This window comes from Cellvibrio sp. PSBB023, assembly GCF_002007605.1.
In the GTDB taxonomy this organism is placed as follows: Bacteria; Pseudomonadota; Gammaproteobacteria; order Pseudomonadales; family Cellvibrionaceae; genus Cellvibrio.
In genome coordinates, this window is the sequence record NZ_CP019799.1 from 3,212,057 (window position 1) to 3,327,399 (window position 115,343).

Annotated in this window: 97 protein-coding genes (2 of these 97 running past the window's edge); 54 read left to right on the forward strand and 43 right to left on the reverse strand. The window is 50.3% G+C overall.

Annotation, left to right across the window (positions count from 1 at the left end):
• The 5 genes from B0D95_RS13990 to B0D95_RS14015 form a co-directional block, all read left to right on the forward strand.
• A protein-coding gene (locus B0D95_RS13990; protein ID WP_078044472.1) for an ASCH domain-containing protein crosses the window boundary here: on the forward strand, window positions 1-91 show its 3' end. Its footprint begins 329 nt before the window's first position; only the last 91 of its 420 coding nucleotides appear in the window; its start codon lies beyond the left edge, outside the window; the stop codon is at window positions 89-91.
• Window positions 92-565: 474 nt separating this feature from the next.
• Window positions 566-802 (forward strand): hypothetical protein, encoded by a 237-nt coding sequence (locus B0D95_RS14000; protein WP_149867918.1) that lies wholly within the window; start codon window positions 566-568, stop codon window positions 800-802.
• Window positions 803-917: 115 nt separating this feature from the next.
• A complete protein-coding gene (locus B0D95_RS14005; protein WP_078044475.1) occupies window positions 918-1,244 on the forward strand; it encodes a hypothetical protein in 327 nt (108 codons plus the stop codon).
• Complete coding sequence (locus tag B0D95_RS14010; RefSeq protein WP_078044476.1) at window positions 1,244-1,909, forward strand: hypothetical protein; 666 nt, start codon at window positions 1,244-1,246, stop codon at window positions 1,907-1,909. The genes B0D95_RS14005 and B0D95_RS14010 overlap by 1 nt, the downstream gene beginning before the upstream one ends.
• A 111-nt stretch (window positions 1,910-2,020) precedes the next feature.
• On the forward strand, window positions 2,021-2,359 hold the full coding sequence (locus B0D95_RS14015) for a hypothetical protein (protein ID WP_078044477.1): 339 nt from the start codon (window positions 2,021-2,023) through the stop codon (window positions 2,357-2,359).
• A 197-nt stretch (window positions 2,360-2,556) separates the two neighbouring features.
• On the opposite strand, the gene B0D95_RS14020 is transcribed toward B0D95_RS14015, so the two are convergent.
• Window positions 2,557-2,943: a helix-turn-helix domain-containing protein gene (locus B0D95_RS14020; protein ID WP_168172457.1), complete on the reverse strand. Its 387-nt coding sequence runs from the start codon at window positions 2,941-2,943 to the stop codon at window positions 2,557-2,559.
• 220 nt (window positions 2,944-3,163) lie between these two features.
• Between B0D95_RS14020 and B0D95_RS14025 the strand changes: the two genes are divergently transcribed.
• Window positions 3,164-3,436, forward strand: a complete 273-nt coding sequence (locus tag B0D95_RS14025) for a hypothetical protein (protein ID WP_078044479.1) — start codon at window positions 3,164-3,166, stop codon at window positions 3,434-3,436.
• A 113-nt stretch (window positions 3,437-3,549) separates the two neighbouring features.
• Here the strand turns inward: B0D95_RS14025 and B0D95_RS14030 are convergent, their stop codons facing one another.
• Window positions 3,550-3,780, reverse strand: coding sequence for a hypothetical protein (locus tag B0D95_RS14030; RefSeq protein ID WP_078044480.1), 231 nt, complete (start codon window positions 3,778-3,780; stop codon window positions 3,550-3,552).
• Window positions 3,781-3,914: 134 nt separating this feature from the next.
• On the opposite strand from B0D95_RS14030, the gene B0D95_RS14035 reads away from it, so the two are divergent.
• The 12 genes from B0D95_RS14035 (at window position 3,915) to B0D95_RS14095 (ending at window position 17,623) form a co-directional block, all read left to right on the forward strand.
• Window positions 3,915-4,124: a helix-turn-helix domain-containing protein gene (locus tag B0D95_RS14035; RefSeq protein WP_078044481.1), complete on the forward strand. Its 210-nt coding sequence runs from the start codon at window positions 3,915-3,917 to the stop codon at window positions 4,122-4,124.
• A gap of 105 nt (window positions 4,125-4,229) precedes the next feature.
• Window positions 4,230-5,048 (forward strand): Cof-type HAD-IIB family hydrolase, encoded by an 819-nt coding sequence (locus B0D95_RS14040; RefSeq protein WP_078044482.1) that lies wholly within the window; start codon window positions 4,230-4,232, stop codon window positions 5,046-5,048.
• A 95-nt stretch (window positions 5,049-5,143) separates the two neighbouring features.
• Window positions 5,144-6,235, forward strand: coding sequence for a DUF2157 domain-containing protein (locus B0D95_RS14045; protein WP_078044483.1), 1,092 nt, complete (start codon window positions 5,144-5,146; stop codon window positions 6,233-6,235).
• Window positions 6,232-7,110 carry a DUF4824 family protein gene (locus B0D95_RS14050; RefSeq protein ID WP_078044484.1) on the forward strand — a complete coding sequence of 293 codons (879 nt, stop codon included), beginning with the start codon at window positions 6,232-6,234 and terminating at the stop codon, window positions 7,108-7,110. The genes B0D95_RS14045 and B0D95_RS14050 overlap by 4 nt, the downstream gene beginning before the upstream one ends.
• A gap of 137 nt (window positions 7,111-7,247) precedes the next feature.
• On the forward strand, window positions 7,248-9,353 hold the full coding sequence (locus B0D95_RS14055) for a TonB-dependent receptor (RefSeq protein WP_078044485.1): 2,106 nt from the start codon (window positions 7,248-7,250) through the stop codon (window positions 9,351-9,353).
• Window positions 9,354-9,474: 121 nt separating this feature from the next.
• Window positions 9,475-9,858, forward strand: a complete 384-nt coding sequence (locus B0D95_RS14060) for a hypothetical protein (RefSeq protein ID WP_149867919.1) — start codon at window positions 9,475-9,477, stop codon at window positions 9,856-9,858.
• Window positions 9,855-11,078 (forward strand): PAS domain S-box protein, encoded by a 1,224-nt coding sequence (locus B0D95_RS14065; RefSeq protein WP_246841794.1) that lies wholly within the window; start codon window positions 9,855-9,857, stop codon window positions 11,076-11,078. Before B0D95_RS14060 ends, B0D95_RS14065 begins: the two co-directional genes overlap by 4 nt.
• Window positions 11,066-12,412, forward strand: a complete 1,347-nt coding sequence (locus tag B0D95_RS14070) for a bifunctional diguanylate cyclase/phosphodiesterase (RefSeq protein WP_078044488.1) — start codon at window positions 11,066-11,068, stop codon at window positions 12,410-12,412. The genes B0D95_RS14065 and B0D95_RS14070 overlap by 13 nt, the downstream gene beginning before the upstream one ends.
• Before the next feature lie 136 nt (window positions 12,413-12,548).
• A complete protein-coding gene (locus B0D95_RS14075; protein ID WP_078045767.1) occupies window positions 12,549-13,448 on the forward strand; it encodes a hydroxypyruvate isomerase family protein in 900 nt (299 codons plus the stop codon).
• Between the two features lie 39 nt (window positions 13,449-13,487).
• Complete coding sequence (locus tag B0D95_RS14080) at window positions 13,488-15,176, forward strand: GMC oxidoreductase (protein WP_078044489.1); 1,689 nt, start codon at window positions 13,488-13,490, stop codon at window positions 15,174-15,176.
• A complete protein-coding gene (locus B0D95_RS14085; RefSeq protein WP_078044490.1) occupies window positions 15,173-15,727 on the forward strand; it encodes a gluconate 2-dehydrogenase subunit 3 family protein in 555 nt (184 codons plus the stop codon). The genes B0D95_RS14080 and B0D95_RS14085 overlap by 4 nt, the downstream gene beginning before the upstream one ends.
• Window positions 15,728-16,087: 360 nt before the next feature.
• Window positions 16,088-17,623 carry a pectate lyase gene (locus B0D95_RS14095; protein WP_078044492.1) on the forward strand — a complete coding sequence of 512 codons (1,536 nt, stop codon included), beginning with the start codon at window positions 16,088-16,090 and terminating at the stop codon, window positions 17,621-17,623.
• 221 nt (window positions 17,624-17,844) lie between these two features.
• Here the strand turns inward: B0D95_RS14095 and B0D95_RS14100 are convergent, their stop codons facing one another.
• The gene (locus B0D95_RS14100) at window positions 17,845-18,168 is read right to left on the reverse strand and encodes a hypothetical protein (protein ID WP_078044493.1); all 324 of its coding nucleotides are present in this window, start codon (window positions 18,166-18,168) and stop codon (window positions 17,845-17,847) included.
• A gap of 463 nt (window positions 18,169-18,631) precedes the next feature.
• Here B0D95_RS14100 and dmeF point away from each other — a divergent pair, with 463 nt between their 5' ends.
• From dmeF to B0D95_RS20660, 20 genes are all read left to right on the forward strand, one after another.
• Window positions 18,632-19,588, forward strand: coding sequence for a CDF family Co(II)/Ni(II) efflux transporter DmeF (gene dmeF, locus B0D95_RS14105; RefSeq protein ID WP_078044494.1), 957 nt, complete (start codon window positions 18,632-18,634; stop codon window positions 19,586-19,588).
• A gap of 311 nt (window positions 19,589-19,899) precedes the next feature.
• Window positions 19,900-20,475 (forward strand): DUF4255 domain-containing protein, encoded by a 576-nt coding sequence (locus B0D95_RS14110; protein ID WP_078044495.1) that lies wholly within the window; start codon window positions 19,900-19,902, stop codon window positions 20,473-20,475.
• Window positions 20,476-20,512: 37 nt separating this feature from the next.
• Window positions 20,513-21,319: a hypothetical protein gene (locus B0D95_RS14115; RefSeq protein ID WP_078044496.1), complete on the forward strand. Its 807-nt coding sequence runs from the start codon at window positions 20,513-20,515 to the stop codon at window positions 21,317-21,319.
• 17 nt (window positions 21,320-21,336) lie between these two features.
• On the forward strand, window positions 21,337-22,983 hold the full coding sequence (locus B0D95_RS14120; protein WP_078044497.1) for a phage tail sheath C-terminal domain-containing protein: 1,647 nt from the start codon (window positions 21,337-21,339) through the stop codon (window positions 22,981-22,983).
• A 118-nt stretch (window positions 22,984-23,101) separates the two neighbouring features.
• Window positions 23,102-23,560: a phage tail protein gene (locus tag B0D95_RS14125; protein ID WP_078044498.1), complete on the forward strand. Its 459-nt coding sequence runs from the start codon at window positions 23,102-23,104 to the stop codon at window positions 23,558-23,560.
• Between the two features lie 37 nt (window positions 23,561-23,597).
• Entirely contained in the window at window positions 23,598-24,077 is a 480-nt protein-coding gene (locus B0D95_RS14130) for a phage tail protein (protein ID WP_078044499.1), read from the forward strand.
• A 27-nt stretch (window positions 24,078-24,104) separates the two neighbouring features.
• Window positions 24,105-24,272 carry a DUF5908 family protein gene (locus B0D95_RS20585; protein ID WP_168172458.1) on the forward strand — a complete coding sequence of 56 codons (168 nt, stop codon included), beginning with the start codon at window positions 24,105-24,107 and terminating at the stop codon, window positions 24,270-24,272.
• A 2-nt stretch (window positions 24,273-24,274) separates the two neighbouring features.
• Window positions 24,275-24,952, forward strand: a complete 678-nt coding sequence (locus B0D95_RS14135) for a peptidoglycan-binding protein (RefSeq protein WP_078044500.1) — start codon at window positions 24,275-24,277, stop codon at window positions 24,950-24,952.
• 3 nt (window positions 24,953-24,955) lie between these two features.
• Window positions 24,956-26,746, forward strand: coding sequence for a type VI secretion system tip protein VgrG (vgrG, locus tag B0D95_RS14140; protein ID WP_078044501.1), 1,791 nt, complete (start codon window positions 24,956-24,958; stop codon window positions 26,744-26,746).
• A 24-nt stretch (window positions 26,747-26,770) separates the two neighbouring features.
• On the forward strand, window positions 26,771-27,070 hold the full coding sequence (locus B0D95_RS14145) for a PAAR domain-containing protein (RefSeq protein ID WP_078044502.1): 300 nt from the start codon (window positions 26,771-26,773) through the stop codon (window positions 27,068-27,070).
• Window positions 27,071-27,074: 4 nt separating this feature from the next.
• Complete coding sequence (locus B0D95_RS14150; RefSeq protein ID WP_078044503.1) at window positions 27,075-27,482, forward strand: GPW/gp25 family protein; 408 nt, start codon at window positions 27,075-27,077, stop codon at window positions 27,480-27,482.
• 58 nt (window positions 27,483-27,540) lie between these two features.
• Window positions 27,541-31,359, forward strand: a complete 3,819-nt coding sequence (locus tag B0D95_RS14155) for a baseplate J/gp47 family protein (protein WP_078044504.1) — start codon at window positions 27,541-27,543, stop codon at window positions 31,357-31,359.
• A 22-nt stretch (window positions 31,360-31,381) separates the two neighbouring features.
• Window positions 31,382-32,170 carry a hypothetical protein gene (locus B0D95_RS14160; protein ID WP_078044505.1) on the forward strand — a complete coding sequence of 263 codons (789 nt, stop codon included), beginning with the start codon at window positions 31,382-31,384 and terminating at the stop codon, window positions 32,168-32,170.
• 8 nt (window positions 32,171-32,178) lie between these two features.
• Entirely contained in the window at window positions 32,179-32,523 is a 345-nt protein-coding gene (locus B0D95_RS14165) for a hypothetical protein (protein WP_078044506.1), read from the forward strand.
• Entirely contained in the window at window positions 32,520-35,072 is a 2,553-nt protein-coding gene (locus tag B0D95_RS14170; protein ID WP_078044507.1) for a hypothetical protein, read from the forward strand. The genes B0D95_RS14165 and B0D95_RS14170 overlap by 4 nt, the downstream gene beginning before the upstream one ends.
• Window positions 35,073-35,075: 3 nt before the next feature.
• The gene (locus B0D95_RS14175) at window positions 35,076-40,082 is read left to right on the forward strand and encodes a contractile injection system tape measure protein (protein ID WP_078044508.1); all 5,007 of its coding nucleotides are present in this window, start codon (window positions 35,076-35,078) and stop codon (window positions 40,080-40,082) included.
• A gap of 18 nt (window positions 40,083-40,100) precedes the next feature.
• Window positions 40,101-41,474: an ATP-binding protein gene (locus tag B0D95_RS14180; RefSeq protein WP_246841610.1), complete on the forward strand. Its 1,374-nt coding sequence runs from the start codon at window positions 40,101-40,103 to the stop codon at window positions 41,472-41,474.
• Between the two features lie 6 nt (window positions 41,475-41,480).
• Window positions 41,481-44,537, forward strand: coding sequence for a hypothetical protein (locus B0D95_RS14185; RefSeq protein WP_078044510.1), 3,057 nt, complete (start codon window positions 41,481-41,483; stop codon window positions 44,535-44,537).
• A gap of 72 nt (window positions 44,538-44,609) precedes the next feature.
• Window positions 44,610-45,791: a DUF4157 domain-containing protein gene (locus B0D95_RS14190; protein ID WP_078044511.1), complete on the forward strand. Its 1,182-nt coding sequence runs from the start codon at window positions 44,610-44,612 to the stop codon at window positions 45,789-45,791.
• Between the two features lie 29 nt (window positions 45,792-45,820).
• The gene (locus B0D95_RS20660) at window positions 45,821-47,281 is read left to right on the forward strand and encodes a DUF4157 domain-containing protein (RefSeq protein ID WP_246841611.1); all 1,461 of its coding nucleotides are present in this window, start codon (window positions 45,821-45,823) and stop codon (window positions 47,279-47,281) included.
• A 23-nt stretch (window positions 47,282-47,304) separates the two neighbouring features.
• On the opposite strand, the gene B0D95_RS14200 is transcribed toward B0D95_RS20660, so the two are convergent.
• Together B0D95_RS14200 and B0D95_RS14205 are read right to left on the reverse strand one after the other, a co-directional pair.
• Window positions 47,305-47,547: a hypothetical protein gene (locus B0D95_RS14200; RefSeq protein WP_342351834.1), complete on the reverse strand. Its 243-nt coding sequence runs from the start codon at window positions 47,545-47,547 to the stop codon at window positions 47,305-47,307.
• 109 nt (window positions 47,548-47,656) lie between these two features.
• Window positions 47,657-48,334 carry a YkgJ family cysteine cluster protein gene (locus B0D95_RS14205; RefSeq protein ID WP_168172459.1) on the reverse strand — a complete coding sequence of 226 codons (678 nt, stop codon included), beginning with the start codon at window positions 48,332-48,334 and terminating at the stop codon, window positions 47,657-47,659.
• A 455-nt stretch (window positions 48,335-48,789) separates the two neighbouring features.
• Between B0D95_RS14205 and B0D95_RS14210 the strand changes: the two genes are divergently transcribed.
• Entirely contained in the window at window positions 48,790-50,208 is a 1,419-nt protein-coding gene (locus tag B0D95_RS14210; RefSeq protein WP_210403625.1) for an alpha-amylase family protein, read from the forward strand.
• A 228-nt stretch (window positions 50,209-50,436) separates the two neighbouring features.
• Window positions 50,437-51,525, forward strand: coding sequence for an SGNH/GDSL hydrolase family protein (locus tag B0D95_RS14215; protein ID WP_078044514.1), 1,089 nt, complete (start codon window positions 50,437-50,439; stop codon window positions 51,523-51,525).
• A gap of 78 nt (window positions 51,526-51,603) precedes the next feature.
• Here B0D95_RS14215 and B0D95_RS14220 read toward each other — a convergent pair whose 3' ends face one another.
• On the reverse strand, window positions 51,604-52,227 hold the full coding sequence (locus B0D95_RS14220; protein ID WP_078044515.1) for a cation transporter: 624 nt from the start codon (window positions 52,225-52,227) through the stop codon (window positions 51,604-51,606).
• A gap of 372 nt (window positions 52,228-52,599) precedes the next feature.
• Between B0D95_RS14220 and B0D95_RS14225 the strand changes: the two genes are divergently transcribed.
• Window positions 52,600-53,340 (forward strand): hypothetical protein, encoded by a 741-nt coding sequence (locus B0D95_RS14225; protein ID WP_078044516.1) that lies wholly within the window; start codon window positions 52,600-52,602, stop codon window positions 53,338-53,340.
• A gap of 320 nt (window positions 53,341-53,660) precedes the next feature.
• Here B0D95_RS14225 and B0D95_RS14230 read toward each other — a convergent pair whose 3' ends face one another.
• The 4 genes from B0D95_RS14230 to B0D95_RS14245 all read right to left on the reverse strand — a co-directional run bounded on the left by B0D95_RS14230 (window position 53,661) and on the right by B0D95_RS14245 (window position 59,424).
• Complete coding sequence (locus tag B0D95_RS14230; protein ID WP_078044517.1) at window positions 53,661-56,741, reverse strand: efflux RND transporter permease subunit; 3,081 nt, start codon at window positions 56,739-56,741, stop codon at window positions 53,661-53,663.
• Between the two features lie 11 nt (window positions 56,742-56,752).
• A complete protein-coding gene (locus tag B0D95_RS14235; protein WP_078044518.1) occupies window positions 56,753-57,712 on the reverse strand; it encodes an efflux RND transporter periplasmic adaptor subunit in 960 nt (319 codons plus the stop codon).
• Complete coding sequence (locus tag B0D95_RS14240; RefSeq protein WP_246841612.1) at window positions 57,709-58,974, reverse strand: TolC family protein; 1,266 nt, start codon at window positions 58,972-58,974, stop codon at window positions 57,709-57,711. Before B0D95_RS14240 ends, B0D95_RS14235 begins: the two co-directional genes overlap by 4 nt.
• Window positions 58,975-59,052: 78 nt before the next feature.
• Window positions 59,053-59,424 (reverse strand): hypothetical protein, encoded by a 372-nt coding sequence (locus tag B0D95_RS14245; protein WP_078044520.1) that lies wholly within the window; start codon window positions 59,422-59,424, stop codon window positions 59,053-59,055.
• Window positions 59,425-59,571: 147 nt separating this feature from the next.
• Between B0D95_RS14245 and B0D95_RS14250 the strand changes: the two genes are divergently transcribed.
• The gene (locus B0D95_RS14250; protein ID WP_078044521.1) at window positions 59,572-62,094 is read left to right on the forward strand and encodes a cation-translocating P-type ATPase; all 2,523 of its coding nucleotides are present in this window, start codon (window positions 59,572-59,574) and stop codon (window positions 62,092-62,094) included.
• A 262-nt stretch (window positions 62,095-62,356) separates the two neighbouring features.
• The gene (locus B0D95_RS14255) at window positions 62,357-62,740 is read left to right on the forward strand and encodes a GreA/GreB family elongation factor (RefSeq protein ID WP_078044522.1); all 384 of its coding nucleotides are present in this window, start codon (window positions 62,357-62,359) and stop codon (window positions 62,738-62,740) included.
• A 342-nt stretch (window positions 62,741-63,082) separates the two neighbouring features.
• Here B0D95_RS14255 and B0D95_RS14260 read toward each other — a convergent pair whose 3' ends face one another.
• From B0D95_RS14260 to B0D95_RS14280, 5 genes are all read right to left on the reverse strand, one after another.
• Window positions 63,083-64,357 (reverse strand): hypothetical protein, encoded by a 1,275-nt coding sequence (locus B0D95_RS14260; RefSeq protein ID WP_078044523.1) that lies wholly within the window; start codon window positions 64,355-64,357, stop codon window positions 63,083-63,085.
• 19 nt (window positions 64,358-64,376) lie between these two features.
• Complete coding sequence (locus tag B0D95_RS14265; protein ID WP_078044524.1) at window positions 64,377-64,832, reverse strand: potassium channel family protein; 456 nt, start codon at window positions 64,830-64,832, stop codon at window positions 64,377-64,379.
• A 21-nt stretch (window positions 64,833-64,853) separates the two neighbouring features.
• Entirely contained in the window at window positions 64,854-66,068 is a 1,215-nt protein-coding gene (arsJ, locus tag B0D95_RS14270) for an organoarsenical effux MFS transporter ArsJ (RefSeq protein ID WP_078044525.1), read from the reverse strand.
• A gap of 78 nt (window positions 66,069-66,146) precedes the next feature.
• Entirely contained in the window at window positions 66,147-67,154 is a 1,008-nt protein-coding gene (locus tag B0D95_RS14275; RefSeq protein ID WP_078044526.1) for an ArsJ-associated glyceraldehyde-3-phosphate dehydrogenase, read from the reverse strand.
• A 24-nt stretch (window positions 67,155-67,178) separates the two neighbouring features.
• On the reverse strand, window positions 67,179-67,523 hold the full coding sequence (locus tag B0D95_RS14280; protein ID WP_078045770.1) for a metalloregulator ArsR/SmtB family transcription factor: 345 nt from the start codon (window positions 67,521-67,523) through the stop codon (window positions 67,179-67,181).
• A gap of 208 nt (window positions 67,524-67,731) precedes the next feature.
• Between B0D95_RS14280 and B0D95_RS14285 the strand changes: the two genes are divergently transcribed.
• From B0D95_RS14285 to B0D95_RS14300, 4 genes are all read left to right on the forward strand, one after another.
• Window positions 67,732-68,058: a YnfA family protein gene (locus B0D95_RS14285; RefSeq protein ID WP_078044527.1), complete on the forward strand. Its 327-nt coding sequence runs from the start codon at window positions 67,732-67,734 to the stop codon at window positions 68,056-68,058.
• Window positions 68,059-68,142: 84 nt separating this feature from the next.
• Window positions 68,143-69,318, forward strand: coding sequence for an AraC family transcriptional regulator (locus B0D95_RS14290; RefSeq protein WP_078044528.1), 1,176 nt, complete (start codon window positions 68,143-68,145; stop codon window positions 69,316-69,318).
• A gap of 64 nt (window positions 69,319-69,382) precedes the next feature.
• The gene (gene lpxL / locus B0D95_RS14295) at window positions 69,383-70,339 is read left to right on the forward strand and encodes an LpxL/LpxP family Kdo(2)-lipid IV(A) lauroyl/palmitoleoyl acyltransferase (protein WP_078044529.1); all 957 of its coding nucleotides are present in this window, start codon (window positions 69,383-69,385) and stop codon (window positions 70,337-70,339) included.
• 49 nt (window positions 70,340-70,388) lie between these two features.
• A complete protein-coding gene (locus B0D95_RS14300) occupies window positions 70,389-71,084 on the forward strand; it encodes an SDR family oxidoreductase (protein WP_078044530.1) in 696 nt (231 codons plus the stop codon).
• Here B0D95_RS14300 and B0D95_RS14305 read toward each other — a convergent pair.
• The gene (locus tag B0D95_RS14305) at window positions 71,040-72,134 is read right to left on the reverse strand and encodes a family 16 glycosylhydrolase (RefSeq protein ID WP_078044531.1); all 1,095 of its coding nucleotides are present in this window, start codon (window positions 72,132-72,134) and stop codon (window positions 71,040-71,042) included. The two genes, B0D95_RS14300 and B0D95_RS14305, sit on opposite strands and share 45 nt — an antisense overlap.
• 69 nt (window positions 72,135-72,203) lie before the next feature.
• Window positions 72,204-73,400 (reverse strand): family 16 glycosylhydrolase, encoded by a 1,197-nt coding sequence (locus B0D95_RS14310; RefSeq protein WP_078044532.1) that lies wholly within the window; start codon window positions 73,398-73,400, stop codon window positions 72,204-72,206.
• Between the two features lie 223 nt (window positions 73,401-73,623).
• Between B0D95_RS14310 and B0D95_RS14315 the strand changes: the two genes are divergently transcribed.
• Entirely contained in the window at window positions 73,624-74,772 is a 1,149-nt protein-coding gene (locus B0D95_RS14315) for a PA0069 family radical SAM protein (RefSeq protein WP_078044533.1), read from the forward strand.
• 6 nt (window positions 74,773-74,778) lie between these two features.
• Here B0D95_RS14315 and B0D95_RS14320 read toward each other — a convergent pair whose 3' ends face one another.
• From B0D95_RS14320 to B0D95_RS14330, 3 genes are all read right to left on the reverse strand, one after another.
• On the reverse strand, window positions 74,779-75,231 hold the full coding sequence (locus B0D95_RS14320) for a MarR family winged helix-turn-helix transcriptional regulator (RefSeq protein WP_078044534.1): 453 nt from the start codon (window positions 75,229-75,231) through the stop codon (window positions 74,779-74,781).
• Window positions 75,232-75,312: 81 nt separating this feature from the next.
• Window positions 75,313-75,729, reverse strand: a complete 417-nt coding sequence (locus B0D95_RS14325) for an organic hydroperoxide resistance protein (RefSeq protein ID WP_078044535.1) — start codon at window positions 75,727-75,729, stop codon at window positions 75,313-75,315.
• Window positions 75,730-75,947: 218 nt separating this feature from the next.
• On the reverse strand, window positions 75,948-76,370 hold the full coding sequence (locus B0D95_RS14330; RefSeq protein ID WP_078044536.1) for a PACE efflux transporter: 423 nt from the start codon (window positions 76,368-76,370) through the stop codon (window positions 75,948-75,950).
• 108 nt (window positions 76,371-76,478) lie between these two features.
• Between B0D95_RS14330 and B0D95_RS14335 the strand changes: the two genes are divergently transcribed.
• The 3 genes from B0D95_RS14335 to B0D95_RS14345 all read left to right on the forward strand — a co-directional run bounded on the left by B0D95_RS14335 (window position 76,479) and on the right by B0D95_RS14345 (window position 82,603).
• A complete protein-coding gene (locus B0D95_RS14335) occupies window positions 76,479-77,411 on the forward strand; it encodes a LysR family transcriptional regulator (RefSeq protein WP_078044537.1) in 933 nt (310 codons plus the stop codon).
• Window positions 77,412-77,939: 528 nt separating this feature from the next.
• Entirely contained in the window at window positions 77,940-82,226 is a 4,287-nt protein-coding gene (locus tag B0D95_RS14340; protein WP_078044538.1) for an RHS repeat-associated core domain-containing protein, read from the forward strand.
• A gap of 11 nt (window positions 82,227-82,237) precedes the next feature.
• Complete coding sequence (locus tag B0D95_RS14345) at window positions 82,238-82,603, forward strand: DUF4288 domain-containing protein (protein WP_078044539.1); 366 nt, start codon at window positions 82,238-82,240, stop codon at window positions 82,601-82,603.
• A 197-nt stretch (window positions 82,604-82,800) separates the two neighbouring features.
• Here B0D95_RS14345 and B0D95_RS14350 read toward each other — a convergent pair whose 3' ends face one another.
• Window positions 82,801-83,283: a MarR family winged helix-turn-helix transcriptional regulator gene (locus tag B0D95_RS14350; protein ID WP_078044540.1), complete on the reverse strand. Its 483-nt coding sequence runs from the start codon at window positions 83,281-83,283 to the stop codon at window positions 82,801-82,803.
• 104 nt (window positions 83,284-83,387) lie between these two features.
• Between B0D95_RS14350 and B0D95_RS14355 the strand changes: the two genes are divergently transcribed.
• Both B0D95_RS14355 and B0D95_RS14360 read left to right on the forward strand, forming a co-directional pair.
• Window positions 83,388-83,699: a DUF3861 domain-containing protein gene (locus B0D95_RS14355; protein WP_078044541.1), complete on the forward strand. Its 312-nt coding sequence runs from the start codon at window positions 83,388-83,390 to the stop codon at window positions 83,697-83,699.
• A 92-nt stretch (window positions 83,700-83,791) separates the two neighbouring features.
• Window positions 83,792-85,030 (forward strand): multidrug effflux MFS transporter, encoded by a 1,239-nt coding sequence (locus B0D95_RS14360; RefSeq protein ID WP_078045771.1) that lies wholly within the window; start codon window positions 83,792-83,794, stop codon window positions 85,028-85,030.
• On the opposite strand, the gene B0D95_RS14365 is transcribed toward B0D95_RS14360, so the two are convergent.
• From B0D95_RS14365 to B0D95_RS14450, 18 genes are all read right to left on the reverse strand, one after another.
• Window positions 85,031-89,704, reverse strand: a complete 4,674-nt coding sequence (locus B0D95_RS14365) for a DUF4157 domain-containing protein (RefSeq protein WP_078044542.1) — start codon at window positions 89,702-89,704, stop codon at window positions 85,031-85,033.
• Between the two features lie 14 nt (window positions 89,705-89,718).
• Window positions 89,719-90,555: a hypothetical protein gene (locus tag B0D95_RS14370; RefSeq protein ID WP_149867920.1), complete on the reverse strand. Its 837-nt coding sequence runs from the start codon at window positions 90,553-90,555 to the stop codon at window positions 89,719-89,721.
• Window positions 90,556-90,583: 28 nt separating this feature from the next.
• A complete protein-coding gene (locus B0D95_RS14375; protein WP_078044544.1) occupies window positions 90,584-94,978 on the reverse strand; it encodes a DUF6519 domain-containing protein in 4,395 nt (1,464 codons plus the stop codon).
• A 14-nt stretch (window positions 94,979-94,992) separates the two neighbouring features.
• Window positions 94,993-96,678, reverse strand: coding sequence for a phage tail protein (locus tag B0D95_RS14380; protein ID WP_078044545.1), 1,686 nt, complete (start codon window positions 96,676-96,678; stop codon window positions 94,993-94,995).
• Complete coding sequence (locus B0D95_RS14385; RefSeq protein WP_078044546.1) at window positions 96,671-99,511, reverse strand: baseplate J/gp47 family protein; 2,841 nt, start codon at window positions 99,509-99,511, stop codon at window positions 96,671-96,673. The genes B0D95_RS14380 and B0D95_RS14385 overlap by 8 nt, the downstream gene beginning before the upstream one ends.
• On the reverse strand, window positions 99,508-100,926 hold the full coding sequence (locus tag B0D95_RS20665) for a hypothetical protein (RefSeq protein ID WP_078044547.1): 1,419 nt from the start codon (window positions 100,924-100,926) through the stop codon (window positions 99,508-99,510). Before B0D95_RS20665 ends, B0D95_RS14385 begins: the two co-directional genes overlap by 4 nt.
• The gene (locus B0D95_RS14395; protein WP_078044548.1) at window positions 100,926-101,321 is read right to left on the reverse strand and encodes a GPW/gp25 family protein; all 396 of its coding nucleotides are present in this window, start codon (window positions 101,319-101,321) and stop codon (window positions 100,926-100,928) included. Before B0D95_RS14395 ends, B0D95_RS20665 begins: the two co-directional genes overlap by 1 nt.
• A 45-nt stretch (window positions 101,322-101,366) precedes the next feature.
• Window positions 101,367-102,185 carry a phage baseplate assembly protein V gene (locus B0D95_RS14400; RefSeq protein ID WP_078044549.1) on the reverse strand — a complete coding sequence of 273 codons (819 nt, stop codon included), beginning with the start codon at window positions 102,183-102,185 and terminating at the stop codon, window positions 101,367-101,369.
• 61 nt (window positions 102,186-102,246) lie between these two features.
• Entirely contained in the window at window positions 102,247-103,374 is a 1,128-nt protein-coding gene (locus B0D95_RS14405; protein WP_078044550.1) for a phage late control D family protein, read from the reverse strand.
• Between the two features lies 1 nt (window position 103,375).
• Window positions 103,376-103,678, reverse strand: a complete 303-nt coding sequence (locus tag B0D95_RS14410) for a hypothetical protein (RefSeq protein ID WP_078044551.1) — start codon at window positions 103,676-103,678, stop codon at window positions 103,376-103,378.
• A 113-nt stretch (window positions 103,679-103,791) separates the two neighbouring features.
• Window positions 103,792-104,457, reverse strand: a complete 666-nt coding sequence (locus tag B0D95_RS14415; protein WP_170941658.1) for a hypothetical protein — start codon at window positions 104,455-104,457, stop codon at window positions 103,792-103,794.
• On the reverse strand, window positions 104,454-104,801 hold the full coding sequence (locus B0D95_RS14420) for a hypothetical protein (RefSeq protein WP_078044552.1): 348 nt from the start codon (window positions 104,799-104,801) through the stop codon (window positions 104,454-104,456). The genes B0D95_RS14415 and B0D95_RS14420 overlap by 4 nt, the downstream gene beginning before the upstream one ends.
• A gap of 42 nt (window positions 104,802-104,843) precedes the next feature.
• A complete protein-coding gene (locus B0D95_RS14425) occupies window positions 104,844-106,217 on the reverse strand; it encodes an ATP-binding protein (RefSeq protein WP_210403627.1) in 1,374 nt (457 codons plus the stop codon).
• A complete protein-coding gene (locus B0D95_RS14430; protein WP_078044553.1) occupies window positions 106,214-107,236 on the reverse strand; it encodes a DUF4255 domain-containing protein in 1,023 nt (340 codons plus the stop codon). Before B0D95_RS14430 ends, B0D95_RS14425 begins: the two co-directional genes overlap by 4 nt.
• Before the next feature lies 1 nt (window position 107,237).
• Window positions 107,238-108,194, reverse strand: coding sequence for a hypothetical protein (locus tag B0D95_RS14435; RefSeq protein ID WP_078044554.1), 957 nt, complete (start codon window positions 108,192-108,194; stop codon window positions 107,238-107,240).
• Entirely contained in the window at window positions 108,194-109,135 is a 942-nt protein-coding gene (locus B0D95_RS14440; protein WP_078044555.1) for a hypothetical protein, read from the reverse strand. The genes B0D95_RS14435 and B0D95_RS14440 overlap by 1 nt, the downstream gene beginning before the upstream one ends.
• A gap of 2 nt (window positions 109,136-109,137) precedes the next feature.
• Window positions 109,138-109,647, reverse strand: a complete 510-nt coding sequence (locus B0D95_RS14445; protein WP_078044556.1) for a phage tail protein — start codon at window positions 109,645-109,647, stop codon at window positions 109,138-109,140.
• A 55-nt stretch (window positions 109,648-109,702) separates the two neighbouring features.
• Window positions 109,703-111,250 (reverse strand): phage tail sheath C-terminal domain-containing protein, encoded by a 1,548-nt coding sequence (locus tag B0D95_RS14450; protein WP_078044557.1) that lies wholly within the window; start codon window positions 111,248-111,250, stop codon window positions 109,703-109,705.
• A gap of 97 nt (window positions 111,251-111,347) precedes the next feature.
• Here B0D95_RS14450 and B0D95_RS20465 point away from each other — a divergent pair, with 97 nt between their 5' ends.
• Window positions 111,348-111,593 carry a hypothetical protein gene (locus tag B0D95_RS20465; RefSeq protein ID WP_149867921.1) on the forward strand — a complete coding sequence of 82 codons (246 nt, stop codon included), beginning with the start codon at window positions 111,348-111,350 and terminating at the stop codon, window positions 111,591-111,593.
• Between the two features lie 232 nt (window positions 111,594-111,825).
• On the opposite strand, the gene chrA is transcribed toward B0D95_RS20465, so the two are convergent.
• The 4 genes in view from chrA to B0D95_RS14470 are tightly spaced (at most 59 nt apart) and all read right to left on the reverse strand, a layout consistent with a single transcriptional unit that may run on beyond the window.
• Complete coding sequence (chrA, locus tag B0D95_RS14455; protein ID WP_078044558.1) at window positions 111,826-113,172, reverse strand: chromate efflux transporter; 1,347 nt, start codon at window positions 113,170-113,172, stop codon at window positions 111,826-111,828.
• Between the two features lie 59 nt (window positions 113,173-113,231).
• A complete protein-coding gene (locus B0D95_RS14460) occupies window positions 113,232-114,005 on the reverse strand; it encodes a sulfite exporter TauE/SafE family protein (RefSeq protein ID WP_078044559.1) in 774 nt (257 codons plus the stop codon).
• Between the two features lie 44 nt (window positions 114,006-114,049).
• A complete protein-coding gene (locus tag B0D95_RS14465) occupies window positions 114,050-115,168 on the reverse strand; it encodes an NAD(P)/FAD-dependent oxidoreductase (RefSeq protein WP_078044560.1) in 1,119 nt (372 codons plus the stop codon).
• Between the two features lies 1 nt (window position 115,169).
• Window positions 115,170-115,343, reverse strand: partial view of a LodA/GoxA family CTQ-dependent oxidase gene (locus B0D95_RS14470; protein ID WP_371453673.1) — the 3' end only. 939 nt of this gene lie beyond the right edge of the window; the window shows 174 of its 1,113 coding nt (coding positions 940-1,113); its start codon lies beyond the right edge, outside the window; it ends in the stop codon at window positions 115,170-115,172.

Sequence of the window (115,343 nt, forward strand, 5' to 3'; positions counted from 1 at the left end):
TATGAGGGAGTACGAAGAAAACTTTCAACCACCACAATTTATTTCCAGACTTTATCCAGAAAGAGCGCTGTATGCCGCTTTTTATGCATAATAAATTACACTTTATCCGCTTCATAAATACTGATAAGAATTATGTATTTTCTTCTTCAACTACTCTTTAACAAAAATACTAGATTCCCCCTCAAATCTAACCTTGCCAGTAACAATAAACGTATCCCTAATCGCCTGAAGATTTTCAACACGCGCGCTAGGCACTCCATCAAAAGTCTCCATTCGCTTAATTGTTGAGGCTCCCACGCCGGATCTCTTCGCAAGGTCATCAATAGACCAACGGAGAAAAGCTCTTGCCATACGAATTTGGCCGGAAGTAATCAAAGTTAACGCACTCCTGACTCTGGCCTTAAAGGCTCATTAACAGTACAAAATGGCTAACTTTATAAACCAAACAGCTTGATCCATCATTTAAGTGAGCTATAATGGCTCACTAATTGAACTTTTAAGCTCTGACCACCGCAACCCAACCACCAAAACCGGCCCACCGCCGCTCAATACAGAGGGAGCTTTTATGGCATCACCACCGAACCGCGAAACCACAAAAGCGCTATTACTGCTTTACGACGACTTCACCGAATTTCAAAGCCAATGCACATTCCTGTGCGATGCCGTGGTGGCATTGGCTATGTCGGAATTGGTGATGGATAAGTGGAGCGTGAACGGCCTGCATATGAATGCCGTGCAGGTTAAGCGGCGGGCGGAGGCATTGGGCGAGAAGTTGTCCACATTCCGAGAACAACTTGAATAATGAGATATAGGAATTCTGAGATCTGCTATCTACTTACGTGCAAAAGGTAAATTTGCTACATATGATGCGCTTTGGCAGTACATCAGAAATTTAGGAACTTATCTGAGGAATTTATATGAGTGCGACAGGAAGATGGATCATTAAGTCAAAACATCTCAATCCAAATAATTTTTATGTAAAAGTTGATGGCTCTGATTTTTACACCGCTTATTGGGTAGCCAATACATCCAATAGCCAGCAAGCAATATCGCTAACGCTAGAAACAAGTGACGAACTTGACCTTGGACAAACCGAGATTCAGGAAACTATTGAATATTCCGGACAACAGATCTCAAACACCCCGGAAGTAGATGCTGCAATTCATGCCGCTATAGCAAAACATACGATATCAGGTGACGTTCAACTGGCGGTGTGGGTTTCATCTCAAGGAGGAAAGTGGTAATGAGTGGAGCAACAGCATTGGCCGAGGGTGGCCGTAAGTTCAAGGTAGATGTTGATTTGATTTTTAATAATTTCAAATCAACAGATCGCAAATATATATTGCGTACAGTATTTGATGATTTAAGTATATGGAAAGCAAAATATGTGGAAGTCAACATATCTGCTTGCGGATCCAAAGCCAATAACCAAAATAAAGAGTACGCCATTATTGACGGTGAAGTTTGGGCATTCAGAATAAATGCCACCAATTTCTCTGATATAGTGACCGCCATAAATATTGCCTGCAAATATTACAACGTCACACCGGATATTTTTCTGAAGGACATTTATATTAAAAATATGAATGCTGAGCAGGAAAATGAAATGGGACTTGAAGCACTAATAAAAGCTAATAAGTCGCTATATAAAGGCACATGCAACGCATTGCGCGAAGCTGCAAAATTATTGTCTTACAAAGGGCCGTTAAGGCTTCATATCTTTAGCAACAATAAAAATCCTAAAATTCCACAAATAGATTTACACGAAGCCTTATCGCAAGGTGGAGCAAAAGAGATAGAAACTGATCCCTCTAAATATAAGTTTCCAGTAAGTAAGAACGACAATACTCAACCTGCCGATCAAAAGCCTTTTATAACACATCATCACGTAGCAATTTTCGACATTTAGTTATGTGAAGTTATTTTAGGCTTCGATTACTCAGGTATTTCCTGATGAATAGGAGGAGTGTTCACAAGAAGCTTTTGTATCAATAACTCGATCTTTTGCGTGGAGCTAAATATGGAAATTCTGGCTGTTTGGTTAATTCATCATAAAGCATCTATGACGCTAGATTCGCCAATGAATCTTGATGGATCTGAATACATGGTAGGTATCGGTGTTGTACCGGCAACGAATATGCAAGAAGCACTGCAATTATTTGAAATGTATCTAAAAAAGCAGGACATGGCGGTGCTTGAATTATGGAAGTGCGAACAATATTTACCTAATAATTTTACCGAGGTGTCTCAAAAAAATAGTGGCATTAATGAAGCAGCGAAAGAGGCATTAGATACAAACAAAATTTTTTATGCCTGTGGAATTTCTTCTGAAGCATTGGATTGTGAGAATAAAGAATAAACAGCTACGAATCATAAAATAAAGCGGCGTCACCTCAGTAACTACCGATGAAAACACAAAACACGTTTTCGATCAGGTGACAATTTGGGCAGCCTTGGGCCTGCCGCCCAATTACCTATTGGAATGCTGGCTAATTACTGGACAGGGTAATGGACTGGCTTGTCACATCGATAACAACGACCTACACACAAAAAGCGCTATTCCAAAAACGAATCCAGCAATTTCAGCATGGCGGTGCGTTGGCTTTGGGTGAGGCGCGGCCAAAAGTTTTGCAGGGAGTGAATTTCCTCTTCGATGACGTGACGCAAATAGTGCGAGGCGGGTTCTTTCACTAACAGGGGAATTGGGTGCTCCGATTCACAGTCCAGAAAAAACCAGGAAATGGGTACACCCAGGCATTGGGAGAGCAAATAAAGCTGGGAGGCGCTGAGTTTGTTTTCGCCATTTTCATAGCGGGAAATTTGCTGCTGGGTGGAGCCGATGGATTCGGCAAGGGCACCGGCGCTGACGTCCGCTTGCATGCGGAGTTTTTTGAGGCGCTGGCCAATTTGGCGATCCAGTGCTGTGACGGCAGGTTTTGCCATGGGAGGTGTCATCCGAATACAGGTGAATCGGTTTAATTCACACGGTTGACGCCTATAGTAGTTATGGACTAATATCCGTTCATCAACATAACTATATTAAAATGTAACATTAAACACGTTTAATGATGCCGTTTTGCGACTTGTCGGTCATATTTGGGGAATTTCAGGGGTTTGGTATACACGTTATACGTGTGACATTGCATCAGGGAGGCTTCTGGCAATGGTGCCCAGTAATAAGCAAGACCCGCCTGAAGGGTTGAACAAGGCCGGTGCATTGGCACCGCACACCAGCGAGCAGTGGCTCCGGCTGTGTGATGATTTTGCGAACCTGGACGGGCAGTGCGCACTGTTGTGCGAGCTACTCACGCATCTGAGCCGACGGGACACACCTCTGGAACCCGCCGGGCAACACGGTATAGATATGTTGGTGAGCCAGCTTCGGGAAGGCTCTCGTGCATTTAAGCAACAACTCTACAAGATGCGCGCCGATTGATCATAGCTCGGCGCTATTCGGTAATGCGTATTACAAGAAGTCACATCACAGCAGGTGACTCCGCTTTAGTTGCATCGATCCGATGCAACTTTTTTTATGCGTGTTATTTCCCTTTAATCAAACAGGCGATTCAGCAAGCCGCGCAATTTTTGCAGGTGCTCTTCCAGAATTAACGAATAGTGATGGTAGTGCTTTTTGTGCATGTCGGAATCCTCCGCAGAATGCATTAACGCTTGCAATGCGGTTAGGGCTTGCAGCTTGTCCAGCTGTAAGTAGATTTCATCTTCCAGTGCGTAGTTGTTGAGAAAATCCAGATTCAATTCTGCATCGTCCGCCTTTTTCATAATGCCTCCATCTCACCTTATTTCAATTGGCTGATATCGATCACTCATTGATCACACCCGAAGTCTAACCTCGTTAAAGCCGAAGTTCAACTTCAATAAGATGCTTACCTCTCTACCGCTAAAAGGGCGCCCTTGTGCAACTCAAAAAACAATTCGGCAAACGTGTGCAGCAACTGCGCCAGGCCAGGAAAATTACCCAGGAGGAATTGGCCGAAAAGGTGGGCGTGAGCATTGAATCCATCAGCAATATTGAACGCGGCATTCACGGCCCGAGTTTTGATAACCTGGAAAAAATTATTATCGCCCTGCAAGTTCCCGCGAAAAGTTTGTTTGAGTTTGAGTAGTGCGGGCTGAATGGGAAAGCGATGCCACTTCACAACTCAAAAGCGCCCGTATTCCGTTAAACTTCGCACCGCCTACAAATCACTGTTTTTACTTTGGAATCCTGCATGTTTGAACCCTCTAATACACCCGGCACCTTTGTTTTCGATATGGATGGCACCTTGCTCAATGAGCACCATGAATTGTCGTCGCTGACGGTTCAGGCGCTTCAGGCATTGCGCGAGCGCGGTCATCAGTTGGTGATTGCGACCGGGCGGCACTTTATGGATATTCAGGCGTACCTGAAGCAATTGGGTGGTGGTATTCCGACGATCACCTGTAACGGGGCGATGATTCACAATGCTGCTGGAGAGTTGATTCAGCGCGCCTGTTTGCCGCTGGCGGTTAATGAAACCTTGCTGCCATTAGGTGAAGCACTAGGTGTGCACCTGAATATATATACGGATTCGGCGTGGTTGGTGAATGCGCCCTGTGAATCTATGTTAACGGCCCATGTGCGGTCGCAATTTTTTTATCGCCAGATTGCTATGCAGGAAATGCTTGGCACATCGGCATTAAAAATTTTGTTCTATGGCGAGAATGCCGTTCTGCTACAACTGAAAGCGCACATACTGCAAGCTACACCGCTGCCTATCCATGCAACCTTTTCCGATGAGTACTATTTGGAAGTGATGCCGCAACATATTTCCAAGGGGGATGCATTAAAAACCCTGGCAGCACATTTGCAATTGCCTCTCACTCACAGTATGGCTTTTGGTGATGGTTTTAACGATGTGGAAATGTTCAACACAGTGACTCACCCGGTGGTGATGGAAAATGCGAGCGATAAATTGAAACAATTATTTTCGCAGGCTCAGCGCGCGCAACCTAATCATAAGGATGGTGTAGCGCAGTTTTTGTTTGAGCATGTGTTGAAAGTGATTTAATTGCGAACCCAATTGATGTTCAGATTATTGCTATTGAACAACCGATTGATAACAGGTCACACAGCTGCAGGTTGCATTACGCCCAAAGGATAATTATGGCCCACCTCACCAAAACACAAGCACAGGCGCGCGCTGATCAGGTTCGTGCTTTTCGCGCGGAACAAACACTGCTGAGCGAGCAGGGTTTGTTGCAGTTGCCCAGCGACACGGCGGCGATTCGCGAGTATCACGACAACTTGTTGCATGAATTACAGCAGGCGCAGGATGTAGACCTGAGCGAGGGCGCGCGGCATTTGTCGCTGGGCATGCAGATAGTGTCGTTTTTAGGAGCCAGTGCGCTGGCAGCGAGTTTGTTTTTTCTGTTTTATCAATACTGGGGTTATTTTGCGACGGCAACGCAAGTCATTATTTTAATTGCCGCTCCCCTTGTGAGTTTGGCTGTGGCGTGTTGGGTGCAGCGATTGGATAGCTCAGGCTATTATGCCAAGTTGGCGGGGCTGGTGTCGTTTGTGAGCTGGGTGTTAAACATTGTGATGCTCGGCAGTATTTTTAATATTACGCCTTCACCCAATGCCTTTGCTGTGTTTGCACTCTATGGTTTTTTGCTCGCGTATTTATTGCAAGTTCGCCTGTTATTAGCGGCGGCAATTATCTGCAGTTTTATTTTTATCGGCGCGCAGTTCGGTACCTGGATGGGCAGCTATTGGATTTATGTGGGTGAGAGCCCCGAGCATTTTTTATTACCTACACTGTTTTTCTTTGCGCTGCCCTTGTGGCTGGATCAAACCCGCTTACACGGGTTTGCGGCGATTTATCAATTGTTGTCGGTAGTGGTCTTTTTTATCGCGGTATTGATTTTGGCTAATTGGTCGGGCGGTAGTTATTTGCCCTGGTCGCCCACTGTGATTGAAGGCTGTTATCAAATGGTTGGTTTTGTGGCGAGTGCGTTGCTGGTGATCTATGGATTGCGCACTGGTGCGGCGAATTTAATGCTGGCGGGCAATGTGTTTTTTGCGCTGTTTTTGTATACCAAATTTTTTGATTGGTGGTGGGACTGGTTACCCAAGTATCTATTCTTTTTGGTGATCGGGCTGACGGCGATTTTAGCCTTAATGGTATTTAACCGTTTGCGCAGCACACAACAAAAAGCGCAGTCAACACACCAAGCGGCAGGAGGCGGCGTATGAGCAGCATCACCACACATAACACGGCCGCTCATCGCCGCACCGGAACACTGCTGTGGTTGGCGGTTGGCTGCATTTTGCTAGTCAACGCGTTTATTCTGGGCAAGGTGTATGTGAACCGTTCGGCGGTGACGGCGGAGTTATCGCTGAGCGAACGGGAATTGCAACTGCCCTATAACTACGGCCTCGCCAAAGAGGATTCCAGCGTGCGCCTGAGCCTGCGTTGGAGTACCCCCAGTACTGAGCCAATTGGCGTGGATATGGATAACTGGCGTTGGCAGTACAACCACCAATTGCAATTAAGCGCCGCTCATTTTGCCAGCTTTCAATTTCCGGATTGCACACGTAAAACATCCTTGCGGCAAAAACGCCGTGCCTGGGTATTGGTGGAATTTAATGGGCAGAGTTATGCAGATTATGTGGCGCAGGTGGAGCAGTATCATCAGTTGGTAATGGGGCTGGTACCGGCAGCCAATACCGATCTGGAGGAGGATGCGCTGGCGCGGAAACGCAAAGAAGCCACTGAATTCTTAGCCTCGGCGACGGGATCCAGCTCGCGCCTTTATGTGATAGATGCCGCTGCCGAGCGCGAATTATTGATAGCGGCACAACACGAGCGAGCCACTACCACAAAGGGCCAACTGCTGATTGTGCCGGCGGAATTGCGCGCGGGTTACTATCGCTGCGATAAGGCAGAAAAACGCACCACAGAGGTGGTTATCGACAAGCTTGCCGTGGACTCCTTCTATATACCCAAACAGGCCGCGCAAGGTTTTTCGCCCGTGGGTGCTACAAAATTCAATGCGGAGATTCGCTACGGCCGGTTATATGAGCCCTGGGTCAATCGCCTTCAGCATTGCACCACGGGTTGCGAGTAAGCATCGCGCCATGGAATGGCGAGGCTTGTAAAGGGAGTTGAAATATACGCCATTGATACCAATTCTCATTATTGCTAAGATTCCTATCCTTTAATCTCCATGACACTCCCCCTGTGCCGCTTGTGATAGGAATCCCTATGTACTGTTTTGTTCGTCCTGCCAGTCTATTGTTGACCTGTGGTGCTCTATTGCCGAGCCTTGGTTTTGCCGATAACGCCGTTGAAGAAGTGATTGTGAGCGCCAGCCGTACCGAGCGCCCACTGAGCACTATTCCCAATACCGTCACCGTCATCAATGCCGCTGAGCTCCAACAACAACTGTCGATTCAGGATGACCTGTCCACCGTGCTGGGTAATCTGATTCCCGGTTTTTCCCCCAGTCGCCAGAAGATGACCAACGCTGGCGAAACCCTGCGCGGGCGCAAGCCGCTGTACATGATTGACGGTGTGCCCCAGTCCAACCCCCTGCGCGATGGTGGCCGCGAAGGCAATACCATCGACCCGGTGATGGTAGAGCGAGTAGAGGTATTGCACGGCGCCAATGCGATTCACGGTTTAGGCGCTGCGGGCGGGGTGATTAACCTGATCACCAAAAAACCGGCGGCCAAACTTGAGCAAAGCGTGCGGTTCAGCACTGGCTTCCAAACCGAAGATGTGGGCGAAAGCGCGGATTTTGGTATGAGCTACAGCCTGTCCAACCGCGTGGACAATGCGGATGTAATTGCCAGCATTAGCCTGCGCGATATGGGTGTGGCCTACGATGGCAAGGGCCAGTTGGTGGGTGCGGACAATACCCAGGGCGATACCATGGATTCGCAATCGGTGAACGGCTTTGTGAAAACCGGTTACGACTGGGACGACCAGCGCATTGAGTTGATGGTGAATCGCTACGAGATTGAAAACAAAAATAATTGGGTATCTGTGGCAGGCAATGCCGCGGCAGGTATTCCCAGCAGTGCCGTTAAAGGGGAGATTGTTGGAGAAGGCGCCAGCAACAAGGTGACGGCTATTAGCCTGAATTACACCAACGATGACTTCTTTGGCCAGAAGCTGCGCATACAGGGCTTCCGTCAGGATTTTGCCGCCACCTACGGTGCGGAAGCAGTGCCTCTGGCAACCTTCCAGGATCCAGCTTACGGCCCCGACCTGATTGACCAATCGCAAAACAATTCAGAAAAAAACGGCATCAAACTGACTCTGGTAAAGAACGATATCGCCAATTTGCCCGTGAACCTGGTTTACGGTGTCGACCTGTTGCAAGACAAAACCTGGCAGGAATTGATTCAAACCGGGCGCGCCTGGGTGCCGCCCAGCGAATATGAAAATGTCGCCCCCTATCTACAGGCGGAATTTACCGGTATCGATAAGCTCACGCTGACCAGCGGTGTGCGCTACGAGAAATCCAAACTGACGGTGAATGACTTCACCACACTGGTATCCTATAAGGGCGGCCAATTTGTGGAAGGCGGTTCGCCGGATTTTACCGAAACACTCTATAACTACGGCGGCACTTATCAGATCACCAGCGCCTGGCGGGTGTTTGCCAACTACGCTGAAGCCTTCTCCATGCCCGATGTAGGCCGCGTATTGCGCGGCATCGATGAGCCTAATCAAAGCGTGGAGAGTTTTCTGGATTTAAAACCCGTACTGACCGAAAGTGCGGACTTCGGAGTGGAATTTAAAACCGGCGACATCAGCGCGCAACTCAGTTACTACACCTCGGATTCCAATTTTGGTGAGCGGCTGCAACTCAATGCCGACGGGATTTACACCGTTCAGCGCGAGAAAACCGCGATCGACGGGTTGGAATTCAGCGCCTCCTGGGCCGTGACAGATGTAGACCTGTTCGGCCTGCGCTATGCGGAAGCCACCGGTCGCTATGACTCCAACAAAGATGGCCGTGTGGATGCGGATCTGGGCGGTACCAATATTTCGCCGGATCGCGTCAACCTGAGCTGGGATCGCACCTGGTCCAGCCGCATCGATACCCGTTTGCAGGCGAATTATTTGTTTGATCGCGAGGTGAGAAACAGCAGCGGCGTAGTCACTAACCGGTTTAACGGCTACACCACCCTGGATCTGAGCGCGAACATTGCCGCCTTTGATGGCAACATCAGCCTCGCCGTACAAAACCTCACCGACGAGTATTATTTCACCTATTACTCGCAAAGCAGCCCCAACAATATCCGCAACTTCACCGGTGTGGGCCGCAGCATTAACCTGGGGTACCAGCGTAAGTTTTAATCCATCCCTCCCACTTGGCCCTTCGGGGCCTTGTCGCTCCCGGAAAAGTCGCGGGTGAATCGGGCTGATTGATGGATCGAATGCTATAGTGACGGCAATTACTTTTTTGCCCTGGTTACTTATGTCTGATGCGTTTCCACTGCTTTATCGACGTCCGCGCTTGCTGGCGTTAGCGGTTTTCTTACTTTGCTTGTTGCTCTCGGCACTGGTGGTTTGGAACCTTGAGGAAAACTACCGCCATAACCAACGGGCCGATATTGAGAATATCGCCCAAAACCACGCCTTTTTACTGCGCGACAGCCTGCGTCAGGTGCTGACCCTGAATTACTCCATGGCCACCCTGGTACGCTTGGGCAAGGGCAATACCCAGGCTTTTGATGCGGTGGCGGCCGAACTGCTCCCTTATTTTGATAGTGTGTCCCACATCAGCCTCTCCCCAACGGCATTATCAGCCAGGTTTATCCGCTCGCGGGTAACGAAAAATCTATCGGTTTTAACCAACTGAGCGATAGCCTCCAAAACCTGGAGGCCGTTCGTGCGCGGGATTCGGGTCAGATGACCCTGACGGGACCAGTGAGCCTGGTACAAGGCGGCACAGGGGTGATCGCGCGCCTGCCCATCTTCCTTCATGAGGCAGGGGAATCGCACTTTTGGGGCTTTGCCAATGTCACGATTCGCCTGAGTCGCCTGTTGAAAACCGCCAATATCCAACAGCTCAATTCCCAGGACATCGCCTACAAGCTATGGCGTATCAACCCGATTGACCACACCCCGGAGACCATTGCGGTGCACGCACCGGCCTATTTGCGCAATACGGTGGATAAGTCCTTTGATGTACCTAATGGCACCTGGGTATTGACTATGGCGCCGGTGGGCGGCTGGGTGAATGGCTGGCGTTTGGCGAGCGAGATTTTTCTCGCCTTAGTGATCAGTGGGCTGCTCGGCTACCAGACCTATCTGGTGCTGAAGTTGCAGCGCCGCAAAATTAATTTGCAATCGGCCGTACAGGAACAAACCCGCGAAGTGATGGAGGCGCGTGCGCAACTGCAAGCAACGCTGGATGCGATTCCCGACCTATTGTTTGAAGTCAGCGCCGATGGGGTCATCCATAATTTCCATACCCATCGCCCTGAGCTATTGCTACTCGACCCCGAGGATTTTCTTGGCAAACAGGTAGATGGCCTGATGCCGAAAGAGGTTACCGCAATCATCCATGACGCGATGCGGGAAGCGAGCGAAAAAGGGTTTTCCAACGGTAAATATTATGGTCTGGATCTACCCGGCGGGCGCCGCGAGTTTGAATTGTCCACCGCCTGTAAAGCCGTATCGCCCGAGGTGCAAAAACATTTTGTGATGATCAGCCGCGATATTACCGAGCGTCGCCAGGCTGAAGAAGAATTGCGTGTGGCAGCCACTGCTTTTGAAGCGCGCGAGGGCATGATGATTACCGACCCCGCCGGCGTCATTTTGCGGGTGAACAAAGCCTTTACTGAAATTACCGGTTACAGCGCCAATGAAGTTATTGGCAACAACCCCCGGCTGCTGAATTCCGGGCATCATGAGCCCGAGTTTTACGCCGATATGTGGCGCATCATTACTACGGATGGCAGTTGGAAGGGGGAGATCTGGAACCGGCGGCGCAGCGGTGAAATTTATCCGGAATGGCTCACCATCACCGCGGTGAAAAATAGTCGGGGGAAACCACCCACTATGTGTCCACACTGACCGACATCACCGAGCGCAAAGAAAATGAAGCGCGGATCAACAACCTCGCGTTTTTTGATCCGCTCACCCAATTGCCCAATCGCCGTCTGCTGCAAGACCGCCTCGAACATGCCATTGCTGCCAGCACCCGCAAACAGACGCTGGGAGCACTGTTATTTATTGATTTGGATGATTTCAAAACCCTCAACGATAACCGCGGCCACCACATTGGCGATTTACTGTTGGTCGCCGTTGCCAATCGCCTGCGCATGGCGGTGCGTGCGCAAGACACGGTTGCACGGCTGGGAGGCGATGAGTTCCTGGTGGTACTGGAAGATCTTACGCCCAACCACGATCAGGCCGCCGCGATTGCACAACAAATTGCCGAGACCATCCTGGAGAGCTTGAATGAAGCCTATAACCTGGAAGGGCAGGATTATTTCAGCACCCCCAGCATAGGTATTTCACTGTTTGGTGATCGCCTGGTACACATTGACGAGCTGTTAAAACAAGCGGATCAGGCCATGTACCACGCCAAAGCCGAAGGCCGGAATACCTGCCGCTTCTTCGACCCGGAAATGCAGGCGCACACCGCCCAGCGCTTTGCCTTGCAGCATGAAATCCGCGAAGCCCTGATACAGCATCAATTCCAACTCTTTTACCAGCCGCAGGTGGATTACACCGGCGCGGTGATTGGCGCCGAAGCCCTGATCCGCTGGTTCCACCCGCAGCGTGGCATGGTATCGCCGCTGGAATTTATCCCTATCGCCGAAGAGTCAGGGTTAATTCTGCAACTGGGTAACTGGATTGTGGAAGAAGCCTGCCACCAACTGGTGCGCTGGAGTCAACACCCGGTAACGCGGGAGCTGGTAATTTCCATCAATGTCAGCGCGCGCCAGTTCCAACAGGCACAGTTTGTGATGCAATTATTGACAGCGCTGCAACGCACCGGCGCCAATCCACACTGCCTCAAACTCGAACTCACCGAGAGTATGCTGGTGCAGAATCCGCAGGACATCATCGCCAAAATGGACGAGCTGAAAAATCACGGCATTAAATTTTCGCTCGATGATTTTGGCACTGGCTACTCATCGCTCGCCTATTTGAAACGCCTGCCTATCAATGAATTGAAAATTGATAAGTCCTTTGTCAACGATGTGCTGGTCGATAGCAACGACGCAGCCATCGCACGCATGATCATCCGCCTCGCCCAGAGCATGGAATTGCGAGTAATCGCCGAAGGGGTGGAGACCAAAGCCCAGCGCGACTGGCTGGAAGCCCAGGGGTGTTTGCACTATCAAGGTTATTACTTTGGTAAACCTGTGGCCGCAGCCGAGTTTGGTAATTCCCCTTAAGCCTGTCCCGCGTTAAAGCCTTGTAAAGATCCGTTGACTCCATGGATAAGCCTGCGGGAGCAGGCTACCCTCTATGGACGGCTTTGGAGAGAAGCCGTGGCAATCACTCAATAACAAAAAGATAGGGTCAACAACCATGGGCCATTCCATAGACCGCCGCGCGCTACTGCGCGGCGCTGTAGCCAGTGCACTGGGTATTTCCAGCCTGTCAGCACTGGGCGCAGAGCTCGCTTCATCACCGTCGGCGACACCGACATCTGCCCTGAAAGGCAATATTCACCACTCGGTCGCCCGCTGGACATTTAACTTTTTATCGCTCGATGAACTCTGCCTGGTGGTCAAGCGCCTGGGGTTTTCCGCCATTGATCTGGTGGGACCGGGCGAGTGGCATATCCTCAAGCAACACGGCGTGGATTCCTCCATGTGCAACGGCGCCGAGCTGAATCTGGAGGATGGCTGGGGCGATAGCCGCTTTCACAAACCACTGATCGAACGCTACCGCCAGCACATCGATCTGGTGGCGGACGCGGGCTACAAAAACCTGATTTGCTTTAGCGGTAACAAACGCGGCAAAGACCCGGAAGCGGGCCTGAAACAGGCCACCAAGGGCTTGAAGCAGATTCTCGCCCAGGCGGAAAAACGCGGCGTAATACTGCAAATGGAGCTGTTCAACAGCAAGGTTGATCACCCGGATTACTTTGCCGACAACTCCGCTTGGGGCATAGAACTGTGCAAACGGTTGGACTCGCCCAACTTCAAACTGCTGTATGACATCTACCATATGCAAATCAGTGAAGGCGACATCATCCGCACCATACAACAGCATCATCAATACTTTGGCCACTACCACACCGCCGGTGTGCCGGGGCGCAATGAGATTGATGACACCCAGGAGCTGTATTACCCGGCCATTGTGCGCGCCATCCAGGCCACGGGTTTTACCGGTTATGTCGCGCAGGAATTTATGCCCAAACGCGCCACGGATGCTGAAAAAATTGAATCCTTGCAAGCCGCCATTCGCATTTGCGATGTCTGATCACTGATCGACGCCTAATCCCTGTTAAGAGGTACATTTATGTCTACACAACACTTCGATGCCATTGTGGTTGGTTCCGGCATCAGTGGCGGCTGGGCCGCTAAAGAACTCACCGAAAAAGGGTTGAAAGTCCTGCTGCTTGAGCGCGGACGCAATATTGAACACATCAAAGATTATGTGAATGCCACCAAAGAACCCTGGGACTACGAACATCGCGGTCGCCCCACCCAGGAAATGAAAGACAAACACCCGGTACTGCAGCGCGACTTTGTGCTTAACGAAGAAACCCAGGGCATGTGGGCCAACGAGCAGGAAAACCCCTATGTGGAGAAAAAGCGCTTTGACTGGTACCGCGGCTACCACGTGGGTGGACGCTCGCTGCTGTGGGGTCGCCAGAGCTACCGTTTAAGCCAGCGGGATTTTGAAGCCAACCTGCGTGAAGGCGTAGCCGTTGACTGGCCAATTCGTTACGAAGATATGGCGCCCTGGTACGATTACGTAGAGCGCTATGCCGGTATTGCTGGCACCCGCGAAGGTCTGGATCACTTGCCTGACGGTCAGTTTTTACCGCCTGTTGAACTGAACATCGTTGAGAAAGACGTCGCCGCCAGACTCAAAAAAGCCTATGGCGGCAAGCGCCTGATGATCAACAGCCGCACCGCCAACATCACCCAGCCCAAGCCTGAGCAAGGGCGCGTTAACTGCCAATATCGCAACAAGTGCTGGCTCGGTTGCCCCTTCGGCGCCTACTTCAGCACCCAGTCATCCACCCTGCCAGCGGCGATGAAAACCGGCAACCTCACCTTGCGCCCCTTTTCCATCGTCAGTCAGGTGCTTTACGACAAAGACAAAAAACGCGCGCGCGGTGTAGAAGTGATCGACGCCGAAACCAACCAAACCTACGAATTCACGGCCAATGTGATTTTCCTCAACGCCTCCAGCTTTAACTCCACCTGGATACTGATGAACTCTGCCACCGACATCTGGCCCGGCGGTTTGGGCAGCAGCAGTGGCGAGTTGGGCCACAACGTGATGGATCACCACTTCCGCGTGGGCGCAGGTGGCGTGGTGGAAGGCTTCGACGACAAGTACTACTACGGCCGTCGCCCCGCCGGTTTTTACATCCCGCGTTTCCGCAACCTAGGCGACGAAAAGCGCAACTATTTGCGCGGATTTGGCTACCAGGGCGCTGCCAGCCGCGAAGGCTGGGACCGCAATATCGCCGAATTGGGCATAGGTGCCAACCTTAAAAACGCCCTCGCCGAACCGGGTGCCTGGACTATTGGCATGACCGCCTTCGGTGAGATCCTGCCGCACCACGACAACCGCATCTATCTGGATCGCACCGTGAAAGACAAATGGGGCCTGCCGGTACTCGCCATGGATGTAGAAATCCGCGACAACGAACTGGCCATGCGCAAAGACATGCTGCAGGATGCTGTGGACATGCTCGAAGCCGCCGGTGTCAAGAACGTGAGAGGCAGCGACTGGGGCTATGCACCGGGTATGGGCATTCACGAAATGGGTACCGCGCGCATGGGGCGTGACCCCAAAACCTCGGTGCTCAATGGCTTTAATCAGGTGTGGGACGCACCCAACGTGTTTGTCACCGACGGTGCCGCCATGACCTCCGCCTCCTGCGTCAACCCATCACTCACTTACATGGCACTCACTGCCCGCGCCGCAGACTATGCCGTCAAAGAATTGAAAAAGGGGAACCTGAAATGAATCGCCGCGAACTGCTCGCCCTGATTACCGCCGCCACCGGCACCGCCATGATTGGCAGTACCGCACTGCTTAGCGGCTGCGCCACCACTGCGTCAGCACCCGCCAATTTTTCCGCTGACAACATTGCGCTGTTGGATGAAATTGCCGAAACCATCCTGCCGCGCACCGAAACCCCGGGCGCCAAGGATGCCAAAGTCGGCGAATTCATGAGTGTATACGTGAACGACTGCTACACCCTGGATGAACGCGCCATTTTCCACAAAGGCTTGCTGAGCCTGGAAGCGCAATCCAACAAAACCTATGGCCGCGGCTTTATGGCGCTGCAACCGGCAGAGCGCACCGCGTTTATCAACCAACTGGACAAAGATGCCCGCGCCGCCGTAGCCAAGGGTGATATTCACTACTTCACCATGATCAAACAACTCACCCTGTTTGGCTTCTTCAGCTCTGAAGTCGGCGGCACCCAAGTCCTGCGCCACATCGCCATCCCCGGCCGCTACGACGGCGCACTCGCGTATAAACCAGGCGATCGCGGGTGGGCGACGCGTTAATATTTCTCCCGAGCATCACCCACAAACCGCACCTCGAGTGCGGTTTGTTGTTTCTGTTGCCAGTAATTCTGGCGACAACAGTGAGTAGCAATTACCCAATGCTTAACGCAGCTCGCATTTTTTTCATCCATATTCAGGTTGTGAGCACGCGGGATATTGCCAAGCCGATAACACAGGCGTAGATTCAGCATCCCGCTCAGGAGTTTCTGTAGTTCCTGTTTTAGATCGCTGTCCCCGGGCAGGAAAATAATAATAAAACTGCGTATCGTTACTGGAAAAGAGGTAGCTTCCCCAGATTGCAGAATGGCATCTCGGTCAATCCGTCATTTTTATTTTAATAACTAAGACGAGATTGTAATTATGTTTAATAATCAAAATTCTTGCGCTGCAAAACGCAGTGCTGCTGTTCATGTTAAGTCGCTTGTCGCTGCCATGGGCCTGGTCGCTAGCGGTTCCGTATTTGCTGCCACCACCGGTGGTTTCTCCACGACCGATGGCGGTAATGTATCGGGCGCTCGCAGCTTTAGTGCATCCACCTACGAACAAATCAACACCATTATTGCCAACGCCAAACTGGACGATGCTGGCAAAAAAGTCACTGGCGGCGCCTATCCACTCATCATTACTTACACCGGTAATGAAGACACACTGATCAATCAAGTGATTCGCGACCACACTGTGGACGCCTCCGGCAACTGCCCTAAAGCACGCTGGAATGACGCCTATCGCTACGTGGAAATCAAGGAATTTACCAAGGGCATTACCATCCAGGGTGCCAATGGTTCATCGGCTAACTTTGGTATTGTGATCAACAAATCCGAAAACGTGATCGTACGCAATATGAAAATTGGTGCACTGGCGGGCGCCAATAACGATGCCGATATGATTCGTATCGACAGCGGCGTAAACGTGTGGATTGATCACAACGAATTGTTTGCAGTGAACAACGAATGTAAAGGTTCACCGGATGGCGACCTGACATTTGAAAGTGCATTGGATATTAAAAAAGCCTCACAAAATATCACCGTGTCTTACAACCTGATTCGCGACAGCAAAAAAGTCGGGCTTGATGGTTCCAGCAGCAGTGATATCGCCGGTGGCCGCAAAATTACTTTCCACCACAATATTTATCGCAACGTAAATGCGCGCTTGCCACTGCAGCGCGGCGGTTGGACACATATGTACAACAACCTCTATGACGGCATTACCGACTCAGGCATCAATGTGCGTCAAGGCGGCTATGCGTTGATTGAAAGCAACTGGTTCCAAAATGCGAAAAACCCGATCACCTGCCGTTACGACAGCAGCAACTGCGGCTTCTGGGATTTGCGCAACAACAACGTACGCAACCCCGGTGACTTCGCAACCTACAACATCACCTGGAGCAGCGGCGGCACCATCGACGCCACTAACTGGACCACAACCCAACCTTTCCCAATCAGCATTCCTTACAGCTACTCACCGGTTACTCCACAATGTGTGAAAGACCGCTTGGCGCAATACGCTGGTGTGGGTAAAAACGGCGCGCAATTAACCAGCAGTGTTTGCGGTGGCACAACCTCATCTGCCGCCAGCTCAACACCCGCCGTTTCTTCTTCCAGTCGTTCATCCAGCTCTGTGGCATCAGTGGCGCCATCTTCCAGCAGCGCAGCAACATCCAGCGCGAGTGGCGCACCGGTATTGAGCGGCACTGGCGACTATCCAAGCGGCTTCTCCAAATGCGCTGATCTGGGCGGCACCTGCTCAGTCACCTCTGGCGACGGCTGGGTTGCATTTGGCCGCAAAGGCAGCTGGGTTACCAAAAAAGTGACTGTTGGCGGTTCAATTGCTTGTACCGTTGCCGCGTTCGGTTCTGATCCAGGCGGCAACCCTAACAAATGTTCTTATAAAAAATAGTTAATTTATTTTTCTGAAAAATAAAAAAACCGATCTCGCAAGGATCGGTTTTTTTATTGGCGGGAATTAAATTTACAGCGCAATGGGATGTCATTTATTGACCATTTTCGGCACGATTTCCAGAAAAATAGGTAGATAATTTTGATGTCAACTCAACCTATTTTGTACCACAGTCAATTGTTAAGTCGTTTTATTCCGAAAAATTAAAGGGTTTTATGTTACTAAAAAAATATGGCATCTACGTCCTCACCGTCACCCCAGCGCGTACACGAACCGGAACCAACAACACGAATAGTTTTTTGTTGCGCTTGAGCCGATAGCAGAAGACTGATTTGAGTTTTCCCTGCAATGCTATTTTCATCTCTAATCATCCAGTATGTGTGTTTTGCACAAACAGGTTTATTGGATGATGAACCCTCTAGAAAAAAATAATGCAAATTATCACTGCCTCTTACTACAATTTGAGAAACCTTACCCGTTTGTTCACCAGCTGAGGCACTAACAGTTAATAAAATAAACAAAGAAAATAAAACTTTTCTAAACACACTGCTCTCCTAATTTAATATTTCATTAGACGGCTGCAGCCGTTATCTCCCTCGCCGAATATCACTTCTGATGTGAGTTTGCGGCGATATATGATTACATAAACATCAAATAGTTAAAATTGGTTTGGTGTTTTTTATAAAATAGGGATTCCGACGACTTGCTTCGCAAAGTCGTTCTACCTACTGTCGGGATGCCACGTGACCTGATTGTGCATGTCTCCGCGCTAATAAACCACAAACTACCATTTATAACAATTACGCAGTCTTACTGAGGTCTATTAACAACCAGTATTAAAGACTGGTTTGTATTTGGTAGCTCAGACCAGTGCGGGGGATCCGACTCTGACAAGGTCAACATGTCGTCCAGCGTGATTGATTAGCATATTAATAATGCCGCTGGTGTAAAGCGGGAAGCTAATGGCATTATGCATTTACTTTTTACATGTAACACATTGGTATGCCCATGATGAATCAAGCTTATTCCAAAACCTGTCACCACCCCATTCACAACAACACTAATCCACTCGCCGAAAAAAATACCCTGCGCGCAGTTATGCTCACCGCGGTAATGATGGTGTTGGAAATTATTGGGGGCTGGTATTACAACTCTATGGCGCTGCTCGCCGATGGCTGGCATATGAGCTCCCATGTGGTAGCGCTGGGATTGGCATTGTTTGCCTATGTGATGGCGCGGCGCCTTGCGCAGGATGGCCGCTTCAGTTTTGGCACCTGGAAAATTGAAGTACTCGGTGCTTATACCAGTGCGATTTTATTATTGCTGGTGGCTGTGACCATGCTCTATCACTCCGGCGAGCGATTAATTAACCCGGCACAAATCCATTACAACGAAGCCATCGCGCTGGCCACCTTGGGGCTGGCGGTAAATTTACTTTGCGCCTGGTGGCTGAAGGATGGACATCACCATCATCACACACATGACCATGACCATGACCATGACCATGACCATGACCACCATGAATCGGATCACCACCACGAAGCCCACGAGGATTTAAATTTACGTGCTGCTTATATGCATGTGGTTGCCGACGCGGCCACGTCGGTGCTCGCCATTATTGCGCTGTTCGGCGGAAAATTATTCGGCGCTGATTGGCTTGATCCGGTGATGGGAATTGTAGGTGGTATTTTGATTGCGATATGGGCCATCGGTTTATTGCGCACCAGCAGCCGCGCTTTGCTCGATGCGGAAATGGATGCACCCGTCGTTGAGGAAATTCGCGAAGTCATTGCTGCCAGCCCTGTTGCTGCCGATATTCGCGATTTACATGTATGGCGCGTTGGACGCAATCAATACGCGTGCATGCTTGCATTAAAAACCAACGATGCAAGCACCGCCGATTTCTTTAAACAGCAATTGAGTATTCATGAAGAGTTAGTGCATATCAGTATTGAATTGCATTAGTCGGTGGCCAAAAAAATCCATTGCACGATATAAAATCATATTCTTTTTGCTATTCACAATGATGAATAAGACGACAAGCAAACGTCGCCTTATTGCTAAATTTTCAGTCAGCCTGTGCACCAAATTAAATCTTTTTTGTGAAACCCTGCTTTTTTTGCACAAAAAATGTATCACTTTGTCGCCTAAATCTACACACTGAAATCTTATTCAGTTTCCATTCAAAAAAGCACGAGACGTAAAAAAATTTTGTGCTACCATTCTTTGACATCTCAGGTTAGAACAGAATAAATAATACAGGTCAGGAGTGAAGATTGATCCAAGCGGCGCTAAATCATTTGGCCACCCAGCTGAATGCGCACCTCAAACGTACGAACAATCTCACCGAAGATATTGTAGTAGTTTCCAGTTTGGTAGAGAGCGATGGCAATGTGGCAGCACACACCAATAACAAGCTGGTGTTATTGCTAACCAACATTGAAAAAGATCCGGTCCCTCAAGCAAACACGGCGCGTGCCACCGGTTTTGATGGCCGTGCCTTAGTCAGCAGTCGTGCGTTGTATTTAAATTTGTACATCATGGTGGCGGCAAATTTCAGTGGCAGCAATTACGCAGAAGCACTGAAATTTATTTCCAAAGCCATCGCTTTTTTTCAGATGCAGCCGGTGTTTGATAAACAATCAACACCGGATCTGGACTCCCGCATCGATAAACTCGTTTTGGATATCGAGAACCTGAACATTCAGGATTTAAGTAATCTTTGGGGTTTGTTGGGCGGAAGGTACCTTCCCTCCGTTTACTATCGCGTTCGCATGGTAACTATTCATCCCGATAATGTTGTGGCGCAGTTGCCTTATGCAACGCGCCCCCAAAGTGATGTGCGCAGCTAGTTTTCACGACTGACATAATTTCGCAAAGGAAGTGGTTGTGGCGCAATTCAAGCCAATATTTACACTTAATGTCGCGCACGCGTTTTTTGTTGATGGGCGCTGCACGCAATTACGTTTTGTGCCTACCGCCGCAACCGAGCGCTTGCTGCGCCGCCATCAATTATTAGTACGTCATAATGACATCGGTTTCACTTTGGTTGCCGATACCGATCACTGGATTGCGCCGGATGATGAGTCGGTATTGCGCTTTAATGCTATTGCGCAGGACAAATCCTTTGGTTTTTATACGGCAGAAAGCGCAGGCTCGCTAACACCGCTCTATGCCAGCAGTAAAAATATTACAGCAGATAACAGCGCTCTTGTATTACAGCGCGATGTGCCTCCACAATTACCCGGCGAAGATTCAACGCGCACCAAACCCGGTGTTCAACTGCCTGCTGTCATTATCGACATAGATTTAAACGACATCGCAGGGAATGACTTTATTGCCGAAGAGGCCGTTACGCGTTGGATACGATTTACTACCCGCGATATTTATTGGAAATATTATTTTTTTGGCGATCTGGCAAAACTGGAATTGGACATACACGATGTCAGTTCGTCACAAGGCATAGGCTTTTATCAAAGTGACGAACCGGTAGCAAAAAATGGCAAAGCGTTTATTTCGCATGAACCCATTGCCATGAATAGCGAGCCAGCACAGCGCTTTCAATTAAAAGATAAAAACAATTCAGGCAAGATTTTGATCAAGCGCTTACCCAGCGCGGGAATTCATTTGATCAGCAAGAGCAGGAACCTCAACGGGCAGCAAATTCTTGTTGCGGAAATTTATGTCAATCAATAGCACTGAAAGGAACCGATATGGCTGGCGCATATAAAACACCCGGCGTCTATATTGTTGAAAAAGACGCTTTCCCCAATTCTGTTGTTGAAGTAGCTACGGCTGTTCCGGCGTTTATCGGGTATACCGAGTTCGCCGACAACAAAGGTAAAAGCCTGCTGAATAAACCCTGGCGGATTTCCTCCATGGCGGAATTTATCAGCTACTTTGGCGGCCCACCACCTGCTGCATTTGCCATCGCACGCAAAAATTCGGCGGCCACTGCACCGGCGGATTTGGTTGCCAGCCCGACGGCGAGCGACGATGAAAAAACCATTATCGATGAGATCAATAGCGCGCGTGCGGCGGTGACGGCCATTGCAGGGCTGGATAAAAACCCCGATATTTTCAGCGGCGCCGATGAAGACTTTTCCCTCGGTAAAGACGATAAATACTTCCTCTCGCTCGAAGGCACTTATTATTTGCTCTATCGCAGCATGATGCTGTTTTTCCAAAACGGCGGCGGCGCTTGTTATGTGGTGTCCGTGGGCAACTTCAGCAAAGGCATTGAAGAAGGTGAATTGTCCGAGGGCATTCAGCTGCTCAAAAAAGAACAGGAACCCACCATGCTGGTGATTCCGGATGCAGTCTCTCTGCCCGCTGCCGATTGTTTTAAATTGCAGCAGACCATGTTGTCCCATTGTGGCTATGAGATGAAAAACCGCTTTGCCATACTCGATGTATTCGGCGGATTTATGGATAACCGCGATAACGAATGTATCGATACCTTCCGCAATCAAATGGCCACCAATTTCCCGGCTTTTGGCGCGGTGTATTACCCCTGGTTAAACAGTTCGATTGTGCCCGTCACCGAATTATCATTCCGCAATATTCATGCAGACAGCCTCGCTACTCTGGTGAGTTTGTTAACGCTGGAAGTGCGCGAAACAGTTGCCTCGCTGAAAAAGCAGGAAAGCATCATTGCCGAAATTAACAAGCTGCCCGATAGCGCCAGCAAGAGCGCCGCTGAAAATAATGAGCTGCACAAAACCCTGAGTGCGGTATGTCCGCTGTACAACAAAGTTTTAGCGGGCATCCAGCACAAGCTGAATTTGTTGCCGCCCAGCGCGGCCATGGCCGGTATTTACACCATGGTGGATAACACTCGCGGCGTGTGGAAAGCACCGGCCAATGTGAGCCTGAGTGCGGTGTCATCGCCCACGGTGAATATCAACCATGAAGAACAGGAAGACCTCAACGTCAATACTGCGGGCAAGTCCATCAATGCGATTCGCACCTTTATTGGTGAAGGCACGCTGGTATGGGGCGCGCGCACATTGGATGGCAATAGCTTGGATTGGCGTTATATCAACGTGCGCCGCACCATGATTATGTTGGAAGAGTCCGTCAAGCTCGCCACCAAAGCCTATGTGTTTGAGCCCAATGTGGCTAACACCTGGGTAACCATCAAGAGCATGATCAGCAATTTCCTCACCAGTGTGTGGAAGCGCGGTGGCCTTGCAGGTTCCAGCCCGGACGATGCATTCAGTGTGCATGTTGGCCTGGGTGAAACCATGACAGCGGAAGATATTCTGGAAGGTATTTTGCGAGTGACTGTACTGGTTGCCTTAAGCCGTCCTGCTGAATTTATCGAGATTACCTTCCAGCAACAAATGCAGAAATCCTGATAGATCATTGATTGCGATTTAACGCGGGGTTCTTTGCAATTGATGCGGATATAGCATGATAAATGCACAAGGACTTCGTAATTTTTTTAACCATTGATTGATTAAGGTAGAGATAATCATGGCAGAAGACGGCTCCACACAATCCGCCAATATTTGGCCACTTCCCAAATTTCACTTTGAAGTGAAGTGGGATACTAACGTCATGTCCTTTCAGGAAGTGAGCGGCTTGGATATCCAGTCCGAGGAAATTAAATATCGCGCTGGCGACAGCAAGGTGTTTGGCGTTGTCAAAATGCCCGGCATGATGAAGTTCGGCAACGTCACCATGAAAAAAGGTGTGTTCAAAGGCGATAATAAATTCTGGGATTGGCTCAACCAAATCAAGCTCAATACCATCAAACGTGTTCCTGTGACCATTAGCCTGCTGGATGAATCCAGTGCGCCAACCATGGTATGGACACTCAACAATGCCTGGCCCACCAAAATTTCGTCCACTGATTTAAAGGCGGAAAGTAATGAAGTGGCGATTGAGAGCATTGAAATTGTTCACGAAGGCCTGACCATTTCCAACGGTTAAGTAACTTCCGAACAATATCCTGAGTGAGCAATAACTTATGCCTGCCGTTTCAGCAGCCAGCACAGAAGGCGGTTTTTATCCGCCTTCTGCGTTTTATTTCAAAGTGGTTTTTGGCAACAGCGCCAATAGCCCGGACGCGTCATTTCAGGATATTTCTGGCATTACCAGCGAAATGACAACGGAAGATGTAGCGGAGGGCGGCGAAAACCGGTTTGTCCATAAATTGCCGCGTGGCGTTAAACATTCCAACCTGGAATTAAAGCGCGGCATTGCGCCATTAACCTCTCCATTAGTGACTTGGTGCAAATCGGTATTTGAAGGTGGGCTTGCCTTGGCGATTCAGCCAAAAACCATTCGGGTGTATTTATTGGATGAAAAAGCACAGCCATTGCGCGGCTGGGTGTTTGTGAATGCCTATCCAGTGAAATGGGATGTGGAAAGTTTCAATTCCACTAAAAATGAAGTCGCCATAGAAAAAATTGCGTTTAGTTACAGTTATTCAGAACGTCTTAAATAATGCCGATTTTTTGGATAGACCACCGTCATGGCCATAGAAATTAAACAACTTCTGATTAAATCCAATGTGGTGGACGACGAGTCACCTGATGCACATAAATACCAACAAGCGGAATCAGATAACCTCAAATACGAGGTGCTGGAAGAATGCCGGCGGTTAATTCAGGAAATGCTCAGCGATAAGGGTCAGCGCTAATTATGCCATCTGCCAGCGGAACCAAAATAAAATTAAAAATATCGCCTTGCGATGTCAGCGGTGGCGTCGCTACGGTCAACGACGATACGCCTTTTGAAGTGCTGATCAATCCGGAAGAATATAGTCATATATCCACCAACAAATATATTGAAAATAAAGCACCGGGACCGAATGGCGAAAAAAAATTCGTTAAATCCGAACCCGACCGGATTGAATTTAAAGAAATCGTATTGGATGGCACCGGTGTTGTGCACGGCACGACCAGCACCGTACTGCAACAAGTGGCGCTGCTACGCAAAGTCGCCTACACCTACGATGGCAGCGAGCATGAGCCGCCGGTGGTGGAGGTATCCTGGGGGCCAATGCTGTTTAAAGCGCGCCTGGAAAAACTGGATGTAAAGTACACCCTATTCAAACCCAGTGGCGAACCGCTGCGCGCCAGGGTCACGCTGAAATTTACTGCGTTTACCACTAATGAAGAAGTGTTTCGCGCGGCAAGTATGGAATCGCCCGATTTGACCCATCTGGTGGAAGTCAGGGCGGGCGATACACTGCCCATGCTCTGCCATAAAATTTATAAAGACAGCAGTTATTATCTGGCCGTTGCCGAGTTCAACCAGTTGCGCAGTTTCCGCCAATTAGCGCCCGGGCAACTGCTGCGCTTCCCTCCCTTGGTATAACACATGGCAATCTCTCCTTTAACCGATAGTCATGGCGTTCTCGGCTATACCATTCTGGTGGATGGTGCAGCAATTGCCGCCAGTATTGAAGTGGTATCAGTGGATATTCACCTTGCCGCCAATCGTATTAACACCGCCACGCTGGTGTTAAACGATGGCAACATGGCGGAGAATCTTTTTCCCACTAGTGATAGCGCTACTTTTTTGCCCGGGGCCGAAATCACCATTCAAGTAGGTTACGACCAGCAACAAACCAGTGTGTTCAGCGGCATTATCATCAAGCATTCGGTAAAAATCAGTAGCCGTAATTTCTCGCGGCTGGTGGTTGAATGCAAAGATAAAGCAATCGCTATGACAGTCGGCCGCAAAAATGCCAATTATATCGACATGAAAGACAGCGATATTTTGTCGCAGCTAATTAGTAATACTCCGGGCCTCAGCGCAACCGTCACTGCAACTACCTATCAGCACAAAGAGCTGGTGCAGTTTTACAGCAGCGATTGGGATTTTATGTTGGCGCGCGCAGAAGCCAATGGCATGTTGGTCACGCTGGACGCCGGTACAGTTACTGTTGCTGCACCGGCAGTCAGCAGCGCGGCAGTACTCACTGTCACCTATGGCATGGATTTAATTGATTTCAGTGCTGACATGGATGCGCGCGCGCAATTTCAAAGCGTTTCCAGTCACGGCTGGGATCTCGCCAGTCATACCCTGCAACAACAGACAGCAGCGCCGGAAACCTTGAATGAACAAGGCAATGTCACGTCTGCAACACTGGCCAATGTTATCGGGTTAAGCGATTTTCGTTTGCAAAGTACAGTGCCGCTGGACGCGGAAGAACTTACTACCTGGGCCAAGGCACAGCAAATAAAATCCGGCCTTGCACGTATTCGCGGGCAGGTGAGCTTTCAGGGCAGTGCACTGGCCAAACCCGGAACCCTGATTGAATTAGTGGGTGTTGGCGAGCGTTTTAATGGCAATGTATTTGTCAGCGCGGTGCACCACCACGTCGCCGAGGGCAATTGGATAACACGTGCTGAGTTTGGCATGTCACCCAGTTGGTTTACCGAAGCAGCCGATATTAGCGCACCACCGGCAGCGGGGTTATTGCCCGGCATCAGCGGTTTGCATGTAGGTGTGGTGATGAAGTTGGATGAAGACCCTAACAAACAATATCGGGTGCAAGTCTCCATTCCGGAAATGAGTGCCGCCACCGATGGCTTTTGGGCGCGGCTCACTAATTTTTACAGCTCTAATGGTGTGGGTGCCTTTTTCTTACCGGAAATTGGCGATGAAGTTGTGCTGGGTTTTTTTAATGACGACCCTTCGCATCCGGTCATTTTAGGCAGCCTCTACAGCAGTAAAAATAAACCGGCCTACACGCCCGAAGCGGCGAACAACACCAAAGCGCTGGTCACACGCAGCAACATGAAAGTGGAATTTGATGAAGAGAAAAAAATCATCACTATCACTACGCCTGCGGCCAATAAAATTGTCATCAGTGACGATGGAAAATCCATTTTGTTGCAAGACCAAAACAGCAATAAAGTCACGCTGGATTCGGCTGGCATCACCCTCGATAGCCCCAAGGATATTACGCTCAAAGCACAAGGCAAAATTGTGCTGAATGCCACCAATAATATTGAGGCAACGGCGCAAATGGATATCAAACAAACCGGCCTGAATATCACCAGCACGGCCAATGTCGGCTTTACCGCAAAGGGCAGTGCGACCGCCGAAGTGTCCGCCAGTGGCACCACCACTATCAAGGGTGCCATGGTGATGATTAATTAATGTGTATAACAACGGAAATTGATTATGCCACCTGCTGCGCGAATTACTGATATGCATGCGTGCCCCATGGTAACCCCCGCCCCGGTGCCAGTACCCCATGTGGGCGGACCGATTAGCGGCCCCTGTGTGCCTACGGTCTTAATTGGAAAATTACCGGCAGCCGTCGTTGGCGATATGTGTGTTTGTGTGGGCCCGCCGGATTCCATTGTTAAAGGATCGGCAACTGTCATGATCGGCGGCAAACCCGCTGCCCGCATGGGCGACACCACCGCTCATGGCGGCAATATTGTATTGGGCTTGCCCACAGTCATGATTGGCGGTTAATGCAATGAATTCAAAATCCTTTCTCGGCACCGGCTGGAGTTTTCCACCCACCTTTACCAGCAAAGGATTGGTCACCGTATCGGCTGAACAGGATATTCGCGAAAGCCTGCTGATTTTACTGTCGACCACTCCGGGCGAACGCACTATGCAACCCGCTTATGGCTGCGGATTAAAAGCCCATGTCTTCGACTCGCTCAATGAAAGCAGTTTTGCGGTGATGCGCGATCTGGTCGCTAAAGCCATTTTATTTTTTGAACCGCGCGTGACGGTTGAAAAAATCGATATTAATGACGAAGACTCCATCGAAGGCAAGGTACTGCTGGATATAGTTTACAAAGTGCGCTCCACCAATAATCGCTACAACCTGGTTTATCCTTTTTATCTCAATGAGGCCAGCAATGTGTCTGCGTGAGTTATTGCCAGTGAGTCATCCACATGGCAATTAACACTCTGGTGTTACGAGGCGCGCAATGAGCGAAGCGACCCTCGCATCAACATCGCCTGTGCGACAACTGCATGTCCGCGACGGCATGAGCCAACAGCGCCGCTATTTACCGGCGCTCGCATCAGGCTATTTCAATGTTGATGAAATGACGCGCGAACAATTGCTGACGCAAATGCAGGATTATGCTCGCCTGGTGAACATGGCAGGCGTGGATTTTTCTGCAGAAGATATTGATCCTGTATTGTTTGCCCGCGATGAAATTATGGTGATGGCACAAATCCTGTCCATCGATATCAATGAATTGGAGCGCCGCTTTAAAGCGCGCATGTTGCAAGAAGTAGATGACCTGCAGTGGACTATCAGCGAAGCAGATAACCCTGCATCAGTTGCCGGTATTATGCGATTGCTGGATCGCTGGCTGCATCTGTTAAAACACCCACAAAGCAGTGCCGGCGAAGCCGTCTATGGCTTGTTGGAAAGTGTTGTTCGCGGTTATGCGCGTGAATTAATTCGCGTGCGTGGAGCCATGCCGGTAGCGATCCAGCAATCCAATTATTACACCGATGATTTCTTGCGCCTGGTATCGGCAGCGGAGCCAACCGCTGAGACTGCAGCCCAGCCGATTGATAGTATTAATGTTCGCGCGCAATTTGCCTCACTGCTGAAAGCAGTCGACATGGTACAACAAAGTGCACGCGCCCATTTACCCGAGTCCCTGTCCAGTAAAAACCATGATCCGGCATTGGCATTGCGCGTCGCTTTTAGCGGCCTTTACCAGCAATTGCAGCAACGCCTTAATCAATTCACCTTGAATTTTATTGATTTTTATTTTGACCAGGTGCTGCAAACCAAACCCCGTGCACTGCAACCGGACCATGTATTTCTGGTGATTGAACCCGGCACAGCCGAACGCCATGTGGTATTGGGCAAGGGCACTGAATTTTTTGCCGGCATTGATTCGCACAGCCGCGATATTATTTATGCCAGTAATGATGAGGTTGTCATTACAGATGCTCAAGTGCACTCGCTGTACAGTTTATTTTTTCCGCGTGTCAGCCTGGACTTTCGCACCAAAGCCATTGTTGAACAACAAAGTACCGCTTCCGATTTTGCCAAAAAAAATAATCCGCAAACGAAACGCAGCCAGGTTGAGCTGGCGGATGGAGCCTGGTTAAACACCATTAACGCCGATGCCCGCGCCGATAAAAAACAACGCGACAAATACCAACCCCAAGCATTATTTGGTGCACCACGATTTGACTTGAGCGGCGATGGTCGCAGCAGCGATCAGGCCCAGAGTGCACGCCTGGGGTTTGCGGTGGCGAGCAACGTATTGTGGTTGCGAGAAGGGCAGAGGCAGATCAGTATTCACCTTGGTTTTGAAAGCCTGCGCAATCAACCCTGGACTAAACTTGTCAATATTTTGCGGCACTTGCCCAATATCAAAGATTCGATTGCCGACGATAAAGCAAAGTTTTTTGCCTATTTCAGCAAAATGTTCCAGTTGGCGTTAACCACGGCCGATGGTTGGCTGGAAATTAGCGAATACAAACCCTCCTACCAGTCTACCGATGCCAAGGTCAAACCCAATGCGGTACAGTTGGCCTTTTTGTTACCGGAAAATGCCCCGGCAATTTGCGCTTATAACCCCGACATTCACGGCGATCAATTAACGACTCGCCTGCCGGTCTTGCGCTGCACCCTCAGGGAAAATTATTTACAGTATCCCTACGATATTTTGCGGCAGCTGGTATTGCGCGATGTGCGTATCAATGTGGATGTACAAGGCTGTCACGATTTGTTGTTGCACAATAATATTGGCCAACTGTCACCGCTATCGCCTTTCCAACCCTTTGGCCCTATGCCGGAAGTCGGCTCGTATTTTATTGTCGGCCACGAAGAAACTCGCAGCAAACAATTGCTGGACTGGAATCTGGATATTGAATGGAGCGGGCTGCCCACCGTCAATGGCGGCTTCAAACAGTGGTATCAGGGCTATCAACAACCCCGTGAAAATGCGCAATTTGTTGCCGGTGTGAGTGTGCTTAGCGATGGCCGCTGGAAAACAGCAAACCAACAAATAGGATTATTTGAACAAGGGTTAAAGAATGGCAATACGCATTTGAAAAGCCGCAGTAGATTATCAGCTGCCAGCGCCATTCCCTATGCTAATCCGCAAGCGGTCACACCCAATCAAAAACCCTTTGTTTACACACCGCAAACCCGCAATGGTTTATTCAAATTTACCTTACAAGGCCCTGCCAGCGCCTTTGGCCATCGCGAATATTCCAATGTGCTAGCCGAAGTGTTAACCCACAATACCCGCGTTAAACATCCGCGCTTGGCGCGTCCTATTCCCAACCCGCCTTACACGCCGGAAATGAATAGCATTCGTTTAAATTACACCGCGCAGGCTATTATTACGCTGGCAGATACCAGTCGCGAACAGGATGCTTTGTACCAGGATCAATATTTTCACCTGCACCCTCTCGGCTGGGAAATGATTTCGCCACTGCGCCATCCACGCCTGTATTTTTTGCCGCAATATGCTGAAGCCGGTTCGCTGTTTATTGGTATTACTGCCAGCGACATACAGCAATTACATTTACTGTTTCATTTAAAAAATAATTCACTGCCGCTGGATGACACCCAACTCGCCCAAATTAACCAGCAGGAAAATACCAATCGCCGCAGCATTGGCGACTTTATCAGTTGGCACTACCTCAGTAATAACCAATGGCGTCCATTGGATATGCGCTGCCTGTTAAGTGACTCAACCCAGGGCTTTATGACAACCGGCATAGTCACATTGGCGATGCCGGAAAAAATGACCAAAGACAACAGCATTATGCCCGGCGGTTTGTATTGGCTCAAAGTCACCGCCAATCACTGGCTGCAAGGCTTCAGCGAATTATTTTCCGTCTATGCACAGGCGGTAAAAGCCAGTTGGCAGGCGGGTGATCACCCCGATGCCAGCGCCATGAATTTACCGGCAGATACCATTAAACGCCTGCGCAGAACAGTGCCCGGCATTAGTGGTGTGATGCAAATTGACAGTTCCTTTGGCGGTGTTCCGGCGGAGAGTCGCCAGCATTTACGCACCCGTATCAGCGAGCGACTGCGCCATAAAAACCGTGCACTGACACCGCTGGATTATGAAATGCTGATCCTTGAGCAATTTCCCCAGGTACATAAAGTCAAATGCTTTGCCAACCTGCGCACTAACCCGCAGGCCCCCATCAGCCCCGGTCATTGCTTGATTATTCCTATCCCTCACCAAGCACCAGAAAACGCCAATCACTTCCAGCCTTTTTTTGATGGCCATACCATTTTATCCATCAAGGAATTTGTGCAGGCACTCGCGCCCGGCGCAATAAAAATTGCAGTGGAAAATCCGGTGTATGAAGAGATTCAAGTGCGCTGCGCTGTGCATTTTAAAAAAGGGCTTCACCCTGGTCGCCACCAGAATTTACTCAATCAGGCACTGTGTCATTATCTTTCGCCCTGGATGCCTCAGGGAAATGCCGTGCATTTTGGCTGGAGCCTGAGTGAGCAGGAAATAAAATCCTTTATCCAAAGCCTGGATTACATTGATTACGTCACTGATTTTTCACTGCTGCGTATCGCACCACAACGTGACGGTTTATTTATTCTTGATGATACGGCCGCACCGGACCCAAGCGGAAAACTAAACCATCACTTTACGCCGACTTATCCCTGGAGCACGGCAGTGCCCATTCGCCATCACTACTTGCAAACCACTGAGTTGCATCGCCAGATCCGCGCCGAACGCACCGGCATGGATGAGCTGGAAGTAGGTAGCACCTTTATTATTTCTGAATAGATTTTTTATCGGGTAAATAGCTATGGAAAAATTGGATAGAAATGCACTTAAAAACAAATTCCGCAAAGGCAAAATGCCCTCGGAACAGGATTTCTCCAACCTTATCGATTCCATGGTCAATATTCTGGAAGAGGGTTTTGATAAAACCAGCCGCGATGGTTTAAAAATTTCACAGCTAATGGGCTCTGGACGGCTATTGAGTTTTTATAAAAATATCGCTGTTGAAAACCCGCAATGGTTTATGGAGTTGAGTAACAACGACAATAAATTGTACATAGGCACACCCACCAGCCCACGGGTATTAAGTTTATACAGCCACAATAATCAAAATGATGGCAACAACAACTTGCGGGTTGCGGTAGGCATTAATAAAGACACCCCGCGCACCACACTGGATGTGGACGGCACCATTGCCTCCAGCGGGCGCATGGGCCAGCCCGGTGATTTTCCCGCACCGGCCGACGGTAACTGGCATGACATTACCAGCCCGCTCACCGGTTGCGAAATGCTTGAAGTGGTGGCCGGTGTCGGCGGGCAGGATGCCGATGGCCGTTATGCACTCATCCATGGACGCGCGATGAATGCTTTTAATGGCAAAGGCAGTATTGAAATTCAGGACACTTATTTCGGCAACAAATGCAGCCGTCTGGAATTGCGCTGGCAACCGGTGCCCGATCTGGGACAGTTTCACTATAAATTACAAATCCGCACCCAGTGCTCCTATGGCAGTGACATCTGGATTCAATATCACCTGACTCGCCAGTGGTTTGATCCGCTGATGTTGCGCAGCAATCAGACTCCGGCCGAGTGAGGTGATTCATGAAACATTCCGCCGCCGAAACAATCCACCTTTATTTAACCCTGGAGCAAAGCAGCTTATTGCTGGAAGCCTTGATTGAACAACCGTTTAAAACGGTATTTGAAATTATTGGCTCACTTAATCTACAAGCACAGCAATTTTATCAAGCGCCCAGCGATCAGCAGCAACCGCAATTAATCATTTTGAACAACGCTGACTTTTCGCTGTGCATTCGCGCATTGGGCGAGTTGCCCTACAACCGCGTCAGTGGGCTCATCCATTATTTGCATCAACAGCTCAGTACGCAATTAGTGAATGCCGCTGAATTATCCGCAGACAATACCGCCACAGGGACACGCGCATGAATCTGCCCAATCCAATAAAAAAACAGGGCATTAAACGCCTGACCGCCGAGCGCGATGCGTTTGATTTTTCCCGCTTGCGGGAACAAGGTGTCGCCCAGTTACAGGAATTGGCGGGCGATATCTGGACGGATTACAACTTGCACGATCCAGGCATTACCATTCTGGAACAATTGTGTTTTGGTTTAACGGAACTGAGTTATCAAAGTAAAAAGCCCGTTGCGGATTATCTTGCCAACGAGCGCGGCCATATTGAATATCACCAATACGCGCTATACAAACCGCAGGATATTTTTCCGACTCGCCCGGTGACCATAGAGGATTATTGCAAACGCATTTTGGATGAAGTGCCGGAAATCGATGCCGTGCACATAGCTACGGTTGATGAACCGGGGCGTTTTGGTGCCTGCCTCTACGATATTTCCCTGACCTTGTTACAGCCGCTCACAGGCCCCGAATATAGCGACGACTATAAGCATCAGGTAAAACAAAAAGTCGCCCGCGTGTATGCGGCCAATCGCAACCTTGGCGAGGACATTTATCGCATCCATATTGAAAATAGTCGCCCGTGTTTTTTAAAAGGCGTTATTGAGACAAACGGTGCGCGCAATACCGCCGATATTTATGCCGATGTTTTTTTTCTGGTTGCCCGAAAAATTTCATCCGATATTCGCATAGAGCGTTACGAAACACTGGCGCAGCAACAGGATTTGGAAACTATTTTTAATGGCCCGCTCACACGCCACGGCTATATTGACAGCGAAGGCCTGAACAACCCGAACCCGGGCAAAGCACTGGATGAACTCAATGCACTGGTAGCCGCTGTTGAGGGTGTCAACAAGGTGTATCACCTGGAACTGGTTGATGCAACCGGCGCAAGTCTGGATGGCGATGCCTTAACGGAAGATTCCTACTTTTTAAAATTCCCGCAAAACCTGGCCCAGCAAGCCTGGATTAAAATTGATTTTAACCCCGGCAAAACCACAAACTCACAAGGAGTGATGAAAGGCGGCAGCAACCTGCAGGAAAAGTTGATGGCAGAAGCCCAGCGCGCCTTACAGAAACTGGAATTTGAATACCGCGCCTTTCGCAATAATAAAACCGATACCAGCCAATTTGTGGTGTTGCCCCAAGGTCGGCAGCGGCATTCAGTGGCGTATTATTCGGTACAACATCACTTTCCTAATGTGTATGGCATCAACGCAGCGGGCGTACCGCACTATGAAACGGCAGAGCGCAAAATGCAGGCGCAACAGCTCAAAGCCTATTTGTATCCCTTTGAGCAGTTAATGGCGAACATGCAAGCCCACTTGCATAACTTGCAAGCATTATTCAGCCTGCGCGAAACACCCAACCAGAGTTATTTTTCCCAATTTCTCGATAACCACCATATTCCAAACCTGGTGGCGCTCTATAAAGATCCGGCCACCCAACTGGACAATATCCAAGCAATCCAGGCTGACTACGACCCGGCGTTTGATCGCAAAAGCCGCGCGCTGGATACCTTACTTGCACTCTATGGCGAAACCTTTTCGCAGGAGGCACTGCTGCATTTTAATTACTATCACCAGGAACAGCCGGACTATTGGGCCATTGATAATAAAATCCGGTTTTTATTGCATCTGGTAGAAATCAGCCAGCATCGTCAGGGAGCAGTGAATACCAGCCAACCACAGTGGCAAACCAGTAACCTCAGCAGTTTGCATAAAAGAATAAATATTTTATTGGGCATCCAGCAGTTGGATAATCTAGTGCCGCTCAGTCATTGTTTTACCCTGAATAATATTCAACTGGTGCCAGATGACGTACTTTGCAAAAAAAGTGCTTTCCCAGCAGGCGATGCGACAGAAGCAGTGCCTTATTTAAATGAACAGCAACAACAGCGAATCCAGGGATGGACCTATACGCCCAATAAACAACTCACCCTTTGCCCAACCATGATTCGCGAGGGAACCAATATAGATGCTTATTGCCTGCGCGGAAAAGATGATGCAGTTACAGTATATTTTTACTCCCGCCCCAAAAATATCTGGACGGCATTAAAACAATTTCCGGAAAAATCACAAGCGGTGGCCTATGTTCATAAATTTAAAAAAATCATTACTGATTTAAACAGTAATGCAGAGGGGTTTTATCTACTCGAACATATTTTGTTGCGCCCGCGTAAACGCGCTAGCGCCGAAAAGGTAGAGGACTTCACCCAACCATCAGACGAATTTTTTCATGGCCGGATCAGTTTTATCTTTCCCAACTGGACAGCCCGTTTCGCCAACCCGGCATTTCGTCAATTTGCAGAAAAAACCATCGCCAACCAATTACCTGCACATATGTTTCCGCAAATCTATTGGCTCGATCAAACGCAAATGCTGCAGATGGACAAGCTGTATCGACCCTGGTTAAGTGCATTGGAACAGTATGAAAGTGCCAGATGCAGCGAAACGCCTCCGGATGACACTCAATTGGATAACATGGCAAACGAGGTGGATACACTGGGATTAAAACTACGTGACTGGCTTGAACAACACCCGGCCAGCATGGACTATTGGGTGTAAAACATGCACACACTCACACACCCTGTTACTGCAGATAAGCCTACTGGCGATCAATGGCGACGCCATTATCACCAGATTGGTGATATCACGGTTGACATGGTGTTTAGCAATGATTCACTTGCGCGACGCGAACAAGAAAGCCTGGCAGATTGGTTGAGCCGCGAATTATTGCCCGCACTGGATGAACTCTTCTCCTTCGCAGCACCAGGTGAGCAAATCATTCGCTTTGAGTCGTTAGAATTTGATTTTGGCAATTTACCGGCCAGTGATTATCGCCAAATTATTCGCGAACAGTTGCTGCAAAAACTGGCTCGCCTGATTAACGAAAAACAATTGCCTCTCACAGTACAGCGTGAAGAGCGATTATTGGTTAATCACACGACTGATGCCGCCTTGGCGTTACAACATTTATTGCATTACCTACAGACTGGCCAGTTTTCTGCGCAGCTAACCACCACAAACGCTCACGCAGTATCCACAGACAGAAAATTGCATCAGCAATTACTGGATTCCCTTGTGGATATACAGCAAATCGCCACTCAATTGCGAGCCCTGCCCAAACGCAACCTGTGGGTGACGCGTCTGCTGAAACAATTTTCCGAACGTCACCGGGTAGCACTCCTGCGCCAACTGGCACCGGGACAGGTGGCCTTAGCATTGGCATTATTGGATCTATTGCAATTATCTGATAGACAAACACTCTCGCATCACCAGGATTGGCAAATTACCGCAACATGGCACAGCTTGTTTGAGATTGCATTGGATGCTCCGACCTTAATCAATAAAGAATGGCTGGCCGCCCTAATTAAAAAAATGGTTGCCAGTACGCAAACCGATGAGCTGAGATTACTGCACACATTAATTGCACATGGCTCCTCAATCCTACTGAATTCGCCAATCACACGGGGCTCCCCAGATTCCGAGCATGCCAATACTACGCTGCACCAGCATTGGCAGCAGCTCAAGGTAATGGCGAGTGAATTATTAGAAAAAAATAATCCGCCAGTTAATAACAACAATCCAGTAGTTACGCATGACGAGAAAAAGCATCATGCTAATGACGAAACGGATAACAAAACAGAATTGACTGACACTCAGTCACTGTCCATACAACAGCGACTGGCGAGTATATTAATTGCGGGCGATGCTATTGCACTGGTGCAACAGTGGCCACAATTATTGCAGTACCACAAACCCCTGTTAATTGCTGGACTGAAACACTATTTAGTCAAGGCTGAATTGCGCAACCAATTACTGCATAAATTGCCGGTGGATTTTATCCCGCAGCTGCTGATGCTATTGGCGCCCGCCAGTCAATCTTTGCTGACTGCATTTGCACATCAGCAAGCGCAATATAATGCGTTACTAGAGGGCCTGAAAAAAAAATCGGCTATTGCTAATAGACAATCACAAGAATCAATAACCGATAACGCACTTACTACTGCCGAATGGTTGCGCAGTATTTATGGGATTATTGCTACCCACTTGTTTAACGCTCCACTGGAAAATAACGGAGAGCCGTTTGCCTTTGTTGCAACAGAAAACCTGTTACATGAAATAACTGCCCGATTTACCAATCAACACAATCTTGTTGCTAGCGAATTGTATGAACTCTGGAAGCCTTTGTTCGATAACAAAATAGATGGCTCTACATTCGATGACTCAGCAACAAGTTCAACCTCGAATCAGACACCAGCAGGAACTGATCCAGCAAAAACTAATCCATCAGCAACCTACACCGACTCCGCTTCAATCCAACAGCGTTTGGCAAGCCTGTTAATTGCGGGTGATGCAACGGCGTTAATGCAGCAATGGCCACAATTACTCTCGCATCACAAACCCTTATTAATTGCTGGGCTGAAACATTATTTGTTCAAGGCCGAGTTGCGTCAGCAGTTATTACTTCGCCTGGCGGTGGATTTTATCCCGCAATTGTTGGGGGTATTGGCACCTGCCAGTGAAAGACTCTTATCCGTATTTATGCAGCATGAAGCACAACTGGATGCCTTGGCAAAATATCTGGCGGATCGCAATCACACTGCTGCCGGCTCGCCGTCTCATCTAGCAATCAATCAAATAATCAATCAGACAACTAATCAAAAAACCAAGCAAACGCCTGCTAATACTCAATGGCTACGCGCTATTTATGAAATTATTGCTAATCTTCTGTTCACTAGTCGCCCAACAGATAATAGCGACGCAATTGTATTTTCCTTCACCGGAAAAACCTTATATGCCATCACTGAACACTACGCCAATCAACAAAATATACCCGCTGCCGGGCTGTATGAATTATGGGAACCTTTATTTAACGGGCAATTAGATATTGATCCCATCGACAACATTGAACATGCACCCACAATAAACACTACGCCGATTGATAGTGAAAACAATATACAACTGCCTGTAACTGCAGAGCAGCAACTCAACCAGCTATTTATAAATGCAGACATTCATGAATGGCGCAGGCTTTGGCCAGACTTGCAGCACAGGCAGCGCAAGGCAGCACGCATAACCATACAGCGACATTGGTTTAAGGCGGATATTCGTCAACCACTGATACAGAAATTACCCTTGCCGTTTATTCAGGACATACTCTTACTAATAGCGCCAGCACTTAATAACTTGATACAAACACTGATTCAACAACAGCCGCAGCTAATTGCTGAAGCACGCAGCCTTTCATCAAGCTCTGTATCCAGTGGTTTGAATGCTTTACGAGGTGAAAATTGGTTACGAGCATTGTTAAATCTACTGTCTGATGTAATTCCTGTTCCTGCCAATAATTCGAGTAATGCTGCAATTATTTCCATTCCATCGCCCATGCAGTTGGTGGAGGAATTGGCTAGAGACTATGCACGCAGGGAAAACTTACCAACAGATGCACTGGCTTTTATTTGGCGCCGTGTTTTTGAATCTGCCAACAGTAATACGCTTGATTCCAGCGATAGAACTTTTACTTCTTCTGCTACCCCCAGCGACACTACACAACTGCATAGCAATCCATCGTCTGCGGTTGACAGTAAACCCTTCGTCAATATCGATTGGCAGCAGAAAACAGCCAATGAGTTATTCGATTGGTGCCTGATTTTAAAAACAAGCAGTCATCTTCGCGCAAGCTTACCCAAAGACACGGATTTATTAAGGCGTTTGATTCATAGTTTTATTAGCCAAAGCCCTGCGTTTTCTGCAGATTTTCGCGATGTTTTTTTGTCCAGCATTGAGACTTATGCGGCACAAACAACCCAAACTACTTACTTTTTAAGCCAGCTGCTATTCAACTTGATCGACGGCCAGCTCATTGATTTTGAAACACTAGTGCAGGATTCAAACCCGGCGCTGGCCAGCCACACACAAGAGCACGCACTGCGCCAACGCACGGCTATTGATACTGGCATCAACACACCAGAAAACCATTTGCAAGAAATCCATCGACAAGAAAAAAACGAAATAAAAACTCCAAATCACACTGAAGAAGCCAGGGAGAATTCATATCAAGCAGCAGATGAAAATCACATTGAACAACGTATGAATCAACTCTTGCAGGAGTTGCTGTCACAGCAGATCGATCCCTTTGGCCTTCACATGAGTCCGAATTACTGGCAGCGATTAGTCGCACAGTACTTTTATCGCGAACATGCAACATCGAACACTCATCACGAATTGCTTCAGGCAATCCGTGAACAAGCGAGCAGCGCGGTTAATATCCATTATTTCTACCAACAGATAATGCATGCTTTGGTACACCAACAACCACTGGATCTGGAGCATTTTGCGCTTAGCCCTGCACGCGATAATACCGTCAAGCCAACAGCAAGATATGTGCAAGATCCTCTTGTAACACTGGCAGACAGTGAAGCAATGCAAAGCATTCACTTACCGATACAAGATGTCCGCACGACGGAGAAAACAACACCCGAGACATTAGGGAGCGAAGATATTGTGCAACAACCCACACTAAGCCTGGAACAATTACTGCTGAATAACGACACACCCGGCACCGAGCAATTGCAACAATTACAGCAACATGTGAATTTATTGTTGCAGCATTACACACCAGGACGTGCGCAGGAGTGGCTGTCGTTATTACGCAATAACCAAGCGGCCGCTCAATTGATTCAATGGGTTCCCGCGCATTTATTGCATCAGATTGTATTGCGCTTACATCCGGGACCGTTTACAGCATTGGAACCACTGGTAAAGCTGGCGACAGATGCACTGGCGCTCCTCCTCCCCAAAGCCGACCCATTGATGATCAAGCAGGCAAAATGGGAATTTATTTTTAAGCAACTATTTAATACAAGTGCATTGCTTGATGCCACTGAATTATTAAAACGCTGCTGTGAATACCTAGCGCAGACAGCGGGCCTGAGCGATACACAGCGCCTGGTGCAGCTGGCGGAACGTCGCCTTGCCTTATTAAAACCGGTTGCAACACAGCGACCAAACATGTCGCTTGATGAGGACAATAAAAATACTGAGCCCGCACTTAATTTTGATGCAGGTATGCATTTGAATAATGTGGGGCAAGTGCTCGCTGCTCCCTTCTTGCCGCGTTTGTTTACCATGCTGAATTTAACTGTCGATGGAAAATTTATTCACCCGGAGGCGGCTGATCGCGCCATTCATTTGCTGCAATTTATGGTGACCGGCCAAAGTCAAACAGCGGAATACGAATTAACCTTGAATAAAATTTTATGTGGCGTCAGTACCAGTATGCCTATTAGTGAAGGCATTGATATCACTGAGCAAGAACAGACCATTATCGAGCAAATGTTGCAAAGCATGATTCAACACTGGCGCGCATTGGGTTCAACTTCTATCGCCGGTTTGCGCGAAACTTTTTTGCAGCGTCAGGGCTGGCTGGTATTGGATGACGAATACTGGCGACTAAAAGTGCAAGAGCACACATTTGATATGTTGCTTGATCGACTGCCCTGGAGCATTTCCTTAATTAAGCATTCATGGATGGATAAACCCCTGCGCGTCTCCTGGCGCGAGCAATCGTAACAATATCGGGATAACTGCGTGAATAACCCTAACCTAATAGCGATGAGCCATAACAATGCCGCCAGCCTGGAGCGCGAACTCCAATGGTTTGCCGAGGTATTGAACCTGCGCTTTACCCACTATTTTGGCTCACCTGACATTCAAGCCAACACCGCCGATATTCGCACCCTGACCCCACCGGATATCAGCGCCGACACATCCAACTATGCAGGCCTGGTGCGTGATTACAACATGGGTTTTGATGAGCGCCTGTTATTTATTTTGTGTTTGATTCCCCATGTGCGACCACAAGCGCTGGATATTTTTTTCACCCAAAGCCAGATTACCGGCCGCAGCTATACCGAATTTGGCGGCTGGCGCGGCAAGGCGCACAGTGGTTTTTTGCCCACGGCAGAAACGGCGGTATTCCTATTGGCAGGGCAAGATTTGCAACTGCGGTTTGCTGCGCTGCAATTATTTGATGAGCAGCATTATTTTTTAAAACAACGACTGATCAAACTGGAACATCAAGCCGCCGGTGAGCCATTTTTAAATGCCACTATTTCGGTGACAGCAGAATACCTGCACTGTTGCACCCACGGACAGGTGCATAAACCGGATTACAGTGTCGAATTCCCGGCCAAACTGATTACCAGTAAATTGGATTGGTCAGATCTGGTGTTGTCACAAGATGTGATGGAAGAGATAGATCACCTGCATACCTGGCTGAAACAAGGTAAGAATCTGGTTAACCACTGGCAATTGGAAAAAACTGTCAAGCCAGGTTATCGCAGTTTATTTTTCGGGCCACCGGGCACCGGCAAAACCCTCACCGCAACCTTGCTTGGTGCCAGTGTCGGCGTGGATGTGTACCGTATCGATTTATCCATGGTTGTGTCCAAATACATAGGCGAAACGGAAAAAAATCTGGCGGGTGTATTTGATCAAGCAGAAAATAAAAACTGGATTCTATTTTTTGATGAAGCCGATGCCTTGTTTGGTAAACGCACCCAAACCAGCAGCTCCAATGACCGCCATGCCAATCAGGAAATTTCCTATTTATTGCAGCGCGTGGAAGATTTTCCCGGTGTTGTCATACTCGCCAGTAATATTAAAGCCAATATAGATGAAGCCTTTGCGCGCCGCTTTCAATCCATTATTTATTTTCCTTTGCCCGATGAAGTAGAGCGATTGCGATTGTGGAAAAACTTATTTCCCAATACCCAATTGCTCGCTGACGACGTAAACCTGCCAGCGCTGGCAGAAAAATATGAACTCTCCGGCGGCTCACTAACCAACGTAGCCCGCTATGCCGCGATTCGCGCAACCCGAATGCAACGAAATAAAATTGAACATGCTGATTTGTTGCAAGGTATCAACAAAGAACTTCTCAAGGAGGGGCGCACGCTCTAGCTGACTATGACTTTTGCTACATCGCTAAGATCGCTTGCACTGCTGTTAGGTTTCTTGCTGCCGCTTTGCGCAGCAGCACAAAACCTGCCTGAAGGTGCCACCGCGAATAAGGACAAATGCCTGGGCTATGAATTGCCTTATAAAAAATATTCGCGTGCACAAGTAACCCGTATTCAAGCGGATCTGTTCCAGATTTATCAGGAAGATCCCGAATGGAAAGCAGCGGCCAGTCAACGCGGTCAGCCACTTAATGACGGCTATATGGGGCCCATTACCTGGTCGTGGATGCAGCGTTTTTGTGGTCATTTTGCGCTGGCTCAGGCGGCAGATATTGTCAGTGAATTCCCGGCACGCTTAACTGCTATCGCAGGGTTTGCCCAACAACGCCCAACGGAAGTAACACAATTAGTTAGCAGGGAGTTTGCTGTCTGGAGTGTAAATCACCACACGGCTTGTACCTTGAATACCCAGGACATTCTCTATCGCGGTAGCGATGCACAGCTGCTACAGCTCTTGCTCTGCTACCAGGACAGTGTAAACCCACCCCCGACTATAGAACCCAGCCGAACTACGGCGACTAAAGTAGATCCTCACCGTTTATACGTGCTCCGGGAAGAAGATTTTGTAGCACTGGAAAAACCGGAAGCATTAGTAGAGTGGGTAAAAAAACTGATCGATAAACCCTTTGCAGATGAAGCCAGCGCTGCTCTTGCTATTAATGATTTATTAAAAGACCAGACAGAAGAATGGCGTAATCAAATACGCGAGCAGATTATTGCCAAGCTGACACCACAGAATACTTATCAATTAACGGATGGAATTCTTGAATCACTGTTTAAATCCGGCATTGGCGATGCATTATTTGTCGAATTGAAAGCCGTACCGCAAACGGTGTACACCACAGAAGAAAGTTTTAAAGCGGTTATCCGTGCGGCAATAGAAAAAGCCAGTGCCGCGGAAATATCAGCGACTACTACCAACCCTGCACCCTCCGGTGAAGGGCAAGCACCTGTTAATTCTACGGTTGATAATCCAGCAAACATTCAATCCAGTGCCAGCCAATCCAGTACCAGTCAATCAAACACAATTCAAACAAACACTAGCATTCAAAAAAATCAGGCTAATTTGCTACTGATTGTACTGGCCAGTAAGCAAAAAAGCCTATTGCTCACGGAGGAATCGGCACAGAGTATTATTAGTACCATTCCCCATTTCCCGCCCCGGTTAATTCAATTGTTAAGGGTATTAAAAGATATCGAATACCCGGAGGGTGAGTTGTTGCACTATGCCGTGCAAAATAAATTGATTAAGGGTTTATTAATTTGCAAAGTAGATAAACCCAATACCCTGGATATTAATATTGATCGTTTGAGCCCTACGGAAAAAGAGGAACTGCGAACAGAATTAGCCACTATTTTTCCATCCAGCGTAACAGAATCAACTGACTTACCTATTTGCAATGAGACGCACTATCAAAATATTCAACGCGAATACAACCAGTCGTTGCGCGGCGCTATTGAGCAAGTGTACAGCGAACCCATGCCGGAATATAACGCACTGGATATTCAATGGAGTGGCGATGCCTGCGGTTGTGTACCCAAGGAAATTGCTACAACGGCCTATGGTATTTATCCCTATTGGCACACCACAGAAACACCGCAAAAATTTGATTTCAGTACATTTTCCCGCGTTGCCTATTTTGGTTTAAGCGTAAATAACAACGGTCATCTGGTTCAAATTAATGCTAAAAATCAGGCGCAGACTCTAGCCCATAGCCATACAGAATCCAATAAAGCGTTTATATCCACCGCGCGCCGCTATGGCAGCAAAGTGGATTGGATTATCGAAAAGGATTGGAGTGAATACAGTAACGAAGCTATTGATTCCAGCACCGCACCGCTGGAAGCGGTTCTTAATAACCTGAAGTTAAATATAGTGACATTGTTGGCTACACCGCTAACAGACGTCGAATCTGTATTGAGGCCCTACCTCAGTTTGGGCATTGCCGCCCAACCAACCAATGGCGACGGAGTGACCTTGTATTTCAAAAACTTCCCTACCTCCGATGCTGCCAAAAAAATATTTGAATCCTTCTTTAATAATTTGAAACAAGAATTAAAAGTGCTGGCGGAAAAGCGTGATAGCTTTCACCAGAATAAAAATAGAATTTATGTCAACCTGCTTATAAAACAGGATGAATTTACTGCCGATGAAGGTGTTTTCACCAGCATTAATATTGACCAACTACTGAATACCCAACAATTAGTGGATAGAAACCTATCGCAAATTGAAATGCAGGATGAGGTGCAATCTGTGGTTGTTCTTATGCTGGAAGAACCTTATTACAGTGCACTGGATGAGATCTATGCCCTGACATCTGGCACCAGTCGCGCACTCATTATGCCGATGATGATTGCCAACTATGCCGACATGAATAAGCGCGAACAACGCGACGCCATGAGAAAAGGTATGGCAAGTGACGAGCGGTTTAAAAAATTGGCCTATATCCATGAGAGTTTTGGTGGCGGTGCCTTTTGGCCAATCACCACTTGGGATAAACCGGGTTACGAAGGCTTTAACGATTATGTCGCCACCCATTTTGCTCCCGGCTATTCGGAGTCGGGCTGGAATGAAAAGCTCTGCGCCTATCGCTGGCAATTAATCAGCATTATGAATATCTGGTTAATTGTGGCCATTATTTTTGTACTGATTGTTTTTTATATTTATCCACAAAAATGCAAAAGATTACCACCTTATATCGACTGGCTATCCAAACCCGCTACTGTGGTGATATTGCTACTGCCACCCATTGCGCTCTGGGATTATCTTTTACTTGTGGATAAACAATTTCCGTTTTTCAGTTTACCCAGCCTGCTGTGCCTATCCCTGATAGGGCTTGCTGTGTGGGCAGGCATTGATTCCATTAAGGAATTAAAAAAGGTCAAACCTAACCGTAATTTATTGCAATACCAAAAAGCCATTGCCAGCCCCACACGCACAACAGCAACACCTGGCAAAGGCGATGAAACAGACGACACGGATACAAGTGATACGAGTAAATAGTTATTGAAATCAATACCGGCATGAACTTTACTAAATCCAATCATCAACAAAGGATTAACGCGGGAGCAAATTATGTCTTACACCAGCAAGCAAGCCGCACGTGAATCACACGCCGCCGAACAACAAGGCGCAAAACCATCAGCACAACTGTTCAGCGACCAACGCACCTCGACCAGTGCGCAATTAAAGCAGCAGCACATGATGGGCGCTGTGCAACGCATGGGGGCAGAAGAAGAGGAGCCATTACAAGGTAAATTCGCAACACTGCAACGCGCAGAGGAAGAAGAATTACTTCAAGGAAAATTTAATTCAACCGCACCAGCGCAACTCGAACAGAAACCCAATAACACTGGCTTGCCGGACAAATTAAAATCCGGCATCGAAAATATGTCCGGCTATTCCATGGACGATGTAAAAGTCCATTACAACTCCGATAAACCTGCACAACTAAATGCGCATGCTTACGCACAAGGCACTGACATTCATGTTGCACCCGGCCAGGAACAACATTTGCCCCACGAAGCCTGGCATGTGGTGCAACAAAAACAAGGGCGCGTACAACCCACTATGCAAATGAAAGCTGGTGTGCCGGTAAATGATGATACAGGATTGGAACATGAAGCGGATGTGATGGGGGCAAGGGCATTAGGTATTGGGCAATCGAGTTATGGCGTAAATAGCACACAATTAAAAATTAAGACAACTGTGAGTGCCAAGCCTATTCAGTGTTATCTGACGCGTGCGGAGTCCGCTGCGGGAGATATTTTACATCGCGATAGGGCTGATATTTTTGAAGCGGCTACGTTAGACAAATATAGGGATGTTGCAAGAGCGTGGTATCCCAGTATGAATGATAAAGTTGCAGCTGTAACGGATGCTATTGAAGACGACCGCGATTTAGATTACATACGAATGTCAGGTGATACATTGACGGATTATGCTGGTGCCAACGCCATGGTGGGCGATGCTCGAGAACATATGTACGTTCATCGAGGCAATACTATTTATCGAGGTGATAGGACAAGAGAGAAACTTCCACACCCTGCATTGGTTGGTTATGACCCTGATGTTGATGGCGCAGGTACATTGCGCGCAACATTTAATAATAATACGTTGCGAATTAAAGTGACGAACTCTTCCGGGCATTTTCGACCACCTCAAGTAGATGAGGCAACCAGGAATAAAGTAGAACAAAAAGTGAGGAATGGAAAACCACCAGGGACTCGAGTTTTTGTAGATATTGTGGATGTCTAATTGCTGTACTGAAAATTAATCGAGGTCACATGATGAGTTATATCAGCAAAAAATCTGTTAGTGATTCCGGGGCACCAAAAAAAATTGCTGATATGACAGCCGCTCCAGCATTTTCAGATCAACGCGCATCTACTGCTGTACAATTAAAACAGCAAGGGATGATGCACTCAGCTCATTCGCCGAATTCAATCCAACGATTAAGCACGCAAGAAGGTGAACCACTGCAGAGAGAATTTGAAAGCGAGGCGCCCGTACAACAGCAAGAGGCCACCGCCAAAACCCCAAACAACACCGGCCTGCCCGACAATTTAAAATCTGGTATCGAAAATTTGTCCGGCTATTCAATGGATGATGTAAAAGTTCATTTCAATTCAGATAAACCCGCACAATTAAATGCTCATGCCTATGCGCAGGGAACTGACATTCATGTTGCACCCGGTCAGGAACAACATTTACCCCACGAAGCATGGCATGTGGTGCAACAAAAGCAAGGCCGCGTGCAGCCTACTCTGCAAATGAAAGCAGGTGTACCGGTGAATGACGATGCAGGTTTAGAACATGAGGCTGACGTGATGGGAGCCAAGGCGTTAAATCCACAACCTAATAGAGATTTAACTGTTTCTGGGAAACCAACAACGTCAGCATTTCAGCTTGAAACAAAAATTAAATATACGCCAGGCTATTACACTTATAATCAAAAGTCCCATGTCGTTGGATCAAAAATGGTTGCAGAACTTGATCCTAATGATGAAGTGAATGGTTCTGAACCGGGCAGCGGTGTACAAAAAACTCTTATGGAAGATTTAAAAAATGTTGGGACCTTTAAAAGTATGATTCGAGGCCATTTATTAAATGACAATGTCGGTGGACTCGGAGTGGCAATGAATCTATTTCCGATAACGTCACAAGCAAATTCACGACACAAAAATTATGTCGAGAGCTATGTTAAGCAAGCCATCAAGGATGAGGGTAAAGGTAAAAAACGAAAGTTAATATATAGCGTTGATGTAGATCCGGCACCTGAGTCTGTTGACTCAGTTACACCAACCGCGAGTTTTGTGTGTGATGTACGCTGGGATGATGGTACTAAAGTGGTTAGCAATGTGATTGCATCCAATCCTCAAGCAGGCACCACTGGCACTGGCGTTGTTAAGGATTCGAAAGCAGTGAGTAAAACATTTCGAACAAAAGACTTGCCTAAAGGTTGGGGAAAGATTGGGGCGGGTTATGTAAATGGAAATTCCGATCACGACAATACACGTAAACGTACGCAAGTAGAAGGAATAGATAAAATAAAGCTCACCGGGGATGAGTATGGACATTTTGGAAAAGGTGAACCGGAAATTGATGTTGTTGCAGAACAAGCAAGAACAATTATTGAAGACACATTTGATGATACTAGTGAAGACTACATGATGTATATGGCAGACATTGATCAGCACGAAGCTGACGATAATTTGCAGGGGCTAATGAAATACTTTGGAGCATGATCATGTAAAAAACTCTGTGTTAACTATAAAGGCTTCACCGATGGGTTTATTACCCTATCCCGCACAAACTCAAATGCCTCCGGGCCCACGCTGTATTCACCGCGATAGGGGTTATCCATTACTGCAATCAGATAGACCAATAGCCCCAACAAGGCCGCCATTAAAATGTTGAGCGTATTGTGCAAGCGGTAATTGTCGACGATAAATAACCAGCTCACCATAATATTTAAAAATGCACCAACGACTATAACGACATACATTGTCATAGGTAGGCCGCTGTCTATGCTTTGCAACCTTGCATTATTTAATTCCAATAATTTATTAAATTGACGCAATACTTCTGCATGGACAGTTTTTTCACACTCAGTTAACTAGCTATTCAACCTCCAGCGCTTGCTGAAAGATTTTTTTGCCGCGCAAATAACGTTTCAAACAACTTTCATCTGCCAATACTTCCAATAATGCGGTATTAAAATCGTAAACCCGCGTATCCAGGCCTTTGTGTTCGATTGCGGCTTCAAAGCCTTGGGAGTGGGCATCGGCGGCGAGGGCGACGGATTCAATCATGCCGGTGGCTATAGCCATATTGGCGGGATCGGCAAAAGATTGTTCGCAGGCTTGTGCATCGGTTGCGTGAAAATTGCGGCAGCGATAGGGACGTACAGGGTAGGCGCTGCATTGGTTGTCTTGCAGCAGCGGGCATTTCATATTGGTGGTGAGATGTTGTTCCGGTGTGATGCTGCGAATGATGGCGGCATTTTGCTCTGCATCGCGCTGCACTTGTTGAATTTTTTCCGCACTGAAATGCTTATGCAGGTAATCCTTGATGTTCAACATTTCGTGAGCACGCACTTCCACTTTGTAATAGCAGCAAAATGCACAACCTGCCTGACAGGCTGGTTTGGTGCTAGCTGTTTGAATAGTAGAGGCGATTAAACGATCGTAACGTGCAAACGAGTGAGTTAACGCCGCTTGAAATTGTTTGGCAGCAGGTAATTGCTGACTCGCTTTTTGAAATTCTGTTTGGGCCGTCTGTTGAAAAAAATCATTCATGGCTAGATTAGCTCTTTGATAGACATCACTGATCCGGAAAACTGTTAGCGCAATCATCCCGTGAAATTACAAAACAAGGAAAACCCGACGAACTGAATACGTATGCAACAGTCTGGTTAATTAATAACAAATGGCTTTAACTATTACCAGTGCTACGGCACTACCATTAGCCGCAGTTGCCTGCTGTCTGTGCGGCGCTCTAGTGAAATAACAATAACTCTGGATAGAGCTCAGGTCACAACCATTTTTTAGTCGTCATCACCACCGTGCAAACCACAGGGTGAGCAGTGACTTTCGCGGATGATTTCATCCATTCTCATGCAGTATTTTTTTCAGGCTTATTCGCTTGAGGGATTTGTACTGCCGTAAGAAACCGAATAACCATAACATTTAACACTGACTACAACTGCCATACCGCTGCGTTATTGCACCGTCCACGGCAGAGGAGAACCACTGTGAGAAATCATTTTTTAACCCGCTTGATCGGCAAAGCGTCATTAACCTTTACTCTCGCGCTGGCCAGTATTGCCAGTGTACAGCACGCTAGTGCGGACGCCATTTTACATGCGTTTGACTGGAACTATAGCGATGTTTCTGCCAAGGCCACCGAAATTAAAAACCTTGGCTACAAAGCGGTATTGGTCGCGCCACCGTTAAAATCCAATTCGGCTAATTCAGCCTGGTGGCAACGTTACCAGCCTCAGGATATTCGTGTGATTGACCATGCACGCGGCAACAAGCAGAGCTTCCAAACCATGGTGAACGCGCTGAATGCACAGGGCGTGGCAGTGTATGCCGATATCGTATTGAACCACATGGCAAATGAGCGCAATGGCGCTACGGATTTCCCCGGCTCTGCCGCGATTAGTACCTATAACTCCAACACTACTTACTGGAACAATCAAAAATTATTTGGCGATTTAACCCAGGGTTTATTTGGCGGTTACGATTTTAATCCCGCAAATTGTATTAGCGATTATAACGATGTATGGCAAGTACAAAACTGGCGCCTGTGCGGTGGCAGTGGCGATACAGGCTTGCCAGACATGAACCCCAACAGTTGGGTGGTAACGCAACAGCGCAATTATTTAACCGCGCTGAAAAATATGGGCGTAAAAGGCTTCCGCGTAGATGCCGCCAAACACATGACGGCCTATCACCTGAATCAAATTTTTACGTCGACCATTAAAACCAATATGTATGTATTTGGTGAAATTATCACCGGCGGTGGTGCGGGCAATTTGGATAACGATCGCTTCCTCAGCCCTTACTTGCGCGATACCGATCACAAAGCTTACGATTTCCCACTCTTCCATAGCATTCGCAATGCCTTTGGTTTTGGCGGCAGCATGAGTTCGCTGGTAAACCCGCAAGCGGTAGGCCAGGCGATTGATTCTTTCCGCGCGGTGACCTTTACCATCAACCACGATATTCCCTTGAACAGCGGTTTCCGCAGCTGGATTATGGATGCAACCGATGAGAAATTAGCCTATGCCTACATTATGGGACGCGATGGCGGCAAGCCATTAATTTTCAGTGATAGTACTGGCACTGATACAAATCGCTGGGTGAATGCTTACAAAGCGCCCCATATTGCAGCCATGATTCGCTTCCATAACACTGTGCAAGGCCAAGGTATGGAAGTGCTGGCACACAATAGTTGCGCGATTTTATTCCGCCGTGGTGAAGAGGGTGTGGTGGGTATTAATAAATGCACCAGTCAACAAAACTTCAGTGTGAATACCAACAATCGCTTTAAGTGGTATCGCAATTACCGCGATGTGCTGACCAACAACGCTTTGGTTTATATCAATAGCAGTAGCTATACCTTTGCCTTACCTGCACGCACAGCGCGTATGTGGTTGCCGGAATAACAATTGGTTTGATGATTGATCCACAAAAACCCGGCGGTGGAAACACCGTCGGGTTTTTATCGCGCGTGCATTCGGAAAATTACCTTTCCTTTCACTTGTCGGGTTTATCTATTTCACTGCAAGGGTAATAATCGCCCCCGATAATAAAGGGTTCGCAAAGGCGAGCATCGCCGCTTTTGCCTGCCACAATAAATCTACAGGTCTATCATCAACAAATTTGAGGCATCTATGTGGAAATCTGTCTTACTGCTTTCATCCGTTATCGCGCTTTCCGCGTGTAATCACCAACCAACCAACCACAAGGCCACAGGTGAATCCGGCAGTGCCGCTGCGGTGACGGCGCAGGGTTTTACCGGCGAACAGCTGCGCTTGATTGGCCGGTTTGATACCAGCACCCAGGGCAAAGCACAATTTACCTGGCCGGGCTCTGCCGTGGAGTTTCGCTTTAGTGGCACCAGTGCCTCCATCGCATTAGGCAGTACAGGTGATGTTCGCTTTCAGGTTGACGTAGATGGTGCCGTGCAGGATTTGTGGGTAAAAAATGGTGAAGCAACCTATACCCTGGCCAGCGGATTAACCAAGGGCGAACACACAGTGCGCCTCACCCGTTTAACCGAGTCCTTTGCGTTGGTGACTAGCTTGCTGGGCGATCCCATCGTCGATGGAAAATTATTGCCCGCGCCCGCTGCTGCGCCGCGACGTTTGCTGGTGATTGGCGATTCGATCACCGCCGGTTATGGCGTGGAAGGTGCGGATCAAAGCTGCCATTACGAAGCCCACACCAGTAACCAACAATTAACCTATGCAGCGCTGGCAGCCAATGAATTAAACGCAGACTTGCACGCAATTGCCTGGTCGGGTATTGGCGCATGGCGTTCTTATGGCGAAAAAACACCGGTTAACCCGAGCATTTTAGTGCGTTACCAACGCACCCTTGCCGACGATGCCAACAGCCGTTGGGATGCCAGTCAATATCAGCCCGATGCGATATTAATCACCATAGGCACCAATGATTATTGGGAAGGTTCGGTAAGCGATGACTATCGCGCGGGAATGAAAACCTTGATCGGCATGGTGCAAGCAGACTATGCCAACAAACCGGTGTATTTAATTCTTAGCCCTATGCTGGGCGGTGTACAACGCGAATCGCAAAAAACCATTTTAGGTTCGCTAGTATCGCGTAATGTGAAAGTGATTGACCTAGGCAAAATTGAACCCACCGATGGTTTAGGCTGCGATTGGCACCCGAATAAAATCACCAACCAACGCATGGGTAAGGCGCTGGTACAACAATTAACAACCGATCTGAAATGGTAATGTTTTAGCCATTCTTTATTGGCATTCTATTGGCATTGAAAAAATGGATGGCGAAGGTTAGTCGCCATCCATTTTTTATTACGCGTGATTTAATTCCTGTCGCGCCTGTTTTGTTACCTGCCAGGCTGCGCTCAATGCCAGTGAGGCCATAATCACCGCGACAATTAAATCCGGCCATGCCGTGCCGGTGCCAAACACACCGATAGCGGCAATAATCACCGCAACATTTCCTAACGCATCATTGCGCGAACACAACCACACACTGCGCATGTTGCTATCGCCATTGCGATAGGCGTAAAGCAATACTGCCACGCCCACATTGGCAGCCAACGCCAGCAACCCGATAAGGCTCATGGTTTGCGCGTCAGGCAATACGCCTGTAATTAGATTCCACACGGCATGAATCAAAATACCAATGCCAAACGTGGCCATAAATCCGGCTTTCACCAGCGAGGCTTTTGCGCGTATTTGTACACTGAGCGCCAGCACCCACAGGCTAATACCATAATTGGCTGCATCGCCAAGGAAGTCGATAGAATCCGCGAGCAGTGACACAGAGTTGGATGCAACACCAAACACAATTTCCACCACAAACATCAGTGCATTTACGATCAATGCAATCCAGAGAATGCGACGGTAGTTGGGATCGGGCAAATTGGATGGTTGATGATTGTGGTCGTGATTACAGCAATGGCCGCTCATGGAAACTCCTAATAAAAGCAAAACTGGTGTACATGACTCGACTAAATCCAAGCGTCATCGTATAGCAGGTAGCGAATTAAAATTTTTAAAAGGATGCCAATACACTAAATTAGTCTGCGTCACTATTTTACGAGCCCATCTGCTTAAAAATTAGACAAATGGGTGATTGAACATTCCATATTTCGTTATTTTACCAATAAAACCATTATTAATTTTTGTTTCATTCGTTTTTCAAGATATTGATTTTATTAAATATTTTAGTTTATTTAGTAATTTACTATAAATTATTCGAATATTTTTTCTTATGTCTCTTGATCATTTTTTGTCTTAGATGTATCTTTTACCCGAAATCAAGCCGTAACTGGAGGCAACATGGCTGTAATTACCATAAAGACGCCAAATTCACCAAGATTTTCCTTGTCTTGGGCTTTAGATAAGATGTTGATTTTACTAGAAAAAGAAGGTATTCATCCTGTTGCCCCCGATATTATGGCGCAACATCTAGGGTATTCGAACTCTAGCAACGGACAAGCAGCAACAGTATTAGGGACATTGCGCATGTATGGGTTATTGCTAAAAGCTCCCCATCGAAAAGATGTAATTTCGGAAGATATAAAAAGATTTAGATTTACACCATATGATGAAGAAAAGTCTCAGTTAGCAAATAAATGGTTAAGAACCCCAAAACTGTTTTCAACAGTCCTTACAAAATATCAGGGTAATTTGCCATCTGACCCTGCACTTAGATATGAATTGATAAGGGAATATAATTTCACTGAGGAGACGGCGAATAAATTTATAAAAATTTTAAAGGAATCTATTGATTTTGCTAACTCATTTTCTTCTGCATCTAAAGGCAGCACAAATGATTTCGAGGAAAAATTTGAGGATGGCATCGAAAGCGAAATTAATAGCAGTAACATGAAAGATGAAAAAATGGATTCTGACTTGGTAGGAATGCAAGTCAATCCTCAAACTCCTGTGGGAGGTGGATTTAAGGTACAAATAACTGGTCCTGGCATGAACTCATCTATAGATATTAATGAAGAAGAAGATTTGTTAATTGTTGAGGCAATGCTCAGAAAAGTAAGTAAAAAATTATTTTCAGAATAAAAAAACCGAAGAAGCTGCAACTTCTTCGGTTTTTAAAATCCTCCATGGGTGCTTAGGGGCTATCCAAAGGAGGGCCATGAAAGTCAAGCAGGCGTCCTATAATGGACTTTGACTGCAATGGTGTCAAGGAGCCCTAGGAGTTTAGTTTATGAAGAAGCCACCTTTTCCGGCTCCCATTGGTAAAAAATGGATCTTTGTAAAATATTTTATCCATTATAGAACAGGCAAAAAAGTATATCCTAAAAAGTCGGATTGCTTTTGCTTTTTAGTTCGGATGTAAATAAAAGATGTAACGGAGATTTATCTCCGTTACATCTTTTTTATCTTTTATTTATCAGTTGATAAAGTGTTGGTAATACAAACAACGTTAGCAACGTCGATGAAATAATCCCACCGATCACTACTGTCGCTAATGGGCGCTGCACTTCTGCACCTATGCCGATATTAAATGCCATTGGTACAAAACCTAAGCTGGCAACCAGTGCGGTCATGAGTACCGGGCGCAAGCGCGTGAGTGCGCCTTCGGTAATAGCGCTGATTAAATCGCCGGATTCGTGGTAGAGCTGGCGAATAAACGCGAGCATGACCAAGCCATTTAATACCGCAATCCCCGAGAGCGCAATAAAGCCGACACCGGCAGACATGGACAAGGGCATATCGCGCAGCCACAGGGCGAGTACGCCGCCAGTGAGTGCGAGCGGCACGCCGGTAAAAATAATCAGCGCATCTTTGAGTGAGCCAAATGCCATAACCAATAAGGCGATCACCATCAGCAGTGTGAGGGGAACCACAACTGCCAGCCGTTTACTCGCGGACTCAAGTTGCTCAAAGGTGCCGCCATAATCCAGCCAGTAACCGGTGGGCAATTTTATCTGCGCATTGATTTGGGTTTGCACTTCATTCACAAACGAACCCAAATCGCGACCGCGCACATTGGCAGTGACAATCACCAAGCGCTTGCCGTTTTCACGACTGATTTGATTGGGTGCAGGCGCCAATTCAATACTCGCGATTTCATTGAGCGGTACAAACCCGGGGGAGATTTTAATAGGCACGGGCAAGCGTTCCAGTGCGAGCAAATCGGTGCGCAAATTTTCCGGCAGGCGCACCACGATTTCAAAGCGGCGATCGCCTTCATACATCAATCCGGCGGTTTCACCGGCAATAGCAGTGGCGACAAAATCCTGCACCTGGTCCACCGTTAACCCATAGGCTGCCAACTGGCGGCGATTAGGGGTAATGGTGAGTACGGGCAAGCCGCTGACTTGCTCCATGCGCGCATCAGCGGCGCCGGGAATTTTTTGCACGAGCTGTAGAATAGCTGCAGCAGATTGTTGCAATTGTTCCAGGTCATCGCCAATCACTTTTATGCCCAGGTCTGAACGCACACCGGAAATCAGTTCGTTAAACCGCATTTGAATGGGTTGGGTGAATTCATAATTGTTACCGGGAATTTCACTCACCGATTTTTCCATGGCTTCTACCAAATCTTGTTTCGGACGTTTGGGGTTGGGCCATTGGTTGCGCGGTTTTAAGATTACGAATAAATCTGCTACTGAGGGCGGCATGGGGTCGGTGGCCACATCGGGCGTGCCGATTTTGGCGAAGACCTTATCCACTTCGGAAAATTCGCGAATGCGTTCTTCCAACACTTTTTGCATGGCAACCGATTGCTCAAGCCCGGTACCGGGAATGCGCATGGCGTGCAGGGCTATGTCGCCTTCGTCGAGCTGCGGAATAAATTCCGATCCCAAACGTGTGGATAACCACAGGCACACCAATACCAGCAGCAGCGATGTGCCCAGAATAATTGCCTTGTGTTTTAACGCGGCAATTAACAGCGGTTGATAACCGGCTTTGGCCCAGCGCATTACCCGGTTTTCGTGCTCGGCAATTTTTCCATTCATCAACAGGGCAATGGCTGCCGGTACAAATGTCAGGGATAACAACAGCGCCGAGGTGAGTGCAATGACCACGGTAATGGCCATAGGGTGAAACATTTTTCCTTCCACACCGGTGAGCGTAAAAATAGGCAGGTACACCAGAGTGATAATGCCGACACCAAATAAACTCGGGCGGATTACTTCGGCAGTGGCCTCATAGGCGAGTTGCAATCGCTCTTTTAGGCTGAGGCTACCCGAGCGCTGTGCTTCGCCCAGCCGACGAATGCAGTTCTCCACAATAATCACGGCACCGTCCACAATCAAACCAAAATCCAGGGCGCCCAAGCTCATTAAATTGGCGGATACTCCCGCCTCCACCATGCCGGTAATGGTCATCAACATGGCAATGGGAATGACTGCCGCCGTGATCAGTGCCGCGCGCAAATTGCCGAGCAATAAAAATAAAACGGCGATGACCAGCAGCGCACCTTCGAGCAGATTTTTTTGCACAGTAGCGATGGTTTTATCCACCAGTTGTGTGCGGTCATACACTGCGGTGGCAGTAACACCTTGCGGCAGTGAGCGATTAATTTCATCCAACTTAACGGCCAATGCGCGCGCGACGGTGCGCGAGTTTTCGCCCATCAACATCATCGCTGTCCCCAACACGGTTTCGTTACCATTTTGCGTGGCGGCACCGGTGCGTAATTCTTTGCCTATCGCCACTTGCGCTAAATCGCGCACGCGAACAGGCACGCCGGTGCTGTGGCTGACAATGAGATTTTCAATATCCTCAATGTGGCGTAATTGTCCCTCGGTGCGCACCAGTAATTGCTGGCCATTGCGCTCGATATAGCCCGCGCCGCGATTGTTGTTATTGGCCTTGATTGCCGAGACCAGATCTTCAAAGCCAAGTTGCCATTGCAATAATTTCACCGGGTCGGGGGTGATGTGGTATTGCCGCGTGTAACCGCCAATCGCGTTAATTTCCACCACCCCCTTAACCTGCATTAATTGCGGGCGGATTATCCAATCCTGAATTTCCCGGAGTGCCATGGCATCAAATTGTTCAGGATCTTGTGCGCTGACGGTGTAGGTAAAAATTTCCCCCAGTCCGGTGGCGATGGGGCCCATGACCGGTTCGATAGTGGCAGGCAGTGCGGATTTAATTTGACCGAGGCGCTCGTTAATTAAATTGCGCGCAAAATAAATATCCGTGCCTTCCGCAAATACCACCGTGACTTGCGACAAGCCGTAGCGGGACAGCGAGCGGGTGTAGGCAAGCTTGGGTAGCCCGGCGAGCGCAGTTTCCACCGGGTAGGTGATGCGCTGTTCAGTTTCCAGTGGCGAGTAGCCCGGTGCTTCGGTGTTGATTTGCACCTGGACATTGGTGATGTCGGGCACCGCATCAATCGGCAGCCGCTGGTAATTCCATAGACCCAGGGCGACCAGTGCCAGAACACTGGTCAGCACCAGCCAGCGCCGCGCAATAGCGGTGTGCAGGATTGCATCAATCATGGCGACAACTCCTAGTGTTCATGGGCGGCACCGGATTTCTCCAGGTCGGCCTTGAGGATGTAGGCGTTATCCAACGCGTATTCGTCGCCTGCACTGAGCCCGGCAAGTACTTCGGTGTACAGGCCATCGCTGCGGCCCAGGGTCAAGGGGTGGAACTCATAGCGATACCCCGCGGTAAGTGCCTCTTTCACAAACACGCCCGGTTTGCCCTCAAAGGTTTGCAGGGCACGGTTATCCACCCGAAGTGGCACCTGGGTTTCCGCCAGCGTGATCCAGCCCTCCACCGCCTGATTGGGCACCCAGTGCCCGGCACTGTTATCCACCGGGGCATGGACTTCCAGCGTGGGCGTATCGCCAAAGCGCGGGGTGATGTACTCGATATGGGTCTGCGCCTGCTGGCCATCGGCTGCTACCAGAATCGATTGTCCAGCCTTGATCTTGCTGGCATCGGCAGGGAACGCCTGCAAATGCAGCTCTAACACGCGCTCATCGAGAATACTGAAGAGCACCTTGTCGCCGCTGAACTCGCCGGCGTTGGCATGGCGCTCAACTACTGTGCCCTCAATGGGCGAGAGCAGCGGGTATTCGCGCAGGCTCTCGTTGGATTCCACCGTCGCCAGTAGCTCGCCCGCCTTAACGCGCGTGCCAATGCTGGGGTTTACCTTGCGGATCAAGCCGGGGTAGCGCGCCTGGATATGGCTAAGGCGCAGGGGGTCCACCACTAATGTGCCGTAGAGTTTGATGCGTTGCTGCAATACTCCTTCGGCGGCGATAACGCTGGATATAGCGGTTTTGTCTGCCAATTCGCGGCTGATCTCTACATGGGTTCGCTCGTCGTGCGCGGCATCGCCATGGTCGTGGCCTTGTTCGTGGTCAGGTTCATCCTTATGCCCATGGTCTTTATCGTCATGAGCCAACACCGGGCCGCTAAGGCACAGGGTCAAAAACAAACTATTTATCAGGAGTTTCATGGTGTTACCTCAGGTTCGGTCGCTGGTGTGACGGTCGATTGCGCAGCGGCAGTCAGGCGTTCCAGTTCAATGCGGGTTTCATGGGCGCGCAGGGCGGCACCGATCAGTTGGGCGCGGGTTTCCAGCAATTCACGCTGGGCCATGGCCAGTTCAAGGGAGCTATAGCGCCCCTGCTCAAAGGCGTTGGCCGTGGCGCGGCTGGCCTCCTGTAACAGCGGCAGTATGCTGTCGCGCAGACGCGTGGTTTCGCTCAGGGCTTGTTGATGAGCACTCCAGGTTTGTTGCAGGCGAGTTTCCAGCTGCAGTTTGGTGCTATCTTCGGCAAGTTGGGCGGCATCCTGCGCGGCGCGGGCAGTTTGTATCGCCCCGCTGGCGCGCTGGCCACTGGCCAGAGGCAGGCTTAGCCCTACCACCAGAGCGGTGTCGTTACTCTCCTGCAATTGGCGAATGCCTGCATTCCACCCCAGTGCCAGGCGGCCTTCACTTTCCGCCTTGCGCCCTTCGGCGACCCGCAGGCGAGTGGCGTCAGCCAGAAGCGCCAAATCAGGGTTCTGCGCCAGGCGGGATTGCCAGTGGGCAAGGGGTTCAAGGTTAGCAAGTGCCCACAAATCACCGCGGGCGCGGGTGAAGTCCGGGCTGGGATCGCCCCAGTAAGCGCTGAGCAACAAGGCCTGTTCATGCACCTGCTGCCGGGCTTTTTCCAGGGCGATTGCCGTGCGCGCCAGCACAGCGCGGGCGCGCATTAGCTCTGCCTGTGGGGTGCTACCCAGTTGTACCCGTCTGGTCAGGCTATCCACCAAACCCTGCGCAAGCTGTTCCGCCTGCTGCTCCAGTTGCAACTGCTCCTGCGCTGCCAACAGGGCGACAAAGCGATAATTCACCGCCGCGACCAGATCCAATACGGCTACCCGCTGCTCGCTAGCCAGCGCTTGCTGACGTGCCGTGACCAGGCCCAACCGGGCATCACGCTGGCCACCCAACTCAATAATGGATGCGAAGGATAACGTGAGTTCCGCCCCATCCACCCCCTTAAAATCGCCGGAGCCGGCAAGGTTTTCTGCGTCCAATTGAAGGTGAGTCTGGGGCCGCAGGGCGGCGGTTGTTTGCTCGCCCGCCAGTTCAGCGCGGCGAATCTTATAACTCGTTAGTTGCGGGTTGTGCTGCAGGCTGGCCCTTAAGGCCTGCCCAAGGGTGATCTCATCCTGCGCAGAGGCACAGGCAGCACAGGTAACCAGTACCAGTGCCGATAAAAGGATTTTCATAACAATTCCTGCCATGTTTGCGCCTTATAGACGCAGGTTATCAACCAAAACTGCGATTGCAGTTAAGCGGAAAAATAATCAGGCAGTGAAGGGTGGCGCCCGTAGTGGTGGCCGTAGGTGGGGGAAACGGGTGGGAATAAACGCGACAGCGCGGTGGGTAAAGACTTGCGGCGGCGGAATGAACAGTAGCAGCGACAGCACCGCCAGCAGTATGACATTCAGATCAATCTTGCTCAGTTTGGCGAGCACTGACTGCAATACATCCACATCCCTGTCCTGATGCACCTCATCCGGGTGATGCTCCAGCTCATCCATATGCTGCAACTGCAAATGAATAGAGAGCGGCGGCTCCTGCCCATCAAAACACAAATGCCCATAAGCACCGCCCCAGTTGGCAAGCAACCAGAGAAGCAGCGCCACAAAGGCAAATTGATGGGAAGGTTTGGACATGGGAACCAGTCGCCGTGAAGAGTGAGCTAAGCATAACGGGCTATGGGTGAATCGGCAAACAATCCCCTTCGCCTGATCCACATCAATAGACGCCGGGACCATAGCCAACTATGGTTGATTAATCGATAACCAGCAGGAGTGCGTGTGATGACCCCGGATGATCGCAACGGGTTGAGCCATGAGGAAGCCGCCAAGCGCCTGAAAGCGGAGGGGCCCAACCAGTTGCCCAAGCCCAATCAGCGCCACCTGCTGCGCATTCTGTTGGATGTGCTGCGCGAGCCTATGTTCTCGCTATTGATTGGCGGCGGAGTGATTTACTGGTTGCTGGGCGATACCACCGAAGCCTTGCTGTTGCTGGTTTTTGCCTCTATTTCCGTGAGCATAACCCTGATTCAGGAGTCGCGCAGCGAGCGGGTGCTGGAGAGCTTGCGCGATCTGGCCAGCCCGCGCGCGCAGGTGATACGCAGCGGTGAGCGGCTGACTATCGCCGGTACAGAAGTGGTGCGCGGCGACCTGATTGTGGTGAATGAGGGCGATCGGGTAGCGGCCGACTCTCACCTGCTCAGCGCCCATGACCTGCTGGTGGACGAGTCGCTGCTGACCGGCGAATCGGTCGCGGTAACAAAAACCGCCCCGGATGAAACGACGCACACCAAGGACAATAGCGACCAGCAGCGTATGTATGCCGGTACGCTGGTAGTGCGCGGCACGGGCATCGCCCAGGTCAGCGCCATAGGGCTGGATACCGAGATGGGGCACATCGGCCATGCGCTCAGCAGTATCGACACCGAACAGGCACACCTGCAGCAACAACTGCGCTGGCTGGTACGGGATTTTGCAATCCTCGGCGCCATAGCCGCACTGCTGGTTGTGGTGCTTTACGGCCTGCTGCGCGGCTCCTGGCTGGAAGCGATTCTGGGCGGGATCGCGATTGGTATGTCGCTGCTGCCGGAAGAATTCCCGCTGGTCATGGCGGTATTTATGGCGATGGGCGCCTGGCGTATATCCCAGGCGCGAGTGCTCACCCGCCGGGCAGCGGCGATTGAAACCCTGGGCGCGACCACCGTGCTCTGCACCGATAAAACCGGCACACTCACCCAAAACCGTATGACCCTCATGGCGCTGGTGAGCGGCAATCAACCCTGGCTTGTCAACGACCAACAGCCGCTGGGCGATGCCGACAGCCAGTTGCTTGAGGCGGCCTTGCTCGCCTGTCACGCCATGCCGAGTGACCCCATGGATCTGGCCGTGCAGCGACTAGCCCAACATCACGCCCGGCTGGATAGATTCCAACAAGCACAACGGCTGCGCGCTTACGGCCTGCGCCCCGAATTGTTTGCCACCACCAATATCCTCCACTGCAAGGGCGAACCGGAACCCCGCGCCTATACAAAAGGCGCACTTGAAGCCATCGCACAACTCTGCCACTTGCCGCCGCCACGGCTGGCTGAACTCACCACCCAGGCCAATCAACTCGCGCAGCAGGGGATGCGCGTACTGGCGGTCGCTCAGGCGCCTGTGCCCACCGGCGAGCTGCCGGAATCGCCTACCGTACTGCACTTTGACTACCTGGGCCTGCTGGCCTTTGCCGACCCCCTGCGCGACACAGTCCCCGCTGCCGTGGCCGAATGCCAATCCGCCGGTATCCGGGTGGTAATGATCACCGGCGACTATCCCACTACCGCCAGCGCCATAGCACGACAAGCAGGCCTGCCGCCGAGCGATGTGCTGGTCGGCGATGAACTGGAGCAGCTCAGCGATATCCAACTGGCCGAGCGGGTCAAAACCACCTCGATTTTTGCGCGCATCCGCCCGCAACAGAAACTGCGGCTGGTGCAGTGCCTGAAAAGCAATGGCGATATAGTTGCCATGACCGGCGATGGCGTTAACGATGCACCGGCCATCAAAGCCGCCCACATCGGCATCGCCATGGGTGGGCGCGGCACCGACGTGGCGCGCGAAGCCTCTTCCATCGTGCTGCTCGACGATGACTTCGGCTCGATTGTCAAAACCATCCGCCTCGGGCGCCGCATTTACGACAACCTGCGCAAAGCCATCGAATTTATCGTGGCAGTGCACATCCCCATTGCCGGCCTCGCCATACTGCCGCTGCTGATGGGCCTACCCCTGATCCTCACCCCGATCCACATCGCCTTCCTGGAAATGGTGATAGACCCTGCCTGCTCGGTAGTCTTTGAAGCCGAACAGGAAGAGGAGGATGTCATGACCCGCCCACCGCGCGACCCGCAAACACCACTGCTGGTGGGCGAACGCATTGGCTGGGCAGTCACACAAGGGTTGGTCGCCCTGGCCTTACTCGCCGGGCTACTCATCGGCGGCGCCTACCTGGACATGCCGGAAAACGATCTGCGCGCGCTGGTATTCGGCGCACTGGTGCTGTTCAACATGGGGCTGATCTTAATTAACCGCTCTTTCCGCGCCTCGCTCGCCAGCGCTTTTTTACGCCCCAATCGCTCGCTGTGGATTCTGCTCAGCGCGGTCAGCATTACCCTCGCCATCGCCGTCAGTTGGCCACCGGCGCAACAATTATTCAGTTTTGGCAGTTTTCATCTCAATGAGGTTATGATTTGTGCGTCACTTGCGCTAGTAAGTTTGCTATTACTGGAAGGCATAAAAGTCATGTGGTTTAAAAAAAGAAAAACGGCATAACCGCTGTTTGAAAATTTTGCCGTGTTGACTTAATTTTTATTGTGGCTATGATGGATTTTCATCGCTGATCACTTGTTAAAAAAACACCATTATGTTTTCTTTGCTGCGTTTCATTCTTAAAAGAGTTTCTCTCGCCTTTCCCCGCTAATCGAGCGATTAGCTCGCTCGCCTGTTTTTCCTATTTATATCCCAATTTTGCGCTATTCACTTAAAACACGGCGCGGTGTTTTAAGTCGCTATTTCATTGTGCTGGAGAAATACATTGTCCACTCAATACTTCAATCGTTTGAAAAAACAGCTGACCGATTGTGCACGTCAGCATTATTTGCAACTCCCCTGGAGCATGAGTCTGAACCCCATGGAGTTATCAACCTTATTTGACACCCTGGAGCAGGGCGCTGCAAACAAGGGAATCCTTCCTCGCCGTATTACTATCGGCAATAAAGTGACCTTATTTGATGCCCAGGAAAAAGAAATTATCACGCTGGTATTAACCAACCCGCGCGACAGCAACCCCGAAAATGGCTTTATTTCCTGCTTCTCACCGCTAGGGCGACAACTGATTGGCCGCATGGCCGGAGATGTAATAGACATAAAAATTTTCTGCCGGACAACGATATTCCGGATCATTCGAATTGAAGACTAATGTTCACACTGATGATCACGCAATAGAGGAGTACAGGCTTATGCATGTTAAACCTTGCCGCTCACTGTAGCTGAGGCTATAGCGAAATAAATACTCAACGCACATTCTGCAAATACACTGGCGGCACTATTAGCAGAAGTTTTGTTAATCAGGAGCACAAGTTATGTCTAAAGAAAAAGCAAAAAAAGAACCGCAAAAATCACTCAAAGATAAACGACGCGATAAAAAAGATAAGCGTGCCAGCAAATCAATACTGGGCAGCTAATCGATTCAGGGTTTTAAGTGAGTACAGCCATTTTGCGCACTCCATACCGAGTGCGCCTTTTTACCGCAAACCTTATCTCACTCCGCCACAAAGACCGGCGCAAATCCTCCTCCCTGTGTGCGAAAATTGGTAGTCTGGCCTTGATACAAACGCGCCGCTAATAATTGAATTTCGCTGTTGTATACATAAGCACGAACATCCATCTTTAGCGCAACCTCCTGCTCATCCACTAATATTCCGCGTTCGCTCGGTGGGATTTGGCGTTGGGCAACATAATCGCCTTGCAGGATTTCATCCCATACTCGTTTGGTAATTTTGTCACCGCGATAAGTGGCTTTGCTGCCATAACCAGCAGCAGGCTTAAAAAATAGCTGTTTTCGCTCTTGCCACAAGAGTTCGGCATTATCGGCACTGATTAATTGGGTGCGGGGAATACCGACAAGTAAGGTTTTTATATCCTCATTACTTACGCCCAATTCGTTAAGTTTTGTTTCATCACTGAGCAAGGCTAAATTGCGTTTGTCAGCATAGAGTGCATGATGATAAGGGTTGGGTGTCAGCACTATGAGATTATTTTCATAGGCGTAGCGCAATACGGAATTACCTGGTTGAGTAAGGGAAAAATCCGTGAGGCGGTTATAAACCAGATCAATTACTTGCTGTTGATAGCATAACTTTCCATCAACAACGTCAAGTTCTCGTGGATCGACAATCAAGGTTTTAATACCCGCCCGTTCAAACACACCCTGCGCTAATAAAAACTCCGGATAGAGAAATTGGGCGCTGGGGTTTTCATCCACCAATGCGATGCAACGCAGTATTTGATCGCCGCGTGCCAATTGCCATTCGCGTCTAAACATGGCCACAAATTCTGCTTCCACTTGCGGTTGCAGCAACTGCGGAAAATCACCCGCTGCATTGCAACAAGCGGTTTGTGCGCTGAGCAATATCGCATTTAAAAAAGCACCACCGGCATTGGTATTGATTTCGATAATATGCGGCCCGTCTTCATTCAAATGAAAATCAAACCCCATAAACACACCGGAAACGGGTGATACTGTGTGGGCGATGGCTGGCGCCCTGCTCAATACCGCCTGTTGATAAGCAGGCAAGGCCGTAACACGCATTACAGTTTGAACCAGCAACTGTAGTTGCTGCCATTGCACAGGGGATATAAATACTGCGGTATGGGAAAATAATTGCTCGAAGTGCTGTAATACTTCGACAGGCAATGACTGCGCCTGCAAACTCGCCAATAATTCCTCGCGCTTCAGGGTTTTGCAAAAACAGGTACGATTTAATAAATCGGCGGCAGAATTGCAATCGGTACTGCAGGATTTTTTATTCTTCATTTTATTTTACCGCCCTCTATTATTTTACTTTCCAATGTTTCTGCATTTCCAAATACATAAACGACGCGGTCCAGGCAATTAACAACAATCCGATAAGTGCCTCAATCCCGGCGAGAAAGCGCAGCCAGCCGGTTGGTGCCAAATCGCCAAACCCCAGCGAGGTATAGCAGGTGAGTGAAAAATAAATACAATCGATCAAGCTGGTACTGGGTGTACCAAATAGGCCGTGACCATCCAGATCGCCACCAACCAGCTGGCCGAATCCACCCACTTGCATGTAAACATAATAAGCAAGAGCGAAAATCAACACTTCCAGCAGATGCGCCAAGAAACAGGCAAAGAAGCTCAATAAAATACGAATACGTGGAGAGGCTTTGGGTTTAAATAAGGTATTGGTGAGAATGTTGATTGCTTCAAAATGAAGCAATACGCACACAGCTACTACAACAAAGTTAATGGCCAGCGAGATCAGCATAGTTAAACGCCCGTAATTTATTTAAGTGGCTGTCGATACGATTGCTTTGGGTAGAGCAGTCGAGATTACGACTACCACTAGCAGAAAAATCGCACTGCCCCACAAACACAGCGACAAGCCGCCCTGTTGATACAAGTAGCCAGATAAGATGGTACCTATCAATCGCCCCATGGCATTCGCCATATAATAAAAACCGACATCCAGCGAGACGCCATCGTCTTTGGCATAACTGACGATCAAATAGGAATGTAGCGATGAATTAATCGCAAACACAATGCCGAATAAAATCAAACCACTCATTAATACGGTTGTTGTGGGCAAGTGGCTCGATAAAGCTATTGCTAAACCCGCCGTCACTAGAGCCAATACCATCGCCCAGATTAATGCGGAACTGCCGGTAGGTGCAGCAGTGGTTTTAATGCGCAACAAAAATGGCGCTATGGATTGCACTATGCCATAGCCAATAACCCAACTGGCCAGAAATCCGCCGGTTTGCCAAAAACTCCATTGCAATTGACTGCTTAAAAACACTGGCAGGGCGACCACAAACCAAATATCGCGTGCGCCAAACAAAAATAAGCGCGCGGCAGACAAACTGTTAATCGCACGGCTTTTGGAAAAAATCTCATTAAATTTGGGTTTATTTTTAGCTTTGCCTAAATCCTGTTTGAGTAAGATCACACTGGTAATCCATACCAAGGCAAGCGCCGCTGCCATCACCAATACTGCGCCTTTAAAGCTCAATAGCGCAAGCAGTATGCCGCCGAGAAAAAAACCTACACCTTTAAGTGCATTTTTAGATCCGGTGAGTAGCGCAATCCATTTAAATAACCGTCCCTGTTGATCACCCGGTACCAATAATTTAATCGCACTTTTGGCGCTCATTTTATTTAGATCTTTGGCGATACCAGATAACGCTTGCGCGCCCATCACCAGCGGTACACTGAGCCAGTGAGTGGGTACGGCGAGCAGTGCAAGCGCAATGACTTGCAACGCCAATCCGATATTCATTGTGCGATTCAAACCAACCCGCGCGCCCAGATAACCACCGAATAAATTAGTGACTATCCCGAAAATCTCATAGAACAAAAACAGTGCCGCAATTTGCAACGGGCTGTAACCGAGTTGATGAAAGTGCAGTACCACCAACATACGCAACGCGCCGTCGGTGAGCGTAAATGCCCAATAATTGCCGGTGACGATGGCGTATTGTTTTATTGCCGATGATTGATTCATGCTAACTCACAATGTGCTCCGTAGGTTGGTGCTGAGCGCAGCGATGCCCAACACGCGACCTCATCGCAAACAATAAATTTATTTATCCAGACTAACCAATTTTGCCAACTCTACCGTGCGATTTGCATAGCCCCACTCGTTGTCATACCAAGCGTAAATTTTTACCAGAGTGCCGTTGACCACCATAGTGGAAAGTGCATCGACAATCGATGACAGCGGATTGCCACAAAAATCGCTGGAAACTAAAGGGCGAGTTTCGTAGCCCAGAATATCTTTCAGATAAGTTTCACTCGCGGTTTGTAGCAGTGCATTCACTTCATCAACTGTGGTGGTACGCTCAACTTCAAATACACAATCGGTTAGCGAACCTGTCGCCAGCGGAACGCGTACCGCATGGCCATTGAGTTTGCCCCGCAATTCGGGAAAAATTTCCGCAATCGCAGTCGCCGAACCAGTGCTGGTGGGAATTAAATTGGAATGGGAGGCGCGCGCGCGACGCAAATCTTTGTGCGGCTGATCGAGTATGGATTGGGTATTGGTTAAATCGTGAATGGTGGTAATAGCACCGTGCTTGATCCCCAACTTTTCATGGATCACTTTCACCACCGGTGCCAAACAGTTAGTCGTGCAAGAGGCCGCCGTGACTATGCGATGTATTGCTGGATCAAATAAATGCTGATTAACACCCATCACCACATTTAGTACGCCCGCTTCTTTTACCGGCGCGCTCACCACGACACGTTTTACCCCCTGATCCAAATAGGCCTGCAACAATCTTGTCTCGCGCATTTTTCCGCTGGCTTCAATCACCAGATCGCAACCGCTCCAATCGGTTTCCGCAATTGTTTTGTTGCGACTGAATGCAATGCGTTTGCCGTCGATATAAATGGCATTGTCATCCGCACTGGTATCTGGCGACCATGGGCCCTGTACTGAATCGAATTTCAGTAAGTGCGCAAAGGTGGCGGCATCTCCGGCTGGATCATTAATCTGCACAAATTCAAATTCCGGCCACTGCCAGCTCGCGCGCAATGCCAGGCGACCGATGCGGCCAAAACCATTGATACCAACTTTGATTTTTTTCACTGTCTTTCTCACAAAAATAAATAGTTAACAACAAGGATTCGGCCGGTCTTCCATTGCACACAAGCGCTGGTGATTTTCGTGCAACCACTCCTGGTTGGCATCGAGCATGGCCTTCAAGATTTTGGTAACCCATGTGGGTAATTCGGGATGCAAGCGGTAATACACCCATTGCCCCTGGCGGCGATCTGCGAGCAAGCCGGATTCGCGCAGCAGTGCCAAGTGGCGGGAAATTTTGGGTTGGATTTCATCGAGCGCGCAGGTGAGTTCGCACACGCATAACTCTTTCTCGCGTGTGACTAGCAGTGCAATGCGCGCGCGCGTAGGGTCGGCGAGGGTTTTACAGAATGAATCGGGAGTAAAATTGGCCATGGGTGATGTTTTTAACTGATCGGGATATATATGAAAAATCAAATATATGAAAATCCGTATATTTATACAAGTAGCAGTGCAATCCAACCTATAATGGCGTGCGATAAAATGGCATTGGAAATTACCTGAGGAGTGTTCGGCTGCTCACCGCAGGATGATGCGAGATGTTTATGCAACCCCACCACTACACGAATGCTATAGGGCACTTATGGTCAAAACGTCACTATTGTTTATTGCCACTGCACTGGCCGAAATTATCGGTTGTTTTTTACCTTACCTGTGGCTGCGCAAAGGCGGGTCAATTTTATTGTTAATTCCCGCCGCGGCGAGCCTCGCGCTGTTTGTGTGGCTACTCACCTTGCACCCGGCCGCCAGCGGCCGCGTATATGCAGCTTATGGTGGCGTTTATGTGGCAACTGCGTTGGTATGGTTGCGCTATGTGGATGGAATAAAACTCTCGGTTTACGATTGGGCAGGCGCCAGTGTGGCACTGCTGGGTATGGCGATTATTGTGATGGGCTGGCGCGGTGAATAGCGGAAAAGTCGCGCGGCGATACAGGATGATGTTGATGCTCTGCTAAAATCTCTCCTATCTCTCTAAAAAGATGCTTATTACTTGATGAAAACCCCCATTTTTAATATTCACGATTTAATCCTGGTGCTCACCCTTGCCGTCTGCGCTTTGTTGGGTATTTTCCAGTGGCTACTATCCAAACAAAGGGCATTGGCATCACCCTTATTAACAGGATTCTTTGTGTGCGTGGGTGCCAGTGCGCTGTGCAATTTGTTGCTGTGGAATGATTACATCAACTCGCATAATGAAATGGCCAAAATGGCACTGTCGCTGGGGTTGGCCTTATCAGTGGTAGGGAAAAGTATTTTTTTGTATTTGTATGTGGTGGCGATTACACGGGAAAACTTTAGCCTGCGCCCGAAACATAGCTGGCATTTTTTACATTTTGCGCTGGTCGCACTCTGGGTAATGCTGGGAGGCCTGGATAGTGATCGCTTGCGGTTTTTACCCAATAGCCATACAGAATATTCCTGGCTGATCACCAATTATTTGTGGCACTACCTGAAATATTTGCCGGTGATTTATAGCGCAGCGGCAGTGGTACAAATTTATCGCTACAAGCAACAACTCAAACAATTTTATTCCAGTCTGAGCTTGCAGGGCCCTTACTGGCTGCTGCTGTTAACCCTGGGTTTTGCGCTTAACTGGTTTTGGTCGCTGGTGGTGCATCTACTCGGACAGAGTGTGAGCTGGGTGGTGGCTGACGGCTTTGGCATTTTGGATAACTACATCACTTTCTTGCTGGTAAATGCACTGTTTGTGTACAACCTGCGTTATGCCCATGAGTTGTTGCTCACGCGCGACACCCCCATCGCTAAAGAACCGGAAATTGCCAGCGCGCCTTCGCCAGAAGCGATTGCGCGCATTCGCAACACCATGGAAACCCAGCAATTGTATTTAACGCAGAATTTAACCATTGAAGATTTTGCGCGGCACGTCGGCATTCATTACCGCGAGGTGTCGAGTATTATCAACAGCGAGTTCAATACTAATTTCTTTGAATTTGTGAATGAGTATCGGGTGAATCGCGCCAAACAATTACTGCTCGACCCGGCGTTTGCACGCATGACTATTCTGGATATTTTGCTGGAGTCCGGTTTTAACAGTAAGTCATCCTTCCATCGCTTTTTTAAGCGCTACACCGGTATGTCGGCAGCCGAGTTTCGCAAACAGGGCGCGCTGCCAGATAGCCCGCCACCTGCAGGGGACGCAGGGGGCTGAGGTTGTTATAATCGGCCCCCGCGCCAAACTGTAAAAGCGCGCCAGACTGCAAAAGAGAGCCCCCTTGGATAAATCAAAGTTACCGCAATTTCACCGCCGCTTTTTACTGCCCCGCTTCTGGCCAACCTGGCTGGCATTGGGCTTTTTTTGGCTGATCGCCCAGTTACCCGTGCGCGCCAACCAAGCCGTCGGTGGGGTCTTGGGGCGCTTGTTATTAGTGCTGGCACCTGCGCGTAAACGCTATGCGGAGATCAATATCACCCGCTGTTTTCCCGAGTTGGATGCTGAGGCACAGGCAAAAATGGTGCGCGGTGCGGTTATCTCCTGCGGGTTGAGTATTAGCGAAACGGCGATGGCACTGTGGGGCAGTGAAAATAAGATGCGCAACCGCTACAGCATTAGCGGCCTGGAGCATATCCAACAGGCGCAGGCAGAAGGCAAGGGCATTCTGCTGTGCGGCAGTCACCTGACCACCATTGATATCAGCGGTTTGATGATGTCCTATCACATTGTCGCCGACGTGCTGTACCGCGCAGATCCCAACCCCCTGATGGCCTATGCTATAGCCAGCGCACGAGCGCGTGTGAACGACAATGCAATTCATCGCAACGATACCCGCCAATTGATTAAGAACCTGCGCCAGGGCCATATTGTGTGGTACGCACCGGATCAGGATTACGGCCGCGACCACAGTATTTTTGCGCCCTTTTTTGGCGTTCAGGCGGCGACCGTGGTGGCGACGGCGCGTATTGCCCGCATGTCGCACTGTGCGGTGATTCCGTTCTTTTGCTTCCGCGAACCCAAAGGCCGCTACCGTTTGGAGATTCAGCCGGCACTGGAGAATTTCCCCAGTGGTGATGATTTGGCGGATGCCACACGGATTAACAAGATCATTGAAGAGGCGATTCGCCAGGCACCGGATCAGTACCTGTGGGTGCATCGCCGCTTCAAAACCCGCCCCGAGGGCGAAGCCAGTTTTTATCCACCCAAGAAAAAGAGCAGGGCCCGCCCCCAACTATAAAGGCGGCAGGCACAGCAACCGTCTTACCAATAACTTCAGGGAGTTAGATATGCAATTACACGATGCAGTAGTACTCATCACTGGCGCCAATCGCGGGATTGGCCTGGAATTCGCCCGCGCCGCTCTGGCGCGCGGTGCCCGCAAGGTCTACGCCACGGCGCGGGACCCGGAATCAATCCCCCTTGAGGGCGTCATCAAACTCAAACTGGATGTGACCTGCGCCGAGGATGTAGCCCGCATCGCGCAGCAATGCGCCGATGTCACGCTCCTGATCAACAATGCCGGTGTGGCGCGCTTTGGTAGTTTCCTCGCCAATAACAGCGAGGCGAGTTGCATCGAACACTTCGAAACCAACTTCTACGGCCCGCTGCGCCTGTGCAAAGCCTTCGCACCGATACTGGCCGGGCATGGCGGCGGGGCGATTATCAATGTGTTGTCGCTGGTGAGCTGGTATGCGCCGGTTGAGTTCTCGCCTTATTCGGCCAGTAAGTCCGCTGCTTGGGCACTGACCAACAGCCTGCGCCTGGAGTTGCGCCGTCAGAATACCCAGGTGGTGGCGCTGCACATGGGTTATGTGGATACCGATATGACCGCCAAAATCGATGCGCCAAAAACCCCCGCCAGCCTCATAGTGGTCCGCACGATGGATGCACTGGAAGCTGGCGAGGAAGAAGTGTTGGCCGATGAAATGACCTTGACCTTAAAGCGTAATATGAATGCGCCGCGCCCGGTTTATCTGGATTAATGCCGCACCGGCAAGCAGTACCAACCATAAACCCGACATAGCACCCCCACCGCCAGAACCACCCGAACTGCCGCCCGCGGCTGTAGAGCTGGCAAGGGCGGAGGCGGTGCTGGACGCAGCGATGGAGGATACTGCCACTGAGCTGGCGGCCTCGCTGCTTTGCACCGAGCTACTGGTCATTGCACTACTGACTGGGGCGCTACTTACTGATGTACTGCTCTCGGATGAGCTGGCGACCAATGAACTGCTACTGGCCGAGCTGGCACTGCTGCCAGAATCGGCAGGCGGTGTACCACTGAAGCCGGTTGCGCTGGAAGTGGTCATGGCCAACACCAGAATGCCGTCTTTTACCACCACGTTTTCCGGGACAAAATCCACGCGATTGGTATCAAATGACCAGTTCGCTTTGCCCCAGCGGCTGGTATCAAACTGATCAAAGTCATCGCGCCAACCGCCTTCAAAGGCTTTGGTCACAGGGTTGTAAGCCTTGTAGTCGATGTAATTAATAAACTGGTAAACCGGCAAAATGCTGTCGTCCCAGGCGCCTACCCACTCAACCGAGTCGGATGCCCAGAGGTTAAAACGCAGGCTTTGCGCATTGGTCAAGCTGGTCACTGTGCTGGTGCCAATGATGCGACGCACTTCTACGCCGTCCAAAAACCAGGCGACATAATCCGGTGTCCATTCCACCACATAGGTGTGGTAATCATCGGCCAATGACACACCGGCCGCATGGGTTTGTTCGGTTTGAATCGTGGGGCGTGAACTGCCCAGAATGATATTGCTTTGCCACTCAGTGGCATTATTTTTCCCGAAGACCTCAATATCGATCTCTTCCCAAAAGGTATTTCCGACCTCAGAGCCATTTTTGTAGGTAAAAAATGTAGAGAGCACGGCACTGCCTTTGGCGGCTTTCATACGGATTTCATAACGGCCATACAAGTAAGACGCATTTGAATAGATTTCGGCACCTTTGTAGGCTTTGGCACTGGCAAGGTTTGCCACCATCACTGTCGTCGTGGCGAGCAGCAGATACAAAAAACGACGCATACATAATCCTCAGCGAGACAAAAAAGGGGGTTGGCAACCAGCAGCGCGCCAACCCCGAGGGGAGAAAACCTAGATCTTGGTAAGCCTGAGCCAATCGATATTGAAACCGCCGCTGTTGGCGTAAATCGCCAAACTTTGGTTGCCGGCATTCAGGTAAATATTGTGTGAAATTGTTTGGTAGTTGCCCCAGCCGCCGGTGTTAGGCACGCTGATGGTGCCCAAGCCAACACCGTTGCGGTCCAGGGTGAATTGCGCAGTGGTCAGCGCCGAGGCAACACGATATTCCACCTTGTAGGTACCCGTTTGCGGGATATTCACATTGTTGTATTTGAACCATTCACCCGCGTCGATATAACCCACAACGCCGTTTTCCACGGTCACATTACCGCCCACTTCGTTAAAGGTTTCAGCTTGGATCGTAATGGAGGCGGCAGGCGCTGTACTTGACGATGAACCTGAACCAGTGCCTGAACCCGAGTCCACCGGCGGTGTACCGTTATAGCCGGTTTGGCCTTCGCGAGTCAGTGCCAACACCAGGGTGCCGTTTTTGACCACTACGTTATTTGGCTCAAAATCCGCGCGGTTTTCACCGAAAGTCCAATTCGCCTTGCCCCAGCGGTTGCTGTCAAAGCTGTTAAAGTCATCGCGCCATCCCCCCGAACCGAAACTGTTGGTTGAAGCATTCCAGGGTTTGTAGTCGATGTAATTGACGAATTGATACACCGGCAAAATGCTGTCATTCCAGGCGCCAACCCACTCGGGGATATTGGCCGCCCACAGGTTAAAGCGCAGGTCTTGTGGGCTGGTCAGGCCGGTGACGAACTGGCCGCCATTGATGCGACGCACCTGGGTGCCATCCACAAACCAGGCGATATAACTCGGCGTCCATTCCAATACGTAGGTGTGATAACCATCGCCCAATGAATAGGGCATGGTGTGTACACCTTCGGTTTTGGTGGTCGGGCGATTGGTGCCGATAATCACATTGCTCTGCCACTGGGTGGCGTTGTTCTTGCCGAAGATTTCTATATCAATCTCCTCCCAAAAAACGCCCGGTTGCTCAGAGCCATTTTTATAGGTGAAGAAAGTGGAGAGTACGCCGCTGCCTTTGGCAACCTGCATACGCATTTCATAGCGGCCGTATTTGTAGGTTTGTTTTGAGTAGATTTCAGCGGCTTTGTAAGGCTTGGCACTGGCAAGATTGACGCCGCCCAGCAAGCCGACAACCACTAAGAGTGCACTGATGACACCACGGGATTTATACATAGCGAATACCTTTATCGTTAGTTATTAGAAACGCCGATGGTGAAGATACGCCATATCACCACACTCCCATCATCGATAAAAAAAGTCATCCACGCGCGCCAGTTTGCGCACTAAACGCAAACTGACGTCTGGGAATCGCGCTTTATCGCATCACAGGGTGCTTGTGCTCGGCCTGGAATCGGCCCAAAATACTGTATATCCATACAGAAAATAAGGTGCATCTATGTCTGCCGAGGATCTACCCGACGAACCCTGGATCGCCAAACCGTTACAGGCCATCAAAGGGCGAGGGGCGGTGAGTAACCTGCCAGGGCGTTTTGAAACACAGCGGATTGACGCGGTGGATGACGGCTGGACACCATTTGAAGACGACACCCACATCACGCCCCGTCTCACAACCAGCGTCACACCAGAGCTGGCCAAAACTATTCTCAGCCGCAACCAGTCACCGGATTTGCCGTTTAGTGTCTCGCTCAACCCCTATCGCGGCTGTGAGCACGGCTGTGTTTACTGCTTTGCACGTCCGACTCACGCCTATTTGGGCTTGTCGCCGGGGCTGGATTTTGAAACCCGGCTCTACGCCAAAACCAATGCGCCGGAATTGCTGCGCCGCGAGCTGGCTCACCCCCATTACCAACCCAGCCCCATCGCCCTGGGCATCAATACCGATGCCTATCAACCGGTAGAGCGAGGGCTGCGCATCACTCGCCAGTGTTTGGAAGTCCTGCATGAATGTCGCCATCCGGTAGGGATAATCACCAAATCAGCATTGATTGAACGGGATCTTGACCTACTAAAACCCATGGCCGACGCCAATTTAGTCGCCGCCGCCGTGACCATTACTACCCTTGACCATAGTATCTCCCGCACCCTTGAACCCCGCGCTGCCTCGCCCACGCGGCGATTACAGCTAGTTGAAACCCTGGCCAAAGCGGGCATTCCGGTATTGGTAAGTGTAGCGCCGGTGATTCCGTTTATTACTGAACAGGAATTGGAAAACCTGATGCGAGCCGCCGCCAACGCCGGTGCCAGCGCCGCCGGTTACACCGTGTTGCGCCTGCCCTGGGAGGTAAACCCGCTGTTTCAGGAATGGCTGCAAACCCACTTTCCCGAACGGGCACAACGGGTGATGAACCGCATTCGCGATATGCGTGGCGGCAAGGATTACGATGCAAATTTTGCGACGCGGATGCGCGGCGAAGGGCTCTGGGCGGACATGATTCGCCAGCGTTTTGCCAAAGCGCTTAAACGCTACGGCCTGAACAAGAGCGGCAGCTTTTTACACATGGATTGCAGCCAATTTCGCCGCCCGCTGAGTATTCCCGCCAAAACCAATCACCATGGCACCGGTCAACTGGATATTTTTGGCTAGGGGAAATCAAGTGTTGTGGATGAGGTTCTTACGCAACTGCTGTAACTGCTCGCGCAGGGCATGGATCTCCGCCTCAGGGGTCGCGCAAGCCACACCCACCGCCAAGGGAACTGCCTGCGCCTGTTCACGCAAGGCGCGGCCAGCAGGCGTCAGCCCGATTTCCAGGGTTCGCTCGTTATCGGCCTGACGCTGACGTTGCAACAAGCCCTGAGTCTCCAGGCGTTTGATGACCGGGGTAAGCGCACCGGAATCGATGTGCAACTGCTCGGCGATATCTTTCAATGCCAAGCCATCGCCTTCCCACAATATAAGCATCACTAGGTATTGCGGGTAAGTAAGCCCCAACTTCTCAAGCAGGGGCTTATAGAGTTTAGTCATGGCCAGCGAGGTGGAATACAGCGCAAAGCAAAGCTGCTTATCCAACTGCAAGTAATTGATTGGGGAATGTTCAGTGGCCATGGCAGTGACTCGCAGAGGAAAGGATTAAGGCGACAATATGACTTGTACGCTCAATATTATCGCGATAATTCTCAGCCAAAATTACACCAGTTGCAAACTCACCTGAATATTGCCGCGGGTAGCATTGGAGTAAGGGCACACAATGTGCGCTTTATCTACCAGCGCTTGCGCTTTTACCGGATCAACACCGGGCAGGCTGATATTGAGCGCCACTTCCAAACCAAATCCGGAAGGAATCTGACCGATACCCACTTCGGCAGTAACGGTAGCTTCGCTGCCAATGGCGAGTTTCTCTTGCCCTGCAACATACTTCAGCGCACTCAGGAAACACGCGGAATAACCTGCGGCAAACAGTTGCTCCGGGTTGGTCGCCGCACGGCCATCGCCACCCAGTTCTTTCGGTACGCCCAGTTTCACATCCAGAATACCGTCGGCGGATACCGCGCGGCCATCGCGACCAGAATGGGCTGTTGCTGCCGTTTTGTATAAAACGTTCATGGTGTAGCTCCTATTTAATCGTGAGAAAATTTGTGTTTGCGATAATTATTATCGCAATAACAATATAAATAAAACTAAATCAATTAACACTATCGTTTGTCCGCAGCCGTTTTATAAGCCGCACTGTGGAACTGAATAAAGATTATCGCGATAACTATTATTGCGCAATTAATAATCACAAAAACTTTATACCTTTTTGTTCTTGAGAGCGGTGGTTTTTATGCAGCCACCGCTGCTGGCAGACCAAAAATCGCGTCAAACACCCAACTAAACGCAAAGGTGTAGATCAGGAAAAAGGCCAGTAATCCCAAGTCCATCGCCAAGGCCTCCATGAAACTGACATCCAGCCACAGGGCGATAATGGGAACCAAAAAAACCACCAAACCCCCTTCAAAACCCAGGGCATGGAGAAGTCGCACGCCAATGCTGCGCCCCTTGTGTTGATTGCGCTGCTCCCACCACTCAAACCCGTAGTTAAACAGCAAATTCCACACAATGGCGACGGCCGACGCCGCGATAGCAATACCAATCGAATGGGCGGCGCCAGCGCTGGTCATCCACTCCAGCAAGATGGCCGACAGGATAATCGCCACCAGTTCATACAAACCCACATAGACAACACGACGTTTGATGCCTTGCATAGCTACCTCTTCGCTCATGACTCATACAATGCAGCCAGTTTCTATGCTTTGTGATGACAGAAAAAGTTAGCTACTATCAGATTAATTGACAGATAGAGAGGTAATAGGATGACAGGCGCATTCAATTCCGAGACCGTCAGCGTGTTTCTGGCGGTACTGGACAGTGGCTCCTTTTCTGCCGCCGCACGCCAGTTGGGTCGAGTGCCCTCGGCGGTCAGCATGGCAATTGCCAACTTGGAGGCAGAATTGGCCTTGGAACTGTTCGATCGCAGCGGACGTGAACCCAAACCCACAGCACAGGCACGCGCATTGGAACCGCAAGCGCGGCTGCTGCTAAGCCAGTTGCAACAGCTCAATACCCAGGCGCTGGAACTGAGCCAGGGCCTGGAGTCCCGGTTGACCCTGGTGATTGCACCGGAATTGCAGGCCACTCCCTGGGTAGAACCGCTGCGCATACTGGCGCAGGAGTATCCCTTATTAGAGATCCAGATCATCACCGCACCGCAAACCGATGCCTTGCAATTGCTGCACGACGGCAGTGCCCAGCTCGCGCTGGTGTTTGAACGCCCGGCAGCCGATGGGCGCGAAAGCTTTCAGGAAGTGGGGGAGGAAACCCTGGTCGCCGTGATCGCCCGCACTCATCCGCTGCTGCGCGAACTCCCGGCAGAAGGCAGCATCAACGACAGCCAATTGCGCCCGATACGCCAAGTGATGGTGGGCAGCCGCAGCCAGAGCGATGCACGCTCCGCGACCGATAAATTTTGTATCGCCTCCGAACACTACTGGCGAGTAGATCATCCCGAAGCCGCACTCCAACTGGTACTGGCAGAATTAGGTTGGGCCTGGCTGCCGCGCGCCTGCGTACAACCCTATATCAACGGACGGATGTTGGTAGAGCTGCCGATTGAAAATTTCACCAACGGCGAAGCACTGTGGATAGACCTGGTCTGGTCGCGGGAACGACCCTTGGGCTTGGGCGCCCAACGAATCGTAGCCTTGATGAGCGAGCAATACCGTCAAGGCCAGCGCAGCAATAGTTGACGCGCTAAAAACTGAGTAATTCTTTCAGCTCGGTGGCGTTGCGACGGGAGATTTCGATTTGCTTGCCATCGTCCATGGTAGTTTTTCAATGAAGGAGGGTATTTTCGCTATCGCTATGTTGCCAGAGCACAAAAGGCGCCGAATGGGGTTGGGTGAAGCGCCGCTATTTCTCTAATGGCAAATATTTCATTAGAGAAATTAAATTGAATGATATAACTTTCGATATTAAAACGGTTTATTTTGGTTGACATAGATAATCATGAATGATTATCTGCAAAAGTTATCTCTATAGAATACTTTTTATAAAAACCATAGAGTGTCGCCTCAATCGTTATTCTCTATTTGAGATTTCAAAAAAGGAATATTTTTCAATGAAAATGATATGGGAAAATAGCTCTCCCTCAAATTGTAAAATTTATTTTACGTAATTTTATCCGCTTATCAGAAACTTTTATTGCGATCGACACTTTGGACGGTCAGTATTTTAATCGCCCGATTCTCATTAAACCTTAAAAGAGATTAGATTAAATGAAATTTAAAGGAAATATTATTTTTCTATTTATATTCTTTATTTCAATGTCTGCGAGTTCTGCCGAGTACTGTTTTACAATACCTTTTACCGGTACTTCATGTGCTGATCAATATACTTGTATGACGCATACAAATTATCAAAGGAATTGTGTCGCCATACCGGATACAAATTACAGTGTTCCTCCGGTGACTCCTAGCTTTGGAGGTGGTTATGGAAGCTCAAGCGGTGGAAGTGATGGAGTGAACGTCACAGTTACAGAAGTAGACTCGAAAAGCGATGAGTCAACATGTGCCCCGGTTCGCATTCAATCAGGGCTTAAAAGTTTTACTGATATGGACTATATCTCTTCTGAAGAGTCGGGCTTGTATTTGGTTAGAAATTATTCATCTATTCCTGTTTCAGTATTTGTGCGCTCTGAAAGAAAATCAATATTTGGTACATCATGGACTAGTAATTTTGATGAGAGATTAATAATAAAATACTACGATGGTACGACTTGTGATCGAGGTTGGTCTGCATGCTCTTCCTCCAAGGTTCCAGAGATAATCACATATAGAAATCATAATATCGGTGTTGCTTTTAAACGAGTGCATGCCAACATTAATCAGTATTATCCGGAAGTTTCGTCAGATGAGTTTCATGCCCCTTATTCTTCAATGAATGTGAATGCGCAAAATGGCGAAATAACTTTTACCAAGAAAGATGAAAGTACATCTATTTATGATTATTTTGGGCAACTGAAAAAAGTAAAATTTCTAAATGATCTTGAGTGGAATTATGCGTATGACGCATCTCGCAGACTGACAAGCGTAACTCATACGAGTGGAAGATCTCTTCAGTTTACGTGGAATACTAATAACGTAGTGAGTCAGGTTACTCTACCTAATGGAAAAATAATCAACTACACCTATCTTAATTTGGATTCATCTTCTGCTGCATATGTATTGAATGAAATTATATATCCAGACTCTGTAGGAATAGTTAAGTATGTAACTGAGCGCCAGTATGATTCTTTCCTTGTAAAGGAAAAACATATAGATAATAAAAAATGGGGTGAGTATAGCTATGCTTATGACAGCACAAGAGGGCATGCTGTTGTTACGTCAAGTGGTTATGTTGGAGGCGCGGAAAAATCCACTTTCCAGTATGAGGCAAATAAAACTTTAGTTACGAATGCTAAAGGATTTACCACAACATATAACTATGATCAGAATAAACGTCTCGCGAGCGTTGACAACCCTCAGTCTGCTTCCTGCCAAGCCTTAGGGCGCAGCTATTCATATGATGGAACTACAGATCGTGTCACACGGAAAAATCTAGCTGACGGAACCGAATATATTCAGTCCTATGATTCAGCAAGTAGAGTGATTAAATGGACTTACAACAAAGGGTTAAGAACCGATTATACGTATGATTCATATTTGAGAGTGGCAACCGAAAAAACCTATGAAGATAGAAAAGGGTTTGACGCTTTATGTTCTGGAAGTGCGGACTGCTCTCAGCCGCTAAGGGCGCAGCCCTTGATGGAAAAAGAATACACCTATGACTCGGTGAGTAAGCGGATAACAAGTACCAAAATGCGAGCTCTGAAATCGGATTCTACTTACACTCCATGGAGAGTCACAAACTATAGTTATGAGTTTTATGCAAATAAAATAATTAAAAAAATGAGCATTTCTGGCCATTTAGTTGGTGGTCAGGGGGTTAAGGAATTCCTCTATAATTCATCAGGTGATCTAACTCAAATTAATCATCCGAATGGTCTTTCAGAAAGTTTTTCATATTCTGCTGGTGGCGATTTGTTAACCTCTACGGATGTGGACGGTGTAACAGAGTCTTATTTGTATGATGGCAGGGGAAGGGCGAAAAAAATAACAGTTAATAATAATCAGAATCTATCTGTTAATTATGAGTATTACGTAGATGGCATCCCCAAAAGTGTTTCTTTACCAAATGGTTATTTAAAAAGTTATACCTTGGATGATGGGCGTCGTATTAAACAGGAGTCATATTCATTAGATGCTAGCACCCCTCAGATTACAATTTATCAATATGACTTACTAAGTAACTTGCAGAAGGCCTCTTTGTATTCAATGAATCAAAATAGCCTTCTTCAAGAATCTTTGGTAACGGTTAATCGCATTTATGACGAAAACGGTCATATGCGAAATGATGTTTCAGGGTTGTCTTCATTAACCTATCAATATACCAATCCTGAGATACCTTCATCTGTTACTGATGGAAATAATAAAATAACAAATTTTACTTACAATCAATGGGCTAGTATTAAAACAGCTAAAAATCCGTTAAATCAAATAACCACATTAAAATACAATAATATAAATCAATTGAGAGAGGTTGTAGATGGTAAGGGAGTTGTCACTAAATATTTTTGGAATGGGTTTGGTGAAATAGAACGTATTGAAAGCTCAGATGTAGGTATTACAAGTTTTGAATATGAAGATTATGGAAATTTATCGGCTGTTACAAATGCTTTAAATAAACGGGTGGAATTTAATTACGATTCTATGTCGAGGTTAACAAAACAAAAAGTTCCGACAAGTGCTACAGATTTAATTGACTATGTGTACGATTACACAGCCTCTAGTTCACCGCTTTATTGTGCAACTGGAAGTGGAAAATTGTGTGCGGCTATTGGTACTGATAATGCCTCCTATTTCTCATACAATGGCAATGGGGTTTTAAGTTCTCGAACTGATCTTATTCATGGGAAAAATTATTCGCGGACATATGGTTATGATTTGTATGGACAACTTAATCAAATTACTTACCCTAATGGAACCTCGATTAAATATGAGCATTATTTAGATGGGACCCAAAAAAATGTGCAGGTATACATCGCGGGTGCATGGCGTTCAATAGCTAGTTATGAAAAAAAGTTTGATCATGTTACTATTAATTACAGTAGTGGTTTTTCATTTTCGCAGAAACGCTATTTTCATAAAGACGGTCGAACAACTTCAATTAATTCAAACTTGTTAAGTAAAACATATACATATAAACCAAATACCAATCTCATAAGTGGGATTAGTAATTCGGCTAGTTTCACCACTTCTAATCTGTCAGTTTTATATGATGATGTGGGGAGGATTGTTAGTAGCAATCTGGATGGCTCATATACTTACGATGGCAATGGTAATCGCTCTTCAGCAATGCTCATTGGAACTGGCTCCTATGCATCTTACGATTATGCTGCAAACACTAATCGGCTATTAACAGCGAATGCTACCCAAAGTAGCAATGCAAAAAGCTTCATTTACGATGCGATTGGGAATGCTATTGAGCAAAATGGTTCCAATATTCGTCGCTTTTCTTATGATGGTTTCGGTCGTATGACAGGAATTACTGGAACCATGCCCACTCACAAGTACTCATATAATTATTTGAATCAGCGTGTTTATAAAAGCAATGAAACTGTTCCAGAGAACTACCGAACTCCAATGAGATATTTTTATAACCAACATGGGGTCATTGAGTATGAAGTGGGCCATTTGAATTCATTGCCAACTGCTTCAGCCGGTTCTGGAAGAATTTATGTTTACTTAAATGGTTTACTTGTAGGCTTAGTAGATGGAAACACCATTTCTCATGTGGAGACAGATCATTTAGGGCGGCCTGAGCTTGTGGTGCGAGACGGTGCGGTAAAATGGCGAGCGCAGAATACTGCTTTTGGTAGAACGGTTTACCCTGCGGGCGTCAATTTGGATGTGGGTTTTCCTGGGCAAATTTATGATAGCGAATCAGGGCTTTGGTACAACTGGCATAGGTACTATGATGCGAGTATTGGTCGGTACATCCAAAGTGATCCCGTTGGTCAGGAAGGCGGAGCTAACACTTACACTTATGTTGATAATAATCCACTTTCCAAAGTAGATGTTACAGGGTTGGCAGTATGGTTATTACCGGCTGTCGCTTATGATGTCATGTTGGGTAGTGCCGCCTTGGGGGCTGGTGGCGCATGCTATGCCATCAACTGTGGTGAAGGGATAGTTGACTCTTTGAATATCACAAATCTGGCTTTTGCTGCCGGTTTGGCAACCCTAGGACCTCAGGGTGTTCTCGATATTTTGATGTATTCGAAGGGCGGAAAGCAAAATGTTCGAGACTCGGGGTTGGTCGGTGTCTCTGATGAGGAAATTGAGAGGAAACTGAAAGATCCAAAGACTACTGGTATTGAAAAGAAACGACTGCAGAAGGAGCAAAAAGCAAGGAAGCTAAGAAACAAAGATAAAGATCGTGCTAAAGGCAAAGACTGTAAATAGGAGAGAATTATATGTGGTACTGTGCACATGCTATTTTTTATTACAAGTATGCTAACCAAGAATCGTTTTTAACTCATGAGAATGTCTATTTGATTAGTGCTGAAAATGAAGATGCCGCTTTATTGGCAGCAGAAAAAATTGCAAAGGAAAATGAAGATCTAAATGAGGATGGACATTTGTACTTGAACGATATCCCAGCTGCTTATGTGTTTGCAGGGATACGAAAGCTAATTGAAATAGAAACAAATAGCGACACTGCTCAAGGTAAAATTATAAGCGGTGTCGAGGTTACCTATTCTGAAATGGAGGTGGATACTCTCGAAGAGGTCGTGGATTTAGCTGACGGGAAGTTTGTTAACATTCTGTATAGAGAGTAACCTTTATTCTGTCAGATTCTGTTTGAATATGAATCAAACCCGCCCAGAGCAATCTGGGCGTTTTTGCTTAATTCGGTATGCTCTTCATGATATACATTTTATTTTGTATGCAAAAATAAGGTGTAATTTGATGCAATCTGAATTTGTGCAGTCAGCTATTCGTTACGTCTTGATGGATAGCGGTGCGATGCACTACATCATTCCTCACCAGAACCATCCCCCGTTACTTCAGCCCCCAAATTGGCTTTAACTCGCTGCAATAGCTCCAGCAACTGCTCTGTTTCGCGCGGGCTGAAATCGGCAATGGCCAGCTCTGCCAGTCGGCGCTCTTGCAAATGCAACTCGGCATAGAGCGCCTGTCCGGTCTCTGTGAGGTAAAGCCGCTGGTTGCGGCGATCCTGCTCATCTACCTGTGCCAACAACAGTGCTTGTTCTTTTAAACCGCTAATCAGGCGGGCAACCTGCGCTTTATCGCGCCCGGAATGCACAACCAAATCCGATAAGGTTGCCCCCGGCATACGCCCGAAAAACCCCAACGCCTTGTGCTCCATATGAGTGATCTTGTGGTCGCCGTCTTTCAGCGCACGGTACTGCTGATGACGGAATACATGCATTAAGGTATGGATGGTTTCAAAAACGTTTTCCGCCACAGCAGCATCGGCAGCAAAATTAGTTGACATTATCAACCTCTAAAATTATTCTGATAAAAATTGGTAGACATTATCAACCAATAAACAAAAAATACCTATTTCTTTTTTGGGCTTATCGCCCGAGGAACTATGCCATGAGGACACACAGATACCGCATCACCGTCGAACCATTGTCCGCTGCTGATGACATCAGCGTACAAAAACTACAGCCCTTGCAATTTGAAGTGGAAAACCACGACGATATTCTCGCCATAGCAGCGCGTATTAACCAACGTGGCGATTTAGGTACCGACGCAACTGCTTTTGCCATTGGCTTAAAGCTATTCAGTGAAGCCATGTTGCACCACCGTGATAATCCCCTGTTTGCCAACTTCCGACCACACTTCAAAGACTTTATGAAACGACTTAAAACAGGTGCTAGTGCAACAGAATCGCCCACTCAGTAACCCAGGAGGAGTAAGATGGCGTCTGTAACCATCTATGCCGCCTATTGCTTGTCATTGATCACATTTTCTCCAATACCGAAGCTATTTCCCTCATGAATGCCACTGAACCTGCAAACACCTCTCCCTCTGTTCACACAGCGCCATCACCCGCCCGCGAATTTATCGTATTGGTCGCACTGATGATGTCCATGACCGCGCTGGCGATTGATGCCATTTTGCCGGCGTTCGACAATATTCGGGCCGATATTGCCATGAATAACCCCAATCAGGCCCAACTGCTAATCAGTTTGTTGTTCTGCGGGCTGGGCTTGGGGCAGTTGGTGAGCGGCCCCTTGTCAGACGCCTTGGGGCGTAAAAAAATTCTCTATGCCGGTCTGATCCTGTTCCTGCTCGGCACCAGTTTGTGTGTTGTCGCACAGGATTTAACCACCTTATTGATCGGGCGTTTTATTCAGGGGTTGGGTGTTTCAGGGCCTTATATCTGTGCGATTTCCATCGTGCGCGACAAATTTTCCGGGCGCCAAATGGCGAAGATTATGTCGGTGGTGATGATGATTTTTATCACCGTGCCCGCCCTCGCACCAACCATCGGGCAGGGCATTATGTTGATCGCCGATTGGCGGGCGATTTTTGTGTTTTATCTGCTCTATGCACTGATTGTCGGCGTGTGGATTTTTTTCCGTCTCGATGAAACCCTGCCTAAAGAAAATCGCATCCCCTTTAGCGTTAAAGGCATTAGTGATGGTTTTAAAACCGTGATCAGTAATCGCCTCACAGCGGGTTATACCCTGGCGATGGGGTTATTTTTTGGCTGTTTTCTCGGCTACATCAATTCATCGCAACAAATTTTCCAAGATCTCTACGGCACCGGAAAATTATTCACCGTGTATTTCGGTGGCCTTGCGTTAGTGCTGGGTTTTTCATCGTTTTTTAATTCGCGCTTTGTCGAGCGCTTGGGCATGCACTTTATTAGCCGCCGCGCGGTATTTGTGATTATTGCCAGCTCGCTATTATTTTTAGTGCTGCAATTATTTATCGCCCCCAGCCTGTGGATGTTTGTGATTTACGCGAGCATTTTATTTTTCAGTTTCGGCTTGGTATTCGGCAACCTCAATGCGATTGCGATGGAGCCCATGGGACATGTGGCCGGTATTGCAGCGGCGGTGATCGGCGCAACTTCGTCGCTCATTTCCATGAGCCTGGGCACTTTTATCGGCCAAGCCTATAACCATTCGGTAATGCCCATTACGCTCGGTTTTATCATAGTCCCGACACTGGGTTTGCTGGTCACTCTCTGGGCCGATGGCGGCCATAAAAAACACCAGTCCTGATCAATCATCCGGCACCGGGTCGCTGGCACTTTCAACAACGGCAGCGGCACCGGTGTTTTGTTTAACGTAGGTGGATACCACGGTGGGTGAAAATTCCTCGCCGCGGCTGCCATCCGCATTTTTGATATAGGCTTCGCACGCAAAACTGGCGTTGATATAATTGTCCGGATCTTTACCCGGTTTGGTAATAGATTCCAGGATGTTGCGTACCTGCACCGAGTAGTAAACCCAATAGTGTTTGTTTTCGACCCAATCCTTCACCTTGGTTTCCACTGTGTGCAAATGACTACTGTTAGCGGCAGCGGTAATGGGATACATATTGCTGCTATCGCCGGGGCCGCCGATATGGTGATTGAGCAAATGGCCTTTGATGTAACGCGAGGGGCCATTGCGGCTGGGATTGGTAACTAACCTGCCCATCACACCGCTGAGCGCTGAGCGCCGCGGTGTACTGCCGGCGTTAATTTTATCGGGGCCGACAGGGTCGGCGACCATGCCCACACCCACGGTATCGCCTGCCGCCACACCCGTGGTGTAAGTGATATTGGACACCAGCGGCACACCCGGGATGGTGCCTTTAAGCGGTTTATTCACATCCACAAAAACTTCCTGGGTCGCGCGCAATTTCACCCGCGTTACGCCGCTCGCGGTTTGATAATCCACCTCCGCCAGTGCAAGGCGATTTTTAATGCGCAGAAAATAGGTCGCAATTTCTTCGGTGTCTTTGCTCGCTTCTATCGCCAAGAGAGTTAATTGCCGCGCACCGTCTAAATCGATGCGCTCCTCTTCGGGTGTGCGCGGCGTAGTCACCGGTGCGTCATTCAGCGTATTCAGTGTCAGAGGATTGGGCAGGCGCCCACCACTGTCGCCCGCACCGCCCAGCAACGGTGTGAGATGCGTGGCCAGTTCATCCAGTTTTTGGGTGAGTTGCACTTGCAGTTCGGTGCTATCACTGCCTGCGGCCTGACGCGCGAGGGTTTGTTTAATGCGGCCTATTTCGGTGTGCACCTGTTGCGCCTGCGCTTTATGCGTTTGTTTTTGCGCGCGCTGCGGATCGCTCTCCGCAATCACCAGGTTTTCTAAAAATATACTCACCGGCGTGGGAGTAGACTCCACAATTAATTCGCCACGCTCACTTTGAAAATACAGTTCGTGACCGCGGCCTTCACTGTCGCGAAAGGGTTTGCGATTTTCCCACCAGTTGCGCACCGCCGCAGCCCCCCGGCGCAACATATCCAGAAAGGCGCGCCCGCCGCGCACTGCCGCCGCAATAATATTATCGAGCGCACCATTCACCCGTTCGCGAATGCCTTCCACTAATTCGCGGATGCGTTCGCCCAAACGCCCCAAGCCAAATTGGTTGGCGAGAAAACCCACCACAATCGGCACCGATTGCGCCATGGTGGACTCCAGATAATTCGCGGCAGTATCGATCATGCCGCGCGCAATATCGCCGATGCCCGCCACCACCGAATTTACAATTTCCAGCATTTGCACTAAATACTGCGCAAAAGACTCAATCGCACGATAGAAAGCAATTAAAGAATTAATCACTGGCATAATGCCGGTCACATCCAGTAGCGACATTAACCAGCGCGACGCCGTGGCGATAATCGCGGTATTGATCCAACCCACGGCGCTGGTGAGCACCATATTCCACAAATCAGAAATGCGCTCCTGGATCAATCGCCACAAACCGGGCAGCCCTTCAGTAACGGCCACCTGGATAAATTCCCAGGCACCGCTGGCAAATTCCACCGCTGTGCGAATGCGATCCACCATAGGTTGGCCCACATGCACCGCGAGCAGCCGCCAAATGTTTTCCAGCGTTAACCCGAGTAGGTCAAATACAAAACCGATCACCGAGCGGAAGCTGGTAATGTCCGGCGGGGTTAAACCGGCCTCGCTGATTTGGCCAAATAACCAACCGGTCACACCGCCGAATAAATGCGTGAGAATATTGCCAAAAAATTGCGTCGTGCCCTGCCACATAGAGCGTAATAGATTGCTTAAAAAACCAATCGGGTCCATCAAAATATCAGAAAAAGCCTGCGCCGCATTGGCGACAATTTGCACCAATAATTGTGCAGGTATACCGATCAAAGCCAGCATTTCGCGGAAGAAGCGCCAAGCGGCACCGAACAAATCGCCGTCCACAAAAATTTGCCGCAAAATTGCCAGCGCGGTGGATTGCACCCGCTGCCAGATATCGCCCGCGGCCACTAATTGTTGGAACAGCGGAATGCGCCCAAGGATTTGTTCGACAAAAAAATCCTTGAGCGGATTTTTAATACACTCAGGCACAAGGCCCCACAGCGGCCCGAGTAAAAAATCCGGCAAGCGCCCGAGCAAATTGCCAACCACCTCAACAATGCGCCGCAGCGCATTTAAAATCGGCTCAATAAATTGCGACAGAAATACCAGGCCATTGCCCAGCGATGTAAATAAACCCTGCACTGTGTCGCGCGCCCAGCTGCCGATACTATCCAACCCTGTACTGAGCCAACTGAATACACTGCTTAAACCATTTAATAAGGGCGCAGTCGCAATTGCATTGATAAATTGTTTGCCGGTATCGACCGCGCCGCCGATTTTTTCCGCCACCCAACTGCCAGTGCCGACTAATGTAGTGCGAAAGTCCTGGATGCTGAGCAAAATCGCCGGCAGTAATTCGCGCAGGGTAGTCTGGTTTTCCGCAACATCGCCACCTTCACCAGTATCCATAGTGCGTGCCGTTTCGGCCACTTTTTGCAGCCAGCCATTCACCGTTTCGCGAAAATGTAAAATGGCTTCCAGCGGCAATATTTCCTGCACTTTTGCGATAACACCCTGGATCGGTTCAATCACCGGCGCCAGTTCGGTTTTAATCGCAGTCCAGGCATCCTGCGCCTTGCCTTGCACCCATTGGATTAAACCACTCTGGTTATTGCCTTCATCGTCGGGCAGCCCCAATTGCGCTTTGATCCAGCCCCAGGCATCGCTCACCAAGCTGCGAATTGCATCGACAACCGGTCGTGTCCAATTCCAAATATCATTGCCCAGGTCCTGGATAAAGCGCCAGGTATCACCGGCGACTTTTTGCAGCCATTCAATAACCGGCGCACCAAAGCGCGCCCAGAGATCAGAAAAAAAATCACCGATCGGTCGGAAAAAATCGCTGATAGCCGTCCAGGCATCGTTTGCCAATTCGGTGACGGCATCGCGCATATTGCGCAGCGCAGCAAACAGCGGTTCACAATCGCCCTGTGCTAAGCCCACTAAAATCGTTGCAGTGCTTGACGCCAAGCGCGCGAAGGTGCCGAGCAGCGTGGCGACAAAACCGCTCTGGTCTTGTAGGCCGGAAAAAATCGCGTGGGTTGCATCATCAATTTTTTCGCGGATAAATCCGAGAAAACCTTTTTCACGCACCTCGTTAATTAAATCCATTAAGGCACGCGGGGCAACGGCCTCTACCGCCGACCAAATTAAATCGGCTCCTGCATTTACAATCGCACCGCCCACATCAACCACCGCTCCACCGACAGCAACAGCTGCATCGCCTACAGCACCGACGGCATTGCCAGCAGCGTCCCAGGCATCACCCAATATATTGCGCTGCACCTGCGGCCTTGCGGTAGAGATGGTTGCCGCCGCTGATTCTGTCACTGCCGGCGCAGCGTTTGATGGTTCACTGACGGGAGTAAATTCCGTACGCATAGTTGCACTTGCTGCTTCAACTGTTTGCGCAGGTGCAGCAACCGCAACTGCAGCACCTTGTTGTACGACATGGGTAAGTTCATGGGCGAGTAAATGCAGCCCGCTGGAAGTGTCCGGCTGATATTCGCCGGGCGCAAAGACAACATGATCGCGCCAGGTAAAGGCGCGTGCATGAATTTCCTGCGCACTGGCGGCGGCTTGTTGATGGGTGTGAATATTAACGCGCGAAAAATCATAACCCATGCGCGCTTTAAAAAATTCCACCACCTTTTCAGGTAAGTGACGGCTGGTGCGGAACGCATTTTTTATCCGCTGCCACAAACCGGGACGCGCTTGTTGTTGGTAATCACTTTGTGCGTAACGCTGTAGTTGTTCTTCTTCACATTCGCTGCACAAGCGTTGCAGTTCGTTTTCAGGTTCGTTGGTTGTTACTAAATCGCGCGCAATACTATTGTGAACATTATTGCGCTCTATTTTTGCTTGCAGTGTTTGATCGGCAACGCGATCCGCTTCACGCTCCAACGGATCTTCCGGTTGGCTCAACGCAGGCTCAATGGCCTGCCGTTGCACACCTCCGTTTTCTTCTTCACAGGCTGAGCACACCCGTTGCAGGGAATCGTCTTTTTTTTCCTGAAGTGGAGCATCAAATGAAGTATCGGTTTTTGCCATTACCCGATCGGCAACGCGCTCTGCTTGCACCTCTAATGGATCGCTGGGCTGGCTGATCGCCGGTAATTGGCCCGCTGGTTTTTTTTGTAATTCTTCTGTGCACTCATCGCACTGGCGCGCCAGCAAAGATTCAGTATTGTTGGTAACAGTTGCAGCTCTATTCGCCGCAGCATGTGTTGCAGTTTCCACCGCCTCCGGCTGCAATACGCGCATCACTTTAGCGCTGTGGCGATGCACAGTCGCACGCGCGCCGCTGTTGCGTGTGGTGGCAGCAGGTTTACGCGCGATGCTTACCTGGGTGCGTTCCATAAATCATCCCGCACCTAAACCCGCGGGCACTGGTTGCTGTAGGACGAAAATCCAAACAGGTCGGCAATATAGCTCGCGTAACACTCGGGATTACTGCCGCGTTGACGTGCATTGCCAGCATTATGATTGCGGATTTGATAGCGCATATGCGCCAGCTCATGCACGATCATGGTCGCCTGCTCACCCGCCGTTGCCGACCAAAACGGCGGGCAGAGAGCAATGGCGCGCGCGCTGCGCTCGGAACAAGTCCATGCCCCCCAACCGGGATTCGCACTACAACGATCACGACAACCACCGATGGTTAATGCCGAGGTATTGTTGCTGAGGTAGCGAATACCGCCATCTAAATAAGACTGCAAATTCTCATAACGCGTGGAGAGCGATTCCAATTCCTGTTGTTGCGCTTCATTGCTGGTGGCATAGGTAGTGCCACTAAAACGATTGCGAAAACGCGCGCCCTGTTGTTCCGGTAAATCAAAGCGATCGAGGTAAGCTTGATAGGATGTGGATGATGCTGTGTTCATCGACATGCCCAACATCATGCTGTCTAAAAAACTGAAAATACTGGCGGAGGCTAAATAACCGCTGGCGCGGGTATCTGCTGTATCGACCACCGCACGCGGATCAGCGGGTGCAGAATGCAGGTTGGGCGGCAGCGACGAGCGGCGCGATACTGTGCCCACGGCATTGCTACTGTGTGCGCTATTGCTCTGCAACAATTGTTGCACCGCTAGATTTTGTTGATAGGGAAACGCATCCGACGAGCGGCTGGATACTGTATTTGTTGTGTGCGCCATGCGGCGAGTGTTACTCGCCGGGCTTCGTTTCCCAGTGCAATATTTAACTGCCATGATTTTTCCTCCGTGAGGAAATGCAGTATTAACGTAACAGTTTTAATTTGTTTTGCGCTTCCTGCACCATCACCGACAATTTTTGCGCATCCACACCACTGGCAATCAATCGGCTGCTGTCGACCGTTGCCATGTCGTTGACTGTCAGCACGCCTTCGCGCTGTAAAATTTCACGGGTATTGTCATCTAGACTGGTCAGTTCTTTTACCGGGCGGACCTTGGTCACTTCCAATTGCAGTGCTTTTAAATTGCTGCTGATTTCCACCATGCCCTCTTGCATGCTGAGCAATTCCTGCTGGGCTTTGCTGCGTTCGGTGCGCAAAATATTCAGCTGTGAGCTGAGCGTAGCCAGGTCTTCCTCGGCTTTGATTTTTTCATCCTGCAATTGTTTTAATTGCAATTGGATGCCAGCGGTTTCAGTCACCGAATTTTTGCGCGCTTCCGCACGGGCGAGTGATTCATCCAGCGCCTGCATATTTTCCAGCGCTTGTTTGCGCACTTCCATTTGCGTCAGTTTGTTTTCATCCAGTACCAGCACGGCTTGGGGTTTGGTTTCGGCGGCATAGAACAATACCCGGCCATTTTTTTGATAGACAGTTACCTTGCTATCGGGCGCAATAACCTTGGGAGTTTGCTGATAGTGTTGCAGCACTAGCGCCGCTTGATCGCCCTGGTATTCTTTTACTTCCACCTGCATGCCTTTTTGTTCAAAGCGTTGCACGGCAACGGCGGTTTCCACATTGCGATACTCTTCCTTGCCCACACCATCAGTAGTTGGTTTGCGCTGTGGATAAAGTAGCGTATCGCGCACCAAGCTGCTGCTGGTGGCAAAACTTTTGGTGTTTTCCCGCCACATTTTCTTAACATCAGTGCGCTTGGCCTGCTGCACCGATTGTTTGTAAGTGCTACTTTTTACCAGTGCATAGTCATGCTGCTCGCTTTGGAATTTAGCAGTCGCACCGCTCAACAAATTGGGTAATACCATGCAGCAAAGTTTGGCAACGCCGAGCTTGATAACCGGCAGAATAGGAATGAGCGATAACCAATATTCAAATTTGGGAAAGGTCCATACATCCTTGCGTTTACCAATATTGCATACCTTATATACCTCACCGTTTTTCACAGTGATGGTGGCGAGCCAGACCTTGTCATTTTCATCGCAGTCAGGACAATTCATTAATAATAATTGGCAGAAACAGTCCTTGAGGCTTTGCAATAAATTGCCCAGAAGTGCAACAAATGCGGTAATTACTGCCCAACGGTATTGCGCTAGCTGTTGGTTAAATTCATCCGTCACCTCCAGCTCGTCGACAGGCACCAGGCTGATGGTATTGCTTGCATAGTTCAGCGTGTACAGCTGACCGGTTTCGGGGCTGATCGCCAGCGCGGTAGGCATTAATTGCAGCGGCACACGCGGCACTATCAGTTTTGCGTGCTGGTAAACCTGCACGCAAAACTGATCTGCCAGCGCGACTAATAATTCATCTCGCTTATGATGATAAGCAAGGGTAATTTCGGTATCGGGAAGATGATTAACCGGTAACGGCGATGCAGTGGGTGGAATGCCTTTGTTGACATGGTATTGATAGAGCGTTTTCTGCCCGTTGTTCGTCACTACCACATAAAGTGCGTTATTACCCTGGGCATCAATGTTACGCACTGCCAAACCATCGCTGCCCTGTGCCGGCAGCTGAATATAGCGTTCAGCAACTGGCGCCGACCCCGTAACAATCGGCACCAGTTTAGCCAGTTCGATAATCGCAACCGCGTTGTAATCTGTTGTGATCTCCTGCTTGCCGGTATTCGCTGTAGCGAATGCAAAACCGGCATCAAAATCGTAGGCAATATGACCCACGGCATTAAACGCCAAACTGGGTGCGGGCACGATTTTTTCGTCGCTAAATAATTTATCCACATCCAATAAATAAATGCCATCGCCCACACCTAATACCATTAATTGGTTGTCCTGTTTGGGATTAAAGCGCATATCCGCCACGCGCACACTGCACAGTACTGCGCTCACTTCCCAGTCGATCTTTTCCTTGTCAAAACGGCCTCGGGTTAAAATGGAATCCATACCGTTAATATCCACCGCCGCGTAAATTAAGTCGCCCTGTTGGGAAAAGGTGACCGCCGTGGTGACACCGCCCTGCGCCGAAGGCACTTCGCTACGGGCGATAATAATTTGCTGTTCAATATCAAAAATATTGATGCTGGTATCTGTGCCTTCATAGGTGATCAGGATTTTTTCATCCGGGTGAAGTTGCAGGCGCTGGTGATGATCACGCCCGAAAAAAGTATTCATACCGGTTTCAGGAAATGGATACTCGGGAAATTCGCTATCGGCCAATAGCCCACAAAACGTTTTGCTCTGCAAAATATCGCGTAGGCGATTGTAAAAATCGCGCAGGATTATGTGTTCTTTGTGCGAAGTAAAGACATAGGCGCCGTGGGGTTGGGAGGTAAACAGTGCAAATAAATTTAACAGGGTGAAGAGTTTTTTGCGGCGTATTGAGACCAGTTCACCTTTTTCCGTTTCGGATTCGTTGATCTCTTCAATATTTAAATCATCGAGTTCTTCTTTAATATCGTCTAGCAATTGTTTAATGCAGGTGTGATAAAAATCCATCCAGATGGTGCCGTCAAAAATCGACTCCTGATGATCCTTGGCATCGTGCGGTGCAATTTTTAATTGCGGAGCACCGCCGCCCTCGCCGATATCAATGTATAGACACACGGCGGCATTGCCTTCGCCATCGATTAATTGGATATTGTGTTCCTGCTCCAATTGCTGGATTGCACTGATCACATCGACATGTTCAGGCAGGTCCAATACCAAATCATCGCCTTCGCAACCCAGGGCATAACCGGGTGTGACCGTAACGCGGTGGCGATGGCTGCTGCCATCCTCATCCACCGTCGTGGGCGCGCAGATTACTTTTAATCCGCACACCACACCCATTCCGTGCAAATGTTTGTTGTGCCATTTTAAATTGCGTTGGCGACATAAATAATCCAGCGCTTCCTGCACGGTGCGCACATTGGGGCCGTCACAATCGCTATTGTCGTAACAGACATCTCCCGCGCTGATGTCGGTAAGCGGTGGAAATTCAAATGTTTTGCACTCATCCGCTTCGGGAATAAATTGGCTGATGCTGCCATCGGCGGCAATGTGGGCGCGCCCTAATACTAAATAGTGATGCAGAATACCGCTGGGCAGTGCCTGATCGAGCAGTGTTGAGCCCGCGCTGTGAATAGCCTGGCGCACAGGTGCCTGCCAATAATCGCCGGCGAGCGCGCGCTTATCGTCCAGCGCGAGGGTTAACACCGTTTCCTGTAAATTGATTTGCACCGGCCCGCTTAAATCAACGAAGGCGTGATCGGTAGTGTTATAGCTATTGCTTAAATCGCGGCCACGATCGGCGCCGTCTACTAGCGTCCACCCACCGGCATTTTTTTGTAGTTTGACAAAGCCATCCCAGCGCCTGACCAAAGGCAAATTCGCCGGTTTACTGGCGGGATAGCCCTTAACCAATTCACCGCACTGCGGTGTAAAACCCGCCATTAAATGATGGCCCAAGTGTTTTTCACTGGTCATGTTGAGGGCGGGATTATCATTGGGGCCGGAGAAAAATTCGTAGCACCATTGACTGGATTCAAACCCCGGTGGCGTTTCACCGTCTACATATTGTTCAGCGCCGTTTTCGCTCGACCATTTAAAAGTGATTTCGCTGATGTGTGGCTCCGCATCACTGCTCCAGTGCACCTGGTGCACTTCCACGCGAAATAGATAATTGCCCACTTCATCTTGCAGTGCGAGTTCGTCGGCACAGGGATCGCAGGGGTCTTTTAATTCCGTGCCAGCGCGCAATGTCAAACTTAACAGCACAGTGCCAAGCGCTGGATTACGCGCCGGGTTGTAAATATCGGCAACACTGATGCTGGTCGCACAGGCTTTGATTTGCGCCATGGTTTGGGTGCGGGTACAGGTATCGGCGCCGTGCAAACCTGGATCGAGCAAGTGGGTATTTTCCAGCGCGCTGACACTGCGTTCCCATACATCCACATAGAAACGGTATTCACCGGCACTGAGGCTGGGCGCGGCGGGAAAATCCTGTTGTTTGGAAAAAATAAATTGCGGGCTCACTAATTTCTCGTGAGGCACAACGCGCGCGCGAATGCCATCGACATACACATGGCCCCAATGCAGTTGCACATTATTCGGCGCAATTTCTTTTACCATGCCGCGCGCGCGCGGCGTGCCGCTGCCGATCACATCCTGCAGCGTGTCCATCATCTGGAATTTGATCAACTCCGTTAATTCATTCCAATCGGCATCCGTGACCATGCGTCCCATTTGTTGGTAGACGCCGGAATAATTATTGGCAGCATTAAAACTGGCGCGGGATATTTGTGTCTTCATAACATTATCTCAATTTAATCAGCCATTAATTCCGGAAACCGATTGAGGTATTCATCCGGAATTACCACAGCCTCAAAACCTATGGGTAAGTAATCCTTCAACTTTTCTTTTACAGCGGTGTAGCGCACACACAAATACAAAAAATGATAAGCACCCATTTCGGTGCCGTCCTCCGCGCCCTGGCAAATGCCCATGTCGCTGGCAGGGTGTAAAACAGCACAGCCGGGCTGGCCGAATTCACGGCTAAAAAAATGCACCGGTGCGCGGCTATTGCGAAAATGCTGGTCGAGATTGGCAGGCAACTGTGCCGGTACAATGCGGCTGTAACGCACACACATTTTTGTCGGCGCAATATTGGTCAGGTGATCCTTGCGAATCAGGCAGGTAAAAATGCAGTCGCTCGCCTGCAACGCTTCCACCAAACATTTTTTGATGACCGTGCAATATTCAAGGCGGGTGAGGCTGGTGGCGGATTGCAGTTCGCGAAACAGCGAGTGGCGCGCGCTAATCACCGGCACCGTTAAATACCGTGGATCGCCCTCCTCAAAACGGCTGTGTACTTCCAGGTTTTTTACCGCGCAGCGATCAAAACTGGCGACGCCTGCATCGATTTCCATACGGTTGTTAAATACTAATCCGGCAAAGTGATAGCCCTCAGCGAGCGCATGGGCTTGGGGATCGGCGGGGTCTATATCCGGGTCGGCGGGGCCAATACCCGAGGGTGTGATCTGGCCAAGTTTAAATACGCCGTTGATCTGCACCGGCACAAAATTGCGCGCACCGAGCCGACGATTTTCAAACACCAGGATGCCGTCGAGACGACTGTAGAGTGCAATCTGTTCGAGGAAGTGATCGCTGGGGATCTGCACATTGTCGAGCCAGCTTTGCTGCCATTGCACTTTGATTGGCACCCGCGCAAAAAAACCGTCGGGCTGCACTATGTGCAATAAAATATTGCGCGGGTGAAAGTGGCCCACCCGCCAATCGCGACGCCGTAAATCGGGAGTGCGTTTGGAAGGGTCATCAAAGGCGGCGCTGTGGAATTTTCCCGCGCGGTCGATGTGCTGGTGGTGACAGGGAACCCCGTGCTGGTGCTGTTGGCGCCAGCGATAACTCACCCCGCCCACACTGCTGACCTGGCTGTTGGGGTAGTTGTCCTCACTTTTAACCGCGCGCGCGCCGCGTCGAAAATCCAGCGTCGCGGCGGGCAGGCCGGGATGTTTGGCCATTTCAGCGGGAATTGCCGGGTTGAGCGGTGTCTCCACCCCGAAATAGGCCTCGGGCAGCAGCGGCTCGTTCAGGCGCGGTGTTATCGCCAGCCGCCGCCAGGCCTCCTGTACCACCACCTCCCACTGGCCGATAGCTTCGGCGACTTCATCAACCACGCGCAGGGTGCCCTTGCGCTGGCGCCAGCGCACTGCGTTGGTAATTTCGGCGCGTTTGCCCTCGCCCAGCGGCGATACCAGGTGCACATCGAGCAGGTCGGCAAAATAGGGCAGCAGCCATTCCTGTGCTGCCAACTCGCCCTCGTCGAGCGGCAGGTCGGGGAAGTTATCGGCGTAATACTGCCGCAGGCTGAGGTGCAGGCGATCGAGCAGGCGGTCGGCGGCGGCCAGAAAATCGCGGGTATGGCCATTTTCATCCTGCTGGCGAATGTAAACCGGCAGCACCTCGTAGAGTGTCAGGTTGCGCTTAGACATAGGCCGCCTCCCAGTGGATTTCGGGCGCCAGCAACTGGCTATTGAGGTAGATCAGCTGGTGCGGCGCCGGACTGATGCGGCGCAGGCTGTTGTCGGCGCCGTAGAAGGCATCGGCGGGTACGACGGGTTGGCCATTTTCATCCACAAAACCGAGCGGATTGAGCGCGAGCGCAACATTTTCCACCCCCTCTACCGACTCAACCACCTGGTACAAACGCGATAAATAGAGTGGTTCGGCCAGTACCGCCTTGGACAAGCTGAAGCTATCGAGCAGGGTTAAGCGTACAAGTTCGGCGATCTGGTTGCCATCGTAAGCGGTGATATCCACCCGCAGGGTCAGCTCGATATCGAGCAGGATCGCCTGATAGCTTTTGATACTGACCAATACCCCGGGGCGCGAAAAACCTTCCAGATAGGTTTTCATACTGCCAGCCAATTCCTGGCTGACCGCACCGCCACCGGCAGGCACCAATACCACTTCCACCCGGTCGCTGGCGCGCGCGGTGGCGGGCAGGGGATGGGAGCGCGCCTGCCAGATACTGGCGTGGCGCCGGGCGATATGGCCGTAATCCGCCACGGTTACTGCCCGATCCAACGTCAGTACTGAGGCCGGTGCCTGGCTGCGCAGGGATTCGCCGGACTCGCGGTCGCCGCCGCCAGTTGCCGCTGCCGGTTGTAACACCGACTCCACCAGCAGGTGCGGTTTTTTCAATTTATTCAGGCTGCCCGCTGACAGGTTGCCCTGGGTGCCGGAACCGAAGCGCCCTTGTATCAGCAGGTTGTTGGTGCCGGTGGGCAGACGCTGGCCGTGAATACCGTCGCCAAACCGCAGCCGCAACTGGTCATCCTCAGTGAGAGTGGCTTCAAAATGGGTATCCGCCGCTTCCGAGTCGCGCAGGTTATCCACCTGTGTCCAGCGGCGTTCATCGACCAACACCGTCACCGCCGCCCGCACACCGCTGACAAACTGGTTGTCCTGCTCAAAGGCGAGGTCGGTTTTACGGTAGATAAATTCCTGGTTGGGCTCAATGCGATTGCCGTTACCCAGCACTGTCTGGCCGCGGGTTTCACCGTGACCGGCCAGAACCACATTGGCGTAGATGCGGGTGGCGTATTTGGGCAGTGACAATCCCGCCAGGCTGGGTGCAACCGACAGCCTGATCCAACCGCCACTGGCTGCTGACTCCAGCGGCAGGATTGTTTGCACTGTCACACGCTGCTGCTGTGTGGAACCCACTACCCACAACACGCGCCCGGGCGTGAGCGCGGCAGGTACTGTTGACGAAGGCAGGAGCAGATCCAGTTGGCAACTGCTGCCACTGGCGTTGTGGTAGATCGGGCTGAGGTTTTGGTCATAACCGCGCGGCGCCAGGCTGGTCGCAAACAAACCCTGCGCCAGCACCCAGCGGTTATTGGCCAGCCCACTGACTGACAGGCGATACGCCTTATCCAGACTGGTCACCGAACTGAGTCGGTAGCTGTAGACCTTGCGATCCTGAGTGTGCAGCAGAATCCAGCCACCGCTGCTGAGATCACCGGGCTTACCGGCAAATTCGAGAGCCTCGGGGGAGGTGTTCACCACACTGAAGGCAACCGGCGGTTGGGCAGGCAGATAGTAGATATTAGTACTCTCTGTTGCTGCCACCAGACTGTAGATCGCTACTCCTGCCTCAGAGTGATTGGTTGGGCTGATGGCCGTGAGGTCACTCCGCCAAACCTGGGTATGCGCGCGCTGCAACGGTAGGATAAAGCCCGCTGTTTGTTTATTGGCTTGCAAACACAAAGAGAGCGATACCCCGTTAGGAGGGGTCGGTGTCAATGCAATGCGCTCACCATCCACAGCACCTACGCGTAGCAGAGCCCAGTTGGAAGCGCTTGCTTCGTAGGCCAGCACACTGCCAGCACTCACATTACTACTGACATTGCTCACCGCCACCACGTTGCTGCCGTTCAAGCGCGGCGCCTCCTGCCATGCCGGTGCCAGTTGCAAGCGCACATCGGCCAGCGGCCATTGCGCGCCACTGAAGCCTTCTTCCACGATGGTCAGGCACAGGTAATCTGCGCCGATTGCGCTGACCGCCACCGCCACCGCCATTGCTGCATTGCTGCAGGTGAGCAGCGCGTATTCACCCACGGTTACCGCATCCGGCACCGCTTGCAGGGGGAAATCCACCGTCTGCCCCTTCACCGGCAGGCTGAATGACTGCTGCGCGCGGTTGTAATCCGGCGCGCGCAATTCGTTGAGGCGATAGTCCAGCGCCAGTTCCTGCAGGGTTTCAAAGATCAGTGGGCTGCTGCCGTCTTTGGGTTGGTTTTGCAGGACGAGGCCGGCGGCGACGGTGCCGATCCCGACAATGCCCTTGTCGGGGTCAGGTGTTTTGGCGATAAGTGCCACCCAGGTTTCCGCAGAAGCCGGTGGCGCCGGGTGATAGTCGAGCATATTCACCAGCCGCCGCAAATTGTCCCATTGGGTGGCGGTGTTGATATAGCGCTCGTTGGCGTAGGCATTGACGGTGTGCGTGAGCACATGGGTGGCGCGCGCAAAACTGCGCAACATTTCCCAGGCGTAATCGCGCCGCGCGCCGCCGTATTGGTCGCGCAGGCGCCGTTGCCAATCGCGCAGGGTTTTATCGGCCAGCGCGGGGTCGAGCAGCTGGCCGCTATCCAGCCAACTGAGCACCTCGTCATTGCCGGCAAACTGCTGGCGCAGCGCCAGACGCAGGTCTTCCAAATAGGTCGCAGCATTGCCGTCCAGATACTGCACCTGGTTGAGACCGGCGCGGTTCCAGCGGGTCAGGTCGGTGCGGGCATTCAGATCAGTTAAACCAGTCATCCCCGCTGCCCTCCGTGTAAGCTCAAGCGCCAATAACCCCGCGCCGGTTGGCCGATCCGGTTATCGCAGCGGGCGATTTCAGTGCCATCCAAACTGATGACACCAGCCCCGGATTGATCCGGATAGCGGTCGCCCACGCGCTTGAAGCGATTGAGACAAACCGCATTGACCCCCTCAAGTGCCATCAGGGTTTCGATCAGGTCGCTGGCGTGGATGTCCTGCCCGAAGGCCAGCCGCCCCGGCTCAAAAAAACCGCCGGCATCACTGCCCAATGCCTGACTGATGGCCTGGCGCACTTCCGACTGGAAGTAGTTGCCATCCACCTTGACTGAGAGGTTGAGGTAGAGCCCAACGGGGGTGGCGTCCAGTAGCCAGACCTCCTGCCCGGCCATACGGTATTTGTCGACATACGCGTTGATCACGCTGCGAAAACCCGGTTGTAGCTGCCAATCCACCGAGGGTAATTGCTCACGCCAGTGAAAATCATCCACCGCCTGCTGCAGCTGCTCCAATTCATCGGCCGGTATTACGGCGGCGATCGACTGGTCGAGTTCGCCATTGCCGCTCAGTACCATGACCAGATCGATGGTCGACCAACTGCCACTCCAGCGACTGCTGGCACTGGCACGCAGCACCAGCGGATGATCCTCGCTGCGCTCGCGATAGTCATCAAGGGTGACCATGCGCCGGTTGCGATGTAAACGGGCGGGACCGGCGGCGCGCGCCTCTTCCATTAAATGGGGATAGTGATACCAGCGCTGGTCAAGCGCCTGGGTGGCAAAGCGGCGATGCTGCGGCAGATCCAGATCGAGCGCTTCACGCAGGTTATCGGCGTCGTAGCCCAACAGCTGCAAAAAGGCGCGCTCCGTAACCCGCTGGTTCAGGTTGGGGGCGACACCTAGGGCATTGGCCGGTTTGCCCAACCATACCAGCAGGCGCACCAGCACTTCACTGCGCCCCAAATCGGGTTCAAAGGGCAGGCCGGTCGGGTCGTAACCCTTAGTGGCCAGCAGGTGTTTGACCAGTTTGCTGTCACTCCAGCTGAGTGGGTAGTGTTCGCGCACCGCGTCGTAGCCAATCAGGGTCAGCAACCGGCGCAAACTGTCGGGGCGGCGCGCCGAGTCGAGGTAGGCTTCGGAATGGCTGCGATCCAATTGGTCGGAGAGCTGATCCAGCACCACCGCCAGGGCTTCCACCAGTACCACCTCAATATCGGCCGGTGTCCAGCGGCTGCGCTCGGGGAAGCGGGCGGCCAGTTCCTCCAGCATAAACAGGCGGAAACTGTCGTAATCGCGCAGCATCCAGTCGAAATCGTCGCCTATTTCCGGCAAAGGGCGCGGCAACTCGACCTGCCGCTGGCCGCAGTCACTGCAACTTTTGGCGAACACCAAATTGGCTTGGGGGCTCTGCGCCATTACACACCTCCCGCCACTTCAAACTCGACCCGGTCGCTGTGGTTAAGCGCCGCCAGCCGGTAGCTGATGCTAATCACCAACCGCTCGGCAAAATCCGGGTCCGCCTGGACGTTGATATCCAGATCGCGCGGTGCCACTTCGCCCGCCAGCGCCTCGGCCAGACTGGCTTGCAGCCGCTGTTTGGTGATTTGCCAGAGCGGCGAGCCGTTGGGTTCAAATACCAGGGTGCGGATTCCAGCGCCGAATTCCGGCCGGAACCAGCGCTCGCCGGGGTCGGTAAACAGCACCATTTCAATCTGGTCGCGAATATGGGGAATGCGTTGCAGGGTGGCAGCACCGCTGCGCCCGAGGCGTAGCGGGAAATCCATGTAGACCGGTTGATTGAGTTTACTCATAGCCTGCTCTTCCTGGATCTGATGGCGATTGGTCGTGAACGTCGGTTAACTTGCAGTAGTCTTGGTAGTCAGTGTCGACATCTCTCCCTGCGGGATCGGCGGCGACGTCGGCGATCCTGGTGCTGTACAGGTGTGCATATGCGTTGCAAACAGCGACAGGAAACTGGTGCCCTTGATCAGCGGTTCACCGCCCGCACCACCGAGCGCCACCTGGCTACCTTCGATGGTGATCATGGTGCCCTTCACCGTCAGCTGCCCGGCGGCCATGGTGATCTGGTTGCCGTTGCTGTCCTTCACTTGCGTACCGCTGCTGTCCATTTGCAGGCTGTTGCCATTGGCGTCTTCCAGCGTCACCTTGTTGTTTTGCGCATCCAGGGTGAGGGTGGCGCCCTTGGCATCGGTGAGTATCACTGTGCCGTTTTCGTCGATGCCCAATTCCGCCCCTTTGGGGTGGGCGAGGCGCAGTTTTTCCTTGCCGGATTCATCGTCAAACTGCAGCAGGTGACCGGACGGGGTTTTGATCAGGCGGGTGGTGGGCGGGGACTTTTGCGCCTCGGCGGGAATCGCCTCGCTCGGCTGCCAGAACACCCCCACCCAGATGGGCTGATCCTTGTTGCCCTCCTCAAATTCCACCCATACCTGCGCGCTCACCTCGGGCACCATAAACACCCCCTGTTCTGCCAAGCCGCCAAACGGCGAGCAGGGAAGCGCCCAAAAAGACTCTTCCGCGCCAAATACCGAGGGCACCCGCACCTTGACCCGGCCGCGCTGTTCCGGGTCTTCATTGTCGGTCACAAAACCGCGGTACTTGCCGTAGTAGCGCTGCTGTGACTGGCGTGCCAGCTGTTGCAGGAGTTCGGTCATAAGGGCTTTTCCTTGTCGCCTGCAATTGGCGGCGAGCTGAATACCAAAGAATCCGGCAGCGCTACAGCGCCGCCGCCAGCACCGAGCCAAGCATGCCCAGATCGTCGCCATAGGCATTGCGCGCGACCTCAAAAGTCTGACGGTAACCACCCATATCAAACTTGTGCTCAACCTTGGTGACATACCAGCGGCCACCATAGCGACTGCCGATCCCGTCGATGCCCACCGGATCACCCGGCAGCAGCACATGGCCGTAAATCACCCCGTCCAATTCGCCGCTAGCCTTGATCTTGAGCGACTCGGTATTGGCCTGCGCCTGGGCGCGCGCTTCGGCTTGGGCCGGGCTGTTCACCCCTTCGCGGCTCATGCGCCAGGCAAATTGGCCTTGGCTGGCACTGGCACTGCTCACCGGTTCACTGCCGAGCAGCGGTAAATTAGGGGTGACAGTCACCGGGTTGGTGCTATCGCCAGAGTCGGTAGCGATTTCATAGATCACCGCATCGGGGTGGTGGCCGTCGTCGTCCAGGTCAAAGCGAATACAGGAGGTGGCCGTACCGGCATAGACCAGGATGGTCGGCTGGGGGCTGCGATCAAAACGCGGTGGACCGAAATAGAGCCGGGCACCGCGAAAGAACAAGTCATAGCCGTTTTCCTGCGCGCGCTTGGCTAAAAACCGTATGTCGGTTTCGTTTTGCTGCACTACCAGATCGCTCATGCCGATGCCGGGTAAATCGAGAAACCCCAGCCCAGCCTCATCGAGGATAGTAAGCGCAATTTCAGCATCGGTGACCGGTACATCGTCGCCCCAGCGCTGCTCGCGCTGGGTGCGGTCAAGCAGCAATGAATTGTCCTGACAGGTCACGGTGACCTTGGCGGCACCTTTTTGTTCGGGAAATTCAACCTTCACCTGGCGGATAAACCCCTGGAAAATCTCCTCCTCGCGGCTACCAAAACTGGCGGCCAGATAAATGGGCTGCCAAGGGCGAATGCGGATGTCGTCATGGATGCTCCAGCGATCCTCGCTCTGGCGACGGGTTTCAAACACCAGTGTTACCTCACTCGCCTCGCTACAACTGAGCAAGGCGCTGACTTCCACCAACTGCGGGTAGAGGTTGCTGATTTCGCCTCCGGCAATGCGCACTATGCAGCTGGCGGGCGCACGGATCAGGTCATCGAGCCAGTTCAACATATCAAGCCTTCGCTTGCGGGATCAGGATCACCCGCCCGACATAGTCATCCCCCAACAGCAGATCGGCATCCAGCAGCTGGGGATTAGCGTCGAGGATTCGCCACCAGAGGCGGTCGTCATCGTAGTAGTGGCGCGCCAGGTGATCGAGCCGGTCGGTATCGGTAATGCTGTGCTCTATCACCCCTTCAAGGCTGACAATCGACCGGGCGCGCAGGCCGCGAAAACCGCTGACCGGCACACCGGGTGCAGGCGTGCCAGCGACAAAAGGACGCGCCTGTTGGTAACGGGAATTTTTTAACAACATGGTTTCCAGCTCCCTGATCCACTCAATTTATTAACCTTGGCCAACAATCGATATTCATTGCGACCCACCATTAGCCCATTGGCTTTAATCCTTTGCCATTAACCCAATTGCCCTTAACCAAAGACTCGCCCCAACACGCTGCTGGCACCCGAGCCAAAATTCAGTGCCGCACCGGCGGCGCGTCGTACCCGCTCCACCTGGAAGAAGGGGTTGTTGCCTTCAATCACCTGAAAACTCAGGTTGACGTTGGCGCGATAGGGTTTGAGGCTGGGCAGGTGACCCACTTCCTCCACCTGCACACTGGTGAGAAACACCGGCAGTACATGGCTGCCCCAGACCAACAACAGCACCGAGGGATACTCGTCGCGCGCAAAGGCGCGCTGGCTACCGAGCCCCAGACCGGCGAGCATTTGCACGCCACCCGGCCCCTGGGTTTTGGGTTCAACCATGGCGCGCAAGGTATCCAGATCCGGCTCTATACCGAATTCCACCGCCACCGCATGAGCGCGGTGATTGACGTCGGCCATGCGATCCGTGGCATCGACCAGTATGTCAATGCTGAATTGCTCCGGCTCCACACTCACCCCTTGGGCGACACGGTTAGTCTCCCAGGGGTAGTTAAAGTCGTAACCGCCCTTGGTGCCGGGCGCATTGCCGGTAGTGATAGTCACCGAGCGGGTGCGGCTGATGGTCTCGGGGTTAAATTCAAACTCCAGCACCAGCGGCGGCAGGCTCAGGCCGTATTCCACCAACGCACCGCGGGAGACATTGGGGATCATGGGCGACTACCTCCGCGCATTGGATTCAGGGGTTCGCTGTTGAAGCTAGTGTTGACGGCCACCGCTAATGACCGCGCCAGTTGCCGTGCTATCGCCAGATTGGTCTGCTGACAGTTAAGGGTTAACACCGGCACAGAGAGCTGTACCACATGCTCCACCGGCTTCATTGATTTCATTGACCCTATTGATCTCGCCGACAACAGTTCCAGCAACCCGGGGCGCAAGAGTTCGCGCCGCAACAGCCGCACAATCGCCTGTTTGCGCGCACCTAAACTGGCGGGCAGCTCAAGCTGCAACTCATCGATCACCAGCTGTTCCACTTCACGCCTCGCCCCAACGGCCATAACCAATCCCCTTGTTGATCCCTGCTTGTGAATAACCCGTGTTTAACCCGCTGCCAAGACCTCGGCTGGCACATAGGCGGCCAATGCACCCAGTTGATTGGCCGGCACCCGGCTCTGCTCCTTGGCCAGCTCGCGGTGCACCGCCAATGCCAATGCAGCGGTGTCTATTGCCGTGCCCCGCGCCGCCGCGAGATAGGCGGCATGTAAAGCGGCGTTGCGAATCTGGCCGCCGGTAAAATTCACCGCGCCGGCGACCAGGGTTAAATCCAGGTCAACCGCCAGCGGTGCGCGCGGCGGCAGCAGGCGACGCCACAAATCCAGCCGCTGCTCCGGGTCGGGCCGTGCAAACTCCACCACTATCTGGAAGCGGCGACAAAAGGCTTTATCGATTTGGCTGCGCAGATTGGTGGTGAGCACACAGGGGCCGCGATGCTCCTCGATACGGGTGAGCAGGTAGCTCACCTCCATATTGGCGTAGCGGTCGCGCGCCTCGCGCAGTTCGCCGCGTTTGCCCATGAGTGCATCCACCTCGTCGAACTGCAAAATCACCTGCCGACCGTGGGTGGCGTCAAACAGGCGACCGATATTCTTTTCCGTCTCCCCCACGTATTTGCTCACCAGCGAAGCGAGATCGACGCGAAACAGCGGCCAGCCCAACTCATTGGCAAGCACACTGGCGGCGAGGGTTTTACCGGTGCCGGAGGGACCGGCAAAGAGCGCAACCGGGCCGCCCACCCGCTGGCCACCCCAGTCATCAACGACCTGCTGCTGGTACTGGATCCAGTGCAGAAATTCACGCAGCATATTTTTTTGCGCGACAGGCAACACCAGATCATCCCAACCGGCGCGGCGGCGCACCGGAAAAGCGCCGGGCGGGGCGCAGTCGTCCAGCGACCAACCGAGTAATTGCGACAGCGCCAGGCGATCGGGCACCAGCGGTGAAAAGGGGTCGGGTTGTTCGCGTCGCACCAACCCCTGGGCCTCTAACCGCCACAGGGTTTTGCGCGCCGGTTCGAGCAGTTCGTCGGGCAGTGCCAACAGCGAGGCAATCAGCGCTTCACTGGGAGCGGGCTGGGTGGAATTCTGCAAACTCTGGTAGAGCCAGCCCACCCGCGGCAGCAACTGGGGCGCGAGGATGCAGGCAAAAATATCCTGCGCCAGTTGATCCGTCGCCAAACCTTCGGCGGTGCCCTCCAGTCGCCGCCAAAAATCGCCGCTGCGCCACTGGTTGACCTGTTGCTGGCAGGTGCTTAAATCCGCCATCAACTGTTCATTAGGCCCCTCTTTGGCATTGAGCAAACACAGACACAAGAGTTCGATACGCTGCCATTCAACCAGCGCACTCAAAGCGGCCGCTGGACTGGCGGCCGCCAATGGTTCCACCTGCAAATCGGCAGCGAGCATGGCCTGGGTCATGGCGTGCTCCCCCGGAACAGGCTGATCAGCAGCGGATTGCTGCGCAGCAACAGGGCGGGTGCACCGCTATAGGCTTGGTAACTACGGGTGGCGTAGAGCAATAGTTGCCAGCGCTGTTGGCCATCCAGGGTGATGGCGGGCAGGTCGACGGTTGGCAAGCCGAGTGGAATATCGCTTGGGGTGATGGCCGCCGAGCTGATCGCCAGGTCGCCACCTGCCAGTGTCTGCCACTGCTCCTCCTGCCACAGCTGCCATTCGAGCTGGACCGTGGCACCCGGCAGCCCCGCTATCCACAGTTGGGGAGTGAGATCGGCGGGCTCAACCAGATCCACATCCAGCGCCAGCGCACTCAGGCATTCGTCGCCATTGACCCAGCAAATCACCGGTGTCCAGGCCGGATTATTGCCGTTGACCGCTGCCGCTGTTACCGCGCGCCCGCGCAGGTTGCCGGCAAAAGGGTCAAAGCGACGCTGCATATCGGCACCGCTTTCCAAACCGGTAAACCCCACCCGTGGCGGTACACCACGCAAAGTAATCGGCATCACTGGCGCCAGCGATATTTCGTAGATCACCGAGGGCCTATAGGTGGTATCGCCCTGGGTCGACCAGATCTGATTGATCTGCTCATCAGTGCTGGGGCAAAACACCGCCTGCAAACGCAGGGTTTGTTCGCCAATCGAAAACTCGGGTAACAGCGGATGTTCATGCAGGTAAGACATCACCATACCCAGCAGGCGCAGGTCTTCGATGCCCTGGTCATCGCCGTTAGTCGCCATGCAGCTAATCAATACAAACAGGCGAATGCGCCAGGGTTCATTGGGGTGGCTATTGGCTTGGAAACCCGAGGGCTCGATGCGATAAAAAAACAGGTTGAGGCGAATCTCTTCCGGTTTGTTGCTGACATCCGCCGGTGCACCTATATGGATTTTGATGTTGTTGCTATTGGCCTGGATGCCACTGCTCAGCGCATCGGCCACTGACTGGCAGGCAAGGTAAAGTGATGAATCCGGCAGCGCCATATCAAAGTGTCCTGATAAATGCGCGGCTGTCGCTCTGGTCAGCGGCAGTTACACGGGTGATTGATGTCTTGCCGGTGGAATGCGTGGTCGCTGCGGTCTCCTCGTGTTGATCGATAACCTTGATGCTGACAGTGCCGATATGCAGCCGTGTCGGTTGGGCAATAGTTTGCGCCGGTGCAGCGCGGCTTGTCTTTGGTAATTGCACGTCTGTTGGATAAACGCCGGGCATTAACTGATTTTTTTCTTTGGTCAGGTTGGAGGATAGCGATAATCTTGTTGTGCTTTTTGTTTCGTAATCGGCAGCAGCTCGATTTATTGCGCCCTTGTTAATTGGCGAATCGTTTAACGATGAGGGGTTTGTTGTTATTTTTTCAGGCGATAAATGCTGTGTGCTTTCATGGGCAGATGGCGTTGCAACTGTGTTAGCCACAGCATCCAACAGTGGTTGTTTATATTCGGATACTAAGGGCAGATTGTGTTTGTTGTTTATAGAAAAATAATGTTCAGCAGATCCGGCGGCACCCGTACTTTCTGTAGCCCGTTTATGCGCTGCTTGCGCTTTCTGTTTATCGATAATGTGCAAGGGCAAATGCCTGCTGTCGGGCAACCGGTAGCGATTCACGGCGGCGCGGTTATGCTCTGTTGCCGACAAATTATTATCCACTGCAGTGATCGATAGATTGGCGTTGCCGATATTTTTTAGCGCTGGCGATTCAGTAATATTTTTAGGGTTGCGCAGTGCTTTATTTATTTGCTCTGCTTTTCCGGAAAAATTTTTATCGCCAGAAGTTTGAGCAACAGTAGCAAGATTATCCTCACCACCTATATCGCTAGTGATTATTTCAATATCAAATAAGTCTGCCGCACTCGCCAGGTCTGCTGTTGCATCCAGCGGGCGCAGAGCATCGCCAATGATACGTAAAAAGTAATGGGATGAAGTGATCAGCGACTTGTCCATCACACTGCCCCCCGCATACCCTGGCTTAACTCAAGGCGCTGCAAATACGCGCGGCGGCGCGTTTCCGGCAGATGCAAAATATCCTCTTCACGCCAGTGATAATGAATCGCCAATTGATGCACTTCATCCAGTAACTGGCTAATCGGCGCGAGCAGTTGTTGATACAAATCCAACTGCAGCTGATGCTCAAATCCGCACTCGGGGCACGCAAGTTGAATCGCACTGGCCAATTCCGGTGCAACCGCTTCCAGTGCACTTTCAATACTGGCAATTTGCTCGTCGCTCAACGCCTGTTCCAATTCGACGGCATCTGTTTTTTCATCAACAATCAATAAGCGGCGCAACAACGTGCGCTGTAACTCACGCTGAGTTGCCGCCGGGTGATTGCTTAACCAGTCGGCAATAAATTCCTGGTCACCGCCATTGGGAACGCGCACGCTGATTTGTTGTGATCCCAGTGTCAGTTGGGCAAAGGGGAAATCGACAGTGGCAAGTTTTATCGGCAGCATTTGCCAATCGAGCGGAAAATCGTAATACGCATCACAGGCAGGGCATTGATTACTTAACCACTCTGTCTGATTGCCTTGGACATGCCCTTGGTTCAAGCGCCACTGCCATAAAATAAACTGACGATCCGCTACACACAGTTGACGCACACGGGACAACAATTGCGCTTCATCATCTGGCTGATGAGTAGCGGTGTAATCACCCAGCTGCACTAAAATACAAGCCAATAACTCACTCACCCAGTGAGCGTGACTGAGTTGATTGTCAATACAATATTGGCGACGCTCCTGCAGTAATAATTGCAGCGCACCGCAGCGCGGTTTAAAACGAAATTCGTTTTGCAACCGTGCCGTGCACAACGGAGCCTGCAATGGGTTACCCTGCTGATCGGAAACAGAAGTAACACTCGCCAAATAACCACCGGGCAGTTTCACAATCAAGTCTCGTTAGGTTCAGTAACTGCTTTGTCGCGCTCCCAACCTTCGTGCTGCAACACAATACTTTGAATACCAACGGCATTCATTGTGCCCGCATCAAATTCCGGCAGGGCTTGAAACTCTGAAACCCAAGCGCGATAGACCGTATAAGAAATGGCTACATTGCCCTGCAAATTAAGTACATTCAAAATAATATCTTTACGGAAATCCTTGAGTGACATCGCTGCATTTCCCTGGATGCTATTCACCAGGTTTGCCCAATTTTCAAATACCGGATCATGGGTTAACCCCTGCTCCAAAGTAATCGCTTCATAGCTGGTGCCACCGGGCATCACCCGTTCATGGGCCGGATCGCCAGCAACGCGCCACTTGACGGCTTCAGTTGTTCTTTTCAGTACACTCATTTTTTTTAAACCGGCAACCACTTGTCCATCAATAATCACTTGGAACATAAATGTGCGATAGGGATCGTAGCGGTGCGCATTTGCTGTAAATAATGGGGCAGCCATTTTTTTGTCTCCTACTCAATTGAATAAAAATTAATACCGCTGAAAATCAATCCAGCTATTGCTGACCAATTTTTTGCTGCAAGCGCAGGATCACAAACTCCGCCGGTTTTAACGGCGCAAACCCCACCACAATAATGACCTGCCCGCGATCTATATCACCTTGCGTCATGGTGTCGCCCAAACCGCAGCGCACAAAATAAGCGTCGTCGGCCGTTTTGCCTTGAAAGGCACCGGCGCGGAATAATCCATTCATAAAGGAGCTGATATTTGCGCGCAGCGAACTCCACAGCGGATGGTCATTGGGTTCAAACACTGCCCACTGAATGCCGTTGTAAATACTTTGTTCGACAAAAATCGCGGTGCGCCTTACCGGCACATAACGCCATTCAGGATTGGCTTTGGTTGCCAAGGTGCGACTACCCCAGAGTACCGGCCCATAACCGGGACGTTTGCGCACACAGTTCACGCCGAGCGGGTTGAGGAAATCCTGTTCCAGGTCTTCCACATCAAACGCCGTGCCCGCGACATTAATGCGTGTTTCCACACCGGCAGGCGCTTTCCATACACCGCGATTGCTGTCGATCTTGGTCCAGACTCCCGCAGCAATAGCCGAGGGGGCAATGTTGATCGTGGTTGCCGCCGTGGGATTGGTATCGGCATTAAACAGCGGGTTATTGATAGTTACCCAAGGGTAATAGAGCACCGAGTAGGTCGAGGTGGGCAGCACCATATCGTTAACGGCACTTGCATCGTCCAGCTCCACATTTTCCGTATCCACAATGACGACACGGCTCATGGTTGCTTCACAGTGATTAATGGTATTGGCAATAATTTCATTGCCGCTGCCATCTGCCGGCATAAATTGCCCGGGCAATACGATGATTGAAACATCGCTCACTTTGCGCAGGATGTTGGTGTAAAAACTGTTGTAGTCATCTGCCTCGGCTGCGGTATCCGCTGCCGCTTCAGTCAAGGCGCTAAAACGATCGGCGGGATCGGCACCTGCCGGATCGTGGAAATCGGGCAGACCGGATGCATCTTCCGCCACCGTGACCAACACCAATCTGGAAGAGCCATTCACTACTTTTTCAATAAAGTTATCTTCCGTCTCATCCAGTGAAACACCTTTAAAGGATTCACTCGCAATCGGCAAAAATTCATCGCCATCATTAACCGTGCCGACAAAAAAATTAAAGTCGGCGCCATTGGCATAGACCGCTACTGCCAAGTTATTGGCCCAGGTGCCGGGACTGGAGGCACTGACTTCCAACACGGCGCCATCGCCATTGCTGATAGTGACTGCCGCCGTTTCCGGTTCGCCGCCCAACAGGCGACAGACGTAAGCCGCACGCCCGCCATTTTGGTAAAACGCGCGTACCGCCAGCGCCGTTGCATCACTTTCATTTTGAATGCCGGTACGCTGGTTAAAATCACCAAACTGGGCGACATATTCGTCCCAGGAACCAATTAATGTGGGTAAATTAACCGGACCGCGAAAGGTAGCGCCAATAAAGGCAGTGGTTGACGTGGAAACCCCTTCAATCGGTTTTGATCCGCTGGGGATTTCTTCGATGTAAACACCGGGATGCAAATAGCTTGGCATGAGCGCTTTCTCCGTTTTGCAGAAACAGAACAGAAGCAGCACCTGGCCGGGATAAGAGCGCCTGCAGACTTCCTTCTGATTCAGACTCGTTTATGAAATGGATAAACCAAACGGACGTGCGGCTTGCCAGAAGAAACAACTCCTTCTACGGGCAAACAATCGCAGAGCGACTTCACACATCCCTGAACTTGTCACATCATTTGAAAAACCGGGAACAACAACCAGAACAGCAAACCGCTATTACAAAAATCCTGAAGCGATAAAACGCGAACGGGCAGCAAATAACAATAAAAATTACTGCAAAAATTTACTGCGTAAAACGGAAAACAGATGGGTAGATTAAAACGACAAAAGAAAACCTTAAGCAACAAGGTGCGGGCGTTAAACAAGAAGGATTTTTTGTTCCAGCCCAATCATGATTAACGGATCGGTTTAATAACCGAAGTGGGATTAGTTTAGGAGTATTTTTTTTGTATTGTCAATGAACAATCCGGGTGATTATTCACCAATATTTTGCAAAAAAATACCTTGTGTCGCGCAAATTATAGTTTTTAAACGCTAACCTACAGATACGTTTATAGCACCCAGGTTTTTATTACCAAACCGATTAAGGCACAACCGCCGATCACCTTCATCACACTGATGTTGTAATAAAACAGTGCGGCGGCAGCCAGTAGGGTGATCACAGCCGATGGCCATTCCACATCGCCAGCAAAACCCTGAGGCCACCACAGGTGATACCCAAAAAATAAGGCAAGATTAACAATCACCCCTACCACAGCGGCGGTAATCGCCGTGAGGGGCGCCGTAAAAGAAACCTGTTTGTGTGTTGTTTCAATTAAAGGCGCACCGGCAAAAATAAAAATAAACGATGGTAAAAACGTAAACCAGGTAACGATGACTGCCGCCACTGCACCGGCGGCAAATAGCGACTCCGCACCCAGCACTTCGTGGGTATAGCCACCGACAAATGCAACAAATGCCACCACCATAATCAACGGCCCGGGGGTGGTTTCGCCCAATGCCAATCCATCCATCATTTGGGTCGGACTAAGCCAGCCGTAGTGAGTGACTGCACCTTGGTACACATAGGGTAAAACCGCGTAGGCACCCCCAAATGTCAGTAGCGCCGCCTTGGTAAAAAACCAGGCCATTTGCGTAAAGTGATGTTGCCAGCCGCATAACAGCCAGAGCATTGACATGGGCACAGCCCAGAGTATTAGCCCAACCACAATCACCCCCGCCAAACGTGACCAGCGAAATTGCGTGTGTGCTTGTGGCGGCGTGTGTTCATCAATCAGCGCCGCGCCATGATTGTGTTGTACAGAACCATGGCCGGCATGCGGGAATAACTCCGGTCGCCAGCGACCACCCAGGTACCCTAATAGCGCAGCGCCAATCACAATGTAGGGAAAAGGAATATTGAAGGCAAAAATGGCGATAAATGCGGCGGCGGCAATGCCCCATAACCAATAGTGTTTCAGCACCCGCCGACCAATACGATAAGCCGCTTGGAATACAATGGCCGTTACCGCCGGTTTAATGCCGTAAAAAATCCCGGCGACCCAAGCTACATCGCCATAGGCGATATACACCCAGGACAATAAAATTAATAGTAATAGCGAGGGCAAAATAAACAACACGCCCGCCACAATGCCACCCCAAGTGCGGTGCATTAACCAACCAATATAGGTAGCCAATTGTTGCGCCTCCGGCCCGGGCAATAACATGCAGTAATTGAGCGCGTGTAAAAAACGCGACTCGCTCAACCAGCGCCGTCGCTCTACCAACTCCTGATGCATTATCGCAATTTGCCCTGCCGGGCCGCCAAAACTGACAAACCCCAGCTTTAACCAAAATAGCAACGCCGCCCAAAAACTGACGGGGGCTGGTAAGTCTTGGTGGTGATGGGGTTCTGTCATCTTGGTGGCACACCTGAAACGTCAGCGGAAATCACAAGGAAGTAATAAAGTCACGAACCTTACCAATAAACCGATACCAATCCTGCCGTGCTGACTAATAACAGCGCGGTGCCGATTACACGATAAAAAATAATCGGATCGGCACTGACTAATCGTTGGTGAAATTTCAAACCAAAATAGTGCCCAATCGCCGTAGCCGGTAATAACCACAAATGCGCTTGCAACTGCAAATCCACTCCCGCAATTAAAAACGCCACCATTTTAATGCTCACCAAAATAAACCAGAGCACAAACAAGGTATCGCGTAATTTTTCACGGGCGACATGCACCATATACACGGTCATAATCAGCGGCGCCCCAATCAAGGAGGTGCCGCTGATATAAGCACCCAGCGATAAAAAAATGCCATCGCTTACCGGATGCGAACTTTTAAACGGTTTATTCAAAATATAAGTGACGGAATACACCGAGATAATGACAAAAATAATCGCGCTCATAATCTGCGCCGGAATAGTCAGCAGCCCGGCCACCCCGATGAGCTTGGGAATAATCATAATTTTCAGGGATTTTTTCAGATAAACCCAATCCACTGTGGACGGTTTTTTCTCCGCCGTCGCCACGCGCTGGCGATTGTTTTGCCACACCGTGAGCGTGGAAAAAATCAGCAAGTGGACGGCAATAATTGGCAAATATACCAATGGCCGGTTATCCACCAAAAGCAACAACGGCAGCGACATCATCGCCCCACCAAACCCCAACCCGGTGCGTACAAATCCACTCCACACAAAAATCAACAATACCAACACCAGTTGGGTGAGGGTTAAATCAGTCATAGGGGGGTATCCAATCGGTAAAGCGTTGTTTTGCGAACAGGTGCTCAGGCTTCCGGTAGGCGGCAAAGTGGCATAGTCCGGTCAGCCCAAAAAGGGGCCTCTGCAAAACGTTCGGGCCCTTGGTAGGTAAGGCGCAATTTGGCCAGATAGTGGGAGGCGACTGCAAGGAGTTCTTGCTGGAATGACTGTGCGGCATGCGGATTGTGCCAGCAGCCAGCGTTAATGGCCGTGGCAGCGCTCTCGGCGGATGCCAGGGAATGAAATAAACCTTGGGATGAAATTGGATCGAAAGTGATGGCTGCATCACCGATTGCCAGAAAACCGGGCCCGGCTTTATCCAGATTGGCGATATCCAACAACGCGGTTCCCGCTGGCCGACAGTGTATTTCCGCTGGCTGCACCTGTGCCAGCACATCGGCCAACAGGGGATAGCGACATGCCCGGTTAAACAAGGCCTCCGGTTGTTGCAGGGCTATGCGCTCCGGGTGTTTGGCATCCAGGTGATAGGCAAGCACCCGGTGCCCATTGGCCAGCCTGACGCTATACCACCAGCCATCTTCATCGGCGACCAGGCGAGTGGTTGTATCCTCGTCACTCGCTGGAACCATAAGGAAACTGTGCAAACATACTTGCGCGTCTTGTCTGATGTGATTCAACCCCAAGCGCCGCGCAAGACTGGCCGAGCGACCACTGGCATCAACAATAACCGGTGCCACATGCCGGGTATTGTCACCGTCAAGCGCCAGCGTCCAGCGGTCATCCGCCCCTCTGGATACCTGAAAGTCCCGGCATCCGTATTGGATCTGCGCGCCGCGCTGAGTCGCCGCATTCAATAACATCTGTTCAAACTGTCGTCGATCAATGACCCACCCGGGGCCAGAGGGATCGCGCAGGCTGTCGCGCCAGACAGGCGCATTGCTATCCCAGATAGCAATGCTTGTACCGCGCTCCAGATGATCGCCGTCCAGGAATTCCTCAAACAACCCCAAACGCTGCAAGAGAACACGCGCCGCGCCGGGCAGCGACTCACCAATACGCATCCCTGCTGCAGGTGACCACTGACGCTCCAACAATAGCACCTTCCTTGACGCCAAGCGTGCCGCAAGCGCCAGCCCTGCCGGGCCAGCCCCCAGGATAATCACGTCCCAGCAACAGGTTTCCATCTCAGGGCTCACGCCCCATAAACAAAGCGCGCTGGGCGTTAAGCGCCAGTGCTTGCTCGACAGCGTCCTGCTCCTTGCCGCCCCGATCTTCCACTTGCATGACCGGTGGAAAGTCCGCGTCGTTTTCGATACCTGGCCGCACCTCCACTATGCCCATCTCCGGGAAGCGATGAAT

Coding starts and splice junctions, on each gene's coding strand:
- B0D95_RS14000 (WP_149867918.1), top strand. CDS start 566: ATGGCATCACCACCGAACCGCGAAACCACAAAAGCGCTATTACTGCTT.
- B0D95_RS14005 (WP_078044475.1), top strand. CDS start 918: ATGAGTGCGACAGGAAGATGGATCATTAAGTCAAAACATCTCAATCCA.
- B0D95_RS14010 (WP_078044476.1), top strand. CDS start 1,244: ATGAGTGGAGCAACAGCATTGGCCGAGGGTGGCCGTAAGTTCAAGGTA.
- B0D95_RS14015 (WP_078044477.1), top strand. CDS start 2,021: ATGGAAATTCTGGCTGTTTGGTTAATTCATCATAAAGCATCTATGACG.
- B0D95_RS14020 (WP_168172457.1), bottom strand. CDS start 2,943: ATGGCAAAACCTGCCGTCACAGCACTGGATCGCCAAATTGGCCAGCGC.
- B0D95_RS14025 (WP_078044479.1), top strand. CDS start 3,164: ATGGTGCCCAGTAATAAGCAAGACCCGCCTGAAGGGTTGAACAAGGCC.
- B0D95_RS14030 (WP_078044480.1), bottom strand. CDS start 3,780: ATGAAAAAGGCGGACGATGCAGAATTGAATCTGGATTTTCTCAACAAC.
- B0D95_RS14040 (WP_078044482.1), top strand. CDS start 4,230: ATGTTTGAACCCTCTAATACACCCGGCACCTTTGTTTTCGATATGGAT.
- B0D95_RS14045 (WP_078044483.1), top strand. CDS start 5,144: ATGGCCCACCTCACCAAAACACAAGCACAGGCGCGCGCTGATCAGGTT.
- B0D95_RS14050 (WP_078044484.1), top strand. CDS start 6,232: ATGAGCAGCATCACCACACATAACACGGCCGCTCATCGCCGCACCGGA.
- B0D95_RS14055 (WP_078044485.1), top strand. CDS start 7,248: ATGTACTGTTTTGTTCGTCCTGCCAGTCTATTGTTGACCTGTGGTGCT.
- B0D95_RS14060 (WP_149867919.1), top strand. CDS start 9,475: ATGTCTGATGCGTTTCCACTGCTTTATCGACGTCCGCGCTTGCTGGCG.
- B0D95_RS14075 (WP_078045767.1), top strand. CDS start 12,549: ATGGGCCATTCCATAGACCGCCGCGCGCTACTGCGCGGCGCTGTAGCC.
- B0D95_RS14080 (WP_078044489.1), top strand. CDS start 13,488: ATGTCTACACAACACTTCGATGCCATTGTGGTTGGTTCCGGCATCAGT.
- B0D95_RS14085 (WP_078044490.1), top strand. CDS start 15,173: ATGAATCGCCGCGAACTGCTCGCCCTGATTACCGCCGCCACCGGCACC.
- B0D95_RS14095 (WP_078044492.1), top strand. CDS start 16,088: ATGTTTAATAATCAAAATTCTTGCGCTGCAAAACGCAGTGCTGCTGTT.
- dmeF (WP_078044494.1), top strand. CDS start 18,632: ATGATGAATCAAGCTTATTCCAAAACCTGTCACCACCCCATTCACAAC.
- B0D95_RS14120 (WP_078044497.1), top strand. CDS start 21,337: ATGGCTGGCGCATATAAAACACCCGGCGTCTATATTGTTGAAAAAGAC.
- B0D95_RS14125 (WP_078044498.1), top strand. CDS start 23,102: ATGGCAGAAGACGGCTCCACACAATCCGCCAATATTTGGCCACTTCCC.
- B0D95_RS14130 (WP_078044499.1), top strand. CDS start 23,598: ATGCCTGCCGTTTCAGCAGCCAGCACAGAAGGCGGTTTTTATCCGCCT.
- B0D95_RS20585 (WP_168172458.1), top strand. CDS start 24,105: ATGGCCATAGAAATTAAACAACTTCTGATTAAATCCAATGTGGTGGAC.
- B0D95_RS14135 (WP_078044500.1), top strand. CDS start 24,275: ATGCCATCTGCCAGCGGAACCAAAATAAAATTAAAAATATCGCCTTGC.
- vgrG (WP_078044501.1), top strand. CDS start 24,956: ATGGCAATCTCTCCTTTAACCGATAGTCATGGCGTTCTCGGCTATACC.
- B0D95_RS14145 (WP_078044502.1), top strand. CDS start 26,771: ATGCCACCTGCTGCGCGAATTACTGATATGCATGCGTGCCCCATGGTA.
- B0D95_RS14150 (WP_078044503.1), top strand. CDS start 27,075: ATGAATTCAAAATCCTTTCTCGGCACCGGCTGGAGTTTTCCACCCACC.
- B0D95_RS14155 (WP_078044504.1), top strand. CDS start 27,541: ATGAGCGAAGCGACCCTCGCATCAACATCGCCTGTGCGACAACTGCAT.
- B0D95_RS14160 (WP_078044505.1), top strand. CDS start 31,382: ATGGAAAAATTGGATAGAAATGCACTTAAAAACAAATTCCGCAAAGGC.
- B0D95_RS14165 (WP_078044506.1), top strand. CDS start 32,179: ATGAAACATTCCGCCGCCGAAACAATCCACCTTTATTTAACCCTGGAG.
- B0D95_RS14170 (WP_078044507.1), top strand. CDS start 32,520: ATGAATCTGCCCAATCCAATAAAAAAACAGGGCATTAAACGCCTGACC.
- B0D95_RS14175 (WP_078044508.1), top strand. CDS start 35,076: ATGCACACACTCACACACCCTGTTACTGCAGATAAGCCTACTGGCGAT.
- B0D95_RS14185 (WP_078044510.1), top strand. CDS start 41,481: ATGACTTTTGCTACATCGCTAAGATCGCTTGCACTGCTGTTAGGTTTC.
- B0D95_RS14190 (WP_078044511.1), top strand. CDS start 44,610: ATGTCTTACACCAGCAAGCAAGCCGCACGTGAATCACACGCCGCCGAA.
- B0D95_RS20660 (WP_246841611.1), top strand. CDS start 45,821: ATGATGAGTTATATCAGCAAAAAATCTGTTAGTGATTCCGGGGCACCA.
- B0D95_RS14200 (WP_342351834.1), bottom strand. CDS start 47,547: ATGACAATGTATGTCGTTATAGTCGTTGGTGCATTTTTAAATATTATG.
- B0D95_RS14205 (WP_168172459.1), bottom strand. CDS start 48,334: ATGAATGATTTTTTTCAACAGACGGCCCAAACAGAATTTCAAAAAGCG.
- B0D95_RS14215 (WP_078044514.1), top strand. CDS start 50,437: ATGTGGAAATCTGTCTTACTGCTTTCATCCGTTATCGCGCTTTCCGCG.
- B0D95_RS14220 (WP_078044515.1), bottom strand. CDS start 52,227: ATGAGCGGCCATTGCTGTAATCACGACCACAATCATCAACCATCCAAT.
- B0D95_RS14225 (WP_078044516.1), top strand. CDS start 52,600: ATGGCTGTAATTACCATAAAGACGCCAAATTCACCAAGATTTTCCTTG.
- B0D95_RS14230 (WP_078044517.1), bottom strand. CDS start 56,741: ATGATTGATGCAATCCTGCACACCGCTATTGCGCGGCGCTGGCTGGTG.
- B0D95_RS14235 (WP_078044518.1), bottom strand. CDS start 57,712: ATGAAACTCCTGATAAATAGTTTGTTTTTGACCCTGTGCCTTAGCGGC.
- B0D95_RS14240 (WP_246841612.1), bottom strand. CDS start 58,974: ATGAAAATCCTTTTATCGGCACTGGTACTGGTTACCTGTGCTGCCTGT.
- B0D95_RS14245 (WP_078044520.1), bottom strand. CDS start 59,424: ATGTCCAAACCTTCCCATCAATTTGCCTTTGTGGCGCTGCTTCTCTGG.
- B0D95_RS14250 (WP_078044521.1), top strand. CDS start 59,572: ATGACCCCGGATGATCGCAACGGGTTGAGCCATGAGGAAGCCGCCAAG.
- B0D95_RS14260 (WP_078044523.1), bottom strand. CDS start 64,357: ATGAAGAATAAAAAATCCTGCAGTACCGATTGCAATTCTGCCGCCGAT.
- B0D95_RS14265 (WP_078044524.1), bottom strand. CDS start 64,832: ATGCTGATCTCGCTGGCCATTAACTTTGTTGTAGTAGCTGTGTGCGTA.
- arsJ (WP_078044525.1), bottom strand. CDS start 66,068: ATGAATCAATCATCGGCAATAAAACAATACGCCATCGTCACCGGCAAT.
- B0D95_RS14280 (WP_078045770.1), bottom strand. CDS start 67,523: ATGGCCAATTTTACTCCCGATTCATTCTGTAAAACCCTCGCCGACCCT.
- B0D95_RS14285 (WP_078044527.1), top strand. CDS start 67,732: ATGGTCAAAACGTCACTATTGTTTATTGCCACTGCACTGGCCGAAATT.
- B0D95_RS14290 (WP_078044528.1), top strand. CDS start 68,143: ATGAAAACCCCCATTTTTAATATTCACGATTTAATCCTGGTGCTCACC.
- B0D95_RS14300 (WP_078044530.1), top strand. CDS start 70,389: ATGCAATTACACGATGCAGTAGTACTCATCACTGGCGCCAATCGCGGG.
- B0D95_RS14305 (WP_078044531.1), bottom strand. CDS start 72,134: ATGCGTCGTTTTTTGTATCTGCTGCTCGCCACGACGACAGTGATGGTG.
- B0D95_RS14310 (WP_078044532.1), bottom strand. CDS start 73,400: ATGTATAAATCCCGTGGTGTCATCAGTGCACTCTTAGTGGTTGTCGGC.
- B0D95_RS14315 (WP_078044533.1), top strand. CDS start 73,624: ATGTCTGCCGAGGATCTACCCGACGAACCCTGGATCGCCAAACCGTTA.
- B0D95_RS14320 (WP_078044534.1), bottom strand. CDS start 75,231: ATGGCCACTGAACATTCCCCAATCAATTACTTGCAGTTGGATAAGCAG.
- B0D95_RS14325 (WP_078044535.1), bottom strand. CDS start 75,729: ATGAACGTTTTATACAAAACGGCAGCAACAGCCCATTCTGGTCGCGAT.
- B0D95_RS14330 (WP_078044536.1), bottom strand. CDS start 76,370: ATGCAAGGCATCAAACGTCGTGTTGTCTATGTGGGTTTGTATGAACTG.
- B0D95_RS14335 (WP_078044537.1), top strand. CDS start 76,479: ATGACAGGCGCATTCAATTCCGAGACCGTCAGCGTGTTTCTGGCGGTA.
- B0D95_RS14340 (WP_078044538.1), top strand. CDS start 77,940: ATGAAATTTAAAGGAAATATTATTTTTCTATTTATATTCTTTATTTCA.
- B0D95_RS14345 (WP_078044539.1), top strand. CDS start 82,238: ATGTGGTACTGTGCACATGCTATTTTTTATTACAAGTATGCTAACCAA.
- B0D95_RS14350 (WP_078044540.1), bottom strand. CDS start 83,283: ATGTCAACTAATTTTGCTGCCGATGCTGCTGTGGCGGAAAACGTTTTT.
- B0D95_RS14355 (WP_078044541.1), top strand. CDS start 83,388: ATGAGGACACACAGATACCGCATCACCGTCGAACCATTGTCCGCTGCT.
- B0D95_RS14360 (WP_078045771.1), top strand. CDS start 83,792: ATGAATGCCACTGAACCTGCAAACACCTCTCCCTCTGTTCACACAGCG.
- B0D95_RS14365 (WP_078044542.1), bottom strand. CDS start 89,704: ATGGAACGCACCCAGGTAAGCATCGCGCGTAAACCTGCTGCCACCACA.
- B0D95_RS14370 (WP_149867920.1), bottom strand. CDS start 90,555: ATGGCAGTTAAATATTGCACTGGGAAACGAAGCCCGGCGAGTAACACT.
- B0D95_RS14375 (WP_078044544.1), bottom strand. CDS start 94,978: ATGAAGACACAAATATCCCGCGCCAGTTTTAATGCTGCCAATAATTAT.
- B0D95_RS14380 (WP_078044545.1), bottom strand. CDS start 96,678: ATGTCTAAGCGCAACCTGACACTCTACGAGGTGCTGCCGGTTTACATT.
- B0D95_RS14385 (WP_078044546.1), bottom strand. CDS start 99,511: ATGACTGGTTTAACTGATCTGAATGCCCGCACCGACCTGACCCGCTGG.
- B0D95_RS20665 (WP_078044547.1), bottom strand. CDS start 100,926: ATGGCGCAGAGCCCCCAAGCCAATTTGGTGTTCGCCAAAAGTTGCAGT.
- B0D95_RS14395 (WP_078044548.1), bottom strand. CDS start 101,321: ATGAGTAAACTCAATCAACCGGTCTACATGGATTTCCCGCTACGCCTC.
- B0D95_RS14400 (WP_078044549.1), bottom strand. CDS start 102,185: ATGACCGAACTCCTGCAACAGCTGGCACGCCAGTCACAGCAGCGCTAC.
- B0D95_RS14405 (WP_078044550.1), bottom strand. CDS start 103,374: ATGTTGAACTGGCTCGATGACCTGATCCGTGCGCCCGCCAGCTGCATA.
- B0D95_RS14410 (WP_078044551.1), bottom strand. CDS start 103,678: ATGTTGTTAAAAAATTCCCGTTACCAACAGGCGCGTCCTTTTGTCGCT.
- B0D95_RS14415 (WP_170941658.1), bottom strand. CDS start 104,457: ATGATCCCCAATGTCTCCCGCGGTGCGTTGGTGGAATACGGCCTGAGC.
- B0D95_RS14420 (WP_078044552.1), bottom strand. CDS start 104,801: ATGGCCGTTGGGGCGAGGCGTGAAGTGGAACAGCTGGTGATCGATGAG.
- B0D95_RS14425 (WP_210403627.1), bottom strand. CDS start 106,217: ATGACCCAGGCCATGCTCGCTGCCGATTTGCAGGTGGAACCATTGGCG.
- B0D95_RS14430 (WP_078044553.1), bottom strand. CDS start 107,236: ATGGCGCTGCCGGATTCATCACTTTACCTTGCCTGCCAGTCAGTGGCC.
- B0D95_RS14435 (WP_078044554.1), bottom strand. CDS start 108,194: ATGGACAAGTCGCTGATCACTTCATCCCATTACTTTTTACGTATCATT.
- B0D95_RS14445 (WP_078044556.1), bottom strand. CDS start 109,647: ATGGCTGCCCCATTATTTACAGCAAATGCGCACCGCTACGATCCCTAT.
- B0D95_RS14450 (WP_078044557.1), bottom strand. CDS start 111,250: ATGCCAAGCTATTTGCATCCCGGTGTTTACATCGAAGAAATCCCCAGC.
- B0D95_RS20465 (WP_149867921.1), top strand. CDS start 111,348: ATGGATAAACCAAACGGACGTGCGGCTTGCCAGAAGAAACAACTCCTT.
- chrA (WP_078044558.1), bottom strand. CDS start 113,172: ATGACAGAACCCCATCACCACCAAGACTTACCAGCCCCCGTCAGTTTT.
- B0D95_RS14460 (WP_078044559.1), bottom strand. CDS start 114,005: ATGACTGATTTAACCCTCACCCAACTGGTGTTGGTATTGTTGATTTTT.
- B0D95_RS14465 (WP_078044560.1), bottom strand. CDS start 115,168: ATGGAAACCTGTTGCTGGGACGTGATTATCCTGGGGGCTGGCCCGGCA.